Source organism: Bradyrhizobium oligotrophicum S58 (assembly GCF_000344805.1).
GTDB lineage: Bacteria > Pseudomonadota > Alphaproteobacteria > Rhizobiales > Xanthobacteraceae > Bradyrhizobium > Bradyrhizobium oligotrophicum.
The window spans coordinates 7,098,150-7,213,492 of the sequence record NC_020453.1; the positions used below are offsets into that span (position 1 = coordinate 7,098,150).

104 protein-coding genes and 1 tRNA gene (2 of these 105 cut by a window edge) are annotated in these 115,343 nt (G+C 64.9%); 56 read left to right on the top strand and 49 right to left on the bottom strand.

Annotated elements, in window-relative coordinates; genetic code table 11:
- Both S58_RS30835 and S58_RS30840 read left to right on the top strand, forming a co-directional pair.
- Positions 1-10, top strand: partial view of a ChbG/HpnK family deacetylase gene (locus tag S58_RS30835; RefSeq protein WP_015669352.1) — the 3' end only. 833 nt of this gene lie to the left of the window's left edge; 10 of the gene's 843 nt are visible here — the last part of the coding sequence; its start codon lies off the left edge, out of view; it ends in the stop codon at positions 8-10.
- 211 nt (positions 11-221) lie between these two features.
- On the top strand, positions 222-1,031 hold the full coding sequence (locus tag S58_RS30840) for a DUF2076 domain-containing protein (protein WP_015669353.1): 810 nt from the start codon (positions 222-224) through the stop codon (positions 1,029-1,031).
- A gap of 86 nt (positions 1,032-1,117) precedes the next feature.
- Here the strand turns inward: S58_RS30840 and S58_RS30845 are convergent, their stop codons facing one another.
- The gene (locus tag S58_RS30845) at positions 1,118-1,909 is read right to left on the bottom strand and encodes a L,D-transpeptidase (RefSeq protein WP_042340327.1); all 792 of its coding nucleotides are present in this window, start codon (positions 1,907-1,909) and stop codon (positions 1,118-1,120) included.
- A gap of 307 nt (positions 1,910-2,216) precedes the next feature.
- On the opposite strand from S58_RS30845, the gene S58_RS30850 reads away from it, so the two are divergent.
- Positions 2,217-2,999 (top strand): protein phosphatase CheZ, encoded by a 783-nt coding sequence (locus S58_RS30850; protein ID WP_015669355.1) that lies wholly within the window; start codon positions 2,217-2,219, stop codon positions 2,997-2,999.
- A 117-nt stretch (positions 3,000-3,116) separates the two neighbouring features.
- On the opposite strand, the gene S58_RS30855 is transcribed toward S58_RS30850, so the two are convergent.
- A complete protein-coding gene (locus S58_RS30855; RefSeq protein ID WP_015669356.1) occupies positions 3,117-3,623 on the bottom strand; it encodes a hypothetical protein in 507 nt (168 codons plus the stop codon).
- A gap of 330 nt (positions 3,624-3,953) precedes the next feature.
- Between S58_RS30855 and groES the strand changes: the two genes are divergently transcribed.
- From groES to S58_RS30870, 3 genes are all read left to right on the top strand, one after another.
- Positions 3,954-4,250, top strand: coding sequence for a co-chaperone GroES (gene groES / locus S58_RS30860; protein WP_015669357.1), 297 nt, complete (start codon positions 3,954-3,956; stop codon positions 4,248-4,250).
- Positions 4,251-4,371: 121 nt separating this feature from the next.
- On the top strand, positions 4,372-6,015 hold the full coding sequence (gene groL, locus S58_RS30865) for a chaperonin GroEL (protein WP_015669358.1): 1,644 nt from the start codon (positions 4,372-4,374) through the stop codon (positions 6,013-6,015).
- A 143-nt stretch (positions 6,016-6,158) separates the two neighbouring features.
- Positions 6,159-7,352, top strand: a complete 1,194-nt coding sequence (locus S58_RS30870) for a hypothetical protein (protein WP_015669359.1) — start codon at positions 6,159-6,161, stop codon at positions 7,350-7,352.
- Positions 7,353-7,656: 304 nt separating this feature from the next.
- On the opposite strand, the gene S58_RS30875 is transcribed toward S58_RS30870, so the two are convergent.
- Positions 7,657-8,064 (bottom strand): META domain-containing protein, encoded by a 408-nt coding sequence (locus tag S58_RS30875; RefSeq protein ID WP_042340328.1) that lies wholly within the window; start codon positions 8,062-8,064, stop codon positions 7,657-7,659.
- A gap of 161 nt (positions 8,065-8,225) precedes the next feature.
- A complete protein-coding gene (locus S58_RS30880) occupies positions 8,226-9,890 on the bottom strand; it encodes an L-lactate permease (RefSeq protein WP_015669361.1) in 1,665 nt (554 codons plus the stop codon).
- A gap of 318 nt (positions 9,891-10,208) precedes the next feature.
- Here S58_RS30880 and S58_RS30885 point away from each other — a divergent pair, with 318 nt between their 5' ends.
- A complete protein-coding gene (locus S58_RS30885) occupies positions 10,209-11,969 on the top strand; it encodes an ABC transporter ATP-binding protein/permease (protein WP_015669362.1) in 1,761 nt (586 codons plus the stop codon).
- Between the two features lie 381 nt (positions 11,970-12,350).
- Here the strand turns inward: S58_RS30885 and S58_RS30890 are convergent, their stop codons facing one another.
- The 4 genes from S58_RS30890 to S58_RS30905 all read right to left on the bottom strand — a co-directional run bounded on the left by S58_RS30890 (position 12,351) and on the right by S58_RS30905 (position 16,944).
- Entirely contained in the window at positions 12,351-13,364 is a 1,014-nt protein-coding gene (locus tag S58_RS30890) for a TorF family putative porin (RefSeq protein ID WP_042341035.1), read from the bottom strand.
- A 433-nt stretch (positions 13,365-13,797) separates the two neighbouring features.
- Positions 13,798-14,301: a hypothetical protein gene (locus tag S58_RS30895; protein ID WP_015669364.1), complete on the bottom strand. Its 504-nt coding sequence runs from the start codon at positions 14,299-14,301 to the stop codon at positions 13,798-13,800.
- Between the two features lie 73 nt (positions 14,302-14,374).
- The gene (gene glcF, locus S58_RS30900) at positions 14,375-15,709 is read right to left on the bottom strand and encodes a glycolate oxidase subunit GlcF (RefSeq protein ID WP_015669365.1); all 1,335 of its coding nucleotides are present in this window, start codon (positions 15,707-15,709) and stop codon (positions 14,375-14,377) included.
- On the bottom strand, positions 15,706-16,944 hold the full coding sequence (locus S58_RS30905; protein WP_015669366.1) for an FAD-binding protein: 1,239 nt from the start codon (positions 16,942-16,944) through the stop codon (positions 15,706-15,708). Before S58_RS30905 ends, glcF begins: the two co-directional genes overlap by 4 nt.
- Before the next feature lie 583 nt (positions 16,945-17,527).
- Between S58_RS30905 and S58_RS30910 the strand changes: the two genes are divergently transcribed.
- On the top strand, positions 17,528-17,866 hold the full coding sequence (locus S58_RS30910; RefSeq protein WP_015669367.1) for a putative quinol monooxygenase: 339 nt from the start codon (positions 17,528-17,530) through the stop codon (positions 17,864-17,866).
- A 265-nt stretch (positions 17,867-18,131) separates the two neighbouring features.
- Here S58_RS30910 and S58_RS30915 read toward each other — a convergent pair whose 3' ends face one another.
- On the bottom strand, positions 18,132-19,427 hold the full coding sequence (locus tag S58_RS30915) for a cystathionine gamma-synthase family protein (protein WP_015669368.1): 1,296 nt from the start codon (positions 19,425-19,427) through the stop codon (positions 18,132-18,134).
- An 803-nt stretch (positions 19,428-20,230) separates the two neighbouring features.
- Between S58_RS30915 and S58_RS36025 the strand changes: the two genes are divergently transcribed.
- Complete coding sequence (locus tag S58_RS36025; RefSeq protein WP_244440670.1) at positions 20,231-20,392, top strand: putative quinol monooxygenase; 162 nt, start codon at positions 20,231-20,233, stop codon at positions 20,390-20,392.
- Between the two features lie 155 nt (positions 20,393-20,547).
- On the opposite strand, the gene S58_RS30925 is transcribed toward S58_RS36025, so the two are convergent.
- Complete coding sequence (locus S58_RS30925) at positions 20,548-21,138, bottom strand: hypothetical protein (protein ID WP_144058426.1); 591 nt, start codon at positions 21,136-21,138, stop codon at positions 20,548-20,550.
- A 353-nt stretch (positions 21,139-21,491) separates the two neighbouring features.
- Here S58_RS30925 and S58_RS30935 point away from each other — a divergent pair, with 353 nt between their 5' ends.
- Positions 21,492-21,827, top strand: a complete 336-nt coding sequence (locus tag S58_RS30935) for a filamentation induced by cAMP protein Fic (RefSeq protein ID WP_015669373.1) — start codon at positions 21,492-21,494, stop codon at positions 21,825-21,827.
- Positions 21,828-21,899: 72 nt separating this feature from the next.
- Positions 21,900-23,996, top strand: coding sequence for an ATP-binding protein (locus tag S58_RS30940; RefSeq protein WP_015669374.1), 2,097 nt, complete (start codon positions 21,900-21,902; stop codon positions 23,994-23,996).
- Positions 23,997-24,215: 219 nt separating this feature from the next.
- Here the strand turns inward: S58_RS30940 and S58_RS37930 are convergent, their stop codons facing one another.
- The gene (locus S58_RS37930; protein WP_015669375.1) at positions 24,216-24,686 is read right to left on the bottom strand and encodes a hypothetical protein; all 471 of its coding nucleotides are present in this window, start codon (positions 24,684-24,686) and stop codon (positions 24,216-24,218) included.
- Positions 24,687-25,789: 1,103 nt separating this feature from the next.
- Positions 25,790-27,283, bottom strand: a complete 1,494-nt coding sequence (locus tag S58_RS30950; RefSeq protein ID WP_015669376.1) for an FAD-linked oxidase C-terminal domain-containing protein — start codon at positions 27,281-27,283, stop codon at positions 25,790-25,792.
- 211 nt (positions 27,284-27,494) lie between these two features.
- Here S58_RS30950 and cycA point away from each other — a divergent pair, with 211 nt between their 5' ends.
- Complete coding sequence (cycA, locus tag S58_RS30955) at positions 27,495-27,890, top strand: cytochrome c-550 CycA (protein ID WP_015669377.1); 396 nt, start codon at positions 27,495-27,497, stop codon at positions 27,888-27,890.
- A gap of 62 nt (positions 27,891-27,952) precedes the next feature.
- On the opposite strand, the gene S58_RS30960 is transcribed toward cycA, so the two are convergent.
- A complete protein-coding gene (locus S58_RS30960) occupies positions 27,953-28,918 on the bottom strand; it encodes an alpha/beta fold hydrolase (protein ID WP_042340331.1) in 966 nt (321 codons plus the stop codon).
- 252 nt (positions 28,919-29,170) lie between these two features.
- Here S58_RS30960 and S58_RS30965 point away from each other — a divergent pair, with 252 nt between their 5' ends.
- The gene (locus tag S58_RS30965; protein ID WP_015669379.1) at positions 29,171-29,353 is read left to right on the top strand and encodes a hypothetical protein; all 183 of its coding nucleotides are present in this window, start codon (positions 29,171-29,173) and stop codon (positions 29,351-29,353) included.
- A 26-nt stretch (positions 29,354-29,379) separates the two neighbouring features.
- Here the strand turns inward: S58_RS30965 and S58_RS30970 are convergent, their stop codons facing one another.
- The 3 genes from S58_RS30970 to ykgO all read right to left on the bottom strand — a co-directional run bounded on the left by S58_RS30970 (position 29,380) and on the right by ykgO (position 30,573).
- The gene (locus S58_RS30970) at positions 29,380-29,622 is read right to left on the bottom strand and encodes a hypothetical protein (protein WP_015669380.1); all 243 of its coding nucleotides are present in this window, start codon (positions 29,620-29,622) and stop codon (positions 29,380-29,382) included.
- Positions 29,623-29,727: 105 nt separating this feature from the next.
- Positions 29,728-30,357 (bottom strand): tetratricopeptide repeat protein, encoded by a 630-nt coding sequence (locus tag S58_RS30975; RefSeq protein WP_015669381.1) that lies wholly within the window; start codon positions 30,355-30,357, stop codon positions 29,728-29,730.
- Between the two features lie 90 nt (positions 30,358-30,447).
- Positions 30,448-30,573 (bottom strand): type B 50S ribosomal protein L36, encoded by a 126-nt coding sequence (gene ykgO / locus S58_RS30980; RefSeq protein ID WP_006611362.1) that lies wholly within the window; start codon positions 30,571-30,573, stop codon positions 30,448-30,450.
- 261 nt (positions 30,574-30,834) lie between these two features.
- Between ykgO and S58_RS30985 the strand changes: the two genes are divergently transcribed.
- The 3 genes from S58_RS30985 to S58_RS30995 all read left to right on the top strand — a co-directional run bounded on the left by S58_RS30985 (position 30,835) and on the right by S58_RS30995 (position 33,028).
- Positions 30,835-31,719, top strand: a complete 885-nt coding sequence (locus S58_RS30985; protein WP_015669382.1) for a 4-hydroxyphenyl-beta-ketoacyl-CoA hydrolase — start codon at positions 30,835-30,837, stop codon at positions 31,717-31,719.
- 105 nt (positions 31,720-31,824) lie between these two features.
- The gene (locus S58_RS30990) at positions 31,825-32,571 is read left to right on the top strand and encodes a haloacid dehalogenase type II (protein WP_015669383.1); all 747 of its coding nucleotides are present in this window, start codon (positions 31,825-31,827) and stop codon (positions 32,569-32,571) included.
- On the top strand, positions 32,561-33,028 hold the full coding sequence (locus tag S58_RS30995) for a YbaK/EbsC family protein (RefSeq protein WP_015669384.1): 468 nt from the start codon (positions 32,561-32,563) through the stop codon (positions 33,026-33,028). The genes S58_RS30990 and S58_RS30995 overlap by 11 nt, the downstream gene beginning before the upstream one ends.
- Positions 33,029-33,031: 3 nt before the next feature.
- On the opposite strand, the gene S58_RS31000 is transcribed toward S58_RS30995, so the two are convergent.
- Together S58_RS31000 and S58_RS31005 are read right to left on the bottom strand one after the other, a co-directional pair.
- Positions 33,032-34,021 carry a Bug family tripartite tricarboxylate transporter substrate binding protein gene (locus tag S58_RS31000; RefSeq protein ID WP_015669385.1) on the bottom strand — a complete coding sequence of 330 codons (990 nt, stop codon included), beginning with the start codon at positions 34,019-34,021 and terminating at the stop codon, positions 33,032-33,034.
- Positions 34,022-34,140: 119 nt separating this feature from the next.
- Positions 34,141-35,058, bottom strand: a complete 918-nt coding sequence (locus S58_RS31005; protein ID WP_015669386.1) for a LysR family transcriptional regulator — start codon at positions 35,056-35,058, stop codon at positions 34,141-34,143.
- A gap of 130 nt (positions 35,059-35,188) precedes the next feature.
- On the opposite strand from S58_RS31005, the gene S58_RS31010 reads away from it, so the two are divergent.
- The 3 genes from S58_RS31010 to S58_RS38740 all read left to right on the top strand — a co-directional run bounded on the left by S58_RS31010 (position 35,189) and on the right by S58_RS38740 (position 36,804).
- Positions 35,189-35,887 (top strand): pirin family protein, encoded by a 699-nt coding sequence (locus tag S58_RS31010; protein ID WP_015669387.1) that lies wholly within the window; start codon positions 35,189-35,191, stop codon positions 35,885-35,887.
- 75 nt (positions 35,888-35,962) lie between these two features.
- On the top strand, positions 35,963-36,562 hold the full coding sequence (wrbA, locus tag S58_RS31015; RefSeq protein WP_015669388.1) for an NAD(P)H:quinone oxidoreductase: 600 nt from the start codon (positions 35,963-35,965) through the stop codon (positions 36,560-36,562).
- A 74-nt stretch (positions 36,563-36,636) separates the two neighbouring features.
- Positions 36,637-36,804 carry a hypothetical protein gene (locus tag S58_RS38740; protein ID WP_015669389.1) on the top strand — a complete coding sequence of 56 codons (168 nt, stop codon included), beginning with the start codon at positions 36,637-36,639 and terminating at the stop codon, positions 36,802-36,804.
- Here S58_RS38740 and S58_RS31020 read toward each other — a convergent pair.
- The 10 genes from S58_RS31020 to S58_RS31065 all read right to left on the bottom strand — a co-directional run bounded on the left by S58_RS31020 (position 36,791) and on the right by S58_RS31065 (position 48,365).
- Entirely contained in the window at positions 36,791-37,387 is a 597-nt protein-coding gene (locus S58_RS31020; RefSeq protein WP_015669390.1) for a 3-keto-disaccharide hydrolase, read from the bottom strand. The two genes, S58_RS38740 and S58_RS31020, sit on opposite strands and share 14 nt — an antisense overlap.
- Positions 37,388-37,491: 104 nt before the next feature.
- Positions 37,492-38,352, bottom strand: coding sequence for a D-amino-acid transaminase (locus S58_RS31025; protein ID WP_015669391.1), 861 nt, complete (start codon positions 38,350-38,352; stop codon positions 37,492-37,494).
- A gap of 232 nt (positions 38,353-38,584) precedes the next feature.
- The gene (locus tag S58_RS31030) at positions 38,585-39,316 is read right to left on the bottom strand and encodes an amino acid ABC transporter ATP-binding protein (protein WP_015669392.1); all 732 of its coding nucleotides are present in this window, start codon (positions 39,314-39,316) and stop codon (positions 38,585-38,587) included.
- 8 nt (positions 39,317-39,324) lie between these two features.
- Positions 39,325-40,017: an amino acid ABC transporter permease gene (locus S58_RS31035; protein ID WP_015669393.1), complete on the bottom strand. Its 693-nt coding sequence runs from the start codon at positions 40,015-40,017 to the stop codon at positions 39,325-39,327.
- Between the two features lies 1 nt (position 40,018).
- Positions 40,019-40,750 carry an amino acid ABC transporter permease gene (locus S58_RS31040; protein ID WP_015669394.1) on the bottom strand — a complete coding sequence of 244 codons (732 nt, stop codon included), beginning with the start codon at positions 40,748-40,750 and terminating at the stop codon, positions 40,019-40,021.
- 320 nt (positions 40,751-41,070) lie between these two features.
- Positions 41,071-41,985 carry an amino acid ABC transporter substrate-binding protein gene (locus S58_RS31045; RefSeq protein WP_015669395.1) on the bottom strand — a complete coding sequence of 305 codons (915 nt, stop codon included), beginning with the start codon at positions 41,983-41,985 and terminating at the stop codon, positions 41,071-41,073.
- Positions 41,986-42,547: 562 nt separating this feature from the next.
- Positions 42,548-43,930 (bottom strand): M20 family metallopeptidase, encoded by a 1,383-nt coding sequence (locus tag S58_RS31050; protein WP_015669396.1) that lies wholly within the window; start codon positions 43,928-43,930, stop codon positions 42,548-42,550.
- 870 nt (positions 43,931-44,800) lie between these two features.
- The gene (locus tag S58_RS31055; RefSeq protein ID WP_015669397.1) at positions 44,801-46,465 is read right to left on the bottom strand and encodes a thiamine pyrophosphate-binding protein; all 1,665 of its coding nucleotides are present in this window, start codon (positions 46,463-46,465) and stop codon (positions 44,801-44,803) included.
- Between the two features lie 193 nt (positions 46,466-46,658).
- Positions 46,659-47,138: a GFA family protein gene (locus tag S58_RS31060; RefSeq protein ID WP_015669398.1), complete on the bottom strand. Its 480-nt coding sequence runs from the start codon at positions 47,136-47,138 to the stop codon at positions 46,659-46,661.
- Positions 47,139-47,240: 102 nt separating this feature from the next.
- Positions 47,241-48,365 carry an alkene reductase gene (locus S58_RS31065; RefSeq protein WP_015669399.1) on the bottom strand — a complete coding sequence of 375 codons (1,125 nt, stop codon included), beginning with the start codon at positions 48,363-48,365 and terminating at the stop codon, positions 47,241-47,243.
- A gap of 102 nt (positions 48,366-48,467) precedes the next feature.
- On the opposite strand from S58_RS31065, the gene S58_RS31070 reads away from it, so the two are divergent.
- The 3 genes from S58_RS31070 (at position 48,468) to S58_RS31080 (ending at position 51,875) form a co-directional block, all read left to right on the top strand.
- Complete coding sequence (locus tag S58_RS31070) at positions 48,468-48,857, top strand: winged helix-turn-helix domain-containing protein (protein WP_015669400.1); 390 nt, start codon at positions 48,468-48,470, stop codon at positions 48,855-48,857.
- 162 nt (positions 48,858-49,019) lie between these two features.
- Entirely contained in the window at positions 49,020-49,871 is an 852-nt protein-coding gene (locus S58_RS31075; RefSeq protein WP_015669401.1) for an SDR family NAD(P)-dependent oxidoreductase, read from the top strand.
- Positions 49,872-50,273: 402 nt separating this feature from the next.
- Positions 50,274-51,875: a hypothetical protein gene (locus S58_RS31080; RefSeq protein ID WP_042340332.1), complete on the top strand. Its 1,602-nt coding sequence runs from the start codon at positions 50,274-50,276 to the stop codon at positions 51,873-51,875.
- Positions 51,876-51,882: 7 nt separating this feature from the next.
- Here the strand turns inward: S58_RS31080 and S58_RS31085 are convergent, their stop codons facing one another.
- From S58_RS31085 to S58_RS31100, 4 genes are all read right to left on the bottom strand, one after another.
- Positions 51,883-53,073 carry a hypothetical protein gene (locus S58_RS31085; RefSeq protein ID WP_042340333.1) on the bottom strand — a complete coding sequence of 397 codons (1,191 nt, stop codon included), beginning with the start codon at positions 53,071-53,073 and terminating at the stop codon, positions 51,883-51,885.
- The gene (locus S58_RS31090) at positions 53,073-54,077 is read right to left on the bottom strand and encodes a hypothetical protein (RefSeq protein ID WP_015669404.1); all 1,005 of its coding nucleotides are present in this window, start codon (positions 54,075-54,077) and stop codon (positions 53,073-53,075) included. The genes S58_RS31085 and S58_RS31090 overlap by 1 nt, the downstream gene beginning before the upstream one ends.
- A gap of 480 nt (positions 54,078-54,557) precedes the next feature.
- Positions 54,558-54,833 (bottom strand): YiaA/YiaB family inner membrane protein, encoded by a 276-nt coding sequence (locus S58_RS31095; RefSeq protein ID WP_015669405.1) that lies wholly within the window; start codon positions 54,831-54,833, stop codon positions 54,558-54,560.
- 60 nt (positions 54,834-54,893) lie between these two features.
- A complete protein-coding gene (locus S58_RS31100; RefSeq protein ID WP_015669406.1) occupies positions 54,894-55,592 on the bottom strand; it encodes a PspA/IM30 family protein in 699 nt (232 codons plus the stop codon).
- 103 nt (positions 55,593-55,695) lie between these two features.
- Here S58_RS31100 and S58_RS31105 point away from each other — a divergent pair, with 103 nt between their 5' ends.
- The 5 genes from S58_RS31105 to S58_RS31125 all read left to right on the top strand — a co-directional run bounded on the left by S58_RS31105 (position 55,696) and on the right by S58_RS31125 (position 62,362).
- On the top strand, positions 55,696-56,313 hold the full coding sequence (locus tag S58_RS31105; protein ID WP_015669407.1) for a TetR/AcrR family transcriptional regulator: 618 nt from the start codon (positions 55,696-55,698) through the stop codon (positions 56,311-56,313).
- An 814-nt stretch (positions 56,314-57,127) separates the two neighbouring features.
- The gene (locus tag S58_RS31110; protein WP_015669408.1) at positions 57,128-58,354 is read left to right on the top strand and encodes an ABC transporter substrate-binding protein; all 1,227 of its coding nucleotides are present in this window, start codon (positions 57,128-57,130) and stop codon (positions 58,352-58,354) included.
- 449 nt (positions 58,355-58,803) lie between these two features.
- The gene (locus S58_RS31115) at positions 58,804-59,955 is read left to right on the top strand and encodes an AraC family transcriptional regulator (RefSeq protein ID WP_015669409.1); all 1,152 of its coding nucleotides are present in this window, start codon (positions 58,804-58,806) and stop codon (positions 59,953-59,955) included.
- Positions 59,956-60,046: 91 nt separating this feature from the next.
- A complete protein-coding gene (locus S58_RS31120; RefSeq protein ID WP_015669410.1) occupies positions 60,047-61,300 on the top strand; it encodes an acyltransferase family protein in 1,254 nt (417 codons plus the stop codon).
- A 309-nt stretch (positions 61,301-61,609) separates the two neighbouring features.
- Positions 61,610-62,362, top strand: coding sequence for a Crp/Fnr family transcriptional regulator (locus S58_RS31125; protein WP_015669411.1), 753 nt, complete (start codon positions 61,610-61,612; stop codon positions 62,360-62,362).
- A 54-nt stretch (positions 62,363-62,416) separates the two neighbouring features.
- On the opposite strand, the gene S58_RS31130 is transcribed toward S58_RS31125, so the two are convergent.
- On the bottom strand, positions 62,417-63,163 hold the full coding sequence (locus tag S58_RS31130) for a Crp/Fnr family transcriptional regulator (RefSeq protein ID WP_015669412.1): 747 nt from the start codon (positions 63,161-63,163) through the stop codon (positions 62,417-62,419).
- An 886-nt stretch (positions 63,164-64,049) separates the two neighbouring features.
- Here S58_RS31130 and S58_RS31135 point away from each other — a divergent pair.
- Together S58_RS31135 and S58_RS31140 are read left to right on the top strand one after the other, a co-directional pair.
- Entirely contained in the window at positions 64,050-65,318 is a 1,269-nt protein-coding gene (locus S58_RS31135) for a sensor histidine kinase (RefSeq protein ID WP_173424442.1), read from the top strand.
- A 253-nt stretch (positions 65,319-65,571) separates the two neighbouring features.
- Entirely contained in the window at positions 65,572-65,844 is a 273-nt protein-coding gene (locus S58_RS31140; protein ID WP_042341037.1) for a hypothetical protein, read from the top strand.
- Between the two features lie 47 nt (positions 65,845-65,891).
- Here S58_RS31140 and galE read toward each other — a convergent pair whose 3' ends face one another.
- On the bottom strand, positions 65,892-66,887 hold the full coding sequence (gene galE / locus S58_RS31145) for a UDP-glucose 4-epimerase GalE (RefSeq protein WP_015669415.1): 996 nt from the start codon (positions 66,885-66,887) through the stop codon (positions 65,892-65,894).
- 210 nt (positions 66,888-67,097) lie between these two features.
- On the opposite strand from galE, the gene S58_RS31150 reads away from it, so the two are divergent.
- Entirely contained in the window at positions 67,098-68,234 is a 1,137-nt protein-coding gene (locus S58_RS31150) for an HlyD family secretion protein (protein WP_042340335.1), read from the top strand.
- A complete protein-coding gene (locus S58_RS31155; RefSeq protein WP_015669418.1) occupies positions 68,221-69,861 on the top strand; it encodes an MFS transporter in 1,641 nt (546 codons plus the stop codon). The genes S58_RS31150 and S58_RS31155 overlap by 14 nt, the downstream gene beginning before the upstream one ends.
- 586 nt (positions 69,862-70,447) lie before the next feature.
- On the opposite strand, the gene S58_RS31160 is transcribed toward S58_RS31155, so the two are convergent.
- Complete coding sequence (locus tag S58_RS31160) at positions 70,448-71,923, bottom strand: M81 family metallopeptidase (RefSeq protein WP_015669419.1); 1,476 nt, start codon at positions 71,921-71,923, stop codon at positions 70,448-70,450.
- A gap of 132 nt (positions 71,924-72,055) precedes the next feature.
- On the opposite strand from S58_RS31160, the gene S58_RS31165 reads away from it, so the two are divergent.
- Positions 72,056-72,913, top strand: a complete 858-nt coding sequence (locus S58_RS31165) for an adenylate/guanylate cyclase domain-containing protein (RefSeq protein WP_042341038.1) — start codon at positions 72,056-72,058, stop codon at positions 72,911-72,913.
- 85 nt (positions 72,914-72,998) lie between these two features.
- On the opposite strand, the gene S58_RS31170 is transcribed toward S58_RS31165, so the two are convergent.
- The gene (locus S58_RS31170) at positions 72,999-73,601 is read right to left on the bottom strand and encodes a TetR/AcrR family transcriptional regulator (RefSeq protein ID WP_015669421.1); all 603 of its coding nucleotides are present in this window, start codon (positions 73,599-73,601) and stop codon (positions 72,999-73,001) included.
- Positions 73,602-73,792: 191 nt separating this feature from the next.
- Between S58_RS31170 and S58_RS31175 the strand changes: the two genes are divergently transcribed.
- From S58_RS31175 to S58_RS31205, 7 genes are all read left to right on the top strand, one after another.
- Positions 73,793-75,025 carry an efflux RND transporter periplasmic adaptor subunit gene (locus S58_RS31175; protein WP_015669422.1) on the top strand — a complete coding sequence of 411 codons (1,233 nt, stop codon included), beginning with the start codon at positions 73,793-73,795 and terminating at the stop codon, positions 75,023-75,025.
- Positions 75,026-75,331: 306 nt separating this feature from the next.
- On the top strand, positions 75,332-78,514 hold the full coding sequence (locus S58_RS31180; protein WP_015669423.1) for an efflux RND transporter permease subunit: 3,183 nt from the start codon (positions 75,332-75,334) through the stop codon (positions 78,512-78,514).
- Between the two features lie 252 nt (positions 78,515-78,766).
- Positions 78,767-78,982, top strand: coding sequence for a hypothetical protein (locus S58_RS31185; protein WP_015669424.1), 216 nt, complete (start codon positions 78,767-78,769; stop codon positions 78,980-78,982).
- A gap of 340 nt (positions 78,983-79,322) precedes the next feature.
- On the top strand, positions 79,323-80,339 hold the full coding sequence (locus tag S58_RS31190; protein WP_015669425.1) for an ABC transporter substrate-binding protein: 1,017 nt from the start codon (positions 79,323-79,325) through the stop codon (positions 80,337-80,339).
- An 87-nt stretch (positions 80,340-80,426) separates the two neighbouring features.
- Positions 80,427-81,521: an ABC transporter ATP-binding protein gene (locus tag S58_RS31195; RefSeq protein ID WP_015669426.1), complete on the top strand. Its 1,095-nt coding sequence runs from the start codon at positions 80,427-80,429 to the stop codon at positions 81,519-81,521.
- A 35-nt stretch (positions 81,522-81,556) separates the two neighbouring features.
- Entirely contained in the window at positions 81,557-82,672 is a 1,116-nt protein-coding gene (locus S58_RS31200; protein WP_042341039.1) for an ABC transporter permease, read from the top strand.
- Positions 82,669-83,448 carry an ABC transporter permease gene (locus tag S58_RS31205; RefSeq protein ID WP_015669428.1) on the top strand — a complete coding sequence of 260 codons (780 nt, stop codon included), beginning with the start codon at positions 82,669-82,671 and terminating at the stop codon, positions 83,446-83,448. The genes S58_RS31200 and S58_RS31205 overlap by 4 nt, the downstream gene beginning before the upstream one ends.
- A gap of 128 nt (positions 83,449-83,576) precedes the next feature.
- Here S58_RS31205 and S58_RS31210 read toward each other — a convergent pair whose 3' ends face one another.
- Positions 83,577-84,476, bottom strand: a complete 900-nt coding sequence (locus S58_RS31210) for an NAD-dependent epimerase/dehydratase family protein (protein WP_015669429.1) — start codon at positions 84,474-84,476, stop codon at positions 83,577-83,579.
- Between the two features lie 241 nt (positions 84,477-84,717).
- Positions 84,718-85,110 carry a cupin domain-containing protein gene (locus S58_RS31215; RefSeq protein ID WP_015669430.1) on the bottom strand — a complete coding sequence of 131 codons (393 nt, stop codon included), beginning with the start codon at positions 85,108-85,110 and terminating at the stop codon, positions 84,718-84,720.
- 125 nt (positions 85,111-85,235) lie between these two features.
- On the opposite strand from S58_RS31215, the gene S58_RS31220 reads away from it, so the two are divergent.
- A complete protein-coding gene (locus S58_RS31220) occupies positions 85,236-85,769 on the top strand; it encodes a GNAT family N-acetyltransferase (RefSeq protein WP_015669431.1) in 534 nt (177 codons plus the stop codon).
- Between the two features lie 103 nt (positions 85,770-85,872).
- Here the strand turns inward: S58_RS31220 and S58_RS31225 are convergent, their stop codons facing one another.
- A complete protein-coding gene (locus tag S58_RS31225) occupies positions 85,873-86,466 on the bottom strand; it encodes a TetR/AcrR family transcriptional regulator (RefSeq protein WP_015669432.1) in 594 nt (197 codons plus the stop codon).
- A 112-nt stretch (positions 86,467-86,578) separates the two neighbouring features.
- On the opposite strand from S58_RS31225, the gene S58_RS31230 reads away from it, so the two are divergent.
- The 3 genes from S58_RS31230 to S58_RS38745 all read left to right on the top strand — a co-directional run bounded on the left by S58_RS31230 (position 86,579) and on the right by S58_RS38745 (position 87,562).
- Positions 86,579-86,959: a DUF4267 domain-containing protein gene (locus tag S58_RS31230; RefSeq protein WP_015669433.1), complete on the top strand. Its 381-nt coding sequence runs from the start codon at positions 86,579-86,581 to the stop codon at positions 86,957-86,959.
- A gap of 1 nt (position 86,960) precedes the next feature.
- Entirely contained in the window at positions 86,961-87,278 is a 318-nt protein-coding gene (locus S58_RS31235) for a DoxX family protein (RefSeq protein WP_015669434.1), read from the top strand.
- A 122-nt stretch (positions 87,279-87,400) separates the two neighbouring features.
- Positions 87,401-87,562, top strand: a complete 162-nt coding sequence (locus S58_RS38745; RefSeq protein ID WP_173424443.1) for a hypothetical protein — start codon at positions 87,401-87,403, stop codon at positions 87,560-87,562.
- Positions 87,563-87,659: 97 nt separating this feature from the next.
- Here the strand turns inward: S58_RS38745 and S58_RS31240 are convergent, their stop codons facing one another.
- Entirely contained in the window at positions 87,660-88,121 is a 462-nt protein-coding gene (locus S58_RS31240; RefSeq protein WP_244440672.1) for an SRPBCC family protein, read from the bottom strand.
- A 224-nt stretch (positions 88,122-88,345) separates the two neighbouring features.
- Here S58_RS31240 and S58_RS31245 point away from each other — a divergent pair, with 224 nt between their 5' ends.
- A complete protein-coding gene (locus S58_RS31245) occupies positions 88,346-89,539 on the top strand; it encodes a lanthionine synthetase C family protein (protein ID WP_015669436.1) in 1,194 nt (397 codons plus the stop codon).
- Between the two features lie 182 nt (positions 89,540-89,721).
- On the opposite strand, the gene S58_RS31250 is transcribed toward S58_RS31245, so the two are convergent.
- Entirely contained in the window at positions 89,722-90,255 is a 534-nt protein-coding gene (locus tag S58_RS31250; RefSeq protein ID WP_015669437.1) for a hypothetical protein, read from the bottom strand.
- A 914-nt stretch (positions 90,256-91,169) separates the two neighbouring features.
- Between S58_RS31250 and S58_RS38235 the strand changes: the two genes are divergently transcribed.
- Entirely contained in the window at positions 91,170-91,367 is a 198-nt protein-coding gene (locus tag S58_RS38235) for a hypothetical protein (RefSeq protein WP_160167619.1), read from the top strand.
- A gap of 53 nt (positions 91,368-91,420) precedes the next feature.
- On the opposite strand, the gene S58_RS31255 is transcribed toward S58_RS38235, so the two are convergent.
- Together S58_RS31255 and cpdR are read right to left on the bottom strand one after the other, a co-directional pair.
- Positions 91,421-91,495, bottom strand: a tRNA-Val gene (locus S58_RS31255).
- Positions 91,496-91,614: 119 nt separating this feature from the next.
- Positions 91,615-91,974 carry a cell cycle two-component system response regulator CpdR gene (gene cpdR, locus S58_RS31260; protein WP_015669438.1) on the bottom strand — a complete coding sequence of 120 codons (360 nt, stop codon included), beginning with the start codon at positions 91,972-91,974 and terminating at the stop codon, positions 91,615-91,617.
- A gap of 327 nt (positions 91,975-92,301) precedes the next feature.
- Here cpdR and S58_RS31265 point away from each other — a divergent pair, with 327 nt between their 5' ends.
- The 4 genes from S58_RS31265 (at position 92,302) to S58_RS31275 (ending at position 96,628) form a co-directional block, all read left to right on the top strand.
- Entirely contained in the window at positions 92,302-93,186 is an 885-nt protein-coding gene (locus tag S58_RS31265) for an N-formylglutamate amidohydrolase (protein WP_015669439.1), read from the top strand.
- An 88-nt stretch (positions 93,187-93,274) separates the two neighbouring features.
- Positions 93,275-93,679, top strand: a complete 405-nt coding sequence (locus S58_RS37940) for a hypothetical protein (RefSeq protein ID WP_144058428.1) — start codon at positions 93,275-93,277, stop codon at positions 93,677-93,679.
- 14 nt (positions 93,680-93,693) lie between these two features.
- Positions 93,694-94,482 (top strand): histidinol-phosphatase, encoded by a 789-nt coding sequence (hisN, locus tag S58_RS31270; RefSeq protein WP_015669440.1) that lies wholly within the window; start codon positions 93,694-93,696, stop codon positions 94,480-94,482.
- Between the two features lie 175 nt (positions 94,483-94,657).
- The gene (locus S58_RS31275; protein ID WP_042340337.1) at positions 94,658-96,628 is read left to right on the top strand and encodes a methyl-accepting chemotaxis protein; all 1,971 of its coding nucleotides are present in this window, start codon (positions 94,658-94,660) and stop codon (positions 96,626-96,628) included.
- Between the two features lie 6 nt (positions 96,629-96,634).
- Here S58_RS31275 and S58_RS31280 read toward each other — a convergent pair whose 3' ends face one another.
- Positions 96,635-97,525 (bottom strand): LysR substrate-binding domain-containing protein, encoded by an 891-nt coding sequence (locus tag S58_RS31280; protein ID WP_015669442.1) that lies wholly within the window; start codon positions 97,523-97,525, stop codon positions 96,635-96,637.
- A gap of 82 nt (positions 97,526-97,607) precedes the next feature.
- On the opposite strand from S58_RS31280, the gene S58_RS31285 reads away from it, so the two are divergent.
- Positions 97,608-98,360, top strand: coding sequence for a sulfite exporter TauE/SafE family protein (locus tag S58_RS31285; protein ID WP_015669443.1), 753 nt, complete (start codon positions 97,608-97,610; stop codon positions 98,358-98,360).
- On the opposite strand, the gene S58_RS31290 is transcribed toward S58_RS31285, so the two are convergent.
- Complete coding sequence (locus tag S58_RS31290) at positions 98,361-99,002, bottom strand: LysE family translocator (protein WP_015669444.1); 642 nt, start codon at positions 99,000-99,002, stop codon at positions 98,361-98,363.
- A gap of 167 nt (positions 99,003-99,169) precedes the next feature.
- Here S58_RS31290 and S58_RS31295 point away from each other — a divergent pair, with 167 nt between their 5' ends.
- The 3 genes from S58_RS31295 (at position 99,170) to S58_RS31305 (ending at position 105,805) form a co-directional block, all read left to right on the top strand.
- Complete coding sequence (locus S58_RS31295; protein ID WP_015669445.1) at positions 99,170-100,915, top strand: adenylate/guanylate cyclase domain-containing protein; 1,746 nt, start codon at positions 99,170-99,172, stop codon at positions 100,913-100,915.
- A 114-nt stretch (positions 100,916-101,029) separates the two neighbouring features.
- Positions 101,030-102,823, top strand: coding sequence for an adenylate/guanylate cyclase domain-containing protein (locus S58_RS31300; protein WP_015669446.1), 1,794 nt, complete (start codon positions 101,030-101,032; stop codon positions 102,821-102,823).
- A gap of 174 nt (positions 102,824-102,997) precedes the next feature.
- Complete coding sequence (locus tag S58_RS31305; protein WP_015669447.1) at positions 102,998-105,805, top strand: di-heme-cytochrome C peroxidase; 2,808 nt, start codon at positions 102,998-103,000, stop codon at positions 105,803-105,805.
- Here S58_RS31305 and S58_RS31310 read toward each other — a convergent pair.
- Positions 105,792-108,380: a YbcC family protein gene (locus tag S58_RS31310; protein ID WP_015669448.1), complete on the bottom strand. Its 2,589-nt coding sequence runs from the start codon at positions 108,378-108,380 to the stop codon at positions 105,792-105,794. The two genes, S58_RS31305 and S58_RS31310, sit on opposite strands and share 14 nt — an antisense overlap.
- Before the next feature lie 13 nt (positions 108,381-108,393).
- Positions 108,394-109,983, bottom strand: a complete 1,590-nt coding sequence (locus tag S58_RS31315; RefSeq protein ID WP_015669449.1) for an NADH-quinone oxidoreductase subunit L — start codon at positions 109,981-109,983, stop codon at positions 108,394-108,396.
- 111 nt (positions 109,984-110,094) lie between these two features.
- Here S58_RS31315 and S58_RS31320 point away from each other — a divergent pair, with 111 nt between their 5' ends.
- From S58_RS31320 to S58_RS31330, 3 genes are all read left to right on the top strand, one after another.
- Positions 110,095-110,982, top strand: a complete 888-nt coding sequence (locus S58_RS31320) for a LysR substrate-binding domain-containing protein (RefSeq protein WP_015669450.1) — start codon at positions 110,095-110,097, stop codon at positions 110,980-110,982.
- Between the two features lie 1,239 nt (positions 110,983-112,221).
- Positions 112,222-113,172, top strand: coding sequence for a hypothetical protein (locus tag S58_RS31325; protein ID WP_144058429.1), 951 nt, complete (start codon positions 112,222-112,224; stop codon positions 113,170-113,172).
- Positions 113,169-114,008, top strand: a complete 840-nt coding sequence (locus tag S58_RS31330; RefSeq protein ID WP_015669452.1) for a hypothetical protein — start codon at positions 113,169-113,171, stop codon at positions 114,006-114,008. Before S58_RS31325 ends, S58_RS31330 begins: the two co-directional genes overlap by 4 nt.
- A 246-nt stretch (positions 114,009-114,254) precedes the next feature.
- On the opposite strand, the gene S58_RS38240 is transcribed toward S58_RS31330, so the two are convergent.
- Together S58_RS38240 and S58_RS31335 are read right to left on the bottom strand one after the other, a co-directional pair.
- Entirely contained in the window at positions 114,255-114,401 is a 147-nt protein-coding gene (locus tag S58_RS38240) for a hypothetical protein (RefSeq protein WP_160167620.1), read from the bottom strand.
- 369 nt (positions 114,402-114,770) lie between these two features.
- A protein-coding gene (locus S58_RS31335; protein ID WP_015669454.1) for a GntR family transcriptional regulator crosses the window boundary here: on the bottom strand, positions 114,771-115,343 show its 3' portion. The gene runs 99 nt beyond the window's last position; only the last 573 of its 672 coding nucleotides appear in the window; its start codon lies beyond the right edge, outside the window; its stop codon occupies positions 114,771-114,773.

A 115,343-nucleotide genomic window follows, 5' to 3' on the forward strand; every position in this document is an offset into this window, starting at 1 on the left:
GCTCGCCTGACGGATCTTTCCCGCCTCGACGACGAACGAAATGCCGTTTGCCAGCGTTTCTCATCCAAGGGACACGACATGGACGTCCGAAGCGCTTCGCAAGTCCAACGACGCTTTGTCGCATACGGAAATTTAATCCGCGGCCCGACTGGCCGGACCACAAAGTCCCCCTAAATCTTGGCCGCGCCTCGCCGGAACCTGGCAAGCCGCAGGAGAACCACATGACACCGCAAGAACGCCAACTCATCGACGATCTGTTCGACCGGCTCGCCAAGTTGGAGAGTGCGCCGCGTGATCCGGAGGCTTCCGCCGCCATCGCCCAGGCGCTGCAGCGGGCTCCCAATGCCGTCTACGCGCTGGTGCAGACGGTGCTGGTGCAGGACGAAGCCTTGAAGCGCGCCAATGCCCGCATCGAGGAGCTGCAGCACGCCCAGGCTCCCCAGCAGGGCCAGTCCGGCGGCTTCCTCGATTCGATGCGCGACAGCATCTTCGGCTCCAGCAGCCGCGGATCGGTTCCCAACGTGCCGCCGCCCTCGCAGAGCCGGCCGGTCTGGAACAGCGGACAGGCGATGCCTCCGGGGTACCAGGGCCAGCCCGGCTATCCCGGTCAGCCCGGCCCTTATGATCAGGGTGGCTTCGGGCAGCCGCGCGGCGGCATGTTCGGCGGCGGAGGCGGCTCGTTTCTGGGCACCGCGGCAGCTGCCGCGGCCGGCATGGTCGGCGGCTCGCTGCTGCTCGGCGGCATCCGCTCGATGATGGGTGGCGGGTCGCATCAGGCGTTCGGTGACACCACCATCATCGAGGAGCGTGGCGGCGGCGCCAGCCCGTGGAGCGACCAGTCCGGCGGCTCGCTGGCGCGGGACGCCGGCCTCGACGACATCGGCCGCTCCGGCGATGGCGGCGGCCGCGCCGGCCTGTTCGACCAGGCGGGCTACAATGATAGCGGCAACGACAGCGACGAAGCGGACTTCGACGCAGACGCAGACGATGGCTCTGGCAACGATGATGACGGCGGCAGCGACTACGCCTGAAACATCCCGGTCCTGAGCAATGATGAAAAACAAAGGCCGCCCTCCAGGGCGGCCTTCCTGCATCGGGACCGTCTCTGCCGCCGACCTCAGAGCACGATCACCCTGGTGCCGACGTTCACCCGGCTATAGAGATCGATGACGTCATCGTTGCGCATCCTGATGCATCCCGACGAGACGTTGGTGCCGATCGTCCATGGCTCGTTGGAGCCGTGGATCCGGTAGAGCGACGAGCCCAGATACATCGCGCGGGCGCCGAGCGGGTTCTGCGGTCCGCCTTCCATGTGCCGCGGCAGATCCGGCCGGCGCACCAGCATCTCCGCCGGCGGCGTCCAATCCGGCCATTCGCGCTTGGCGGAGATCGTCTTCACGCCCGACCAGGTGAAGCCGGGTCGGCCGACGCCGATGCCATAGCGGAGCGCCCTGCCCTCGCCCTGGACAAGATAGAGGAACTTGTTCGGTGTATCGATGACGATCGTGCCGGCCTTTTCTCTGCCGTCGTAGTCAACGATCTGTTTCTCGTATTTGGGATCGAGAGGGCGCTGCGTCTGCTCATAGGCCTCATCGTCCGGCAATCCCTGCTGGGGCGCGCCGCCGGGCATCGACTGCTGCGGCCCGTAATAGGACGGCTGCTGCTGGTACATCGGCTGCCCCGGCGGAGGGACACCTCGTCCGCCCTGCGGATCGCCGAACAAAAATTCGATGAAGCCGCCGCCCATCCGCGGGCGCTCGACATAGGCGGTGCGCACCGGCGCAGTCTGCTGCGGCGGACCGCTATAGATCACGGTCGGCTGCTGAAATCCCTGGGCCGCGGCTCGATCCAGACCTGCATGGAAGACGCATGCGCTGGCCAGCAGCGCCATGGAGAATGATTTGAACATCGACGTACTCTGTACTGTTTCGTCTGAAGACTGTTCGTGGCGCAAGGCAGTGATGCCGACGCGTATCGTCAATAAAGAGCAAAACCCGATGGCTTTGGTAAACGCGGACGGCTCCGGGATTCACCATCGCCGCAGGCGGCGGCGGTTTTGATAGCTAGCGTTTATTTTGCGTGAAGGCCGGCGGGGCATGGTTAATCGTTGACGCACGGCGCACGCGGGCGTTGCGCAATCGCGGTTCCTGGCGTGAACGCGATGTTAAATAGCCTCCGCGTAGAACTGATCCGAGCAAGAGGTCAGGGATATTGTCATGGCTGTTCGCAAGCGTTTCCGTATCGAAGAAGCAATTATCGGCCATATGCCGGAGCCCGACTTCGTCGGCGGCGAGATCGGCCCCAATCACAAGGAAATCATGGACGAGCTCCGCGCGATCCGCTCTCAGATGGCCCACGCCATGCGCAACGGCGGTGGCGGCGGCACGGCGAACGCCGCCATCGAAGAGTCTGCCGCACGCGAGGTCGCCGAGGCGCGCGCGCTGCTCGAGACCTATCGCGCACAGATCGAACAGTGCGAGAAGCTGAAGGTCGAGCTGGATCTCATTCATGATGCGATCAACCGCACCAAGGGCGAGATCGCGACCCTCCATGCCAAGAGCTTCAACGGCGAGGAGATGGCGAAGGTCAACGGCGAGCTCGGCGCGGTCGTCGGCGGCACGGAGCAGGCCACGCAGCAGATCCTCGAAGCCGCGGAGGCGATCGACCAGGCCGCCAGCGCGCTTTCCAAGGTGGACTCGGCCGACCAGCAGAAGATCCTGAGCGAAGAGATCCAGGAGCGCGTGGTCTCGATCTTCGAGGCCTGCAACTTCCAGGACCTGACCGGCCAGCGCATCAACAAGGTCATGACCACGATGAAGTTCATCGAGCACCACATCGTGGTGATGATGGACATCTGGGGTGGCGTCGACGCCATCAAGGCGCATGTGCCGCCGATCGTCGACACCCGCGAGGGCGACGCCAGGCTGCTGAACGGACCGAAGGCGGAGGGCGATGTCGGCCACGCCTCGCAGGACGACATCGACGCGTTGTTCAACTGAGCCCGTCGGCCCGTCCCAGCGACGGTTCCGACAGGTCATGGCACCAAGCAAAACGCCGGCGCTCTCGCCGGCGTTTTTCGTTCGTCTCTCGATCGTAGCGGGATGGTCGCCCGGACCTCAGGCGCGCGGCCCGCAGCGGACGTAGACCATCGTCTGGTAACGGGTGGCTGCATCCTTGTCGACGAAGCGGGTGATCAGCACCCGGCCGTCGAAGGAGACGACCTCGCGATCCTGCTCGCCGCCGGGGGGGCCGGCCGGACCGATGTAATTCTTGCCGCCGGCCGAGCCCTTCAGCCGCAGCTCCTGCGGAGTTGCCTGGTCGGCCAGATGCATCACCACGCCGCCGGCGGTGCCCGCCCCGATCGTATAGGGCTGTTTGCACTGCGCCAGCGCCATCTTCTCGGTGCGTACGCGGTCATTCGGATTGTTGTAAGCGGCGAGGCCCCATTTGCCCACCAGATCCTCCGCCCGGATCGTCGCCGGAACCTCAGGCTCGACCGGCGCCTCGGTCTGCATGGGCGTCGACGGCGACAGGCTGAAACCCGTGCACGCTCCCAGAAGCATCGTGAGCGCCGACGCGATCGCGAGATTGGCAACCGGCCGCGCGCACCGTGAACTCGTCATGGCATCCCCTTAGGAACAAGATCATGGCTGCCCCGTCCGGCAACCAAGCGCAAAACGCGCGTCAGAGCAATGACGTCGGATGACGACGCCGCTCCACTAACATGTCTGGCCCGGGACAACATCCCCTAACAGCCTCAAGAAGGGCTTAACCGCCGGCCGTTGCTTGACAGGAACAGCCGCAAGCCATATTTCCCCGAGCGGTCTTTAGCACTCGGAGGGCACGATTGCTAAGGCCGCGAGTCAGTTGGAGCCAAGTGGGCGCCAAATGTGGCCGCATTCAGATTCCCTCCGACAGCAACACTCATCGAAGCACCCCAAAAGGGATCCGTCATGGCCAAATCGAAGTTTCGTCCCCTGCACGATCGCGTCGTGGTTAAGCGTATCGACGCTGAAGAGAAGACCAAGGGCGGCATCATCATTCCCGACAGCGCCAAGGAAAAGCCCTCGCAGGGCGAAGTCGTCGGCGTCGGCCCGGGCGGCCGCGACGAGAGCGGCAAGCTGATCCCGCTCGACGTCAAGGTCGGCGACCGCGTGCTGTTCGGCAAGTGGTCCGGCACCGAGGTCAAGCTGGACGGCGAGGAACTCCTGATCATGAAGGAGTCCGACATCATGGGCGTCGTCGCCTGATGCCGCCCCGCCGGGGGCGGCGGTCAGCCGCCCCGGGCAACAATGCTCTGCAACCTCGTTCAGGCGACAGACGGGCGATCGCGCCCCTGGCCGTCGAGGTCCACTCCAGGAGAATTTTGAAATGGCAGCCAAGGACGTCAAATTCGCTGGCGACGCGCGCGACCGCATGCTTCGCGGCGTCGACATTCTCGCCAACGCCGTCAAGGTGACGCTCGGCCCGAAGGGCCGCAACGTCGTCATCGAGAAGAGCTTCGGCGCTCCGCGCATCACCAAGGACGGCGTCACCGTCGCCAAGGAGATCGAGCTGGAGGACAAGTTCGAGAACATGGGCGCGCAGATGCTGCGCGAGGTCGCCTCCAAGACCAACGACACCGCCGGTGACGGCACCACCACCGCGACCGTGCTGGCCCAGGCCATCGTCCGCGAGGGCGCCAAGTCGGTTGCCGCCGGCATGAACCCGATGGACCTCAAGCGCGGCATCGACATTGCCGTCGCCGCCGTGATCAAGGATATCGAGAAGCGCGCCAAGCCGGTCGCCTCCTCCGCCGAGGTCGCCCAGGTCGGCACCATCTCCGCCAATGGCGACGCCGCGATCGGCAAGATGATCGCCCAGGCGATGCAGAAGGTCGGCAACGAGGGCGTGATCACGGTCGAGGAGAACAAGTCGCTCGAGACCGAGGTCGACATCGTCGAGGGCATGAAGTTCGACCGCGGCTATCTCTCGCCGTACTTCGTCACCAACGCCGAGAAGATGACCGCCGAGCTCGACGACGTCTACGTGCTGCTGCACGAGAAGAAGCTGTCGGGCCTGCAGGCCATGCTGCCGGTGCTCGAAGCCGTGGTGCAGTCGGGCCGTCCGCTGCTGATCATCGCCGAGGACGTCGAGGGCGAGGCGCTGGCCACGCTGGTCGTCAACCGCCTGCGCGGCGGCCTCAAGGTCGCAGCCGTCAAGGCGCCGGGCTTCGGTGACCGCCGCAAGGCCATGCTCGAAGACATCGCGATCCTGACCGGCGGTCAGCTGATCTCGGAAGATCTCGGCATGAAGCTCGAGAACGTCACGGTGAAGATGCTCGGCCGCGCCAAGAAGGTCGTGATCGACAAGGAGAACACCACGATCGTCAACGGCGCCGGCAAGAAGGCCGACATCGAGGCGCGCGTCGGCCAGATCAAGGCGCAGATCGAGGAGACCACCTCGGACTACGACCGTGAGAAGCTGCAGGAGCGCCTGGCCAAGCTCGCGGGCGGCGTCGCGGTGATCCGCGTCGGCGGCGCGACCGAGATCGAGGTCAAGGAGAAGAAGGACCGCGTCGAGGACGCCCTCAACGCGACCCGCGCTGCGGTGCAGGAAGGCATCGTCCCCGGCGGCGGCGTCGCGCTGCTGCGTGCCAAGAAGGCGGTCGGCCGCATCACCAACGCCAATTCGGACGTCCAGGCCGGCATCAACATCGTGCTGAAGGCGCTCGAAGCTCCGATCCGCCAGATCTCCGAGAACGCCGGCGTCGAGGGCTCGATCGTGGTCGGCAAGATCCTCGACGAGAAGTCGGAGACCTTCGGCTTCGACGCCCAGACCGAGGACTATGTCGACATGGTCGCCAAGGGCATCATCGACCCCGCCAAGGTCGTCCGCACGGCGCTGCAGGACGCCTCGTCGGTCGCAGGCCTGCTGGTCACCACCGAAGCCATGGTCGCCGAGCTGCCGAAGGACGCGGCTCCGGCGATGCCGGCCGGCGGCGGCATGGGTGGGATGGGCGGCATGGGCTTCTGAGCCCATCGCTTCCATCACCGGGACGTTCAGGAAGGCCGCCTCCGGGCGGCCTTCTTTTTGGCCGAGTGTCCGCGCCGGGGGTGCAGGGATCGCAAATCGGCGCTACAGCTTAAGGCCGATTCTGCCCCCATAAGGATTTTCAGATGCGCGCGATTTTGCTTGCGCTGGCCGTGATTGCTGCGGCCGCGCCGGAACTCGGTTGGGCCCAGAGCAAGAGCGGGACCAAGGCGGCCCCCGCCAACGAGACACGCTATTTCACCGCGATCGACGGCCTGATGGACGGCAATGCCGACGTGATCCTGAAGGAGACGCGCCAAGGCAAGAACGTCACCGCGGCCACGCTCGATGTCTGTTATCCCGTGGCGAAGAATTCGGACCGCAAGGACCGTTTCGTGGTGAGCCTCACCGTCAATGGCCAGACCTTGACCGGTGCGACCCAGAGCAACGGCGCCAAGGAGCCGGTCACGGTGAAGCTGAACCGCAAGCCGACCGGGGACACCTTCGAGTTCCGCGGCCAGATCGCGATCGGCAAGACCGTGACCGAGGTGGCGTCCACCGACAATTCCGACGTCAGCGAGAAGGAATTCCAGGAGAGCCAGTCGAGCGACGACGGCATCACCGCACAGCCCAAGGACTTCACCGACGTCTCGCCCGAGGCGGTCTCGGTCCGTCTCAAGCTGGACGCGGTGGTCGAGTTCCTCAAGAGCCTGAAGGGCCAGGATGTCGAGATCTCGCTCTCCAGCCTGATCGTGACCTGCGACGCACTGCGCGCGGGCGAGCAGACCATCAGCATGACGGTGGATCCCGAGCGCGCCGGCGCGTTGATCGCGAAGGCACGGGCCATGAACGGCGTCGTGACCGCCGGCTGGACTGCCGGAACCGTGGAGATGGACCGCACCATCCGCTTCCCGGCCGCGGACTGGCGCGACGGCGACAAGATCAACCGGGACAAGCTGGGCAGCGCGATTTCCGACGTGCTGGCCAAGACCTACAACGCCAAGCCGACGAGCGTGGCCTGGAACCCGGTCACCGGCAAACTCAAGCTGACCTTGAAGCGGCCGAGCCAGTTGATGCCGGCGCTCGAGCTGACCGACGTCATCGAAGTCAGCGGCCTCGTCTCGCCTGACAAGCCAGGGAGCGCGGATGCGCTGATGCTGTGGATCAGCAGCCCGACCACGACCACTCTCGATGAAGCCGCCGCGGCCAAATTGATCCTGTCGGACGAATCGTCGGGCGATGAGGAAAGCGATACGCGCGATGATGGCGGCGCGATCGACGAGCTGGCGAAGGCCTTCAAGGCCAAGCGCTGGGACGCGGACAACTCGGTCTGGAAGTAAGCCGAGCCGTGACGGCAGGTGCTTGGATCTGGATGGACGGCCGCACTGCTCGACCGTCGCTCGATGATGACCACGAGGCGCCGCGATGTCGGTCTCACCCTCCCCTGGAGGGAGGGTCGATCGCGCGCGAAGCGGGCGAGCGGGGTGGGGTGGGCCGCGGAAACCGGTGCAAGTGGAGAGATCACCCCACCCCGGCTCACATGCGCTTCGCGCCTATGAGCCGCCCCCCCCCTCCAGGGGAGGGTGACAGCGGGGCCTGCGCGCCGATCGATGTGACCAGGACTTTGCAGCCGGCCGTCTCGGCTCAATTGGTGTTGAGCCGGAAGCGCAGCGTCTTCGGTCCGACGAAGATGATCAGGTCGCCCTGGCGCTTCCAGTTGGTCGCCGCGCTCAGCGCCGCGATCAGGTCGTCATCGGCCTGGGCACGCGCCGCCGGACAGTTACGATCCTCGATCTTGCCGGCGATGAACACGATGGTGTTGCCCGCGACCGAGAACTGGCCCTTCCCGCCCTTGCACCAGAGCTCCAGCACGGTGTCGCCATTGTCGCCGATGTCGAGATCCGGCACCCGCTTCGAGCCGGGCTGCGGCGGCGCGTCGAGCGTCATCTCCATGCCGAAGGGAAAATCCTCGGCCGCGGCGGCGGTGATCGACAGACCGGACATCCACAACGCCGCCACCAGGCCGGCACAGGCTCGCTTCACCACTCGCATCGTTCCTCTCGACTCATCATTACGCGCAGGGGCCGCCTTGTAGGCGATCCTCTGCCTGGCCGCCAGCACGCCCGCACAAATGTGACCTGAACAATGTGACCCGGACATAGCAAACCCCGCGCCGCAGCGGCGGCGCGGGGTTTCTGTCGCAGTCAGTGGCGCTACTTCAGCACCATGGCCGTGAACGGATAGACATAGGCCTGCAGGGTGACGAACAGGCCGACCAGACAGGCCAGCACGATCGAATGCAGGAAGACGTAGCGCAGGATCGAGCTCTCGTGGCCGTACCAGTTGGTGGCGGTCGAGGCGACGACGATCGACTGCGCATCGATCATCTTGCCCATCACGCCGCCGGAGGAGTTGGCCGCCGCCATCAGCACCGGCGACAGGCCGAGCTGCTCGGAGGTGATCTTCTGCAGGTTTCCGAACAGCACGTTCGACGCCGTATCCGATCCCGTCAGCGCCACGCCCAACCAGCCGAGCAAGGTGCCGAAGAATGGATAGAGCACGCCGGTCGCGGCGAAGGCGAGACCGAGGGTGGCGTCGACACCCGACAGCCGTGTCAGCGTGCCGATCGCGAGCATCGCCGAGATCGTGATCAGCGAGATCGCGCAGAGCCGGATGGTGCGGCCATATTCGGCGATCAGCCTGCCTGGTCCGACGCCCATCAGGAAGCCGGAGATGATCGCGGCGATCAGCATGCCGGTGCCGGTGAAGGTCAGATAGGTGAAGGAGAATACGGCGCCTTCAGCCGTCGGCTTCGCAGCCACCGGCGGCATCTTGTTGATCAGCTTGTCGAGCTCGGGCACCGGATAGCTCCAGGTGAAGATCGAGTTCGCCCAGGTCTTGAAGGCGCCGTTGCCCCAGATCAGCATGATGACGCAGACGATGATCCAGGGCAGCAGCGCGCCCCACAGCTCGGCCTGCGTCAGCGGCGTGCGGTCGAGCGGCTTCGCCGCCGCCATGGTCGCAGCCGATTCGTCGCGGCCACGCAGCGCCGGCGACAGCCACAGCTGACGGGGCTGCCACACCTTCAGGAACAGGATCAGCGCCCCCATCGAGATCAGCGAGGCGCCGATGTCGACGATCCAGGGGTTGATGTAGTTCGAGATCAGGAATTGCGGCACCGCAAAGGATACGCCGGTGACCAGGATCGCCGGCCAGATGTCCTTCATGCCCTTCCAGCCCGCAAACGCCCAGACCACCCAGAACGGCACGATCAGCGAGAATATCGGCAGCTGGCGGCCGACCATCGCACCGAGGATATAGGGGTCGAGACCGGTCACCGAGGCGAGGCCCTGGATCGGCGTGCCGAGCGCGCCATAGGCGACCGGCGCGGTATTGGCGATCAGCGACAGGCCGGAGGCCGCGAGCGGCGAGAAGCCGAGGCCGATCAGCACGGCGCCGGTGATCGCCACCGGCGTTCCAAAGCCCGACGCGCCCTCGAAGAACGCGCCGAAGGAGAACGCGACCAGCAGCAGCTGCAGCCGGCGGTCTTCGGTGACGCCGCCGATGGCACGCTTCAAGAGTTCGAAGCGTCCGGTCGAGACGGTCACCTGGTAGAGGAAGATGACGTTCAGGACGATCCAGCCGATCGGGAAGAAGCCGGTGACGACGCCCAAGAACGTGGCGCGGATCGACATGTTGGCCGGCATGGTGAAGACGAAGATCGTGATCACGTTGGTCAGGATCACGGCGATGATCGCCGCGATATGCGCCTTCACCTTGCCGCTGGCGATCAGGACCAGCAGCGTCACCACAGGGACGGCGGCGGCCAGCGTCGACAGCGCCGGGCTCCCCAACGGGTCGTAGATTTGATTCCACATCGTGATTTCTCCCCCCACGTTCTTGTTGGACCCGATCCGTCGGCGCGGATCAGGCCTGCTTGCCGCCGGCACGGCCGGGCAAGAATCCCGGGAAACGAGATCACAAAACCGGCAACGCCAAACTCTGCTCAAATTCTCGCGAAATCTGGCAGCGGCCGCGGTCCCTCTCCCCGGCCGCATGCTACGGTTTGCCACAGCCGACCGACAAGCCGGTGGTCGCCGGGCTCATTACGACTTTAGTCTATGCAAACGGCCGGGACCAAAAATTCTCGTTCGACTTCAGCCTGTTAAGTCCTTTTTCCCAGGAGCAGCCTTTCTGTGAACAATCTGCGCTCGACCCTCGCCATCGTCTGGCGGATCGCCATTCCCTACTTCCGCTCGGAGGACAAGGTCGCCGGCCGCACCCTGCTCGCCGCCGTCATCGCGATCGAACTCGCGCTGGTCGCGATCGATGTGCTGGTGAACCAATGGCAGGCGCGGTTCTACAACGCGCTGCAGGAGTACAACTGGGACAGCTTCATCTGGGAGATCGGTGTCTTCGCCGTGCTCGCGACGACCTTCATCGTTCTCGCGATCTATCAGCTCTATCTCAACCAATGGCTCCAGATCCGCTGGCGGCGGTGGATGACCGAGACCTACCTCAGGCATTGGCTCGGCAACGCCAATCACTACCGGATGCAGCTCAAGGGCGACGCCGCCGACAACCCCGACCAGCGCATCGCCGAAGATGTACAGCTCTTCGTCGACCGTACTCTCACGATTACCGTCGGCCTGCTCAGCTCGGTCGTGACGCTGGCCTCCTTCGTCGTCGTTCTCTGGGGACTTTCGGAAGCGGCTCCGCTCACGCTGTTCGGCACCGAATATGCGCTTCCGGGCTATCTGGTCTGGGCGGCCCTGCTCTACGCGATCCTCGGCACCGTCTTGACGCATTGGATCGGGTCACCGCTGGTCAATCTCAATTTCGAGCAGCAGCGTTTCGAGGCCGATTTTCGCTTCAATCTGGTGCGTGTCCGGGAAAACTCGGAGCAGATCGCGCTGCTGCGCGGTGAAGGCGCCGAGCAAAATCTGCTGTCCGGTCGGTTCGGCCGCGTCGTGAACAACTGGTATCAGATCATGAGCCGGACCAAGCGACTGACGGCCCTTACGAGCGGGTACTCGCAGGCGGCCGTGATCTTTCCCTACGTCCTGGTCGCGCCGGCCTATTTCGCCAAGAAGGTTCAACTGGGCGGCATGATGCAGACCGCCTCGGCTTTCTCGAGCGTACAGCGTGCACTGTCGTTCTTTATTTCAACCTATCGCACGCTGGCCGAATGGCGTTCAGTGGTCGCCCGCCTCGACGGCTTCGAGATGTCGATCGAGAGCGCCAAGTCGCTGTCCACCGAGCCGCAGACGATCGATGTCGTCAGCCACGGAGGCGACAGCATCGAGCTCGCCCAGCTGCTGCTGAAGCTGCCGAACGGCCTGCCGCTGATCGCGGCCGATGGCTTCAGCCTCAAGAGCAGCGAGCGCACGCTGCTGACTGGCCCCTCCGGCGCCGGCAAGTCGACGCTGTTCCGCGCCATCGCCGGCATCTGGCCGTTCGGGATCGGAGCGATCAGCGTGCCCGCGCATGCCAAGCTGATGATGCTGCCGCAGCGGCCGTATTTCCCGATCGGCGCGCTCAAGGCGGCAATCGTCTATCCCGCGGCCGCGGAGGCTTTCAGCGCCGAGCAGGTCAAGGAGGCGCTGGTGGCCGTCGGCCTGCCGCTTCTGGCCGACCGGCTGGACGAGGACGGGCATTGGAATCGGATGCTGTCGCTCGGCGAGCAGCAGCGGCTCGGCATCGCCCGCGCGCTGCTGCATGCGCCGCAATATCTCTTCCTCGACGAGGCCACGGCCTCGCTGGACGAGCCGAGCGAAGCCAGGCTCTATCGGGTCATTGCCGAGCGCCTCCCGCAGACCACGGTCGTCTCGATCGGACACCGCTCGACCCTTCACGACTTCCACGATCGCAAGGTCGAGCTGATTCGGGATGGCGACCGGTTCGCGCTGCGGCCGGCCGCCCAGGCGGCCGATGCCCCCGCAGGCGGGGCGGAGTAGCCGCGCAAGTCCCGTTCCCCCTCGCACCGCAGGGCTATCGCCCCGGTCGTCATGGCCCCCGCCATCCACGTCGTTCGGCGTGCTGGGAACGAGTTGGATGCCCGGGACAAGCCCGGGCATGACGGAGCTACTCACCGGCAGGATCGTTGATCGCCACAGCCTCATAACCCCAGAGGCCCGGAGGCGGCGCAAGCTCCGATCGCAAATGCGATAGCCCTGCCTCGCACCGGGGCGCCTCGGGCGCCGCAAGACGGCTCCACGCGCAAGGTGTCTCGCTCCCTTGACCAGGCCGACGCGCCGTTCGAGAGCCCCGCGGCAAACGAAAAGGGCGGCAGATTTCTCTGCCGCCCTTGCTTGGAAGTTCGATCCGCCTGGCGGTGATTACTTCAGATTGGTCATCGCCGTCAGGTCGACCGAGAGCTTGGCAATGCCGGTCGCACCGCACCAGTTCGAGCTGTTTCCGGCCGGATTGTTGCCAGTGATGGGCGCGGTTCCGACGCTCGCATTGAAGGCACCGGTGAAGACGCTGCAATCACCCTTCGAAAGATTGCTGTCGGAGTAGCGCAGGTCCAAGGTGAACACCTTGTAGGTGAAACCGATGCCGACGTTCCAGGTGTTGTAGTCGGCATAGTGGATGCCGTTCGGGAACGCCGCGGTGCCGTAGAAGCTGTCGGTGGTGCCGAACCACTGCCGGCCGAACTCGCCGGAGACGTACATGCCGACGCCGCTCGATCCGAAGATGGTGCTCGGCGCGGTGTATTTGCCGGTGACCGAGGTGTAGTTGCCCCAGGCGCCCGAATTCAGGAAGCTCGGCGTATAGAACTCGGTCACACCGAACGACCAGTTGTCGTTCACCGTGTAGGTGCCCTTGCCGTAGACCTCGAAGAAGCTGACGTCCTTCTTCATGGTGTTCGCGTTCGTCAGTGCGTTCCCCAAGCACTCCGCGCTCAGCGGACGGCCAGCAGAATCGGTCAGGCCGCCATTGAAGGCATTGGCTGCACCGTATTGGCAGGTCCCGCCCGGATACAGATAACCCCACACGCCGATGTCGAAGGCGAAGGCGCCGAAGGTCGGGCGGATACCGCCGTAGACGTCGATCTCGGCCGCCGCGCGGTTGGCGAAGGAGATGCTCTCGCCGGCGACGCCGAAGTAGAACTGCAGGTCCTTGTTGACGTTGAAGCGCGGCTCGAAATAGGCGGCGACCGACGGCTTGTGGTTCGACTGGGTGACGCCGCGGAAGACGTAGTCGTTCATGATCGCGGCGCCGAAGGCGACGTCCCAGGGATCGAATGCCGGCGCGGGCGGCGCCTTCAGGGCCTTGACCGCCATGTCCGCCGCTGAAGCCGATCCCGAAACCATTGCCAGCGCCGTTGCCAACAAAGCCCACTTTTTCATGACGATCCCCATCACCCTAATTTCAGACCTCGGCCCCGACATTCGGCCCCCCAGGGCTCAAACAAGACCGGCTGTGTCATCCAGGTGCAATTTGTGCCAGGGTCCCGCCGCAGGTGAAGCAAAAAAGCGCGGCATCTGCCGCCTTTTTGGGCGTTTTGACATTTCTACGGCAGGTAGTCGGCGCCTGTTGCATTTGAACAACAAATCTACGTGTGCCTGGGCACCCTAACGAGCACATTCGGGTGTCCGGAAACATCGCAAATCGTCCAGCGGCAGGCAAAACAGCGCATCGCGCGGAGGTCGGATTCGCCCGGCCGTAAATTTGCGGGCGCGACCGCTTCGAGCAGCAAATTCATCCCCAACGAACAACGAGGCCGCAGCGTCGCCGCTGCGGCCTCGTCTCGTCGATCAGTTCGACATCGTCGAGCGGACGTCAGCTCTCGGAGCCCGTGCCGTCCTCGCCCTCATGGGCTTCGGGAGCCGCGCTCGGCGTCGCCCAGCTGGTCTCGCCAGCCGATTCGGTCTCGTTCATTTCGGGGGCCTCGACCAGCGGAGCCTTCTTCGGAGCCCGTTTCTTGGCGGCCTTCTTGGGTGCAGCCGGAGACTTGGCAGCAGACTTGGAAGCGGCCTTGGCAGCCTTCTTCGCGGGTGCCTTGGCGGCAGGCGCCTTCTTCGCGGCGGCCTTCTTTGCAGCGCCCTTCTTGGCCGGTGCCTTCTTGGCGGGAGCCTTCTTAGCGGGAGCCTTGGCGGCCTTCTTCGCCTTCTTGGCGGAGGCCTTCGTAGCCTTGGCAGCCTTCTTGGCGGCTTTCTTCGCGGCCTTGGCGGCCTTCTTGGCAGACTTCTTCGCCGCCCCCTTGGTCGACTTGGCCTGCGCCATCAGCTTGTTCTTGTCCTTCTTTTCTTTCTTGTCGTCCTTGGCCGTCTTGTCCTTCGCCATCGAATCCTCCTGTTGCCGCCGAGCGATCACATCATCCGGCGAGACGGGCCGGCAATCCGCACGCGCCCATCGATCAAATCAAACCTGGTCGCGGACCACCCGTCGCCCAGTCGAGAAGCTCAACGGTGTGGACGACGGGGATGCTCGTGCCGCTGGCAATCTGCATCATGCAGCCGATATTGCCCGCCGCGATCACATTCGGCTTGACGGTCGCGATGTTGGCGACCTTGCGATCGCGCAGTCTCATCGCGATGTCAGGCTGGAGAATGTTGTAGGTCCCCGCCGAACCGCAACACAAATGACTCTCCGGTATATCTTTCACCACGAATCCGGACTTGGAAAGCAATTCTTTCGGAATGCTCGTAATTTTCTGTCCGTGTTGCAGTGAGCATGCGGAGTGATAGGCCACGACGATGTCGTCGTGCTGCGCCTTGGATTGCGCCTTGGGCCTCAGATCGAGACCGGCGAGATACTCGCTGATATCCTTTGCCATGGCGGATACAGCAGCGGACGATTCGGCATATTGCGCGTCCTCGCGCAGCATGTGGCCGTAGTCCTTGATGACGGTGCCGCAGCCCGACGTCGTCACCAGGATGGCGTCGAGGCCGCCGCGCGCAGCCTCCGCCGTCCAGACGTCGACATTGGCGCGCGCGCGCGCCAGCGCATCTTCGTCCTGCCCCATATGATGGGTCAGCGCACCGCAGCATTGCTCGTCCTTGACCAGCACCACCTCGACGCCGTGCCGCGTCAGGACGTTGATCGCAGCCTGGTTGATGCGCGGCGCCAGCGCGGCTTGCGCGCAGCCCTGCAGCAGCGCCACGCGGCCGCGACGCTCGCCCTGCGCCGGAAACACCGTGCCGCCCGAGGGTCCCGGCGGCGGCAGCGCGGCCGTGGGCGCGAGATCCAGCATCGCCCTGAGACGACGCAACAGGCTCGGCGCGGGCCCTTGCGTCGCGGACGACGCCGGCAGCAGCGCCCTGAAGGGCCGGCCGAGCCGCGCCAGGGTCATGGCGATGCGAAACTCGCGCGGCCGGGGCAGCACGAAGGCGAGCACCGCACGCAACAGCCGGTCAGTGAACGGGCGTTGATAGGTCTCGTCGATTCGCACCCGCGCCTGATCGACCAGGTGCATGTAATGGACGCCCGACGGGCAGGTCGTCATGCAGGACAGGCACGACAGGCAGCGGTCGATGTGCTTGACCACGTCAGCCGTCGGCGCCTGGTCCTTCTCCAGCATCTGCTTGATCAGGTAGATCCGCCCCCGCGGGCTGTCGAGCTCGTCCCCGAGCAGCACATAGGTCGGACAGGTCGCGGTGCAGAAGCCGCAATGGACGCAGGCGCGCAGGATCTTGTCGGCGACCGCGATGTCGGGATCGGCGAGCTGCGCGAGGGTGAATTCGGTCTTCATGACGCCACGCTGCGACGCATACGGCCGCGGTTGAGAATGGTCTTCGGATCGAACGACACGCGCACCCGCTCTTCCAGCGCGGCCACGCCCGGTGACTGCGGATGGAACACATCGACGGCGAAACGCACCTCGTCGAAGGCGCGAATGAGCGTCGCATGGCCGCCCACGGCATCCACCAGCTTGCGCACCAGGGCCGCCGAGGCGTCGGACGTCGGCGGCAGCGCCGCCCAGAGCAGCCCGCCGCCCCAATCATAGATCACCTCGCCGCCGGTCTGGCGCGTCAGCGCCTGGCCGATCGTGCCGCCGGACACCGGCGGGCAGACGATTCGCCACACCGTCCAGGCGCCGAGCTGGCCATTGGCCGCGAACGGCAGCACGTCGCGGATCGCGCTCCAGAGCCTGGCGGAGACCTCGTCCTCGACGATCTCGGCCGCACCGAACGTCGCGAGCTGCTGGGCGAGCGACGCCGCACGATGTTTTGCCGAGGCCGTGATGCCCTCGAGCCTGATCGCCGTGACCGCCTCACGCGGCGAGCCGATCCCGCTCAATCCGTCGACCTCCGGCCGCAGCGCCGAGGCCGGCAAATGGGCGGCGCCGGAGACGTCGAACGGCGAGCCCAGCGCCGCCGTCATCGCCCGGTTGGCGGTGAGGTCGTCGAGCCCGCGCAGCACGAGCGTCCGCTCGGCCTCCGGCCGCGGCATCACCTTCAAGGTCGCCTCGGTCATCACCGCGAGCGTGCCCCAGGACCCTGCGAGCAGCTTGCAGAGATCGTAGCCGGTGACGTTCTTGACCACCTTGCCGCCGGTCTTGAAGCTGTCGCCAAAGCCGGAGACGGCATGCGCCCCGAGCAGATGATCGCGCACCCCGCCGGCGCGGATGCGCCGCGGGCCGGCCAAGCCCACCGCGATCATGCCGCCCAGCGTGCCGCGTCCGGTGGTTCCGAGCAGCGGCCCCGTGTCCATCGGCTCGAACGCGAATTGCTGGCTCTTCGAATCGATCAGCGACAGCAGGTCGGCCAGCGGCGCGCCGGCCTGCGCCGTGATGATCAGCTCGTTCGGCTCATAGCCTATGACCGCGCTCAGCGCCGACAGGTCGAGCACGGCATTGGTCGCCGTGACCTGGCCGATCCGGCGCTTCGAGCCATGCCCGACGACATCGAGCGGCTGCTCGCTCGCGATCGCGGCGCGAACCACCTCCTCCACATCGGCTGCGTTGCGTACTTTCAGGGCGTCCACCGCTGCTGGCCTTGCTTGTTGATGATGACAGCCGGTCCAGCGCGACGCGCAGCCACCGGCGTTGCAGCCTTTCTAAAGCGTTGCGTGCCGGACACAAGGGCGGGCAGGATGGAACGCCCACGCGCGATATGCGTGGCGCTCCGTCGGCTGCAGGGCCATCGCACATCTGGCACCGCCAAAGCTGGCCAAGCTGTTTTGACGTCGTCATGGCCGGCCTAGACGACGGTCTCGAAGGTCCGGTCATATTGATATGGACATGGAGACCCCCGCTGTCATCGTCCGCGAAGGCGGACGATCCAGTACGCCGTGACGTCTCGGTTCAATACCTTCTGCCACGGAATACTGGATGCTCCGCCTTCGCGGAGCATGACAGCGGTGGAGACGGCGAGACCTCAAGCCAGCCCGTAGGGCGGGTTAGCGAAGCGTAACCCGCCGACCTGTCGAGACACATGGCGGATTACGCCTTCGGCTAATCCGCCCTACGCCCTCATGCGCATCCATCCTTCGTCCGCTATCGAAGGATCGATCCAACGAACCGGGCTATCAATCCCCTCGCAGACCATCAACGAGAGGACCAATCCCCATGACCGGATATGCAAACGACACGAAAACCGTGAACGAGGCCGTCAGCGGCGGCGGCCTGCTGGTGGTGGCACAATGGGAGGCCCGGGACGGCGAAGCCGACCGCGTCGCCGAGATCCTGTCGCGCTTCCTGCCCGAAGCGCAGCGCGAGCCCGGTGCAAAACTGTTCCTGATCTCCCGCGCCAAGGACAACCCGGCGCAGTTCCTGTTCTACGAGCTGTTCCGCGACGAAGCCGCGTTCAAGGCCCACCAGGAGAGCGACCACTTCAAGACCTATATCGCCGGCCAGGCCCTGCCCTTGCTGGCCCGGCGCGAGCGGATGCAGTACGGGCTGATTTAGACGTCGCTTTCCTGAAATCGGCCCGCGTGGATTGGGGGTGAGCTCTCGCCCCCCCCAATGCGGTCATGCTCCCCCCACGGGTCTCACCTTCGGCGCGCCGACGCTGTCTTGGAGCGGCCATTATCACCTCATGACTTCTCTGTAATCGCCGGTGCGGAGCGCAGTCCGTAGGGCGGATTAGCGAAGCGTAATCCGCCGACCTTTCGAGACACGCGGCGGATTACGCCTTCGGCTAATCCGCCCTACCCGCCGGTGCGGAGCGCAGTCACGCCGGGGTGGGCGCGGCCGCGTTCAAGGCCTGGGCAATGTCGGCGATCAGGTCGGTGGGATGCTCGATGCCGATCGACAATCGGATCGTCGAATCCAGGATGCCGATCTTCTGCCTGACGGCAGCCGGCACGCCGGAATGGGTCATGCTGGCGGGCAGGCTTGCGAGCGACTCGGTGCCGCCCAGGCTGACGGCCAGCTTGAAGATCTGCAGCGCGTTGAGGAATTTGAAGGCGGCTGCCTGACCGCCTTCGATGTCGAACGAGAAGGTCGAGCCGGCGCCGGTGCACTGGCGCCGGAAGACGCGGCCTGCGGCCGAGGTCTGCTCGAGATGGCCGAGGTAATGAACCTTGGCCGCCTTGGGGTGGTCGCGCAGATAGTCCGCGACGATGCGCGCGTTGGCATCGGCTTTCTCCATCCGGATGCTCAAGGTCTCGAGCGAGCGGCTCAGCATCCAGCAGGAGTGCGGGTCGAGCTGGGTCCCGATGGCGCCGCGCAACGCCTTCACGTCCTTCATGATGGACTTGGCGCCGAGCGCGGCGCCGGCGATCAGGTCGGAATGACCGCCGATATATTTGGTCAGCGAGTAGAGCGAGATGTCCGCGCCGTGCTCGATCGGCCGTTGAAACACCGGGCCGAGCAGCGTGTTGTCGCAGGCGACCAGCGGCGTATGTCCCTGCGCCCGGCCGATCGTGTCGGCGACACGGCGCACCATCGCGATGTCGACCAGGCCGTTGGTGGGATTGGCCGGGGTTTCGATGAAGATCATCGCGACCCGCCCCTTGCGCATCGCATCCTGCGCCGCCGCGTCGACCGCGGCTTCGTCGACGCCGTCGGCGAAGCCGACCGCGCCGATGGACAGGCCGGCCAGCGTCTTGCTGAACAGCGTCTCGGTGCCGCCATAGAGCGGCTGCGAGTGCAGGATCACGTCGCCCGGACGCACGAAGGCGAGGATCGTGGTCGCGATCGCCGACATGCCGGACGAGAACAGCGCGCATTTGTCGGTGCGTTCGTAGATGGCGAGCCGGTCCTCGACGATCTCGCTGTTGGGGTGGTTGAACCGCGAATAGACCAGGCCCGCGCCGCCCTCAGGCGGCTCGCGGCGGCCCGAGACGAAATCGAAGAAATCCTGTCCGTCCTCCGCGCTCTTGAACACGAAGGTCGACGTGAGGAACACCGGCGGCTTGACCGCGCCTTCCGACAGCTGCGGATCGTAGCCGTAGTTCAGCATCAGCGTTTCCGGATGCAGCGCATGGTTGCCGATATGGGTTTTTGACGGAAACGGCTTTGTCATGGTTCACCCCGCTGTGCGAATGATCGGACCGCAGCCGCGAACATCGCGCGGCCGCCACCATGTCGTCATTCTATCAGATGATCGGCGGTGCGGGTGCAGCGTCGTCAAAGTTCCGAGAGAGCTAAGCGGACGCGTTTTCACCGCCATTCCGGGGCAACGTCAATGCGGAGACGCGAAGCGGCTCCGCGTCGGTGATTGAACGCGGAATAGCCGTGACGGCATTTGATATGGCCGAAAAATCCGACAATGCGATAAGGCAACCGCTCCCGTAAACTACCACAACTAAGTGCACTGGCCGTAATCCCCGGCGAAGCCCACGGCGCAACTGGTATCGCGGTGACAGTCCGTAGGGTGGATTAGCGTAGCGAAATCCGCCACAATCGGCTCAGGAACGCCGCGCGGCGAGTTACGCCGTCGGCTAACTGACCCGTCCTACGCGCTCCCATGGAGGAAGATCATGGAGAGGTTCACTTTTCTAGGCGTCGCCGTTCTCGTGCTGGCTGCGGCAACCCCTGCAGCGGCGCGTTCGCCGAATGCTTTCGCGCCGACGTACGCCGCGCCCACCCCCGTGCAGACGGGGGAGTCGGAAGCTGCTTGCATCCGGCGGCAGATGCAAATCACGGATCCCGTGAGCAAGATCCACATCCAGGAGGGCGATGCACGGCGCTTCTGCAGTCGTTCCAGGAATCGCAGGTAAGGCCGTTTCGATATCGGCGGTGAGCTACGATGCTCACCGTCCACCGGATTTGCGCGTAGGGCGGATTAGCGTAGCGGTAATCCGCCCCGGCCGGCCGGGAAGCGCTGTGCGGCGGGTTACGCCTCCGGCTAACCCGCCCTACGAGCTGTTCCGCGACGAAGCCGCGTTCAAGGCCCACCAGGAGAGCGACCACTTCAAGACCTCCATCGCCGGCCAGGCCCTGCCGCTGCTGGCCCGGCGCGAGCGGATGCAGTACGGGCTGATCTAGGCCGTTAACCCATCGAGATCGGGTTGGGTGGATAGCGGTCTGTCCGTTTCTTGCTATTGGAAGGGACAGTCCGCGTCAGAGAACGCTATTCAGCGGCAAGGTCCGGCGCTCTGCTTCGCTTCGAGTTAAGTGCACTGGACGTCGCAGCAATTGCACTATTTTCGTTTGAACTGCCACCGCTGGATCGGGAATGGTTTAGAAGCCGCCGTACCGTCAATTGTCAGAACGAGCGCTCGCGCTCCGCACTCGCCATCCGGCGCGGAAAGTGTAAACTGCACAGTTGGCTGAGCGTACCTCTCCACCATCAAGGCCTCCCACATTTCGGGACCGAGTGCATACTGGAATCGGATTCGATCGAGGCTGACATCGTTACCCACCACTCGAATCCTGGCCTTCTCGAAGTCTGTTCTGAATGGAGCCACCCAGATCGCGCCACTATGAACAGTCAGCCGTTGAATTGGCTGAAATGCAATGGACCCCACCTCCATTCTTGCTTTCGGCGGGAGTGGATCTGCCTCAACCTCCCATTCGCTGCCAGATCTCATCAGGTTTCCGTAAAGTTGAGACGCACTACATTTCTGCTCGTCCGCCTGGGTGGGCTCGTTATAGAGACCACCCAAAACGAGCAGGATAAAAAGCCTCATATGGCCCAAAGCGCGTAAGCTCATTTTAGCTTCCAGAACCAGATTTCTTTCACCGAGTAAGGCTTCTCGGGCGTAGCGCACCTCAGCAAGCAGAGACGCCACGGCGCACTTGAGGTCGCGAGGCTCCCCTTTTATCGGCGGAAGTGGCTCACCTACGGCATTCCTTTACGGCTTCCAAGTCATCCTTGCCTGGCTCGATCTCCTATTGTCTTTTCGTGCGAGATCGCCCCGTTCATGCTAGGTTCTGTCATGGCCCCAAAGAAACCCTCTTCAAAAAAAAGACCAAAGCCGGAGGCTTTGTGATTGGCAGCGCCCGGTTTCGCAAGATCAGCGCCGCTGAGGGAATCCAGTATTCTCCCAAGATGAAGGGCGCGTCGGCTTCGAAGGGCAAGGCCCTTTCCCCCGAGGAACGCCGGAAGTCGATCATCGAAGCCTACCGTAAGGCTTAAGCCGCAATGTACGACGCGGTCGCCGACGAGTATTGCTATCCCGGCACGACCGTCCTGAAGAACAAGCTCGACATTCGGGACGGTGAGGAACTGGACGCTTTCGAGGCTGAGGTCAGCGATACCAGGGCCGACGAAGAAATCCCGGCCGGCGATGTGCATCGTCACCGTAACATTTTGATTGAGTCCATCAACACTCTGCCGATCTTCCCTATGGGCTCTACGCGGACTGGACGAAGTCGCCGCGACCGCAAACTGGCCACCGGACGAAGACACAGAAGAAGGTCGAGCGCTACGCGGGCAACAAAGTGCACGCCGCGTGGCAGGCGCGGCGGGGTGGCGTGAGCCAAGCGAAACCGTTTACAACGCCGCCCACGGCGTGCATGGTACAGCATTCGCACGTATCGGGATTTTATCGTGGCAACCCTTACTCAGAACATTGAAAATCGTGTTCGAAAGCTCCCCAAGCCGTCCAATGCAACGCAGGGCTTGCAGCCCCTCTTCGAGGCTGTGAGCAATTCAATCTACGCGATTGAAGACCTGCTGGGGGCAAACGTCGCCAAAGGCAAGGTTTCCATCCGCGTCAAATCACTGTCGGACTCCGACAAGATCGAGATTGTTGTGGCTGACGCCGGAATAGGCCTCGACGCTAAACGTTACGAAGCGTTCTGTGAAATTGACACGGACTTCAAACGTGCCAAAGGCGGCAAAGGTGTTGGGCGCTTGTTCTGGCTGGATGCCTTTAGCTCGATCCTCGTTGAGAGCGTCTACGACAGCCCAAGCGGGAGGCTTCGTCGGGCCTTCTCGTTCGTTCTAGAGAACGATGACCAAGTAAAGCCGAGTCAGGAAGACGAGCCCGCGCCGGGTGCTTCGACCGGCACAACGATAACGTTCCGCGGCTTACGCACAAAAGAATATGCGGACACGTTTCCGAAGCGAGCTGACACTTTCCTTCGGTACTTCAGTGCACACTTCATCGCAGACTTTTTGTTAGGAAGCGGTCCGGCGATTATCGTCGATCTCGATGGCGATGTTACCACTTATCCCAACGCCGTCGCGGAGCTCACAATAGGCGCGCCACTAAAGACCGGAGCGTTCGAGTTAAAGCAGTTCGGCGAGCTGTCGATCATCGGCTTCACTTGCAAGGCCGAAGCAAGCACGGGGCTTGACGGAAAACATCAACTCCACCTTCTCGCCAATGGTCGAACGGTCGAAACGCGCAAGGTCGATAGTTTGCTCGGAGTGACCGATCTCACACGCGACGCTAACAAAGACCTTGTCTTTCATGGCTGTGTCTCTGGCGAATACCTCGATTTGCGGGTGAATGAAGGCCGCACTGCATTTAATCTGACAGAGAAGACGCTTAACGAGATTAGCCGCAATTGCATGGAGCAGGTCCGCACAAAGTTGCTCCCGGCCCAGGTCGAAGCCTATGTCGAGGCACGCAAGGAAAACTACCAATCTTTTGTCAGTCGGTATCCGACCTTCGGCTTTGATGATGACGACACTCAACTACAGAGAGTACCGTTTCACGCAACCACCGCCGAGGATTTTGCGGCTGGATTGGTGAAGTATCAGATTCGTCGAGAGGAAGATCGCCAGAAAACTTTGCAGGCGCTTATCGACACGCTGGAATTGCAAAATATTCCTCAAGACTTCGACAAGGCCGTTAGTGACGCAGCAAGAGAAATCCAAACGTCGGAGCAATTAGCACTAGCGCAGCACGTCGTCCGTCGAAAGCTTGCGCTTGAATTGATGGAGAAACTGATCAAGCGTCTTCGCGCTCGAAAAGAAAAAGAGGACGATCACTTCCTGGAGAAGACCTTGCACTCCTTCATTTGTCCGATGAACGTTCGGGGCGACGACCCGACTGAGGTTAAGAGCCGCGCTCATGAACTATGGATTGTGGACGAGCGGTTGGCGTTTACACGAGCGTTCTCGTCCGACAAGCGCCTTGACGCCATCATGGCGAATGGTGGATCGGCTGAGCGACCGGACCTCTTGGTCTGGAATCTAGCGTATGGCTTGGGTGTGACCGAGACTGAGTCCGTGGATACATCCGAACCGCTCCGCACGATGATGATCGTTGAGTTTAAGAGGCCAGGCCGCAGAGACTATAAAGAAGCCGAAGACCAAATCGAGGCGCAGATAATAAAGTACCTGGGTCAGCTACAGGGTGGTCAGCTCGAATCGTTCGATCGTGCCCGGATCAGGGTCGCGGGAGATTGTATCTTCTACTGCTATGTGGTCGCGGATATCGTTGGAGATTTGGAGCAGCAGTTGTCGAATTGGGAGACGACTGCCAATGGTCAGGGGCGCATTCGACCGCTTAAAAATCAATACCGCGGTTCGATTGAAGTCATTCAATGGCAAGACCTCGTGAACGACGCATGGAATCGAAACAAGGCAACGATTCACGCGGCGGGTTTGAGCAGGTCAAAGCCGACTCATATTGAAGCTTCAATGGTTGCCGCTAAGAAACCGGAGCAGGTATTCGATCCGGCCGGTTCTTGACGTGGAACTTGGCCTAACGGCAAAGGGCGCCTCGGTCTCCCGTAGTGCCCTAATTGAATCAGAACAGCCACGGCATGGCGACAACAATCAAAGCCAAGGGCAACCAGCACCCAAAGCCAAGACGATAGATCGGACCGCCGGGCCTAGTGGCTTCGAGAGTGAACAGCACAGTCATTTGCCCATTTGTTACCCATACTCCGTTCAGTCGCAATGGATCATTTAGGAGTTGCTGCCTGAGCCGCCGCCTCGTGATTCGCTGGCGAGCCTATTTGGGCTTTCCGGGTCCACGAGATCGTACGAAGTACGCAGCAGCCTTGAGCGACTCGGATGTTTCATCTTGCGCAGGATCACAACAAGACGCGTATCGGGATTGACCGGCGCAGCAGCATCTTTTTCAAAGCCTTCGATCGAGCCAAGCCCGAAAAAATCGATTATGCAATTTCGCTCATCAGGCTCGAGCGTGCTCAAAGCCTTTTCGCTCCCTTTTACCATGGCACGGAGCTGCGCGACGTCAAGTCGGCGCAAACGTGCCGTGTCAACGCCTCCGCCAAATATTGCGCCTATCAGGATCGCGATCGGCGTACATCGTGCTACAAGCGCGTTGACTTCCTGACTGGTCACGAGCTCGGCTAGCGCGCGCTGCGCGGCCTCCAGCGTGCCGATTGTCCCGAAGAACGCATCGCTTTCCATTTCGACGGTCGAGAACTTGTGGCCGCAAGAGCCGCATTGACGCTCGCGTTCACGATACTCGCCAAACCCTAGCGACTGCCGTCGCTGAGACAGGGTATACCGATGATAAGGGTCGGTTTTGGTAACCCTCTGCTCGGTCCGTTCCCCGCAACCCGGGCATTTCAGAGTCAGAGTATTTCCCATGGCTGCCCCACGATCAGCATAGGCGATCGCAGGACACTAGCGCTTCCCATATATTGAGCAAGACGCTTTGCTGTTTGGATCGGCGAGGACGCAGACCGTGATCAGGTCTGCGGCTGAGGCCGCGCGCAGTATAGCCCGCAGCCTACGCGAACAGACGCCTCCGAGGCGTCGGGCAAATCACCTAAGAGAATTTGCGCGATTCTCACTGCATATGCGGCCAGCCGAAGCCAAATCGCCCCCGCGCCGAGAAACTCATTTGGCGAGCACTTTCAACGCCGAGCGACCGGCCTGTCCCAAGCGCCGAAATTTTCATCTTTCGTTTTTCCGAAAATTATGCTTCACTACGCCCATCCCGCCTCACCGAGAGGGGCGTACGCGCGGTCGTCACGATATGCGAGGTGGGGATGCGGTGGCCGTGTCGGGTCGCAGCGTGATCTGATCATGCCGACGAACGACTCGATGCGGACGTGAAATCGTGTGGTCCTGGTCTCCCGGTGCTGAGACCAAGCTCTGCGATGCTCGGTGACGGGCATGCAGGCGACGGGGGCAAGAACGCCGGTCCCCGAGGAGATCACGTATAAGCGTTAAGACCGCCGCGCGGGGAATGCCGGTTGATCGGCTGAACCTGTGGTACCTGCCGCCTGCATTTTTTTCGCAGGCGGGCCATGGGTGAGGCCTTCACCCGGCATTCCCTGCGCCCTCTCGATGGTTTCGAAGGGCGGTGTCGATTGTTTCACCTGGGCGCGAGGCGCTGCGGGGACGATGACGTGTGTCTGCGGGGTGCGATGTGGATGGTATGGACGACACTCTCCGCCGTCATTGCGAGGCGCGCTTGCGCCGAAGCAATCCAGAGTCGTGGCCGGGACTCTGGATTGCTTCGCTTCGCTCGCAATGACGATTTGGAGAGGCCTCCACCCGGCTCAGAATCTCGGCAGATCGGGAAACGCCAGCTTGCCGGCGTGGACGTGCATGCGGCCGAGCTCGGCGCAGCGATGCAGGGTCGGGAAGACCTTGCCGGGATTGAGAAGCCCCTGGCTGTCGAAGGCGCACTTCACCCGCTGCTGCTGGTTGAGGTCGATCTCGGTGAACATCTCGGGCATCAAATCGCGCTTCTCGATGCCCACGCCGTGCTCGCCGGTCAGGACGCCGCCGAGCTCGACACAGCAGCGCAGGATGTCGGCGCCGAAGGCTTCCGCCCGCTCCATCTCGCCCGGCTTGTTGGCGTCGTACAGGATCAGCGGATGCAGATTGCCGTCGCCGGCGTGGAAGACGTTGGCGCAGCCGAGCTGGTATTTTTCCGACAGCTCGCGGATGCGCGCCAGCGCCTTCGGCAGCGCGCCGCGCGGGATGGTGCCGTCCATGCAGAGGTAGTCCGGCGAGATGCGGCCGACCGCCGGGAAAGCCGCCTTGCGGCCGGCCCAGAACAGATTGCGCTCGGCCTCGGAGGTCGAGATGCGGCAGGTGGTCGAGCCGCAGCCGTTTGCAATGGTCTCGACCCGGCCGATCAGCTCGTCGACCTCGACGCCGGGGCCATCGAGCTCGATGATCAGCAGCGCCTCGACGTCGAGCGGATAGCCGGCATGGACGAAGGCCTCGGCGGCGTGGATCGCCGGCTTGTCCATCATCTCCATGCCGCCGGGGATGATGCCGGCGCCGATGATGCGGGCGACGCATTCGCCGGCCGCCTCGACCTCGGCGAAGCCGACCATCAGCGCGCGCGCCGTCTCCGGCTTCTGCAGGATGCGCACCGTCACCTCGGTGACCACGCCGAGCAGCCCTTCCGATCCGGTGATCAGCCCCATCAGGTCGTAGCCGGCGTTCTCGGTGCACTTGCCTCCGATGCGCAAGACCTCGCCAGTCATCAGCACGAACTCGCAGCCGAGCACGTTGTTGGTGGTCATGCCGTATTTCAGGCAGTGCACGCCGCCGGAATTCTCCGCGACGTTGCCGCCGATCGAGCAGGCGATCTGCGACGACGGGTCCGGCGCATAGTAGAAGCCGGCATGCGCGACCGCCTGGCTGATGGCGAGATTGGTGACGCCGGGCTCGGTGACGACGACGCGGTTGTCGAAGTCGATGTCGCGGATGCGCTTGAACTTGCCGAGCCCGAGCAGCACGCCGTCGGCGAGCGGCAGCGCGCCGCCGGACAGCGACGTTCCGGAGCCGCGCGGGACCACCTTGATGCCTTGTTCATGGCAGTATTTCAGGACATGCGAGACCTGCGCGGTCGTCTCCGGCAGCACCACGACCATTGGCGGCTGCCGGTAGGCCATCAGCCCGTCGGACTCGTAAGGCAGCATCTCGGCGGCGCTGTCGATGACGCCCTCGCCCGGCACGATCGCACGCAGTGCAGCAACGATTCCGTCGCGGCGCGCCAGCACCGCCTGATCAGCCTCCGGCATCATGATCGCCATCGCGCGCGTCTCCCAAGGTCGATTTCTGCCGCCATATCAATCACAACAGCGGCGGTTTGGGTAGGCGGCCAAGGCCGGTTCGCTGGTTGTCGCCGGACAAAGATCGCGTCGATTTTGCCGAACCCGATCGGGCCGGGCGACTTGTGTGAGGGCGGCGGCCATGCCACAAACCTGCGCACGATTTTTGTCCCGAAACCACAGAGCCTGATCCATGAAGAAACTGACTTTGACTGCGCTCGTCGTGATCGCCTCGTCGTCGCTGGCCTCGGCCGTGCTGGCGCAGGATGCCGCCGCAGGCAAGACCTCCTTCAACAAGTGCCTGCCCTGCCATGCGATCGGCGAAGGTGCGAAGAACAAGGTCGGCCCGGAACTCAACGGCCTGGATGGCCGCAAGTCGGGCAGCGCGCCGGACTACAACTATTCGGAAGCCAACAAGAATTCGGGCATCACCTGGAACGAGGCGGTGTTCAAGGAATACATCAAGGATCCGAAGGCCAAGATCCCCGGCACCAAGATGACCTTCGCCGGCATCAAGAACGAGACCGAGATCAACAATCTCTGGGCCTATGTGTCGTCGTTCGACAAGGACGGCAAGCAGAAGCAGTAACCGGCTGCCGGCCGATACGCCATCTGGACTGCAGAGCCCCGGCCGATCCGCCGGGGCTTTTTTCATGGCGAGGGCTGCAGCGTTTCGGCCGGCGCGATCGCGGCGACCATGCGCTCGACCTCGCTGGCGACCAGCTCCGGCACCGCGTTCTGCACCATGTGCCCGAGTTCCGGCAGCACGATCAGGCGGGTCTGCAGCACAACCTGCGCGAGCGGGCGGGAATGAATGTCGGTGTAGACCGTCCGGTCGGCCTCGCCGGCCACGATCGTGACCGGCACCTTGATCTCGCCGTAGCGCGGCGCCTGCTCGATCACCGCCTGCTTCAGGGTGACCAGGTCGCGCGCATTGGCCAGGAATTCGCTGGGACGCAGCAGCAGCGGCGTCGCCGTCCGCTCGACGAAGTCGTCGGGCATCTCTTGCGGCGCGAACACGCCGCGCACCCCCGGTGCCATCAGCGCCAGGCCGAGCGGAAGCGTGATCGTATGGGCCAGAAGCGGCCCGATGACGGGCGTCGCCACGGCCGCGTTGTATTGCCCGACGCCGCCGCGCCAGGGATAGGCGACCGGCGCCAGCATGACGAGGCCGGCCACCCGATCGGGAAAGTCGAGCGCCATCCGCAGGCCCAGCGCGCCGCTCCAGGAATGCACCACCAGGACGACCTGGCCGATGCCGAGCCGGGCCAGCGCCTCGTCCAGCATGCGTGCCTGCGCGGCGGGGGTGGAATCCTCAGGCCGCGTCCGCGGGCTCCAGCCGTGGCCGGGGCGGTCCACCAGCAGCACCCGGTGGCGTTGCGCCAGCAACTCGCCGAGCGGCCGGCGCATCGCCTCCAGGTTCGAGCTCGCGCCGTGAATCAGCAGAAGCGGCGGCTTTTCGCCATCGCGCGGGCCGATATCCACAAGATTGATAGTCGCTCCATCGACGTCGATGGCCTGCCCTTGCGCCGGATAGCGGCGCTCGACCACCGCGACACCGGCTCGGGTCAGCAGCGCGAGGACGGCCAATGCGCCCACCAAGAACATTGAAATCATTGATAGTTTTCTGCGTGCCACACTGACAGTTACGAGCCAGATCGGCGGGAGTTGCAGATCCAGCGGCCGTGTTTCGTCGTTACGACCGGAAATCCTGTCATCACGGCGTCGTCGGCCATTTTATAACCATGGTCGGGACTTTTCCTCGCAATCGGCCGATGACCGTGAATTACTTCCGGTTGGGTCATTGCAGGATGCGACCTGCGATGACCGGCCCTGCGTTTAGTTTGTTGTTTTGGGAGGGGGTTACCGATGAGTGTTCGTTCGAGCGAGACGGCCATCGACGAGATCGTCGCCAGTTGCAACGGCGATCTTCGCGGCGCGCTGAAGGCGCTGCTGCTGGTCAACGAGCATCTGGAGGCCGAGATCGCGCAGCTGTATGCCGCAGCCGCGCAATACGGCCTGCCGGACCGCCGCAGCACCGCGTTCCACTAGGCGGCCTGACCGGCGCCTCCCGCCGATCAGTCCTCGGACGTCATGTCCTTGTTCGGGCACGCGTTGATCGTGGATCGCGCGAGCTTGGCGTCAGCCAGCGACTTGTAGGGTCCGTCGGCGAACCAGATGTCGCCGATGATGACGGGATTGCTGGTCACGATCTCACAGCGATTGGTGGCGCGGTTTCCGACCACCCAGAACAGGCCCTCGGCCCAGGCGGCCGTCGCCGTCATTCCCATCAGCGCTGCCGTCAGCACCGCACGCCTCATCGCGCCGTCTCCTGGCCAGGTTTCGTCCGATCAAACGGCAATTGGGGGCGCGCGGATGGGCCGGCAAGGAGGACCGTCGCAGCATGGTTAACGCGCTGTGAAGGCTCAGATGTCGCGGCCCTCGACCTTCTCGGTCAGCGTCTTGACCAGCTCCGGCACCTTTTCCAGATGCGGATTGACGTCGAGCGCCTTGCGGAACGCATCCAGCGCCCGCTTCTCCTCGCCCAGGTCCTGCATGATCATGCCGAGACCCGCCAGCGCGCCGAAGTGCCGCGGCTCCCGCAGCAGGACCTGCTGGATGTCGGCGAGCGAGCGCCCGTAATCGTTCTGGAGGTAATAGAGGGTGGCGCGACGGTTCCAGGCTTCGACGTAATCGGGCCGGAGCTTGATGACCGAATCGAGCAGCTTGAGCGCGACCTCGTTCTGCTTCGCATCCATCGCGGCCTTCGAGCGCGACATCAGGAGCGCGACGGTGTCGCTGGGGGTCTGCAGCCAGATCGCCCAGATCCGCGCCTCCACATGCTTGGCGCTGATGTCGTCGGGGGCAGCCTTGAGAGCCCCAAACAGGAAATCGAGGCCCTTGGTCTTGTCGGCGCCAACCTTGGGCAGCTTCGAAGGCGCCTCGGGCAGCTTCGGCTTGGCGGCCGCACGCGGTTCACCCTGCGCGTACGCAAGGTGCGGTATGGAAATGACGACGGCGGCGAGCAGAATCGCCCAGGAAGATCGCTTTGCCATGGACGAAGTCTAGACGCAGTGCAGGCCTCCTGCAAAGCAGCAGGCGCGTCAAAGACCTGTGAGCAGAGCTGTCGGCGACCCGAGCCCGGATCAGCCCTGGCGCGCCTTGAAGCGGCGCTGGACCTTGTTGATCACGTAGACACGGCCCTTGCGGCGAACCAGACGGTTGGCGCGATGGCGGCCACGCAGCGACTTCAGCGAGTTACGGACCTTCATGGGACATCCTGATACGTTGAAAGGCCGTGTTGGACAGGCCGGAAGTGGCAAATAGAATTGGAATTCCGCAAGCGACGAAGCCGCCCGGAGCGGCCGGTTTCTAACCACCAGCCCAACGGATGTCAACGATTGTGGCGCGGACTTCAACAGGGCCTGGCGCCGGAGGCAGGAACCCAACCGCCGGACCAATTGCCGATTGCCAAATTTGTTATATCGTATAATCAATTTTACAAAGCCAGAAACCAACCGCCGGGAACGCCCATGCCCAAGCTCGCTCTGCCTGAGATCGACAACGTCGTCGCCATCGACATCCACACCCATGCCGAGGAGCCGTGCGGCATGCATGCCGACGACGGCTATGACGATTTCCAGGCGCAGATGGCCGACTACTTCAAGTCGCCGCACAAGCACCCGCCGACCGTGCCGGAGACCGCGGCCTATTATCGCTCCAAGAACATTGCGGCCGTGATCTTCCCGGTCGACGCCGAGCGCGAGACCGGCTTCCGCCGCTACAAGAACGAAGAGATGCTCGAGATCGCTTCCGAGCATCTCGATGTATTGATCCCTTTTGTCAGCATCGATCCACACAAGGGCAAGCTCGGCGTCCGGGAGGCGCGCAGGCTGATCGAGGAGTATGGCGTCCGCGGCTTCAAGTTCCACCCGACCATGCAGGGCTTCTACGCCAATGATCGACTGGCCTATCCGCTGTACGAGGCGATCAATGACGGCGGCGCGATTGCGCTGTTCCACACCGGTCAGACCGGCGTCGGCTCGGGCATGCCGGGCGGCATGGGGATGCGGCTGAAATATTCCAACCCGATGTACATGGACGACGTCGCGGCCGACTTCCCCGACCTCAAGATCATCCTCGCCCACCCCTCCTTCCCCTGGCAGGAGGAGGCGCTGTCGGTCGCGACCCACAAGCCGAACGTCTACATCGACCTCTCCGGCTGGTCGCCGAAATACTTCCCGCCGATCCTGGTGCGCTACATCAACTCGATCCTGCAGGACAAGATGCTGTTCGGCTCGGACTGGCCTGTGATCACGCCGGATCGCTGGCTCGCCGACTTCGCCAAGCTCGACATCCGCGACGAGATCCGCCCGAAGGTCCTGAAAGCCAACGCGCGCAAGCTGCTCGGGATCTGACTTCGTCCGACGGCCGAGGCTCGTCTTGGCCGGGATCGTGCTATCATCCGCAGGCGCGGTGGCCATCAGCCATCGCGCCTGTTTCTTTTTGATCAGGTGAGCGCCGTGCCCTTCAAAGCCGTGGTCTTCGATGCGTATGGCACTTTGTACGACGTCCAATCCGTCGCAGCCGTCACCGAGCAGGCCTTCCCGGGCCACGGTGACATCATCACGCAACTCTGGCGCATCAAACAGCTCGAATACACCTGGCTGCGCTCGCTGATGCAGCGCTACGAGGACTTTGCCGTCGTCACCCATGACTCCCTGGTCTACACGCTGCGCGTTCTCGGACTGCGAACGGATGCGGCCACGCTCGACCGCATCATCGCCAAATATCTCGATCTCGATCCCTACCCCGACGCGCGGGCCGCGCTCGCCGCAATGAAGGATCGTCGACTCGCGATCCTTTCCAATGGCAGCCCTGCGATGCTCGACGGCCTGGCCAAAGCCAGCGGCTTCGACACGCTGCTCGACGCAGTCATCAGCGTCGATGCCCGAAAGATCTTCAAGCCAAGCCCACAAGCGTACGCGTTGATCGAGGAGACGCTCGGACTTGCGCCGAGCGAAGTCCTGTTCGTCTCCTCAAATCCTTGGGACGTCTGCGGCGCAAAGGCATTCGGCCTCAACGTCGCCTGGATCGAGCGCGTCAGCCCTGAGGCGATGGCCGCGGCCTGCCTCGAGACCGACCTCGTGGCGCCGCTCACTTTGTTCAAGGCGCTCCGCACGCAGATGGACGAGTTGGGTTTTGCGCCCGATTATCGTATTGCTGCGCTGTCCGAATTGCCTGAGATCGTCACCACGCATGAGCCTTGAATCCGTACGCGCCTTCTTCGCCGAAAAAGCTCCCGACATCGACGTCCTCGTCTCCAGCCAGAGCTCCGCGACCGTGGCGCTCGCGGCGGAAGCCTTTGGCGTGGAGCCAGCGCGGATCGCCAAGACGCTCTCGCTGCGCGTCGGCGAGCGCGTGATCCTGATCGTCGCGGCCGGCAACGCCCGCATGGACAACAAGAAGGTCAAGGCGCTGTTCGGCGGCAAGCCCAAGATGTTAGGGCTCGACGAGGTCGCCGACATCACCGGACACGAGGTCGGCGGCGTCTGCCCGTTCGGGCTGAAAGCACCGCTCCCGGTCTATTGCGACGTCTCGCTGAAAGCCTTCGACATCGTCGTGCCCGCCGCAGGCTCGACCCACAGCGCGGTCAAGATCACGCCGGACCGGATGGCCGAGCTAACATCCGCGGAATGGGTCGACGTCTGCGAGATCGCGAAGTAGCGGCTACTCCACCCGGCCGATACGCTTCACCGCCGCAATCAGTCTCGCGCTGTCGCGATCCATGAACTTGGCGAATTCCGGCGCATCCTGATAGGCGACGGCGCTGCCGACGGCTGAGAATGTCTTCACGACCTCCGGGCTTGCTGCCGCCTGCGCCATCGCCCCGCGCAATCGTGTCATGACCGGTGCCGGCAATTCGCGCTGCCCGAACAGCCCTGCCCAGATATACATCTCGACGTCCCGGTAGCCGAGTTCGATGAAGGTCGGCACCCCGGGGAAGCTCGGGATGCGTTCCGCTCCCCAATTGGCGAGCACGCGCAGTCTGCCATCCTCGACCTGGGGCTTCAGCGTGCCGGGCGCGCCGGCCATCGCTTGCACGGTGCCGCCGAGCAACGAAGTCAGCGCCGGGCCGGCCCCGCGAAAAGGGACATGAAGCAGCCTGATCCCCGCGCTCGATGCAAACATCTCCATGGCGACGTGGAGCGTCCCATACGGCCCCGACGAGCCATACGGGATCTCGCCCGGACGCCTGCGCGCGTCGTCGATGAAATCCTTCAGCGTCCGCCACGGCGCGGACGCCGGCACGGCGAGCAAGGTCGGATCCGCCAGCACCCGCGCGATCGGCGCGAACTGCGACACTTCGTAGGCGACCGTGCGCTCGAACAGCCGGTCGGCCTCCGGCAGCACGGCCAGCGACGACAGCGTCATCAGCAACGTATAGCCGTCGGGCGTCGCACGCGCCGCCTGCGCGTTGCCGACCGAGCCGCCGCCACCGCCCGCGCGGTTGTCGACGATGACGGGCTTGCCGAGAATTCGCTCCAGCGCAGCGGCGACCGGCCGTGCCGCGAGATCGGCCTGGCCGCCGGCGGGGAACGGCACGATCATCGTGATGTTGCGGCTGGGGTAGACATCCTCCGCGGCGGCGAGACCCGGCAGCAGGCTCTGCATCAGCGGCAACGCGGCGGCGGTCCGCAGGAACCCACGGCGGTCCATCGGGAGTCTCCCAGGAAAGTCTTCTTGTCGCGTGATCCTAGCGCGAAGAATTGCGCGCGGGCAAAGCGAGATTTGACTGCGCGGGTTCCGCTGAGGAAGATTGCACTGCAACGACGTAATTAGTTCGACCGCCCCTTTTTCCCTTTCGCCAGTTCCTTGACCAGAAACTCTGTCAGCACCTCGACCCGCGCGGGCCGCGGGCCACCAGGCGGCATCACCAGATGCATCGCGCCTTCGGGCTGGCTCCAGCCCTTCAGCACAACTTCGACCTCGCCTGACGCGATCGCGTCGGCGACAATGAAGTCCGGCAGGTCGGCGATGCCGAGCCCTGCGAGCACCGCCGGGAGCAGCGCCTCGCCATTGTTGACGCGCAGCTGCCCCGCGGGGCGCACGCTCGCCTGCTCGCCGGCCGCGTTGGTGTAGTGCCAGACGCCGGCAGTCGAGAGATAAGCGTAGCCGAAGCATTTATGCTCGGCCAGATGCATCGGATGCGTCGGCCGCCCATGGCGCTCCAGATAGGACGGCGCCGCCACCGTGTAGCGCGGCATCGCGCAGAGCCGGCGCGCAACCAGCGATGAGTCCGGCAGCCGCGCGATGCGCAGCGCGAGATCAAAACCCTCGCCGATGAGATCGACGGTCGCATCGCTCATGTGCAGGTCGATCGAGACCTCGGGATACTGCTCCAGGAAGGCCGGCAGCAGCGGCGCGATCTTCTTGACCCCGAACGTCATCGGTACGGCGAAGCGCACCAGTCCGCGCGGTGTCAGCGACTGCGCCAGCGCCTCGGTCTCCGCCGCCTCGCCATCGACCAGCAACTGTGTCGCGCGCTCCGACAGGCGCTGGCCGGCGTCGGTCAGCGCCAGACGGCGCGAGGTGCGGTTGAACAGTCGCGTCCCCAGCCGCTCCTCCAGTCGGCTCACCGCCTTGGAGACGGACGCCTTGGACAGGCTCAGCTCCTGGGCCGCGCCGGCGAAGGAGCGCAGCTCGACCACCTTGGCGAAGATCGCCATCGCCTCGAAGTCCGGAAGTCGCGCCATTAGCTCAAATCTCGTTTTTGGAAACAATAGGTTTCAATAGTTTCTATTTATATACTCCGGTCGCTCCCTTATTCAAAGCCCAACAGCACGGCGGCTCCCAGCCGACCGTTGCAACAACAGGAGCAGACCCATGATCGAGTTGAAGCCCTTTGCGGCGCTGGGCGGCGCCGACCACGGCTGGTTGAAGGCCAAGCATCATTTCTCGTTCGCGAGCTACTACGACCCGAACAACATGAGCCACGGCGCACTGCGGGTCTGGAACGACGACGAGATCGCGCCGAACACCGGTTTTCCGGCGCATCCGCACCAGAACATGGAAATCATCACCTATGTCCGTGAGGGTGCAATCACGCATCAGGACAGCCTCGGCAACAAGGGCCGCACCGAGGCCGGCGACGTCCAGGTGATGAGCGCCGGCAGCGGCATCCGCCACTCCGAGTACAATCTCGAGCCGACCACGACGCGGATCTTCCAGATCTGGATCGAGCCGACCACTGATGGCGGCCAGCCGACCTGGGGTGCCAAGCCGTTCCCGAAGTCCGACCGCTCCGGCAAGCTGGTGACGCTGGCCAGCGGCTTTGCCGACGACGGCGACGCCCTGCCGATCCGCGCCAAGGCGCGCGTGCTCGGCACCACGCTGAAGGCCGGCGAGACCGCCGAATACAGTGCCGACAAGGCCCGGCATATCTATCTCGTGCCGGCGGCCGGCAGCATCGAAGTCAACGGCATCCGCGTCAACGCCCGTGACGGCGCCGCCATCCGCGACGAGGCCACGCTCAAGATCACCGCGCTCGAGGATTCCGAGTTGGTGCTGGTCGACGCCGCCTAATTCGCTTTCACGGCCACGGCCGCTCACACGGCCGGGATGCCCTGCCCCTTTCCTCTTGTTCCCACGGAGACTGCCATGACCAAGGTTCTCGTTCTTTACTACTCCGCCTACGGCCACATCGAAGCGATGGCCAATGCGGTTGCCGAAGGCGCCCGTGAGGCCGGCGCCACCGTCGACATCAAGCGCGTGCCGGAGCTGGTGCCCGCTGATGTCGCCAAGGCCTCCTACTACAAGCTCGACCAGGCCGCGCCGGTCGCCAAGATCGAGGAGCTCGCGAACTACGACGCGATCATCGTCGGCACCGGCACCCGCTTCGGCCGCATGGCCTCGCAGATGGCCAACTTCCTCGACCAGGCCGGCGGCCTCTGGGCCAAGGGCGCGCTGCACGGCAAGGTCGGCGGCGCCTTCACCTCGACCGCGACCCAGCATGGCGGCCAGGAGACCACGCTGTTCTCGATCATCACCAACCTGCTGCATTTCGGCATGACCATCGTCGGCCTGAACTACGGCTTCGCCGGCCAGATGAAGCTCGACGAGGTGACCGGCGGCTCTCCTTACGGCGCCACGACCATCACTGGTGGCGACGGCAGCCGGCAGCCGAGCGAGAACGAGCTGGCGGGGGCGCGCTATCAGGGCCGCGTCATCGCCGAGACCGCAAAGAAGCTGCATGGCTGATGCGACTGGGGCGGCACTTCTGTCATCGAAGTGCCGCCCCATCTCGTCGGAAGTAGAAAGTAGAGGAGTCCGCAATGCCCGCCATGCTCGAACTGGTGACGCTGGCCAGGCTGGCGCGTCATCCCCTGCAGATGATGGCGCGCCATTGGTACTGCAAGAGCCTCTACCGCGCGAGCCGCGGCCAGCGCCGCTGCCCGGAATGCACGGCTGCTTCAACAGCCAAGGCCACTACAGCGGTTTGATCTGCACCTTCCTGAACTTCACCACGCCCGAGCCGTATTGCAGGGCGATCGGGCCGGCCGCGTGCTTGCTGTCGTCGACATCGGCCGTCTTCTCGCCGTTGAGGATTACCGTCAGCCGCGTGCCCTTGGCGGTGATCTCATAGGTGTTCCACTTGCCGCCGGCCTTCGGCATCGGCTCGACCTTGGCGACGTCGACGATCGCGCCGGTACCGTATTTCGGATCGGGCCGCTTGTCGAAGATGTTGACCTCGTAGCAGATGTTCGAGTCGATCTTGTCGGACTGGTCGCAGCGGATGAAGATGCCGCTGTTGGCGGCGTCGTCGACCCAGAACTCGGCCTTGATCTGGAAATCCTTGTAGCTGGTCTTGGTGACCAGATAGGACAGGTCCTTGCCGTCGAGCTTGTCGGCCGACAGCGCGCCGTCTTTCATCTCCCAATTCGCCTTGCCGACCTCGGTGAAGTCGGCCTTGGTCGTGGCGTCGACCAGAGTAACCCAGCCATCATCGGCCGATGCCGCCCCGAGGCTGAACGCCGCGCCGGCAACGATCAGTCCGGCCGCAAGCACACCCGACATATAACGCATCGAAACTCCTCCCTGTTTTTGTTTGGTTCGGCGGCACGATAGCAAAGCGCCGGACAATGCAAACGAGTTTCGTTGCTGCAACTGCTCTGTCGCTTGGCCGCGCCTCACACTGCGGTGGTGCGCGCAAAATCGACATAGATCTCGCGCAAGCGCGTCGCGACCGGCCCCGGCTTGCCGTCGCCAATCGTCTTGCCGTCGATCGACACCACCGGCTGCACGAACGAGCTCGCGCTGGTGATGAAGGCTTCCTTGGCGGCCAACGCTTCGTCCACCGTGAACAGCCGCTCCTCGACCTTGAGCTGGCGCTCCTCGGCGAGCTTCACCACCGCCTTGCGGGTGCAGCCCGGCAGGATGGCGTTCGAGTTCGGCCTGGTGACGATGACGTCGTCCTTGGTCAGGATGAACGCCGATGACGAGCCGCCCTCGGTGACGTGGCCATCCTCGACCATCCAGGCCTCGGCGGCACCGGCCGCCGCAGCCGCCTGCTTGGCCAGGACCTGCGCCAGCAGCGCGACGCTCTTGATGTCGCGCCGTTCCCAGCGGATGTCGGGCACCGTGATCACAGCGATCCCGCTCTTCGCCGAAGGCGCATCGACGATGTTCTTGGCCGTGACGAACATCACCAGCGTCGGCTTGACGTCTCCCTTCGGAAACGGAAAGTCACGGCTCGTGTCGGCGCCGCGCGTGACCTGCAGATAGACCATGCCCTGGTCGAGATGGTTGCGCGCGACCAGCTCCTTTTGCAGCTCCTCGATGCGCGCCAGGCTCTCCGGCAGGGCCAGCCCGATCTCGCCGACCGAACGCTCCAGGCGTGCGAGATGCGGGGCGCTGTCGACCAGCTTGCCGTCGAGCACCGCTGCGACCTCATAGATGCCGTCGGCGAACAGGAAGCCGCGATCGAGCACCGAGACCTTGGCCTCGGACAGGGGCACGAAGGCGCCGTTGACGTAAGCAATGGGGTCCAAGGCAACATCTCCTGTTAGTTGCATGATGTGCAACGAGCACACCGCTCTCTCTTACCTCTCCCCGCTTGCGGGGAGAGGTCGGATTGCATCGTCAGATGCAATCCGGGTGAGGGGGTACAGGTCTCTCCACGGACACTCCCCGTGCGGCTGCCCCTCACCCCGACCCTCTCCCCGTAAGAACGGGGAGAGGGAGTGCACCGTCATCGATGCGATGGCTCGAAAACCGACGCTGTTAATGCGACAATATCTTCGACAAAAACTGCTGCGCGCGCTCGCTGCGCGGCTTGCCGAAGAAGTCTTCCTTCTTCGCATCCTCGACGATCTCGCCGCGATCCATGAAGATGACGCGGTGGGCGACCTTCTTGGCAAAACCCATCTCGTGGGTGACGACCATCATGGTCATGCCCTCGCGGGCGAGATCGACCATGACGTCGAGCACCTCGCTGATCATCTCCGGATCGAGCGCCGAGGTCGGCTCGTCGAACAGCATCGCGATCGGGTCCATGGCGAGCGCGCGGGCGATCGCGACGCGCTGCTGCTGGCCGCCGGAGAGCTGCGCCGGGAACTTCTGCGCCTGCTCCTTGAGGCCGACGCGGTCCAGGAGCTTCATGCCCTTCGCGGTCGCTTCCTCATGGCCGCGACCCAGCACCTTCTGCTGGGCGAGGCAGAGATTGTCGATGATCTTCAAATGCGGAAACAGCTCGAAGTGCTGGAACACCATGCCGACCCGCGAGCGCAGCTTCGGCAGGTTGGTCTTGGAATCGTTGACCTTGAGGCCGTCGATCGTGATCGCGCCATCCTGGAACGGCTCCAGCGCGTTGACGCATTTGATCAGGGTCGACTTGCCGGAGCCGGAGGGACCGCAGACCACCACCACCTCGCCCTTGGCGACAGAGGTGGTGCAGTCCTTCAGCACCTGGAAGCTCGGGCTGTACCATTTGTTGACGTGGCTGATTTCGATCATGGAGCCGACTACCTGATGATGGCGATGCGCGACTGCAGGCGGCGGACGCCGTAGGACGCGACACAGGAGATGGTGAAGTAGATCAGGGCTGCGAACAGGTACATCTCGACCAGGCGGCCGTCGCGCTGCGCGACCTTCGAGGCGGCGCCGAGGAAGTCCGGGATCGAGAGCACGTAGACCAGCGACGTATCCTGGAACAACACGATGGTCTGGGTCAGCAGCACCGGCAGCATGTTGCGGAACGCCTGCGGCAGCACGACGTAGCGCATGGTCTGCGCATAGGTCAGGCCGAGCGCCGAGGCCGCCGCCGGCTGCCCGCGCGAGATCGACTGGATGCCGGCGCGCATGATCTCGGAGAAATAGGCCGCCTCGAACAGAATGAAGGTGATCAGCGAGGACGCGAACGCGCCGACCTTGATCGGGCGGGACGAGCCGGTGATCCACTGCCCGATATAGGGCACCAGGAAGTAGAACCAGAAGATCACCAGCACCAGCGGCAGCGAGCGCATGAAGTCGACATAGAGCCCGGCGATCCAGCCCATCACGCGATAGCCCGACAGCCGCATCAGCGCGATCATGGTACCGAACACGAGGCCGCCTGTCGCCGCCAGCGCGGTCAAGGTCAGCGTGAAGGTCATGCCGTCGATGAAGAGGTACGCTAGCGAGCGGCGGATGACGTCGAAATCGAAATTGGCCAGCATCTCATTTGCCCGTGATGTAGCCAGGGATCGCCACGGCGCGCTCCAGGAGCCGCATGCCGATCACCACGACGACGTTGATGACGAGGTACATCAGCGTGGCGGCGCTGAACGCTTCGAACACCTGGAACGAAAACTCCTGCATGGCGCGGGCGGCGCCCGTCAGCTCGATCAGGCCGATCGTGATCGCGACCGCGCTGTTCTTGACCGTGTTGAGAAATTCGGACGTCAAGGGCGGCAGGATGATGCGGAAGGCCATCGGCAGCAGCACGTAGCGGTAGGCCTGCAACGTGGTGAGGCCGAGCGCGGTCGCCGCCAGCTTCTGGCCGCGCGGCAGCGAGCCGACGCCGGCCGCGAGCTGCACGGCGACGCGGGCGGACATGAACAGTCCGATGCCGACGGCCGCCGTATAGAACGGCGCATTCGGCATCTGTTTCAGCCACAGGCCGGCCGATTGCGGCAGCAGCTCGGGCAGCACGAAGAACCATAGGAACAGCTGCACCAGCAGCGGCATGTTGCGGAAGAATTCGACATAGGCGAAGCCGATCCAGGTCGCCAGCTTCGACGGCAGGGTGCGCAGGATGCCGACGATGGTGCCGAAGATCAGCGCGATCACCCAGGCGGTCAGCGAGGTCACGATCGTGACCTTCAGCCCCGCCAGCAGCATGTCGAAATAGGTGCCGGCCCCGGTCGGGTTCGGCTCCAGGAAGATGTGCCAATTCCAGGTGTAGTTCACGGGGACATCCAGAAAGAGTTAGCGCCGGTCCGGGCCGATGCGAGCAGCTGATATGATCGAGGTCCTTGGATCAAGCTCATTTCGTCCAGCTGATGCAATCAATAGGCCAGTGTTGCCGCTTTCACTTCAAATTGGATCCCGGCCGTCGCCGCACTCGCGGTGCGCTCCCTCGCCCCGTTCTTCACGGGGAGAGGGCGGGGGTGGGGTGAGGGGCAGACGCACGGGTAGTGTCCGTGGAGAGACCTGTACCCCCTCACCCGGATCGCATCTGACGATGCGATCCGACCTCTCCCCGCAAGCGGGGAGAGGTAAGAAAAGCCTTACGGCTTGTACGAATCCGGATCCGGCGAATCCGACGGCTTGGCGAACTCGGCCTTCAGCTCCGGCGACAGCGGGGTGTTCAGGTTCAGGCCCTTCGGCGGAATCTTCTGCATGAACCACTTGTCGTACAGCTTGGCGCCTTCACCGCTGGTGTAGATCTTGGCGGTCGCGGCATCGACGACCTTCTTGAACTGCGGATCGTCCTTGCGCAGCATGATGCCGTAGGGCTCCGGCTTCGAGAACGCGTCCTTGGAGACGACATAGGCGGCCGGATCCTTGGAGCCGGCGACGAGGCTCGCCAGCAGAATGTCGTCCATGACGAAGGCGACGGCACGATCGGTCTCCACCATCAGGAAGGCCTCGGCGTGATCCTTGGCGGGGATGATGTTGATACCGAGATTGCGCGCGGCATTGGCCTCGGTCAGCTGCTTGATGTTGGTGGTGCCGGCGGTCGAGACGACCGTCTTGCCCTTGAGATCATCAATCGCGTTGATCTTGCTCGCCTTCTTCGTGACGTAGCGGCTCGCCGTCAGGAAGTGGGTGTTGGTGAAGGAGATCTGCTTCTGGCGCTCGGCATTGTTGGTGGTCGAGCCGCATTCGAGATCAATGGTGCCGTTGGCGAGCAACGGGATACGGGTCGACGACGTCACCGGGTTGAGCTTGACCTCGAGCTTGTCGAGCTTGAGCTCCTTCTTCACGGCATCGACGATGCCCATGCAGATGTCGATGGCGAAGCCGACCGGCTTCTGGCTGTCGTCGAGATAGGAGAACGGAATCGAGGAATCGCGAACGCCGAGCGTGATGGCGCCGGTCTCCTTGATGTTCTTCAAGGTCCCCGTCAGGTCCTCGGCCTGCACCTGGCCGGCGCAGAGCGCGGCGGCAACGGCAAGACCGAATAGGCGAAACTGCTTCATAACTGATCTCCTCAATCCGGCTGATGGCCGGATGCTTGCATAAACCAGAGCGAACTCAAAATGCCCCTGCCCGGCCCCGGACAATCGCCGGCCGGGCAGGCGCGGGCACCATAGACCGCCCCGCGGCGGGAAGTTCTCGGACGCTTGCGACAAATTGCCTGCCCTGCGCCCCGTTAGACAAGACATTCGGGCTGACGCAGCCGCGCCGAACGCCGTGATGGTAAACTACGAAGGCCGCACGGGTCCGGCGACCAGACGAAAGTCTCAATGGGACGCGCGGCCTGCTCATTAGATGGTGCCTCCGGTTCCCGTCCCCGCGATGAGCCCCCCGACCTCGCATTTTGAGTCCAGCCGTTACCGCAGTCGCAGTGCGCTCCTTCTCCCCGTTCTTACGGGGAGAGGGTTGGGGTGAGGGGCAGACGCACGGGAAGCGTTTGTGGTGAGACCTGTCCCCCCTCACCGGGATTGCATCTTGCGATGCAATCCGACCTCTCCCCGCAGGCGGGGAGAGGCGCAGACCGAGCAAGCCGCAAGATGTGTGCTCACCGTGGCCCAAGCGTCCTCACAACGGCTTCCGCAGCTCACCCAGATCCCAGAACAGCCCCGCCATCAGGCCGAGCGCCTCCTCCGTGACGTCCAGCAGAATGTGCTCGTCCGGCGCGTGCTGCGAGCAGCCGGGATAGGAGTGCGGCACCCACATCGTCGGCATCTTCAGCACGTCGGCAAACACGTCATTGGGCAGCGAGCCGCCGAAGTTCGGCAGCACGGCCGGCGCCTTGCCGGTGCTCATCCGGATGGAGTCCGCAGCCCATTTGATCCAGGGGCTGTCGATGTCGGCGCGGGAGGCCATGAAGCTCTGCGCCATGCTGACCTCGATCATCGGAAAGCCGTTCGCTGCAAGGTGGTTTGTCACATCCGCGACGATGCTGTCGACCTTGGTGCCGACGACGTAGCGCAGTTGCAGCACGGCGCGGGCGCGGCCCGGAATCGCATTCGCCGGCTTGTCGATATTGCCGGAGGAGATCGCCAGCACCTCGAGCGTGTTCCAGGCATAGAGCCGCTCGGCAGGCGTCAGCCCCTCCTCGCCCCAATTGTCCGACAGCGCCGGCTCGTCCGCGGTCGGCTCGACCTTCACGTCGGCGAGGACGGCGCGGATCGCATTGGTGAGGCGCGGCGGCTTCAGCGACTCGAGCTTGATGCGGCCATGGCCGTCGACCAGCGTGGCAATCGCATTGGCGAGGATGGTTGCGGGATTGGCGAGCACACCACCCCAATTGCCGGAGTGATTGCCGCCTTCGCGCAAGGCGACGTCGAGATGCAGCCGGATGCCGCCGCGGCAGCCGAGAAAGATGGTCGGGCGCGCGGTCGACAGCCGCGGACCATCGGAGCCGATGAAGACGTCGGCCTTCAGCGCCTCGCGATGCAGATCGGCCACCTCTGCAAGATCGGGCGAGCCGATCTCCTCGCCCATCTCGATGATGAATTTTGCATTGAAGCCGAGCTTGCCGCCACGGGCCTCGCGCACCGCGCGCAGCGCCGCCATGTTGATGCTGTGCTGGCCCTTGTTGTCGGCGGTGCCGCGGCCATAGAGCCGGTTGCCGGCCGGGGTCACCGCCCAGGGATCGCGCCCGTCGCGCCACTCGCCGGCCATGCCGTCGACGGTGTCGCCGTGGCCATAGCTCAGCACCGTCGGGGCGCTGTCGCTCTCATGATAGGTCGCGATCAGGAACGGCGACTTGCCGCTCGGCGAAGGCACGATCTCCGAGGAGAAGCCGAGGGCGGCCAGGGACGGCGTCAGCTCGTCGGTCAGGTAGGCCGCGAGCTCATCCTTGCGCTCGGGATTGAGGCTCTCGGTGCGGTAGGCGACCCGACGGCCGAGCTCGGCCAGAAAATCACCGCTGGTCAGGGCCTGACGGGCACGGGCAATTGCATCAATCCTGGTCATGGCGCTTTTCCAGTCACAACGAAGGCGGCGTCATATCGGGATCGGGTCGCGAGCGAAAGAGGCTCGCTTTGAATTCAATGGGCAAACGCGCTCGTCTCGGATTCTGGAACTATGCCGCGCGAACCGTGATGCCGCTTCGATGGAAATGCACCATCACCGAGATCAAGCGAGTTCGTCCTCGCGGTGCGGTGAAGCACCCGAGCTGCTGCAACGGACACCCTCATGAAACGGAGGGCGCGGGGAATGCCGGGTGAAGGCCTCACCCATGGCCCGCCTGCGAAAAAAATGCAGGCGGCAGGTACCACAGGTTCAGCCGAACACTCCGGCATTCCCCGCGCGACGGTTTCACGCTTATACGCAGTCTCCCCGGTGCCCGGCTTTCTGGCCACCGTTCGCGACAACGCGCTTTCGCGCCTTGCGCGGGACACCAGCATCGGGGTGTCAGGACGCTGCGACTTCACGTCCGCAGTCCAGCCGTTCGTCGGCGCGCCCGAAGACACGCTGCGGCGGACTGCAGCCATCGCTCCCCGCCCCGCGTGTCGTGACGATCGCGCGCAACGCCCCTCCGTGTCGAGGCGGGATTTCGGGAATAAAGCATACATTCGGATATTCGTAAAGCGATTTCTTGGGCCGCTTCTCATGAGGTCGTCATTCCGGGGCATCCAAGTGCAGGAGGGCGAAGCCGTCCTGCACTTGGATGAGCCCGGAATCCATAACCAGGCGGTCATGAGGAGACTGTGGCCATGTCCAGCTCGCATCGCCACATCCGCCTGTGAGTATGGATTCCGGGCTCACGCAGGTCGCAGACAGCTGCGCTGTCCGCGATCTGCATGCCCCGGAATGACGGCGGTGCGGATGAGTCAGCGTCCCTCAATTCACGGCATTGCTGACCATCACCTCGATCAGCTTGGTGCCGGGGCGGCCGAACGCCTCGGACAAAGTCGGCTTCAGCTCATTCGGATCACTGATGCGCAGCGACTCGCAGCCGAGCGAGCGCGCCAGGCCAGCAAAATCGACCGGCGGATCGGCGAAGTCCATGCCGATATAGTTGTCGTCGCCGTGGAACGACAACAGACGCTGCTTGATGATGCGGTAGCCGCCATTGTTGACGATGACGACCGAGAGCGGCAGCTTGTGATGGGCTGCGGTCCACAGCGCCTGGATCGAGTACATCGCGCTGCCGTCACCGGAGTAGCAGACGACGGGGCGATCGGGATTGGCGAGACTGACGCCGACCGAGGCCGGCAGGCCCCAACCGATGCCGCCCGAGGCGAGGCCGTGGTAGTTGTAGCGGTCGCGATAGGGCCACAACGCCGTCATGTAGCGTGCCGAGGTCAGGCCCTCGTCGACCAGGATGCCGTGCTGCGGCATGGCGTCGGCGACCTGCAGCGCCAGATAGTCCGGATCGATCGGCGTCCGCTCGCGCGCGGCCTCGATCTGCGCCACCAGCGCGCGGCGCCGCGCGCTCCAGTTCTTCGCCGACAGTTCGGCCATGCGCTCCTGCGCCCGCGCCTGCAGAGCGCCGCCGCCGAGTTCGCGCAGCAGCGGCGTCAGCTGCCGCAGGGTTTCGCGGACGTCCGCCTTGAGCGCGATTTCGGCGCCGAAGTTTTTTCCGAGCTCCCAATCGACCAGGCCGATCTGCACGATCGGCAGGCCCTCGGGCAGCGGCTCGGTCTCGCTGTGCACGGACATCCGCAAGGGATCGGCGCCGAGCACGATCAAGAGATCGTGCGGGGCCAGCAGCTCGCGCACCTGCTTCTGCGCTCGCGACAGGGCGCCGATGTAGCAGGGATGCTCGGACAGGAAATGCGCGCCATAGGGCGCAGACTGCTGATACGCCGGCGCGCCGATCGCCGCGGCGAAATCGGCCGCTTGCTGCAGCGCATCGCTCTTGACGATCTCGTCGCCGGTGATGATCACCGGCCGCTGCGCTTTGAGGATGCGCTGCGCCAGCGCCTGCAAGGCCTCAGTGGACGGACGCACGCGCGCATCGACCCGCGTGCTGCGGCCAAGCTCGATGCCGGCCTCGGCATTGAGGATGTCGCCGGGCAGCGAGATGAAGACAGGGCCGGTCGGCGGCGTGGTCGCGACCTTGGCGGCCCGGCGCACGATGCGCGGCAGATCCTCCAGCCTCGTCACCTCGACGGCCCATTTCACCAGCGGCTCGGCCATCCGCACGAGAGGACCATAGAGCAGCGGCTCCATCAGGCCGTGGCCCTGCTCCTGCTGCCCGGCGGTCAGGATCATCGGCGTGCCCGTGAACTGCGCGTTGTAGAGCGCGCCCATCGCGTTGCCCAGGCCCGGCGCGACATGAACGTTGCAGGCGACGAGACGGCCGGAAGCGCGGCTGAAGCCGTCGGCGATCGCCACGACAAGACTCTCCTGCATCGCCATCACGTAGGTGAGATCGGGGTGATCCTTCAGCGCATGCATGATCGGCAACTCGGTGGTGCCGGGATTGCCGAACAGATGCGTGATGCCCTCATCCTTGAGCAGCGCCAGGAAGGCCGAGCGTCCCGTGGTGCGGTTCTTCATGATGGGCTTCCTTTCGAGCACGAGCTCGCAGTTTTATTAGCAAAACTCTCACCGCGTCATTGCGAGCGGAGCGAAGCAATCCAGAGTCCTTGCGCGGCCCTGGATTGCTTCGCTCCGCTCGCAATGACGGTGGAGGGGCCGGTGGTGCGGTCTTCTGCGGTGTCATCCGGTCTGCGATCAGAGGCTCCCAGCATCAGAACATCCCTTCGCGCTGCCCGCGTTTCCTGCGTTGCGCGCGCTGCCAGACGACACCGGGAAAGCCCTTCAGCGGCACCAGGGGCGCGCCGGCATAGGCCCAGTCGGGCGCCTCCTCGATGGCGACGTGATAGAGCGGCTCGCGGCCGGTTCGTGCCGAAAACAGCGCGCGCGAAATGTTCACCATGTGGGGCGAGCGGACGCGCTCGTAGAACAGGGGGGACCCGCAACTGCCGCAGAAGCTGCGCGTGGCTTTCGCGGTGCCGTCCTCGTAGCGGGAGATTGCATCCGCCCCCGAGACGATGCGAAAGCGCTTGCGCCAGCTGCCGACATAGGTGGCGTAGGCCGCGCCATGGGCGCGGCGGCTGGTCGCGGAATGATCGTGCCAGGCCCAGCGCGCGGGGACGTCGATCTCGAAGGCGACGCGACCGCACAGGCATTGGCCGGAGGCGATGCCGGCGGAAGCGGATTTGGGCATTACAGGCATCCATCCACGGCGTCATTCCGGGGTAAGGCCGCAGGCCTTGAACCGGAATGACAATCAACACCCAATGACTCAATATTCGGCGGCGCAGTCGAGCTAAGCGGGCGCCATCTCGTCATAGGCCGGGTAGTCGGTATAGCCCTTGTCCTCGCCGCCATAGAAGGTCGGGCGATGATACGGCGTCAGCGGCCAGCCATGTGCGAGACGCTGCGGCAGGTCCGGATTGGAGATGAAGTAGCGGCCGAACGCGATGGCATCGGCATGGCCGCCCTTGATCGCCGCTTCCGCCGGCTCGCCGGTGAAGCCGCCGGCGCCGATCAGCACGCCCTTCCAGACCGGACGGAACAGTGCCAGCGCCGAGGGGACGTTCTGCCAGTTGACGTCGGCGCGGCCGGCGCCCGAGGAGCGCGGCTCGATCAGGTGCAGATAGGCGATGCCGAGCCGGTTGAGCGCCTCGATCGCATAGGTGTAGAGTGGCATCGGCTCGGCCTCGCCGGAGCCGTTGGCGATGCCATAGGGCGACAGCCGCACGCCGACCTTGGCGGCGCCGCAGGCATCGATCACCGCCTGCGTCACCTCGAGCAGGAAGCGGCAGCGGTTCTCGATCGATCCACCATAGCGGTCGGTCCGCTGGTTGCTGCGGGTCTGCAGGAACTGTTCGATCAGATAGCCGTTCGCGCCGTGCACCTCGACGCCGTCGAAGCCGGCGGCGATCGCGTTGCGCGCGGCCTGGCCGTAGGCGGCGACGATGCCGGGAATCTCATCCGTCTCCAGCGCACGCGGCGTCTCGTAGGCCGCGACCTTGCCGTCCGCGGTCATCGCCTTGAGATCGTCGGAGATCGCGATCGCCGACGGCGCCACCGGCAGCGCGCCGCCGGGCTGGAACGAGGAATGCGAGACGCGGCCGACATGCCAGAGCTGCAGGAAGATCACTCCGCCCTTGGCGTGAACGGCGTCGACGACGTGCTTCCAGCCGGCGATTTGCGCCTCGCTGTAGATGCCCGGCACGTTCGGGCTGCCGGTGCCGGTCGGCAGCACCGGCGTGGCCTCGGCGATGATCAGCCCGCCCGGCGTCGCACGCTGCGCATAATAGTCGACGTTCAGCGGCCGCGGCGCGAGCGTCGCCTTGTCGGCGCGCATCCGGGTCAGCGGCGCCATCACGACGCGATGCTCGAGGCGATAGGGTCCGATCGTGAGCGGTGAAAACAGTGCAGCCGGCATTTCTTCCCCGATTTCCATCATGTGGTTGTGGATTGGGGTCATCTTGTTCGCAAAAGATGATAGTGGCAATGTCCGCACCACCGTCGCGCGAGCAGACCATCCATGCCGAAACCGAGCGCCCTTCCCTCCCTCAGCCTGCGCATCGACCTCGATGACGGCAGCCGGATCGGGCCGGGCAAGATCGCGCTGCTGGAGAACATCGACAGGCACGGCTCGATCTCAGCGGCCGGCCGCGCCATGGACATGTCCTACAAGCGCGCCTGGGACCTCGTCGACGAGATCAACCGGGTGTGCCGGCAGCCCGTGGTGGCGCGGCAGACCGGCGGCAAGAACGGCGGCGGCGCTGCGCTGACGCCGTTCGGCGCGCTGCTGGTCGAGCGCTACCGCCGCATCGAGCGCGACGCCGCGAATGCCGTGAAGAAGGATCTCGCGGCGCTGCGCGGCGAGATCGAGAAGCCGAAAAAGGCGCGCGGTGGCAAGGCCGCGTCGTAACCCGTTCCAACTGAATTGCGTTGGCGGGCAACTGGACGGACAGGCCTCGCGTTGCGATCGCAAGGCTTCGTCCGGAAGACCTGTCATGCAAACGGCCGATGATCCCACGGCCGCACTGAGACGTCATAGACCCATCCTCCATCGTCCTGCCGGAGAAACGCCGTGGCCCACCCTGCCTTGTCGCCCGACCACACCGCCGTCGTCACCGGAGGCGCCTCCGGCATCGGCCTCGCCGCGGCGCTGCGCTTCGCCGATCTCGGCATGAACGTCTGCGTCGCCGATGCCGACGAGGCGCGGCTGCGCGAGACGCGGGCGCGGCTCACCGCCGTGGCCAAGGGCGGCGAGGCCGCGATCATGACCGTCAAGGTCGATGTCAGCCGGCGCAACGATGTGATCGATCTCGAACAAGCGGTGCGGACCCGCTTCGGCGCGGTCGACGTGCTGATGAACAATGCCGGCATCCAGCCGGGCAGCAGGATGCTCGCCGACGACAACTGGCAGCGTATTCTCGGCGTCAACCTGTGGGGCATCATTCACGGCTCGCAGGTGTTCGCGCCCAACATGATCGCGCAAGGACGGCCGGCGCTGATCATCAACACCGGCTCCAAGCAGGGCATCACGACGCCGCCCGGCGATCCCGCCTATAATGTCTCCAAAGCCGGGGTGAAGGCGTTCACCGAGGCGCTGCAGCACGAGTTGCGCAACATGGCCGACTGCAAGGTGACGGCGCATCTGTTCATCCCGGGCTTCGTGTTCACGCCGCTGACCGCCAACGGCCGGCTCGAGAAGCCCGCCGCGGCGTGGACGCCCGAGCAGACGGTCGACTTCATGCTGGAGCGCGTTCAGGCCGGCGACTTCTACGTGCTGTGCCCGGACAACGACGTGCCGCGCGCGCTCGACGAGCGGCGCATCCTGTGGGCGGCCGGCGACATCGTCGAGAACCGGCCGCCGCTGTCGCGCTGGCATGCCGACCATGCCGAGGCGTTCGCCGCCTTTGTAAAGAAATCGCCATGATCCTGCCACGTCGGGGCGGCGGCGTGTCGTAGCCGGCGCGTCCCGCCGCGGGGTCCCCGACGCGTCGGATCGTCGCAAGGGGCGGGGACGGTTGCAAAGCCTCCGTCGCGCCCGATCGAATCGGCGCGATGGAAACGTTTGTAGTTTGCGCATTTCCCACTCACGCTGCGTCGCGCGGAGCCCTACGCGCAGAGCAACGTCAAGCTCCGCGATGTCGCAGCAAGGGCGCTGCGCAGGCCGGCACGCCGCACGGCAATCTGACGCAGACGCATTTCACAAACCGTGCGCGAAGCAGCCACGAAGACATCGGCAGATGGCGGCATCACACGCCCCCGATCGGCCACGACCTCCCGAGCGTCGGCCGATTCGCGATGCGGCGTAGCTCAGGGGAGTCCGTCGGACATGACGCGCCATCACCGTCACCATCACGACAATCACCAGAACGATCACCACCACAATCATCACGACCATCATCACCACGCGCATCATCACAATCATCATTGCCAGCCGCAGCCTCCCGCTCCGCCGCCCCCTCCTACTCCGCCAACACCGACGCCGCAGCCGCCCGCGCTCGGCTTTGCCGATCTCGGCGTCGTGTTCAACGACGCCACGCGCTTCCTCGAGGGCGGGCTGTGGCGCAATGCCGTCGAGGAAGGCGGGCAAGGGCTCGGCAGCGTCTTCAACTACACCGGCGATCTCACCGTGGTGCAGGACGGCCTCAAGGCGGCCATTGCCGCCGGCCAGTTCAGTGGCCAGACGCTCGCCAACGTCAACACCATTCTCGCCGACATCACCGTGGCAATCGACGCCGCCACGGCGTCGGTGAACGGCGGCGGCCGCTTCGGCAGCATCGCCGCGGCGGAGACCGCGCTGCGCAGCGCCCATCTCGACATCCTCGACATCGTCGGCAGGGACGCGAACCTTTCAGGCCAAGCGACCAATGCCGACGGCGTCACCGGCTTCCTGCAGGTGCCGGCGCTGCTGCCCGAGGGCGTGACGGCAGCGAATGCGGCCAAGGGCACGCTGGCCGAACTCGGCCTGATCTTCAACGATGCCGCCAACCGCCTGCTCGGCGGCGTCAATGCTGGCAATGTCGACATCATCCAGGACGACGTCGATGCGTTGATCGCGGGCCTCAATGCGCTCGTCGCCGCCAACCCGCTGCAGTTCGGCGGCCTGACTGGCGTGCACGCGCTCGCGATCATCGACCAGCTCGCGCTCGTCAACACCCACATCAACGGCGCGGCGGGGAATGTCGACATCGGCCGCGCGCTCAACGATGACTTCCTCGACATCATCGACATCGTCGCCGGCGACACCAACCTCGCCAACATGGCGCAGCAGAACGGCCTCAACGGCTGGTCGCAGTTCGGCGACTTCCTCAATCCGACTCCGGCCTATCAGGACAACCAGGCGCAGACCGAGTTCTGGGCCACGTTCATCGCGCAGTCCAACGCGCTCGGCAAGGCGGCGATCGCGGCCGTCAAGTCGGGCGATGCCGCTGCGATGGCGCAGGTCACCGCCGACCTGATGACCTTCAAGAAGGACGTCACCGATTTCGACGCGGCGCAGGGCGGCATCTTCCAGGCCCGCTTCGACAACGAGCTGCTCGGCGACCAGAGCACGCTCGGCGCCGAGATCGCAAAAATCCTCGAGGGCTTCCAGACCGGCAACAAGGCGCTGGTCGCGGCCGCCGCCGACCAGATGCACCAGAACGCGGCCGATGTCGGCGGCAACAACATCCCGGTCAATGGCGGCGCCTACAATGTCGACGGCACCACGGCCGCCCAGGTGCTGGCGACCACCGGCGGCGGCGCCGATGCCGCCGCGCTGCTGGCGGCGATCACCGCAGCGCCGGGCACGAACGTGATCATGCTGGCGGGGGCGATGCCGTCATCCCATGCCAGCGCCGGGCCGGCGATGGCGGCAATGGAGGCGCCACAGCTCGACATGTCGCAGATCGAGATGTCGCAACAGCATGCCCACCATCACATGTGGGCCTGATCACGAGCTACTCAGGCGCCTGCAGCAACAGGCGCCTGACGAGTGCGAGCGCGGTCTCGGTGGCCGGGTCGGCCGAGATCACGGAGACCGCGAGCACGATCAGATCGACCGGCTCGTGCGACAGAACGACCACATGCGTGGCGTGGCGCGCCTTCATCAGCGCCACCATGCGTTCGACCGCGGGATCGGTCGCAGCCAGCCCCCACGGCGCATCGGCCCGGCGCAGCACGCGCCGTGACGCGAGAAACTCGCGCAGCAGCGGCGGATCATAGGCGGCGAGCTCAGCCTCGCGATAGCGGCGCGCGCTCTCGAAGATCGGCTGCCGCGTGAGCTCGGCAATCAGCTCGTCGCGCGTTGTCGCGGTCGAGGCGCCGATCGAATCCAGCACGCCTGGCTCGCGCGCGTCCAGCACCGCCCGCAACGCATCCGTCATCAGCCCGATCGTGAGCACGCCGGCGACGGTCACCGCGCAGAAGCGCATCAATTGCGCCGCATCGACGTCGCGCGACAGCGCGGCGGCGGCACCGCCGAGCAGGGCCGCACCGGTGATCCGCAACACTGTCAGCAGCACTCCCTGGCGCTGCGCTTCCGCGCTCGCTCCGGCAATGAGGATCGCGGTGACCGCGAGCAGCGCGCCCAATGCGCCGAGCCGCACCGGCATGTCCGGCGCCAGCACGCGGAAATCGGTGATGATGAAGGGAATGACAATGATCGCGCCGAAGGCGACGCGATCGATGGCGCGATTCTCCCAGGCGAGCAGGCTCGTCCGGTCACGGCGCAGCAGCAGCAGCGCGCAGACCGCAAAGCCGGCGAGCTGAAACGCCGACAGCACCACGGTATGAAGGTTCTCGAACTCGACCGGACCGAGCGCACCGGCGAGCGCGAGAACCACGCCGCCGCCGAGCGCTGCAGCCTTCAGCCGGCGCCGCGCATGCCGACGCAACAGGCCCTCGGTGACGATCAGCGCACCGAGCGGGATCAGCGCTGCCGGAATCAGCGAGATGCGATCGAGTGTGGTGTTGTCGGTCCACCAGGCCACGCCGCGCAGCAGGAACAGCGCCGCGACCAGTCCGAGCATGACCACGAGCCGCGCCGTCAGCGGTCCCCTCGGGTCGCGTCGGTGCAGCATCGCGGCGGCAACCGCGAGGCCGATGGCGCCGCACAGATTGACGAGCGAGTCGGCAACCACGCTCGGCATCATGGCGCGACCTCGCCGGACGGCAGGCGCGGACGCAAGGTGCCGAAGCTGCGCTTGTCGTCGAGCCAATGCACCAGCGGCAGGATCATCCGCTGCAGCGCCAGCATGGCGGATGCCGCGAGCAGCGCCGGCAGCGAGCCGGAGGGAATTTCGCGCAGCAGATAGCGGCGGGCGGCGGCGAGATCGATGCGGCCGAGCTGCAGCAGATCGTCGCCCCTGACATAGTTGAGCTCGCGGGCGCAGAAGCCGTTGTAGATGTCGTCGCGATGCTTTGGCGCGTCGTCATACGTCTTCTTCAGCGCGTCAGAGCCGCCGGTATAGGCATTGGTGATGACGAAGCTGTTCTCGTCGAAGCCGGCCTCGTCGCCGACGCCGAACACCGCCCGATGCGCCCGCATGATGCCACGTGCGAGCTGCAGATGATCAAAGCTCTGCCGCGCCTGCGGCAGCGGCGACGGATAGACGTCGGAGAAGGTCTCGCAGACCATGCCGGCCACCGCGGGCACCTGCGTGACGTTGGAGATCCATTTCGGCCGCAGGCCGTCGCGGATGAACAGCAGCAGGGTGGTCAGGCCGTAGAGCACGCCGGAGAGACCCTTGCCGCGCGCCTCCGGATCGACCATCACCAGCCCGAGATGGATCACCTGCTGCGTCTCGCCGTCGCGCGCGACCTGCATCACCGCGAGCGCATTGAAGGCGATCGGCCGGCCGCTCGCTTCCTCGGACACCAGCGTGATGATGGCGCGGGCGAGCGCCTCGCGCTGACCGGAGAAGATGCCATAGGTGAGATCGCCGGCGGGCAGCGTCCTGCCGGCAATGGTGCGGAGATCGGCGACGAGCGCGGCGAGCGCCGCATCGTCCAACGTCGTACCCGGGCTCTCGACGATGCGCGTGCGCAACTCCGCATGGGTGCGCAGCGACAGGTCCATCGCCTCCTGCCCCAGCGCTTTCAGCCAGAAGCCGACATTGTCCCTGATACGCCCGGCCACCGCGACGATGTTCATGCCTCAACCTAACACGGCGTGATCCGAACGGCGCAGCCGGGATCATGGCCTGCCCTGGTCGATCTATACTTTGGTGCTGTTAATTCACGATAACGAGGAGGCGCGGAGCCTTTGCAAGGGTAAACGCAGGTTGAACGACCGCAAGCGGTGGACACCATCGCATCCACCGCCTGCACGCACGCCGACCGTGCTGGTTCGAAGCGTCATCGGCGAACTCAGTGACCCCTCTTGTCCAGGGGTCTACTGAGGTCCAGTTCTTCGGATGATGGCCTCGGGCTAGCACCGCAGTGACGGTCTACTCCCTCTCCCCGTTCTTCGCGGGGCCGCGACGAGCTACGCTCGCGCTGAGAGGGGTGGGGTGAGGGGCAGCCACGCGCACCAGCCCAGCAGAGAGTCCTCCTCACCCAGATTGCATCTTCAATGCAATCCGGCCTCTCCCCGCACGCGGGGAGAGGCGAAGAAAGCGAGGTTTCCGCCGGCTCACGCCGCCTTCGACACCTCCATCAGCAGGCGCTCGGCGCGGGCGTCTTCGATGCGGTTGACGAGCTTGCCGCTCTCGTGGCGGTCGCGCAGCGTCTTGGTCAGGGTGACGCAGGTCTGCACCAGCATGACGATGCCCATCGTCAGATAGCCCTTCATCCAGAGGTCGATCGGCATGAAGAAGACGCCGAGGGCAACGAGGAAGGCGGAGGCGCCGAACGACGCGTAGGAGAAGGTGACGAAGGCGCTGCTGTGGGGCTGGGCGTTCTGGTTCATGGTCGGCTCCTGTGATGACAGTTGGTTGGTTGAGTGCGTTGTGATCTGTGGTGACGAAGATCAGTTGGCGGGGGCGGTGCGGCCGGCCTTCAGCCGCGCCAGCACATCGTCGGCGGTGGTCTTGATGCGCGGGCCAAAGCCCTGCTCGGCAAGCTTCTCGGCGGTGGTGATCGGCCCCGTCGCGGCGTCGAGCTCCATCAGCGCCTCGTCGGCGGCCTGGGCCTCGATCTGGCGCTCGCGCAGCCGCTTCAGGGTCGCCTCGGCCTCGGGCAAGGTGCATTCGTAGGGACGCGCCGCCTCGATGCCGCCGCGCCTGAGATTGCGGACGGCCTCCGAAGCGCGGGCGATGCGCCGGCCGCGGTCGAGCTCGGCAATGCGCGCTTCGGCATTGGCGACGTGCCGCTTCAGCCGGGTGATCTCGGTGGCGAACAGCGCCCGCGCCGTCCTGGCGGCGTCGCGCTCGGCTTCGAGGCCGGCGATGGCGTGCGCGGCCTCACGGGCCAGATCCTCGCGGCCGCCGTCGAGCGCCGCGGTCGCGCGCACTTCGAGGTCGACGATCCGCGCCATGGTGGCCTCGAGCCGCCTGCCCTCCTGCTGGTCCTGTGCGATGGCCAGCGCCAGCGCGCGCTTGCTGCGATCGACCGCGGCCGCCGCGTCACGCAATTGCTGATCCAGGATCAGCAGTGCGGTACGGTCCTGCAGTTCCTCCTCCGCGACGGCCACTGTGCCCCGAAACAGCGTGAGAACGGTCTTGAACATTGTGAGCTCCCTGTTATGAGCATCGCTCATGGGTTTTCTTGTAGCGCAAACATGAGCGCCGCTCAAGAGATTTTATGAGCACCGCTCAAGATTTTGGTTAACGATGTCTAAAACGTTGGAAAGACGTGCGAAACAGCGCGAGGCCCTGATCGAGGCCGCCGAGCGGATGATCAAAACCAAGGGCCTTGCCGGCCTGAAGACGCGCGAGCTCGCCCAGGAGATCGGGGTCGCCAATGGCGCAGTCTACAATCTGGTCGCCGATGTCGACGAGCTGGTGCTGATGATCGGATCACGTACGCTGGCGCGGCTCGACGCCGAGTTGTCGGCTGCCGAAAGCGCCGGCCCGCCCGGCCCGGAGGCGGCGCTGGTGCGCATCGCCATCGCCTATTGCGACTTCGCCGCCCACAATCTCGAACTATGGCGCGCGCTGTTCGAGCATCGCATGCCGTCCGAGAAGCCGCTGCCCGATTGGGCGATAGCCGACCAGATGCATCTGTTCCGCCACATCCACGAGCCGCTCGCCGCCCTGTTTCCGCAGCGGTCGTTCGACGACATCAGCGTCACCGCGCGCAGCCTGTTCTCGGCCGTTCACGGCATGGTCGCGCTCGGGCTCGAGCAGAAGCTGATCGCGGTGCCGCTCGCAGCCTTGCGCGCGCAGATCGCGACGATGGTGAAGGCGATGGTGACGGGGCTGGTGGCGGAGGAGAAGACCGGCCGGTGACGAGAAGCTTGAAGTCGAACGCAGTGTCGCGATCAGGGACAATCAGACGTCGCTGCAGCTAACAACCAAATACGACTGTATCTCGCAGTGTCTCTGCTAGTTGAGGTCTCGCAACGGCGTAACTTCATCCGACTTCAGCCGGAATTGACGAACAGAACAAACTGCTGCCGCATTGCTTCGCAGTATGATGACGACGTTCGGACTTGTTCCAGACAACATGTCGGGGAACCTGACGATCGACAAGCAATCAAACACTCGATGATGAGTGTGAGCCCGTGGGATTTGCGCACGAGTTGGCGCAAGGCTACGTCTATCTGGCCGGCAGCATCTGCAATGTATGGCCGCCGCGCGATCCAAGAAAAAATTCCAACGACGACAGGACGCGCGGGGCAAGGGGGAAATCGTGAGACATTTGCGTGCGCCCAACGACCATCGTAATCCGCCGTTTCCGTCTGATGACGAAGACGACCGGCGTCCGCTGTATGAACAATCCTGGCGCAACGAGCACGACCGGCCGACGCCGTCCGAATTTGCCTCACGCTTCGGCGTGGAGGACATTCCTTCGCCGCCACGGGAACGACGATCCCTGGGCTGGCTGAGCATTCTGGGTCTGCTGGTCGGGGCCACTGGCGTAGCCGGCATGGCCGCGACAAAGTTCCCGATGCATTGGGCCGGTGCGATCTCCGCGGACAGCAGCCGGGATGCTGCAGTAGCCGCGACGGCGCCGCCGCCGCCCGCTCGCGCGCCGCAGGCTATTGCACCGTCACAGGATGCTCCCTCAATCGAAACGACTGCGAGCACGGCTCTCGCCGCCGTGGCGGACTCGAACGCCCGCCTGAGGGAGGAAGACCGCCTGCCGAAGTTCGACACGCGGATGGCCAATGCAACGGCGGCCGCGCAGGCAAGTGCTCAGCCTCCGGTCCAGGGCGTCACAGATAGCGAAATCCGCTTTGGCATGGCCGCGCCATTCTCGGGTCCGGCCCGGGAGATGGGTCATCAGCTCAAGCTCGGCATCGACCTCGCATTCGCGCAGGCCAATGAGGAAGGCGGCGTGCATGGCCGCCAGCTCAAGCTCTACACCGCCGATGATGCCTACGAGCCGACGCGAACGCTGAACGCGATGAAGGAGCTCTACGAGCAGCACAAGGTGTTCGGCTTCGTCGAGAACTATGGCAGTCCGACGGCTCTGATCTCGGTTCCCTACGCGCTCGAGCGTCATACGCTGTATTTCGGAGCCTTCACCGGAGCGCCTTCGCTGCGGCACGATCCGCCGGACCGCTACGTCTTCAACTACCGCGCCGGCTATGCCGAGGAGGCCGACGCCCTCGTCCATTATCTCGTCAAGAGCCGCAAGCTGCGTCCGCAGGAGATCGGGGTTCTCACCCAGCAGGACGCCTATGGCGATGCCGGATGGGACGGCGTCAGCAAGGCGATGCGCGGGCTGCGCGGCGGCGGCGCAGGCGATGTCTTCCGCATGAGCTACAACCGCAACACCGTCAACGTCGACGACGCCATCGCGCAATTGCGCCGGCAGAAGCATGCCATCAAGGCCGTCGTGCTGGTCGCCACCTTCCGCGCCGCCGCGAAGTTCATCGAGAAGACCCGCGACGTCTATCCGGACATGATCTACGCGACGATCTCGGGCGTCGGCAGCACCGGCCTCGCCAGCGAGCTGACGGTGCTCGGCCCCAAATACGCCGATGGCATCATCTGCACCCAGGTCACGCCGGCGGTCGAAAGCTACGCCTCCGTCACGCTGAACTACAAGAAGGCGCTCGCCAAGTATTTTCCGGGAGAGCCGGCGGACTACACCTCGCTGGAAGCCTACCTGACCGCCAACATTCTGATCGAGGGCCTGAAACGCGTCGGTCCCGCCGTCGATACGGAAGCGCTGGTCAACGTGCTGGAGAGCATGCAGAACTACGAACTCGGGCTCGGACCAAAGGTGAGCTTTGGTCCCTCCGACCACCAGGCGCTGCACAAGGTCTGGGGCACGCAGCTCGACAAATCAGGGCAATATCACGCCATCGATCTGGACTGAGCGGCCGCCCACCAGAAGAGCGTTTCCTTGGAACCGGCGGTCGTTTCCGGGTTGAGTTCTCGCCGTCTCCACCCCTGTCATGCTCCGCGAAGGCGGAGCATCCAGTACTCCGCGGCCGAAGATACTGAACCGAGATGTCACGGCGTACTGGATCGTCCGCCGGAGCCTGTCATCCGGCCGGCCGGAGGCCGGACCGGGTGGCGGACGATGACAGCGGGGGTCTGCATGTCCATATCAATGTGATCAGGACTTTGGAAACGCTCGTCCAGCAAGGCTGGGCCACCAGCATCTGAATTTGGTCGCCGTTTGTCCTCGCTTCGTCTTCGACGTCTGCGTCCGCTTGACGTGGCCGCGCCAGTGCAACCGGCAGCATGGCGGCCGCCCCGCACACTGTTCGCGCCCCGACAGATATGCGATCATGACCGACGCAACGGCGGGGCACGACACACGTGAACGACATCGGTCTCACGGCGCTGGATCTCGGGCTACGCGGCGCGGCGAGCGGGCTGTTCGTGATGATGATGCTCGTGCTGATCAGGCTGCGCCCGGGCAATGCCCACGCCATTCTCGGCCTGGCGATGTCGGCCGGCGGCGCGGGGTTTGCGATCGCGACGGCGCCGTTCGTCCCAGCGTCCACATATTGGTGGACGTTGCCGATCCTGTCGGGGCAGCCGGTCGTATTCTGGCTGTGGGCCCGCGCCGCCTTCGACGATGACTTCGCGCCGAGGCGCTGGCACGGCCTGGTCTGGCTGGCGGTGATCATCCTCGGCTTCACGGCGTCGCTGAGCTGGCCGATGTGGCCGGCCGTGACCAAGGTCTGCGCCAAGGGATTGTCGGTCGTTGCGCTCACCTTCGCGCTGCTCGCGATCGTGCAGACGGTGACGACCTGGCGCGACGATCTCGTCGCCCGGCGCCGGCGGCTGCGCATGGCCGTGCTGATCCTGAACCTCGGCTTCATCGCCTTCGTCAGCGCGCCGTCGCTGCTGCCGCTGCCGGTGGCGCCGCTGGGCCTGACCGCCAATCTCGGCGGGCCCGGCAGCTTCGTCACCGCGCTCACGCTGTGCGTGCTGGCGGTGCTGGCAAGCTGGAACCTGTTCGGGGCCAATGCAGCGACCGCGCTGCCGACGCCGGCAGTCGTGGCAGCCGGCCATGCCGACGAGCCGCACGCCACGGAGACCATGGCCGCCGAGCGCCCGGCGGTGGCGCCGCTGCTGTTGCGCCGGCTCGACCAGCTCATGCGCGTCGAGCGCATCTATCGGCAGGAAGGGCTGTCGATCGGCAGTCTCGCGGCGCAGCTCAACGTGCCCGAATATCGATTGCGGCAGGCCATCAACGAAGGCCTCGGCCACCGGAATTTCAACGCCTTCCTCAACCGCTACCGGATCGACGACGCCAAGGCGGCGCTGTCCGACCCGAGCCAGCGCGAGGTGCCGGTGCTGACGATCGCGATCGATGCCGGCTTCCAGTCGATCGGTCCGTTCAACCGCGCCTTCAAGGCGGCGACCGGGCTCACCCCGACCGAATTCCGCCGGCAGGCGCTGGGGCAGCCACCGGCCATTGCTGAGAGCACGAGCGATTTGAGGATTCGGCAAGCCGACTGAACGAATCGGCTGGCCGAATTCGTGATCCGGCCAGCACGGCGTGGCGCGCGAGGGCAGAGAGGGGCGTCAACGCTCTGCTTTCGAGGAAGCCATGCCCAGCACCATCGCCCCTCCCCCCAGCTCCGAACGGCTGCATGCGCTCGATGCGGTCAGGGCCTATGCCCTGCTGCTCGGCATCGTCCTGCATGCGGCGATGTCGTTCCTGCCGCCGGGGGCGAGCCGGTTCTGGTTCATCGAGGACACCCATCCAAGCCGGATCCTTGGCATCCTCACCTTCGCCATTCACGTGTTCCGGATGACGACCTTCTTCGTGATGGCCGGCCTGTTCGCCCGCATGAGCCTGCACCGGCGCGGTCCGGCAGGGTTCGTGATGGACCGCCTGCAACGGATCGCGCTGCCGCTCGTCATCGCCTGGCCGCTGGTGTTCGCACCGATGGTCGTGGTGGTGATATGGGCGAGCCAGTTTCCACACGGCGGACCGGCGCCCGGCATGGCCGCTTGGCCGCCGATGCTGCCGCGCTTTCCGCTGGCGCATCTGTGGTTTCTCTACGTGCTGCTCGAACTCTATGGCGCGGTGCTGCTGCTGCGCTGGGCCGTGACCACGATCGATACCGAAGGCCGGCTGCGCGCGGCCGCCGATCGGCTGTTCGCTGCGGTCATGCATAGCCGGCTTGCGCCTGCGATCCTGGCGCTGCCGATCCTGACCGCGCTCAGCCTCGACCCGAACTGGGTCGGCTTCATCGGCGTGCGCACGCCGGACCAGTCGCTGATCACCAATGGCCAGGCCTGGATCGGCTTCGGCAGCGCCTTCGGCGTCGGCTGGCTGCTGCACCGGCAGCTCGCGCTGCTGCGCGTGCTGGAGCGGCGCTGGCTCATCAATGCTGTCGTCGCGCTCGGGCTGACTGCGCTCAGCTTCGCGCTGGCGCTTGGCGTCACCTTGGTTTCAACCCGCGTCTGGGTTGCGCATTTCGATCTCGCCACCATCCGGCTCGCCGGCGCCATCGTCTATGCGCTGGCAATCTGGACCACGACCTTCGCGGCGATTGGGCTCGCGCTACGCTTCATGGCGGGCTTCAGCCGCACCCGGCGCTATCTCGCCGACGCGTCCTACTGGCTCTATTTGATCCACATGCCGATCGTAATGGCGCTGCAGCTTGCGGTGTCGCAGCTCGACTGGCCGTGGCCGGTCAAATACGGGCTGATCCTGCTGGTCGCGATCCCAATCATGCTGACCAGCTATCACCTGCTCGTGCGCAACAGCTTCATCGGACGGCTGCTCAACGGCCGGCGCGCCCGTCAGGACAAACCGCCTCGGATGGTCGCAATCGGGCCGGCGTCGACGTGAGGTTCTGCGGCCCGTTCTTCCGCAGTCCGCGCGTGCCGATCGGAGCTTCCTCGCCCCGGTCTCCGCGTCGAACTCTCGTCCGTGTCACGCGCCCTCGCTTGCGCGGCTTTTCCGGCACCCAGAATAACATGCATTAACTAAATGCACGCCGCTGGAACATGAAACAATGGTGCGTGTCAGCGTCAGGACGCACGCAGCGCTGTCAACCGAATGGGAAACGCGCTAGACTGCGTTCACGCCTGCGCAACTACGACGCCGCGGTTTGGCTTTGTCGTATCCAGCACTCGCGTTTCACCCCCGGGAGAACGCATGGCGAAGCAACTCATCGTAAAGCCGCCGACGGCCGTAAAGCCGCCGCCAAAGGCGAAGCAGGCTTTCGATCCGGCGGTCTTCCTCAAAACCGAGGGCCCGGGCCGAACGATTGGGAGATATCGAAAAGACCAGCAGATCTTCTCGCAGGGCGCCACTGCGGATGTGCTGTTCTATATCATCACGGGCACGGTCAAGATCGTCGTCCATTCCGAGCAGGGCAAGGAGGCGGTCATCGCGCTGCTCGGACAGGACGACTTTTTCGGCGAAGGGTGCCTGGCCGGCCAGTCTCACCGGCTGTCGGCAGCGTCGGCCATCACGAACGGCGAAATCCTGCGGATCACCAAATCGGCTGCAATGAGCGCCCTGCGTGACCAGCCGGCGTTTTCCGAGATTTTCGTGTCCCACATCCTCGCCCGCACGATCCGCGTCGAGGCCGATCTCATCGACCAGCTGTTCAATTCCAGCGAGAAGCGCCTCGCGCGGGCCCTGCTGCTCCTGGCCAATTTCGGCAATGACGGCAAGCCGCAGAGGGTCATCGCGAAGGTCAGCCAGGAGATGCTGGCGGACATGATCGGCACGACGCGCTCGCGCGTCAGTCACTTCATGAACAAGTTCCGCAAGCTGGGCTTCATCGACTACAACGGCCACCTGGAGATCAACAGCTCCCTGCTGAACGTCGTCCTGCACGATCAACCGCACATTGAAGGCGACAAGTCGGCTGGAGGCAAAGGTGCGCTGAAGAGCTTGTGATCCGGCATCTCGAGATCGAGCTGGGCCATGCCCAGCTCGGTTCGATCCACCAAATCATTGCAACTGACTGCGCACCGCCGTCGTGGGCGGCGTCAGAAACGCATCAAACCGTTGCTTGACGATGGCGTAGCATTCGCACGAGGTCTTCTCGAGACCAGCGCGGTCGAGCACCTGAATGGTGCCGCGACGATAGCTGATCAGGCCGGCCGCCTGCATGGATTGCGCGGCGAGCGTCACGGATTTGCGATTGGCCCCCAGGATCTGTGACAGGAATTCATGCGTGTAGGGAAGCACGGCCCCTTCGGCCCGGTCGTGCATCATCAGCAGCCATCGGCAGATGCGCTCTTCCGTCGAATGCATGGCATTGCAGGCCACCGTCTGCTGAACCTGGGACAGCAGCGTCTCCGAGTAGCTGACGAGAAGGTTGCGCACGTGCTCGCTGGAGTCGAACTCGTGCTGCAGCAGCTCGATCGGACAGCGGACGGTATGCCCCTCGAGCTGAACGATGCAACGATTGAAGGAGGCCCGGCTGTACATCGCGGCGAACAGGCCGAAGGCGCCTTCGCGACCGATATTTGCCGTCTCGATGGCGTCGCCGTTCTCCAGCACGGTCAACAGCGACAGCACCGATCCTCTCGGAAAATAGGCATGCCGAAGATGGCCGCCGGCCTCGCAGACCACGGCGCCGAGCTTGAAGTCGACGGGCTCGAGATGTGGATCGATACGGCTGCGGCTCTCCGGCGCCAGGGCATCGAGCAGCTGATTGCTCCGCAGGTCCCGATCGGTTTGCGCCTTGATCATTCGAGCTTCATCGATCACCCATGAGCGTCCGGCCGTGCCCAACCGCGGCTGGGAGGCGGGCGGTGCAATTTGTCAGCTAACCCGCCTTTTGAGCCCGCTCGATCGGCAAGTCTGAGCAAAATTGCTCACGGGCTCCCCCTATACAACGGTTCATCCCCGGCGAGGATTGGCGCTCACCGTTCAAACGACGATTTCACTGACCCGGATCGTCTGACGCTGCGTCGGGATTTCCGGCCGCCCGGTCAGTCCAGAAGGCAGCCATCCGCAGGCAATGCGCCTGCACCTCCGGATCGAGGATGTCACGCGCAAGCTGGGTGAAATCCGCGGCCAGACGCAGGCATTCCCTGCTAAAGTTGAGGTCGTTGACGTTGTTGGACAGGACACACCCCTTCGACGGGATCCATCTGTCACACGCCGCACGGCTCGCTGTCGGTGGGCCACACCACGGAGCGGCCCAAAAGAATTGCCGCCGAATGAGCGGATCTGGCCGATGCGCAAACCCGGTCTCAAGCCCGGCCCAAGGCCGGCCGATCGCATATGGCTGTCCCGGTGATGACGGTGCGGCCCGCTCTCTGACAGGCCGGCATGACCACGCGCCTTGCCACGGCGTCAGTGCCGCTCTCCGTTGAAGGTCTCTGCAAGGGCGCGGTGGCACCGAGCAGGCGTCAGATGCAATTGCCGGGCGCTGCCTCTCGACGCGAGCCGGGGGACCTTTCTCCTCGATTCGGCTCGCGATGATTGCGCTGCGGCAAACTGGACCCATGTCCGCTTTTGCTCAGACGCTGACCGGCGAACGCAGCACAATATGCGCAGAATATCAAAACGTAGGGACGAGAGAGCAGCGGGGAATTCGCAGCTGGGGTGCGTCCTGTTTTGGAGAAGCCGCATGTTGAGACATCAGAGCCAAGATACCGCTTTTCCGATGTTTCTCGAGCACACAGGCGTCCGGAACGAAATACGCAGCTATAGGCTCATGCAACAATCCGTGCTCGCCGAATTCGGCCGCGCCGCATTGCAGACCCGCGACATCCACATCGTTCTTCAGCGTGCCACTGCGCTCTGCGCCAAGGGCCTCGATGCCCCGTTCGCGACGGCACTGGAATTCGTGGCGGATGGCACGAGACTGCTGCTCCGTGCGGGCCACGGATGGCAGGGTTCGATCAAACAATTATCGTTTGTCATGGACAGTGGGTCGCCGGCTGGACGCGCCTTCCAGACAGGTCAAGCCATCATGACCAATCGCGGCCCCTCTGATGGCCGCTTCGAGACTCCGGGGCTTCTGGTGGATCGCGGCATTGAGCGGTCGATCAGCGTCCGGATCGAACGCGGTGGACAAGGCGGCGGCTATTTCGGCGTGCTCCAGGTCGACGGTCCGGACGCCTGCCGCTTCGACGAGGCGGACGCCGCCTTCCTCACTGAATTCGCCGACATCGTCGGGATTGCCATCGAGCGCCTGCGCGATGAGAGCAGGCTTCGGGAAGCCTTGGATCATCAGGCCATGTTGACGCGCGAAATGGGCCACCGCGTCAAGAACAGCCTCGCCTCCGTCGTGGCCATGCTCCGCATGCAGGCGTTCGGGACGGATTCGGTCGCGGCCAAGCTTGCCCTGAGCGAGGCCGGATCGCGCGTGGCAGCCATTGCCCAGGTTCATGATCATCTCTCGCGGGCGTCACAGATCGGCTCCATCGACGTCGACGTCTTCCTCATCGACTTCTGCAAGAGGCTGCAACGCGTCGCCGGAGCGCATGTCCTGCGCTACAACGCCGACCCGATACGGCTGTCGGCCGATCAAGCCGTGCCTCTCGGCCTCCTGCTCAATGAGCTGGTCAGCAACGCCGTGAAACATGCCTATCCTGGCCGGGACGGACCAATCGACATCTCCGCCCGCGACATCGACGGTTGCCTGCAGCTCAGCGTGTCCGATCAGGGCGTCGGCCTGCCGGACGGTTTCGACATCGATCAACCGCGCGCGAGCCTGGGCTTCCGGATGGTCAAGGGGATGGTCCAGCAGCTTCACGGCCGCCTCACCGTCAGCGCCAACCAGCCGACTGGCACGCGTGTCCTGTTCGAACTGCCGACCCTCCCCCGCAATGAAGCGGTTGTCCCGGCAGCCCTCGTCACCGCAGAGCGCCCGGCACTGGAGAAGGCTCGGTGATCCCATGTGAGATCATCGCAGGCCACCGCAGCCGATGACTTGGTGATCGATGACATCGTGACCGTCGATACGGCCACCAGCTGCAGACGGTGGCGGCCTCTCCCTCGCACGGCCGCCTCTTCGTCAGCGCACCTCGCCGGCGCGCGCCAGAGGAAGACGGGCGCACCACGGTGACGCCAAGACGCCGGTCCAGATCTGCGCCGGCGCGGCGGCATTTACCGGGCGGAAACGGTTGCTGTCGTTGAATGCGAGCATGGCACAGTTGCGCATGGAAGTTCGCGATTCGGCCGGCACCACGCTGCCGGGCTATGGCGACGATTTCTTCGACCTCAGGCTCCCCGGCGATCATTCGTGCGTGGCGCAGACCCTGCTGCGGATGCTTCGCGGCGACGATTTCCGCTCGCCGGTCCACAGCGTCCACTTCTTCCGGGGCGGTGCCGAGATCGGCCGCTGGTCGGTCGACGACGAGCGCGCGGAGATGCGCTTCATCGACGCCTGCGCGCGCACGCCGCCGGCGGCGGCGTAGCGTCCTCTCGCGCCGTCGTCCCGCTGCTGCGGGCGGATAGCCGTTCCTCACACGATCCGCGGATGTGCCGTCTGGTGCCACGCCCAGGCGGAACGGATGATATGGCCGAGGTCCGACTTGCGCGGCCTGAAGCCGAGCTCCCGTTCGGCACGGGTGGGATCGGCGACCAGGACCGGCGGATCGCCGGCGCGCCGCGCGCGATACACGAAGGGCACCTGCTCGCCAGTCTCGTCGCGAATGGCATCGACGATCGCGCGCACCGAATGGCCGCGGCCGGTGCCGAGATTGTAGGCGTCGCCGGGATGCCCCGCCAGCAGCCGCTTGAGCGCGGCGACATGGGCCGCAGCCAGATCATCGACATGAATGAAATCGCGCACCGCGGTGCCGTCGGGCGTCTCGTAGTCGGTGCCTAGAATCGCGAAATCCGTGACATGGCCGAGGATCGCCATCAGCGCGCGCGGGATCAGATGCGTCTCGGGATCGCGCAACTCGCCGATCAGGCCTGATGCGTCGGCGCCGCAGGCGTTGAAGTAGCGCAGCGCCGTGGCGGAAAAGCCATAGGCCGCGCGATAGTCCAACAGGATCTGCTCGATCATGTATTTCGAGCGGCCGTACGGATTCACGCTTGGCCCCGCCGCGCTCTCCGGAATCGGATCGCGCCCGGCATTGCCATAGACCGCGCCGCTCGACGAAAACACCAGGTGCCGGCATCCGGCCTCGCGCATGCCCTGCAGCAGGCCGAGCGTGCCGGCGACATTGGCGAGGTAGTACTTCTGTGGATCGGCAATGGATTCGCCGACGGTGCTCGGGCCCGCAAGATGCAGAACCGCCATGATGTCGTGATGCCGGATCGTGCTGGTGACCTTGAGATTGTCGGCGATGTCGCCGACCACCAGCGGGCCCCACTGCACGAAGCGGCGATGCCCCGTCGACAGGTCGTCATAGCAGATCGGCGTGAAGCCCGCTTCGGCGACCGCCTTGCAGCAATGTGCGCCGATATAGCCGGCGCCACCGGCGACCAGGATTGCACGCGTGGCGACCATGTGTCCCTCATCTCCCGCGCGGCCACCTGGACGTCCCTCAGGTGATCTGCCGGGACAGTATACCATCATCGTCATCACGAACGCGGCGCGCTTGCGTGGCATCTGGCGGGCCGATCATGCCGCATGGCTGATCACCCCTCGTTCAGCTGGTACGTGTGCTGAAATTACGAGTATGATCATACTTTCATGGATGATGCGGGGAGGCATGTCTTGAGTGAGTCTTCGACCGGCGCAGACGCCGCCTCGCGCGCGCCCACGGCGGCACCACCCCCGCCGGCCGCGTCCGCAGGCAGCTGGGCGCGCTTGGGCATTCCGCTGTTCGCGGTGGTCGTCGCCCTCGCCTTCGTCGCGCTGGCCACGACGCGCTGGAATGCCTGGCTCGGCAACGCCACGACGCAGACCACCAACGACGCCTACGTCCGCGCTGATCTCACCCAGCTGTCGAGCCGGGTGGCCGGCGAGGTGCTGAAGGTCGCGGTGAGCGACTTCCAGCGCGTCAAGGCCGGCGACGTCTTGGTGCAGATCGATCCGGCCGACTACCAGGCGCAGGTCTCGCAGGCCGAGGCCACCGTCGAAGCGGCGCAGGCCGCGCTCGACAATCTCAGCAACCAGGTCGAGCTGCAATATGCGACGATCGCGCAGGCCGAGGCGCAGCAGGTCTCGGCCGGCGCCGCCGAAGTGCAGGCCCGCCAGGAGGAAGAGCGCCAGCAATCGCTGTCACAGAGCGAGGCCGGCACGCGGCAGCGGCTGGAGCAGGCCACCGCCGGCTACGCCAAGGCGCAGGCCGACGTGCGCGCCAGCCGCGCCGTGATCGCCGCGCAGCGCCACCAGCTCGAGGTGCTCACCGGAACCAAGAAGCAGCGCGGCGCCGACCTCGCCGGCGCCAAGGCCGCGCTGGCCGCGGCGCGGCTCAAGCTCGGCTACACCACGATCACGGCGCCGTTCGACGGCGTCGTCGGCCAGCGCCAGGTGCAGACCGGCGACTACGTCAACATCGGCAGCAACCTGCTCGCCGTGGTGCCGCTGCCGCACGTGTTCGTCATCGCCAACTACAAGGAGACCCAGCTCACGCATGTGACGCCGGGGCAGAAGGTGGACATCACCGTCGACACCTTCCCCGGCGAAAGGCTGCGCGGCCGCGTCGAGCGGATCGCGCCGGCCTCCGGCTCGCAATTCGCGCTGCTGCCGCCCGACAACGCGACCGGCAACTTCACCAAGGTCGTGCAGCGCATTCCGGTGCGCATCGCCTTCGAGGACGGCCAGCCGCTGCTGGCGCGGCTGCTGCCCGGCATGTCCGTCGTCACCCACATCCACACCGATGGCGGCGAGGCCAATGGCGCCAAATGACGCCGCACCAGCGACCTCCGACCGCGGGCCGCTGTCGCGCGGCGGCATCGCGCCACAGCCGCTGTTCGCGGTCGGCGCCGTACTGCTCGGCTCCTTTCTCGCCAATTTCGACAGCCGCCTGACCTCGGTCGGCCTGCCCGACCTGCGCGGCGCATTCTCGCTGAGCTTCGACGAGGGCGCCTGGCTGTCGACGGCCGCGATCGGCTCACAGATCCTGGTCGCGCCCGCGGTGGCCTGGCTCGCGACCGCGTTCGGGCTGCGCCGCGTGCTCGGCATTCCCAGCCTGATATATGCCGTCATCTCCCTGATTATCCCGTTCGTCCACGACTACCCGACCTTGATCGCGCTCGCGATCGTGCACGGCATGCTGCTTGGCACCTTCGTGCCGGCGACCTTGATGATCATCTTCCGCAATTTGCCGATCCGCTGGTGGCTGCCGGCGATCTCGATCTATTCGATCCGGGTCGGCTTCGCGCTGGATAGCTCGACCTCGCTGGTCGGGTTCTATGTCGAGCATCTCGGCTGGCAATGGCTGTACTGGCAGGGTGTCGTGCTGGCGCCGCTGATGGCGCTGATGGTTTACCTCGGGACGCCGAACGAGCCGGTCAACCGCACGCTTATCGAGGATGCCGACTGGGGCGGCATGCTGCTGCTCGGCAGCGCGGTGTCGATGATCTATGCCGGCCTCGACCAGGGCAACCGGCTCGACTGGCTGCAATCCGGCACCGTCATGGCGCTGCTCGCGAGCGGCGCCGTGCTGTTCGCCATGTTCCTCGTCAACGAGACGCTGGTGCGGCAGCCGTGGGCGCATTTCAACGTGCTGTTCTCGCGCAACATCGGCATCTCGCTGGCGGTGATCCTGCTGTACACGCTGACCAGCCTGTCCAACGCATCCCTGGTGCCGAACTTTCTCGGCACCATCACCCAGCTGCGCCCCGAGCAGAGCGGCTCGCTGCTGCTGATCTACGGCGCGCTGCCGATGATCGTGCTGGTGCCGCTGTCGATCGCGGCGCTCCGGCACGTCGATCCGCGCGTCGTGGTCGTGCTCGGCCTCGCCACCTTCGCCGCGGCCAATCTGCTCGGCACGCAGCTGACCCATGCCTGGGCGCGCGAGGACTTCATCCCCATCGTGCTGCTGCAGTCGATCGGCCAGGCCTTCACCCTGCTGCCGATCATCATCATGGCGCTGTCCAATTCCGATCCCGCCCGCGCCACGACCTTTGCCGCCTACATCCAGATCATGCGGCTCGGCGGCGCCGAGATCGGGGTCGCGCTGATGGGCACCTGGCTGCGCGTGCGCGAGCAGGTGCACTCGGCCTATCTCGGCCTCAACATCCAGAGCGGCGATCCCGACGTGATGCGCGTGCTGCAGCGGCTGGCCGGCTATTTCACCGGCCATGGCGCCGGACAGGCAAAGGCCCGCGCGGTGGGAACACTGGCCGCGCAGGTGCAGCGCGAGGCCAACGTGCTCGCCTATATCGACGGCTTCTGGCTGTGCTTCTGGCTCGCCATCGCCGCGCTGGTGCTCGTCGCGCTGATCACGCGTGCGCCGCCCGGCCCGTTCTCACCGACGCCGATCAGCCTGAGGTCCGCATGGCTGCGGCGTTTCGGATCATCTCCGACATGAGACCAAGCGCTACACGAAGCAATCTTGGATCGGACTGCACAACAACAAAGGCCCGGCATTGAAGCCGGCCCTTTGCGTTTTAACTTTCTGCCGTCAGTCGAGATCGCGAACGCGCAGAGGTCGGCTGGATGTGGTGGGCCGTCACGGCACGGTACGACATCTAGCCGTGAACAGATGACGTATCGTGATTCGCCAGCGATTCGGACGCGGTTCGTTCCAGCCGCGTTCCGAACGTTAACGCCGACGCCGTCAGCGTCGCATTATGAAACATCATTCAGCTGTAAGTAACGGCAACTCGTGGAGGCGCTTCGAAGGTCGCGGTGCGCACGCAGCTCCTATTCCAACGACAAGACCAACAACAACAAAGGCGCGGCGCTGACGCCGGGCCTTTGCGTTTAACCTTTTGATGCAGGCCGAGCCGCACGGTCCGAACGTATGCGCCGGATGTTGCGTGCTCATTCATCCGGGCACGATATCTAGCCGTGAACAGAGCCCGTACCGTGAGTCGCCGCTGATTCGGACGTGGTTCGTTCCAGCCGCGTTCCGAACGTTAACGCTGGTGCCATCAGCGTCGCATTGTGGGACATCATGCGCGGAAAAGTTGCGGCAGCTCGTCGAGCGGCCATTTCGGACGCTTGATCCTGGTGTAGGGCAACGTCGTGACGTCGCGCGCGACCACACCGGGCGCATCGACCATGATGATGTCGGCGGCAACGGCAGCGAACGACGCACGGAAATGCTGCGCGGATTTCACCACGACCAGCTTGTGCGTCGCCGGATCGCAGCCGAGCTGCGTGAACAGATCGGTACCGAACGCCTGGCAACGGAAGGTCGTGATGACGACCTCGACGCCGTCGCTCGCGATCAGCGCGCAATCGCCGAGCTTGGCCGGCGTGCCGGCGAGCCCCGTCATCACCATGTTCTCTTTCAGCGCCTTGATCTCCCAGGTCGCATCGACGGGATCGCCGGACAGCGGCCCGATCTTGCCGCCGATCCGCAGCGGCAGCTTGGCGCCGACGCCGGCATCGAAGGCGATGCGCACCGCGATCGGATCCCAGATCGGGCCGAGGCAGACATTGTCGATCTTGCGATCGAGCACCCGGCGCAGGATGAAGGTGGAATCGCCGGGCGCACCGCCGCCGGGATTGTCGCTGGCGTCGCCGAGCACGATGGTGCCGTCCTTGGCGAGCGCCTGGTCGAGCGCGGCATCGACACCCGGCATGCGCTCGGTCACGGTCTCGCGCATCGCGATCAGCTCGTCGGCGAGCCGCCGCGCCAGCGCCTTTGCTTTGACGCCATCGGGATCGACGGCGGCATCGCTATAGACCAGCACCTTGGTGCCCATGTCAGGCGTATCGCCCCAGCCGAAGCCATGCACGATCGAGACCGAGACGATGCCGTCCTTGCCTTCCAGCGCCGTGATGCGGTCGACGAAGCTGCGCACCGGCTCGCGCGTCGTGTGCAGGGTCACGATCATGTCGGTGTCGACCAGGGCGCTCTGCAGCTTGAGCCGCTTCTCGGCGAGCTCGGTGCAATGCTTCACCAGATCCTGCGCCCGCTCCAAGATGTCGGTGTGCGGATATTCCTTCCAGCAGATCAGGAGATCGGCGCTTCCGACCATCCGCTCGCTCATGTGGACGTGCGGATCGAGCGTCGCACCGATTACCACGTCAGGACCTGTGATCTCGCGCACGCGCGCGAGCAGCTCGCCTTCGCAATCATCATAACCGTCGGCGATCATCGCGCCGTGCAGGCCGATCAGCACCATGTCGACCGGCAGCGCGGCCTTGAGATCGGCGAGGATCTGGTCGCGCAGGGTCTCGAACGCCGAGCGGGTGACGACGCCGTTCGGCACGGCGGCCGCGACGAGGCCCTCGATCAGGGTCCAGCCCCTGGACGGCCCGACCTGCCGTGCCGCCCAGAGCGGCCCGCCATGCATCTGCATCTTGTCCGGATGCTGGCCGGCCGGGAAGTAGGCGCGCTCATGGAACGTCGCGAGCCCGGTGGGCATCGGCGCGAACGTATTGGTCTCAGTGGCGAGAGCGGCGGAGAAGACACGCATGAAGAACTGACCCGTTCGGTCTTGAGGGAAGGCAGGCGCACATCGTCCCGTCCGGCGAGCCTCTGGCAGCCGCCCGGCCGCAATCAACGATGTCTGATGCATTTGGCCGTCAGTGAGGCTACCATGGGAACGATGACGGACGATAAATTGAAGCGGCGGTTGACGACAGTGCTGTGCGCGGATGTGCACGGCTATTCCCGCCTCATGGGAGCAGACGAAGCCGGTACGCTGGAGACGCTGCGCCGCTACCGCACGGCGATTGCGGGATTGGTGGAGCGCCATGAGGGGCGCATCGTCAACACCTGGGGCGATGCCGTGATCGCCGAGTTTCCCAGCGTCGTCGAAGCCGTGCAATGCGCGGTCGAGATTCAGCAGGAAATCGCCAGTCAGACATCGAACGCCCCTGGCGCGCAGCAGATGCAATTTCGCATCGGCATCAATCTCGGCGACGTGATGGTGGACGGCTCCGACATCTTTGGCGACGGGGTCAACATCGCGGCGCGGCTGCAGGAATTGGCGGAGCCCGGCGGCATCGTGGTCTCCGCCCCGGTCTACGATCAGGTGCACAACAAACTATCCATTGGATTCGACTGTCTCGGCCAGCAACAGCTCAAGAACGTCGCTCCCGTCACCAGCTATCGGGTCACGGTCGGCGGCCGTTCGGGCCAGCCGCCTGATCTCCCGCTTGACGGCGGCGCCTTCCATGCGCGCGCATTCGCGGCCTCGCGCGCGCCTGATGTTCGCGACGGCGATGGGCGATCCACGTGGATCACCGCCATCTCGGATCACTTCGCGAGCCTGCCGCGTCCCCTCGCCGTAGCCCTCACGGTCTCCGGCTTTCTGATTCTGATCAACGTTTTCAGCGGTCTGCACAGGATCTGGTTTCATTGGCCCGTCGCAGTCTTGCTGTTCGCCGGCATCATGCGGACGGCGCTCCAGAACAGGCCTCCTTCGGACAAGATCGAGCGGCGTCGGACCCGCCGGGACTGAGCGGCCGGCGGTTGTGCGCCTTGTTCGAGCCGAACTGAGATCGAAGCCTCGCATCGTGAAGGTGCGTTTCGACGGCGACGGGCAATTACGCGCGCACCGACTGCTCCTCGACCGACCTGATCGCCACCGTCGCCACCTGCGCCAGCGCCTCGCGATCGGCCCCAGACGAGGCCATCACGCTCATGCCGGTGATCACGGCCGAGACGTAGCGCGCGAGCGCGGCCGGGTCGGCGCCCAGCGCCAGATCGCCTTCATCCTTGGCCCGCTCGAAGCGATGCCGGAGCTGCTCCTCGGTCTGCGCGCGGCGCGCCGCGAGCTCGAACGGGACATTGGCCGAGCCCGAGCCGCAGGCCAGACCGCCCTGCACCAGCAGGCAACCGGGCGGATTGGACGGATCGGTCTGCTTCTCGGCGACGCCCATCAGCATGCGCGAGGTGACCTCGCGGGCCGTCGGCGCACTCAGCACCTCCTCCATCCATTCCTCGCGGCGGGCCGTGTAGCGGTCGAGCGCGGCCTTGAGCAGGGCTTCCTTGCTGCCGAACGCCGCGTACAGGCTAGGAGGATTGATGCCCATGGCGTCGGTGAGCTGGGCAATGGTCGCACCCTCATAGCCATGGCGCCAGAACACCTCCATGGCCTGCTCCAGTGCGGTGTCGCGGTCGAATGTCCGGGGCCGTCCGATGGCCATGTGCAAAACTCCTGTTCCCGTCTCCGCCCCAATCAGATTCTTATCTATTTGTTTTCTCTGGCCATTTCTTTGATCTGCCGCAGCTGACCAAAGTTTGGCTAGGCTTTTCGTAGCATCCGATACATAAGTCTCTTGCGAACGGGTTGCCAGCGCCACATTTGTAGCGAGCACTACAAATCTGGAGCGCGCCAATGCCTTCGTCCGAATTCCGTTCCGCCGGCCGTCTAAAGCGGTGGCTGAGCACCGTGGCCATCGCCGGTGTGGTGATTGCCGCCGGCTCCTATGCCGGATCTCATTACTTCAACCTCAGCAGCGCTCCGAATGCCGCAAGGGCTGCGGCGCCGGAACAAGCCGTCCCGGTGACCGTCGCCGTGGTGGAACCGCGGCAGGCCAGCCTGTGGGACGAGTTCTCCGGACGGCTCGAAGCCGTCGAGCGGGTCGAGGTCCGGTCCCGCGTCGCCGGCGCCATCCTCGGCACCAATTTCGCCGAAGGTTCCCTGGTCAAGGCCGGCGACGTGCTGTTCAAGATCGATCCGGCGCCGTATGCCGCCGAGGTCGACCGGGCGCAAGCCCAGCTGGACGCCGCGCGCGCCCGCGCCGCCTTTGCCGCCAACGAGCTCGATCGCGGCGCGCAGCTGGTCGGCAATTCCATCGTCACCAAGCGCGACTACGACCAGCGCGACAATGGCAATCGCGAGGCGATCGCCAACGTCAAGGCCGCCGAGGCGACCCTGCAGACCGCCAGACTCAATCTCGACTACACAGAGGTGCGCGCACCGGTCGACGGCCGGGTCGGCAGGATCGAGGTCACCGTCGGCAACCTCGTCGCCGCCGGCTCCGCGTCGCCGGTGCTGACCAGCCTGGTCTCCGTCAACCCGATCTATGCGAGCTTCGACGCCACCGAGGACGTCGTGTTGCGGGCGCTGCACGCCGTCGCCGACACTTCCGGCAAACGCGGCAATCTCGACCGCATCCCGGTGGAGATGACGACGTCGGGCGGCACCACGGCCTCCGGGCACATCCAGCTGATCGACAACCAGGTCCAGGGGCAGAGCGGCACGATCCGCGTCCGCGCCGTGTTCAGGAACGAGGAGGGCAGACTGATCCCGGGGCAGTTCGCGCGCGTCCGCATGGGCCAGCCGCAGCAGCAATCGCTGGTGCTGCTCGACGAGCGCGCCATCGGCACCGACCAGGACAAGAAGTTCGTGATGGTGGTCGGCGACGACGAGCGCGCCGTGTACCGCCCGGTCACGCTCGGCGGCAGCGTCGATGGCCTGCGCATCATCTCCTCCGGCCTCAAACCCGGCGAGCGCATCGTCGTCAACGGCCTGCAGCGGGTGCGTCCGGGTGCGCTGCTGAAGATGCAGGTTGCGGCGATGGGGGCGAGGGATGGAGCTGCGGCGAAGCAGCTCGCGCAGCGCTGATCATGTTCAACAAAGGCGGTCACCAAGCACGCGGCGCCCACCCTCCCCTGGAGGGGGAGCGCGCGGCGGGATGGGGTGACAGTCCCAGTTGGTAGAAGAGCCTGCTTGTCCACTCTCAGCTTCGCATAACTCGGTGTCGACCAATCCAGCACCGAACGCACGGATAGTCCGCCACCCCACCCCGGCTCGCATTTCGCTGCGCTCATGCGAGCCGACCCTCCCCCTCCAGGGGAGGGTGAGCATCGCGCACGCCGAATGACCGAGTCAGGCGGCCATTACTGACACATCCCGACCACGGGGCCTCCCATGAATCTCTCGAAATTCTTCATCGACCGGCCGATCTTCGCAGGCGTGCTGTCGACGCTCATCTTCCTCTCCGGCCTGATCGCGCTGTTTGCGATGCCGATCTCGGAATATCCCGACGTGGTGCCGCCCTCGGTGGTGGTGCGCGCGACCTATCCCGGCGCCAATCCGAAGGTGATCGCAGAGACGGTGGCGACGCCGATCGAGGAGCAGATCAACGGCGTCGAGAACATGCTCTATATGAGCAGCCAGGCGACCACCGACGGCGCGCTGACCCTGACCGTGACCTTCAAGCTCGGCACCGATCCGGACAAGGCCACGCAGCTGGTGCAGAACCGGGTGCAGCAGGCCGAGCCGCGGCTGCCCAACGTCGTGCGCCAGCTCGGCATCGTCACCAAGAAGAGCTCGCCCGACCTCACCATGGTCGTGCACCTGATCTCGCCCAACGGCCGCTACGACACGACTTACCTGCGCAACTACGCGGTGCTCAACGTCAAGGACCGGCTGGCGCGCATCGATGGCGTCGGCGACGTGCAGCTGTTCGGCGCCGGCGACTATTCGATGCGGGTGTGGGTCGATCCGCAGAAGGCGGCCGAGCACGGCCTGTCGGCGAGCGACATCGTCAAGGCGATCCAGGCCCAGAACGTCGAGGCCGCGGCCGGCGTGGTCGGCGCGTCGCCGAGCGTCAAGGGGCTCGATCTGCAGCTCTCGGTCAATGCCGAGGGCCGGCTTTCCAACGAGGACCAGTTCGCCGACATCGTCGTGAAGACCGGAACACATGGCGAGGTCACGCGGCTGCGCGACGTCGCCCGCATCGAGCTCGGCGCGTCTGAGTATGGCCTGCGCTCGCTGCTCGACAACAAGCAGGCGGTGGCGATCCCGATCTTCCAGGCACCCGGCTCCAACGCGCTGCAGATCTCCGACAATGTCCGCGCCACCATGGCCGAGATCAAGAAGACGATGCCGGAAGGCGTCGAGTATCACATCGTCTACGATCCGACCCAGTTCGTGCGCTCCTCGATCGAGGCCGTCGTGCACACGCTGTTCGAGGCCATCGTGCTGGTCGTGATCGTGGTGATCCTGTTCCTGCAGACCTGGCGCGCCTCGATCATCCCGCTTCTGGCGGTGCCCGTATCGATCGTCGGCACCTTCGCGGTGATGCATCTGTTCGGCTTCTCGATCAACGCGCTCAGCCTGTTCGGCCTGGTGCTCGCGATCGGCATCGTCGTCGACGACGCCATCGTCGTGGTCGAGAATGTCGAGCGCAACATCGAGAGCGGATTGTCGCCGCGCGACGCCACCTACCAGGCGATGCGCGAGGTGTCGGGCCCGATCATCGCGATCGCACTGGTGCTGGTCGCCGTGTTCGTGCCGCTCGCCTTCATCTCCGGCCTCACCGGGCAGTTCTACAAGCAGTTCGCGCTGACGATCGCGATCTCCACGGTGATCTCGGCGGTCAACTCGCTCACCCTGTCGCCGGCGCTGTCGGCGCTGCTGCTCAAGGGCCATCACGCGCCGAAGGACCGCCTCACGCGGATTCTCGATCGTTCGCTCGGCTGGTTCTTCCGCGGCTTCAACCGCGCCTTCGTGCGCGCCTCCGACAATTACAGCGGCAGCGTCTCCCGGGTCATCACGGCCAAGGCCGGCGTGATGATCCTCTATGTCCTGCTGGTCGGTGCCACCGCTGTCCTGTTCAAGCAGGTGCCGGGCGGCTTCGTGCCGGGCCAGGACAAGCAGTACCTGGTCGGCTTCGCGCGACTGCCTGACGGCGCGACGCTCGACCGCTCCGAGGAGGTGATCCGCAAGATGAGCGACATCGCGCTGACCCAGCCCGGCGTCGAAAGCTCGATCGCGTTTCCGGGCCTGTCGATCTCCGGCTTCACCAACTCCTCAAATGCCGGCATCGTCTTCTCCGGCCTGAAGCCGTTCGACGAGCGCAAGGATCCGTCGCTGTCGGGCGGTGCGCTGGCGATGGAGCTCAACAAGAAATATGCCGGCATCCAAGATGCCTTCATCGCGATGTTCCCGCCGCCGCCGGTCAACGGTCTCGGCACGATCGGCGGCTTCAAGCTGCAGATCGAGGACCGCGCCGGGCTCGGCTACGACGCGCTGAACGACGTCACCAAAGCGTTCATGGGCGCCCTGCAGAAGTCACCGGAGATCGCCGGCGCGTTCTCGAGCTTCCAGGTCAACGTGCCGCAGCTGTTCGCCGACATCGACCGCACCAAGGCGCTGCAGCTCGGCGTTCCCGTCACCGAAGTGTTCAACACGCTGCAGATCTATCTCGGCTCGTACTATGTGAACGACTTCAACAAGTTCGGCCGCACCTATTCGGTGCGCGTGCAGGCCGACGCGCCGTTCCGGGCCCGGGCCGACGACATCCGCCAGCTCAAGGTCCGCGCGGCCTCCGGCGACATGGTGCCGCTGTCGGCGCTGCTGACGGTCCGGCAAAGCGCCGGCCCCGAACGCGCCATCCGCTATAATGGCTTCCTGTCGTCGGACATCAACGCCGCCGCCGCACCCGGCTTCTCGTCGGGCCAGGCGCAGGCCGCCGCCGAGCGGGTCGCAGCAGAGGTGCTGCCGCCGGGCTTCGCCTTCGAATGGACCGACCTGACCTATCAGGAGTTCATCGCCGGCAACTCCGGCCTGTGGGTGTTTCCGCTCGCGATCGTCCTGGTGTTCCTGGTGCTGGCAGCACTCTATGAGAGCCTGACCCTGCCGCTCGCGATCCTGATGATCGTGCCGATGGCGCTCTTGGCGGCGATGTTCGGCGTCTACCTCTCGAAGGGCGACAACAACATCTTCACCCAGATCGGCCTGATCGTGCTCGTCGGGCTGTCGGCCAAGAACGCGATCCTGATCGTCGAGTTCGCGCGCGAGCTCGAATTCGCCGGGCGCACGCCGCTGCGCGCCGCGATCGAGGCGAGCCGTCTCAGGTTGCGGCCGATCCTGATGACGTCGATGGCATTCATCATGGGCGTGCTGCCGCTGGTGCTCTCGACCGGCGCCGGCTCGGAGATGCGGCGCGCCATGGGCGTGGCGGTGTTCTCCGGCATGATCGGAGTCACCGTGTTCGGCCTGTTCCTGACGCCGGTGTTCTACGTGCTGCTGCGGACGCTCACCGGCATGAAGCCCCTCACCCAGCACGGCGGCCACGGCACCGTGGCCGCCCAACCCGCGGAGTAGAAATCAATTGATATTGCGTGATGTCGAATGCGCGAAACTTAATCGTCTCTTTGTCCGTACGGGCGAAAGATGGTTAGCGCCTCCCTCACGCGGCACGGACGATCCGGCCCAGCGCGATCAAATCTGATCGACTGTGAAACGGATCACAGACCAGCGCAGCGAGATGGAGGACGCCAACTCCAGCACGTTGCGCCGACCCGGCGGCCTGTCCCGCACCAGGCCGCCGGGTCATTCGATCGAAGGAGTTGCAACATGGATTTTTTGAATCATTTGGTCGCAGCCAGGCTGATGAAGACGGCAGAGGGGTTCGAGCGCATCAGCGCCCATGGGGCCGCACGACAGCTGCCCGGCCCGTCCCATGCGCTCGGATCGAACAGGCCGGCGCTGGGTCTCATCATCGACAATTCCGGCGCCGGCGATTCAGCGCACGCCTGCCCCGGCGATCAGGACTCCCGCAGGCGACTCTAGGACGGAGACGCGCGATCGGCCGCGCGCCGATGCGCGGCCCTGACGGCCCCGGAGCGGACGGCCCGGGCGCGCGACGCAATCTTCGGCGACGCCGGGCAGGCTCGGTCCCATGCCGCAATGCCGCTGATGCAGCGCGTTAGCGCCAAAATAGCATCACCTCACGATCAAAACTCGCGCTTGCCACGGCTGGGGACAGCCGATAGCTTTTTTGTACCTTTCAAAGCGCGACGGATCATCGAGCATGTTTTCACGGCGGACCAGCCCTACAACTGCGAAAGTGGCGAACGAACCGGGGCGGACCGCAACACGCGCAGCCCTCACCGTCTCGAAGACGGTGCTGATGGCGGCCGCAGCCGTGCTGAGCCTCGCCGTATCGGCGCAGGCGCGCGACCTCACCGTGGTGTCCTGGGGCGGCAACTATCAGGACGCGCAGCGCAAGATCTACTTCCAGCCGTTCGCGGCCAAGCTCGGCGCCACCGTGCTCGACGAGAGCTGGGACGGCGGCTATGGCGTGCTGCAGGCCAAGGTCAAGGCGGGCGTACCGAACTGGGATGCGGTGCAGGTCGAGGCCGAGGAGCTCGAGCTCGGCTGCAGCGACGGCATCTATGAGAAGATCGATTGGAGCAAGCTCGGCGGCAAGGACGGCTTCATCCCGGCCGGCGTCAGCGATTGCGGCGTCGGCGCCATCGTGTGGTCGACCGGCATGGCGTTCGACGGCGACAAGATCAAGGACGGGCCGAAGACCTGGGCGGACTTCTGGGACACGGCGAAGTTTCCTGGCAAGCGCGGCCTGCGCAAGGGCGCCAAATACACGCTCGAATTCGCGCTGATGGCCGATGGCGTGCCGGCCGCCGAGGTCTACAAGGTGCTGAAGACGCCCGAAGGCGTCGAGCGCGCCTTCAAGAAGCTCGACGCGCTCAAGGCCGACATCGTCTGGTGGGAGGCCGGCGCCCAGCCGCTGCAGCTGCTGTCGTCCGGCCAGGTGGCGATGACCTCGGTCTATAACGGCCGCATCAGCGCCATCAACCGCACCGAGGGCAAGCATTTCGGCTTCGTGTTTCCGGGCAGCATCTACGCCGTCGACAGCTGGGTCGTGCTGAAGGGCTCGCCGAACAAGGACGCGGCGATGAACTTCATCGCCTTCGCGAGCCAGGCGGAGAACCAGGCCAAGCTGCCGGAATACATCGCCTACGGCCTGCCGAGCATCGCGGCTGCGAAGCTCGTGCCGGAGAAATATGCCGGGGAGCTGCCGACAACGCCGGACAATCTGAAGCAGGCGATTGCGCTCGACGTCGGGTTCTGGACCGACAATTCGGAAGCGCTGTCGAAGCGCTTCAACGCCTGGCTCGCGCGCTGAGGCGCATCGTCAATCGGGCGCGCGATCTTTCGCGCGCGCTCGCCTCGGTCATGAGTTCCGGCGCGATCGGCGCCGAAAGCCTCCGTCATGGACACCCCCTTCATTTCGTTCCGGCAGGTGGTCAAGCGCTTCGCGGCGCTGACCGTGGTCGATCATCTCGACCTCGACATCGCGCGCGGCGAGTTCATCGCCCTGCTCGGGCCCTCCGGCTCGGGCAAGACGACGCTGTTGATGATGCTGGCCGGCTTCGAGCAGCCGACCGGCGGCACCATCCATGTCGACGGCGTCAGGGTCGACGGGCTGCCGCCGCATAAGCGCAACATGGGCGTGGTGTTCCAGAACTACGCGCTGTTCCCGCATATGAGCGTGCGCGACAACGTCGCCTTTCCGCTGAAGATGCGCGGCACGCCCAAGGCCGAGATCGCCAAGCGCGTCGCCCGCGTGCTCGACATGGTCAAGCTCGCCGCCATGGCCGAGCGCAAGCCTGCGCAGCTCTCGGGCGGCCAGCAGCAGCGGGTGGCGCTGGCGCGCGCGCTGGTGTTCGAGCCGCAGGTCGTGCTGATGGACGAGCCGCTCGGCGCGCTCGACAAGAAGCTGCGCGAGCAGATGCAGCTCGACATCCGCGACCTGCACCGCCGGCTCGGCCTCACCATCGTGTTCGTGACGCACGACCAGGACGAGGCGCTGACGATGTCGGACCGCATCGCAGTGTTCAACCACGGCCGGATCGAGCAGATCGGCCGGCCGCGCGAGATCTACGAGCTGCCGCGCACGCCGTTCGTCGCCGAGTTCATCGGTGAGACCAATTTATTGGCTTGCACCGTTCAGGAGCAGGCCGGCGAGGCGGTGCGCCTGACCACGGAATCCGGCCTGTCGCTGTCGGCCCATACCGGCGCCGGCCGCATCGATGGCCAGGAGGTCCAGGTCTCGATTCGCCCCGAGGCGATCCGGATCAACGATCACGCCGCGGCGACGGCGAACCGGCTCACGGCGCGGATCATGGACGCGGTGTATTTTGGCGATCACATGCGCCTCGTGGCGACGGTCGGCGCGCAGCGCCTGATCGTCAAGGGCGACCGAACGAGTGAGGCGGCCGAGGTCGGCAGCGAGGTCGCGCTGTCGTTCGCGGCGTCGGATGTCTGGGTGGTGGGATCATGCAACCAGCCCTCCTCCAACGCCTGAAGGCGTTCCTGCTGCTGGCGCCGCTGCTGGCGTTCATGCTGGCGTTCTTCGTCGTGCCGCTGGTGACGATGATGAAGTCGGCAGTGTCAGATCCGGTCGCGACCGAGGCCCTGCCCCGCACCGCCAAGGCGTTGGCGCGCTGGAACCGCGCGGGTGTTCCCCCTGCGCCATCGCAGGCGGCGCTGGTCGACGACATCCGCAGCGTCAGCAATGACGAGCAGTTCGGTGATCTCGTGCGCCGGCTGAACAGCGCGCAATCCGGCTTCCGCAGCCTGCTCGGCAAGACCCGCCGCGCGCTCGACGGCACCTCGGGCGCGGTCGATCTCGCCGCACTCGACTCGCGCTGGAGCGAGAGCACCTATTGGTCGACCATCGCCGAGGCCGTGGCCTCGCCCTGGACCGACAAGAACCTGCTCGCCGCCGTCGACCTCGAGCGCAACGCGGCAGGCAGCATCAGCGCGATGCCGGAGGGCGCCTCGGCCAACCGGCTAATCATGATCCGCACCTTCGTGACCTCGGCACTGGTGACGCTGGCCTGCATCCTGATCGGCCTGCCCTTCGCGATGGTCGCAGCCTCGGTCGAAGGCTGGCGCCGGCAGATCCTGCTCGGCGCCGTGCTGCTGCCGCTGTGGACCTCGCTGCTGGTGCGCACAGCGGCGTGGTATGTCGTGCTGCAGGACAACGGCCTGATCAATGCGACCTTGAAAGGGCTCGGTCTCACGTCGGCGCCGATCCCGCTGATGTTCAACCGGCTCGGCGTCGTCATCGCGATGACCCATGTGCTGCTGCCGTTCATGGTGCTGCCGATCTTCAGCGTGCTGATCGCGATCCCCCGCAATTTGATGCCGGCGGCGGCCTCGCTCGGCGCCCATCCGCTGCGCGCGTTCGTCCACGTGCTGCTGCCGCTGTCGATGCGCGGCGTCGTCTCCGGCGCGCTGCTCGTGTTCATGGCCGCCCTCGGCTACTACATCACGCCGGCGCTGATCGGCGGCGCCAACGACCAGATGATCTCTTCCGTCATCGCCTACTATGCCACGGCCGCCGCGAACTGGGGCATGGCCGGCGCGCTCGGCCTCGTGCTGCTGGCGATGACCATCCTGCTCTATGCCGTCTATATCCGGCTGACCTCGGCCGAGGAGCAGCGCGCATGAAGCTGCTGCCGCTCGTCAAGCTCTCGTTCGCGATCCTGGTGGTGGCGTTCCTGCTCGGCCCCCTTGTCGCCGTGCTGCCGCTGTCGCTGACCGACAGCGTGTTCCTGAACTATCCGATTCCAGGCTATTCGACGCGTTGGTTCCGCGAACTGGTCACCGCGGATTCCTGGCGGCTGTCGATCGTCAACAGCCTGCTGATCGGCTCGGGCACCACGGCGCTTGCGACCGTGCTGGGCACGCTGGCCGCGCTCGGCCTGCGCGGCAAGCGCGCCTCGCTGCTGGTCTCGACCTTGCGGACCGTGTTCCTGCTGCCGATGGTGGTGCCGGCCGTCGTGCTCGGCGTCGGCATGCAGCTGATGTTTTCGCGCTACGGGCTCACCAACACCTATCTCGGCGTCATCATCGCGCACACCGTCGTGGCGGTCCCGTTCGTGCTGGTCAACGTCTCCTCCGCACTGCAGGGCGTCGATGTCCAGCTCGAGCGCGCCGCCGCGAGCCTCGGCGCTTCGCCGGCTGTGGTGCTGCGCTCGGTGACGTTCCCGATCGCGCTGCCCGGCATCATCTCCGGCGCCCTGTTCGCTTTCGCGACCTCGCTCGATGAGGTCGTGCTGACCCTGTTCGTCGCCGGCCCCAATCAGCGCACCTTGGCGCGGCAGATGTTCGCGACCATCCGCGAGAACATCAGCCCCGCGATCGTGTCAGCGGCGGCGGTGTTCATCGTCGGCACCATCGTGCTGTCGCTCGCGATGCTCGCGATCCGGCGAAGGATGTCGTGAAGGAAGGCGCCGGTCCGTAGGGCGGATTAGCGCAGCGTAATCCGCCGCCCACCCGCGCGCGAACCGCCGCTATGAGCACGATAGCCGGAATGGCGGATTACGCTGCGCTAATCCGCCCTACGCCTGCCCTATCCCGCCATCACATATTTCCGCCAGTCGTGCGCCTCCTTGAATCCCAGCACCTCGCGTGCCTTGCGGTTCGACAGCGGCGCCTCGTTGTCGCCGAGCTCGCGGGTCACCGGCACGTCAGGGCAATAACGGCGCAGCAGCTCGCGCGTCGGGATGGTGGCCGTGACCGTATCGTTGACGGCGTTGAAGACCTGGAAGCCGAGCCTGTCCTTCTCGATCGCCAGATGCACGATCTCGCCGAGGTCGCGGGCGTCGATATAGGACCAGGCATTGCGCTTGCGCGACAAGGGATCGGCGAGGAAGCGCGGGAACATGTCGTATTCATGCGGCTCGATGACATTGCCGATGCGCAATGCGTAGATGTCGATGCCATAGCGCATGGCGAAGGCGCGCGCGGTCTTTTCGTTCACGACCTTGGACAGGCCGTAGGAGTCCATCGGATCGGTGTCGTAGTCCTCCTCGAGCGGGAAGCTCCTGAAATCCTTGTCGCCCTCCGCAAAGCAGACGCCATAGGTAGTCTCGCTGGAGGCGATCACGATCTTGCGCACCCCGAGCTTCGCTGCGGCCTCGATGACGTTGTATGTGCTGATGGTGTTGACCCGAAAGGTCTCGTTGTCGGGCTCGATCAGCACCCGCGGGATCGCAGCGAAATGCACCACGGCATCCGGCGCCTGCGCCGGCCGGCCGGCATTGAAGCCGCCGAAGCCATAATGCGTGGTCAGGGCGTTGAAAGCCTGGCCGCTATCCGTCAGATCGGCGATCAGGGTGTTGATCCCCGGATGATCGAACGGCTTGAGGTCGACGTTGAGCAGCTCGTAGCCCTTGCTCTTGAGATGCGGCAGCACGTGCCTGCCCGCCTTGCCGGTTCCCCCTGTGAACACCACGCGTTTTGTTGTCATTTGTTTTTTCATCCTCGTGAGGGCGTGAATTCGTTTCTAGCAGCTTCGGCCGTACCGGCTCCATAGGAACTTCCAAGGGCGGGACGAGTCCGATGGGCTCGAAACGTTCAATTTCATTGCGTGGACCACTGCGCCATGTGGCCGGTCGACCGCTTGACCTCACGCATTGCTTCGCGGCGCCGGCTGACACGACAGGCAATTTTCGGACTTGGCGTCTTAGGCAACAGCGAACCCCCGCAGACTATGCGGGCGGAATATCCAAGCCGTCGGGCAGCCTGATCCACAGAACTGTCTGCTCGTCCGGGGAGTGACGGGACAGATGGCCCTTGCCGTGCGTGTCCTCCACCAACACGAACTCGCCGGCGGAGACATGCCGCACCTCGCCGTCACTCGTCTCGTAGTCGACCGCACCGGTCAGTCTGACGGTCAATATCCGCGCCGGAACGGTGTGCCAATCGACCTGCCGCATCCCGGCGGGGATCTGGGTGAACTCCATGCTCGACGCGAGATAGCGCTTGGACACCTGAAACGGCTTGGCGCCGGGCGCGACGGTCACTTTTGCCGTCATCGGGATTTCCACTTCACCGAAGTGGGATTCGCCGTCCGGGGTCGCGTAGATCCGAAGACACTTCACCGGCTGTCACCTTTTGGTCCACCGCGATCGGCACTATCCTATCATGAGTGCAGCGTCGATAACATCAATGCTGCCTGGGCCCGCTGCAACGTCCAACGCGGCGAACAGGACAAAGAAGACATTCGATGAGCAGCCTGCCCCTACGCGCCGATGCGACGATCCGACGCCTGAGGGCTGACGATGCGGCGCCCTTCAAGGCCATTCGCTTGGAGGCCCTGACGATCAACCCGGAATCGCTGGGCAGCACCTTCGAGCTGGAGAACGGACTGGACGTGGGATGGTTCGCTGGCCGCCTCGAGGACTCGCACACGATCGGCGCATTTCGAGGCGGCGAGCTCGTCGGGACCGTCGGCTTCGTCGTCCAGCAAGGGCCGAAAAATTCCCACAAGGGCCGGATGTTCGGCATGTACGTGCGACCGGGCTCGCGGCAGCTCGGGCTCGGGCGGCTGTTGTTGAATACTCTCCTGGACGCGGCCCGCGAGCAGGTCGAGCTGATTCAGCTGATCGTCGTCAGCGACAATCTGCCCGCCCGCAGGCTTTATGAAAGCGTCGGCTTTCTGGAATTCGGCCTGGAGCTGAAAGGCTTGAAATACGGCGATCGGTACTATGACCAGGTGCATATGGCGCTCGACTTCCGTCCTGCGACGGACATCGCCTGAAGGTCACGACCGGGCGGCGTCAGGCGCCGCCACGCTTCGGTCTGGGCCGACAGGTGCCATCACATGGATCAGCCGATTTGAAATAGCGCCCCACTGCGCGCCGTCAGCCGCGGGCAGCCGGCTTGCGTCCGCCCCCGACAACCGCGCCAACGACACGGGCGATGCGCTCGTCACGTGCCGCGGGCCTGATCCGGCCCGAGCGTTCGAGCTCGGTGAGCCCATGAAGCGCCGCCCAGAACGTCTCGGTGGCGACGGCGACATCGGCGCAGAACGGCGAGACGACCGCCGCAAGGGCCTCGAACGCGGCCTGCAGCTCCGGTCTCGTTTCAGCCTCGGCGAACCGCAAGTTCGTCGGCAGCACGAACATCGCCTCGTACAAGGCAGGACGACGAAGCCCGAAGGCGAGATAGGCAGTGGCGACACTCCTGAGCGCGTTTTGTCGTCCAATCGCTTCACCGGCCGCCTCCCGAAGCGCAACGGTGATCTGCTTGAAGCCGTCGACGGCAACGGCGGCCACGATCGCGTCCCGGTTGGCGAAATGCGAATAGAGCACCGGCTGGCTGTATTCGATCTCCTCGGCCAGGCGCCGGATCGTCACGGCGCCCCATCCTTCGCGCTCGGCGATCGCCCGCGCGGCCGCGACAATGCGCTGCTCGCGCTCGGCCCGTTCCCTCCCCTTCCGCTCCGCGATGCCCAATTTCGATCTCCCAACGACGCGGGCATCATACCGACGCTTGACGATCTAGCAACGCTAGATTATATTCCTAGCGACGCTAAATTATCGTTCATCGTTAGAACGGGAGAGTAAAATGCACTGGTTTTCGCTCGGACTCGCATTGCTGCTGGCTGTCGCGATCATCGCGATCGGCCTCCAATATGTGGCGCGCCCATTCGCTGCGACGCGCAGCTTCGGCCTGCCGCTGCCGGAGACCGGCGCCAACATCGCATGGTGGCTTCGGCTCAAGGGCGTGAGAGACATCGCCTCGGGTCTGACCGTGCTGGCGTTGATGATGTGGGGTACGTCGAGCGCGCTCGGCCTCGTTCTGCTCGCGGAAGCCGTCATTCCCGTCGGCGACATGCTGGTCATCCTTGCTGCCAACGGCTCCAAGACCAGCGCTTTCGGCATGCACGGCGTCACGGCCGTGATCATGATCCTGGCCGCCCTGCCCCTGGTCGTGGGAGCGGCCTGAGATGGTGCACGCTGTTTCCATCTGGCTGCTTGCCGCGGCCTTTTTCGGCGCGGGCCTGCTCAACGCGGTCGGCACGGCCGGGACGCGAAGCGATTTCGCCCGCTGGGGCTACCCGCGCTGGTGGGGCAAATTGACGGGCGGGCTGGAGATCGTCACCGCCGCCCTGATTGCGCTTCCCGCGGCTCGCAGCGTCGGCCTGACACTCGCGGCGGCGATCATCGCCGCTGCGGTGGTGACGGTTCTGCGCCACCGCGATGTCCTGCACCTCGTACCACTGGGCGCCTTCATCGTCCTGATCGGGGTTGCCGCCATGCCCTGAGGCCGGGCGGCTTTCGCCGAAGGTTCTTCGCGTCTGCCCGAGGCCAACTCCTGTGCCGAGGTGAACCTTTCTGCCCCCGGGCTGACCTACTTAGGGGCAGGAGGAGGAGGTAGAGGTTATAAATGACTACTCTCGCCAGAGTTTTTTCCAAGGCATTTTCAGAATCTTCCGATAGTACGAAAGGCACATTTCTCAAACATCTCTTGCTGCTCGGCGCGGCTGTATTGCTCGTCTCGGCGATGGCGTTGACCTACGGCACAGATCTGAGCCCCGGCTTTTTCTGATCGTCCTCGTTCTTCAGGGCGTGCTTTCGCTTCAGTGAGCAACGTCGTCAGCGATCGGCGCAGCCGTGCCTGCTTCGGGCATGATCGGACGTCGGATCTATCGCGCCTCGACGAGCGCCGCGAGCTTGGCAAGCGCCATCCGCCAGCCCGTCTCGTTGTCGGTAGGCGAGACGCCGCGTGGCAGTCCATCATGCGTGGCGAGAAGCTCGGTGCCGCCGTCCGCATCGGCGAGCGTGATCGTGATCGTCATCTCGCCCTGCAGCGCAGGATCTGCGGTTTCGAATTCGTCGACTTCGATGACCTGCTGATCTGGGACGAGCTTCACGAAGCGCCCGCGATAGGTGTCGGTGTGCGCGGTCGTCTTGCCGGTCCCGGTGGGCACGTCATAGGTGAGCGAGATCCGGAACGAACCGCCTTCATGGGCATCGAACGCATGCACCTGACAGGACATTCCGTCCGGCACCTTCCATTTTGCTATCGCGCGCGGATCCAGGAGCGCGCGATAAACGACCGAACGAGGCGCGTTGATGTGGCGGCTGATCGAAAGGGCCTTTTGCATCATCCAGTCCCTGCTCGGCTGTCCGATCGCGCCCGGACTCCCCTCGCCCGCATCACTATCGCGGAGGCGTCATGTGATGTCGAGATCGATATCCATCTGATTGGAATCGGCGGCGTGGCGCCGGTGTACGGCCGGCAGGCTTTTGGATAGGCTCGCTCCAGATCGCGCGATCCGTTGCTTGCCACCTCGCAGGAACCGACGGACAGCGCCCGAGGAGTCACCCGATGATTACCCCCGGACGGCATCGGCCGCTGGCGCAGAGCCAATGGGATGAATCCGCGGTACGGGCTGCAATCGACGACATTGTGGCCGACGCAATCGCGCATTTCGACCCCGACACCTTCTGGCCGGCTCACCCGAGTGACGATGGGGTCGGCGACGGCGCCCCCAGCTTCTACAAGGGCGCCGCAGGCGTCATCTGGGCACTGGACTACTTGCATCGCATCGGCGCGGCCCACGTCGCCGAAGATTTTCGTCCCGTGCTGCCAAGGCTGATCGAGCGGACGGTCATCGACCACGCCGCCAATTCGCCTGCCGACTACGAGAAGCACGGCTCGCTGCTACGTGGCGACATGGGCGCGGCCCTTCTCGCCATGCGCCTCGCGCCGACAGTTGATCTCGCCGATCTGGTTTATCGGCGCGCCGAAGCCAATAATGAGCTGCCGATCCGCGAGCTGATGTGGGGCATGCCGGGGTCGATGGTCGCGGCAGTCCACATGGCCGAGATGACGGGGGAAGAGCGATGGCGCCGCCTGTTCGAAGTGCAGGCGGCACGGCTGTTGTCCGAGTTGGAGGACACGCCGCAGGGCCCGCTTTGGACCCAGGATCTCTATGGTGCCAAAGATCGCTTTCTCGGGCCCGTTCACGGCTTCGCCGGCAACGTCATTCCGTTGTTGCTCGGATGGGACTGGCTGACAGCGGCCCAGCAAGCCGATGTCGCCGAATTCGTGCCGAAGGCGCTCGAGGCGAATGCATGGCACTACGACATCGGAACCACCTGGGGCCCGCGAAGCAAGCGCGAGAAGCGGCTCTTCATCTGCCAGCATTGCCATGGCGCGCCGGGCATGGTGACGACCTTCGCCGACGCACCGTTCGCGACGCCGGAGCTCGACGCGCTACTGCGCGATGGCGGGCGCTTCGCCTGGGCCGCCGGACCGCTGAGCAAGGGCTCGAACCTCTGCCACGGCACCGGCGGAAACGGCTATGCCTTCCTCAAGCTCTATCGCCGCACGCAGGACCAGGTTTGGCTCGACCGCGCACGCCAGTTCGCCATGACGGCCATCGTCCAGTATCAGGGCGCAAAACTCGTCGCCGGCCGCGGCCGCTATTCGCTGTGGACCGGCGACGTCGGCCTCGCGATCTACCTGTGGGATTGCATCACGGGAGAACCTCGTTTCCCGACCATCGACGTGTTCTGACCCAAGCTCGGATCGGCTATCAATGTCACTTCGGGCAATAACAACTTCTGAGGTCCACCGCCACGTAGTTCCGGCTGTCACCCTGGACGTCTCGTTTGAGATCTCAAGCGGCGTCTTGGGCCAACGGGCGGCCTGCACGATCGCAAGACGTCCCCGATCGCGAGACGTCCATGCATCCAACGTCAATAGCAGTTTTCCTTCCGATATTCGCCGCGCGACATCTTCCGCCAGTTCCCATCATCCGATGTGCGCATCGGGATACATTCCGATTGCTGCGACGCTGGAAAAAAAGAAAGTCTGTGATCGGCGCCTCCGAAATCGAATGCTCCGACATAGCTCCAATGAAGACTGGATGCGTAGGAGGAGAGCTCCTTCAATTCCACCATCTCAGGATCAAAAAGGTAGTCGCTTTCCATGGGCCCAAGGACGGCGATCTTGTGGTCCGGTGTTTGGTAGACGCTTGTTCTCGCATTGTGCGACCAGTCGAAGCCGCTAATTTCACCTCGAAAGGAGCCCGTCGGCGCCGAGATCGTTAGAAATCTTCCGCTTTCCTCAGCTACGTCCCAAATCCGGTAGAACTCGAGCTTGATGGTCGCCTTCAGTGCGGGAATAGAAGCACTCGACACATACGCAGGGCTGAGCTTGGTTGACGCATAGAAGTAGGCAAGCAGGCCTGACAAGAGAAGTCCCGCCAAAGCAAAGGGTGCGATCAGCAAGGCAATTAGGGTTCTTATCACAGGCGCTCGCAGCAAGACCTCCGATTGGAGGCGAGATCATTGCGGACGCTCCGAGATCTTACGAGCGTCATTTGGAGGAAAATTCCACCAGTTTGCTATCAGCCATTTGCGGTTTGGTACGGACATTTGAGGACCTGTACGGACCAGGCTGGATTGCATTGGACGATCCCACTGAAAGATGACGTCCATTGCAGCGGCTGCACACGGAGTACCCTCTGTCTGTTCGTCATGCGCGCGCTTCAGCCCACGCATCGGCAGAAGCGAAGAGCGTCCGCGACCCGACGGGCAAATCGCCGCTGCCCCAATCGCCTGCGCCAGCTCATTTGCGCAATATCCGCAGCTCCCGCGCCCCGCAAATCGCATGCGCCGGAAAATTCATTTCGCGTGCCGGTTCAGACACATCCCTCTGTCCAGGCCTTCGAGCAGAAAAATCTCTATTTCTTTTTTACAGAAATCATGATTTCCTACGCCCGTCCCGTCTCACAAGAGGGGCGCTTCGCGGTCGTCACGGACGTCGAGGCGGGATGCGGTGGGCGTGTTGCTGTCGCAGCGTGGTTGATCCGCGCCGACGAACGGCGGCGATGCGCACGGTCAAGTCGCGTGGTCCTGACACCCCGACGCTGGTGTCACGTTCGTGTCGGCGCTCACGCGCCGCGCGGGCAACGGTGGCCAAAAAGCCCGGCGCACCGGGGAGAACGCGAAGCAGCCGTGAAAACCATTGCGCGGGGAATGCCGGGTGTTCTCGGCTGAACCTGTGGTTCCTGCCGCCTGCATTTTTTTCGCAGGCGGGCCATGGGTGCGGCCAGCGCCCGGCATTCCCCGTGCCCTCTTCCCGGAGAGGGCCGTCCATCAGCACAGCTCGGGCGCGAATCGCGCCGCGAGAGAGCGAGCCCATGCCCGACGACCAGGTCTGCACATCATGTCTGGACATCATGCCCGCGACGTCATGGTCGCAACGTCACGTTCCGCTACATCCGGGCGTGCCGCGCGGCCGCTTCTGCCGGGCAGGCCACGTCAACGCAGCGCCAGGCGCGCTGCCCTGGGATGCAGCGACTTCGATTCCAGCGACTTTTGATTTCAGCAACTTTTGATTTCAGCGACAGTGAGGTTGGACCAAGGATCAATCACCGGCCGGATCAGCCGATGGTGGGCACGACAGGGATCGAACCTGTGACCCCTACCATGTCAAGGTAGTGCTCTCCCGCTGAGCTACGTGCCCTAATCCAATAGGTCTTGTCGGGTGGGGGTCCCTATATCGGCTCCCACGCGGGCAGGCAAGGACGCAAAGACGAGAAAATGGGAATAATCCGCAAGCTTCCCGACGTCTGTCCCGGCGGCTCAGGCCGCCAGCATCTTGTTGACTTCGCTGACGAGCTCGCGGAGGTGCACCGGCTTGGACAGCACCTTGGCGTTCTTGGGCGCCTCCGAATCGGAGTTCAGGGCGACCGCGGCGAAGCCGGTGATGAACATGATCTTGATGTCCGGGTCGAGCTCGGAGGCGCGGCGCGCCAGCTCGATGCCGTCCATCTCCGGCATCACGATGTCGGTGAGCAGCATCTCGAACGGCTCCTCGCGCAGCCGCTGATAGGCGGACATCCCGTTGTCGTGGTGGGAAACCTGGAACCCGGCATTTTCCAATGCCTTGACCAGGAAGCGGCGCATGTCGTTGTCGTCTTCGGCGAGCAGGATCTTGTGCATGGCGGGGAGCGGTCTGGTCCGGGTGAGAGGCGCAGCGTTGCCGCCACTAAGCCTGACGGGCGGTAAATTTCGGGTGAAAGATTGCGCCTTTTGATCCGACATCGGCAAGGCAATTTGAGGGCCGCGCGCGCCGTTCACCTGGATGAGCACGCCAGCTCAGAGTTGTTCCAAACGACGGATGATCTTTTTCATTGCTTTTCGCTTGGCAGAACGGCCCGGATTATCGAAGATGCAGGTTGGCAGAGAGAATTGCGTGCGTTGTCCAGTGCAATTGGCCGGAGGATACCGGCACATCAACGGACGTGACCAAGGGGACGGCGCCGAGAGATGACGGATTTTGATGGCGAATCGCCGCCGTTCGAGATCATGGAGCCGGCCGAATGGCGCGCGCCCATCATCTTCAATTCGCCGCACTCGGGCTCCGCCTATCCGGACGATTTCCTCAGGGCGTCGCGAATCGATCTGCCGTCGCTCAGGCGCTCGGAAGATTCGTTCATGGATGAATTGATCGCCGACCTGCTGTCGCGCGGGTTTCCGGTGGTCCGGGTGCATTTTCCGCGCTGCTATGTCGACGTCAATCGCGAGCCCTACGAGCTCGATCCGCGGATGTTCACCGGGCGGCTGCCGAGCTTCGCCAACACCCGCTCCATGCGGGTTGCCGGCGGCCTCGGCACCATCCCGCGCGTGGTCGGCGACGGCCAGGAGATCTATCGCGACCGGCTCAGCGTCGACGAGGCGCTGCATCGGATCGAGACGCTGTACAAGCCGTATCACCGCGCCTTGCGGCGCCTGATCAACCGCGTGCACCAGCAGTTCGGCACAGTGGTGCTGGTCGACTGTCACTCGATGCCCTCGGTCGGCGTCTCGCGCGACGAGCCGCGGCGCCCCGACATGGTGATCGGCGACCGCTACGGCACGAGCTGCGCGTCGCTGCTGCCGGAGCTGTTCGAGGACGTGCTCGGCCGGCTCGGCTATTCCGTCGGCCGCAACAAGCCCTATGCCGGCGGCTTCATCACCGAGCATTACGGCAATCCGGCCTCGGGCCTGCATGCGATCCAGATCGAGCTCAACCGCGCGATCTACATGGACGAGCGCCGGCGGGAGCGCGGACCGCGCTTCGCGCAGGTCGCCTCCGACCTCGCTGTTCTCGCCGAGGTGCTGGCGACGGTGCCGCTCGGCGATCTCGGCCCGTTCCAGGCTGCCGCGGAATAGCTGCGCCGCCTTTCCGTCCTGGAGGCGCCGCCGCGCGTCGCCACTGAAGGATCGGCACGCGAGCCGTCGGCACAAAAAAAAGGGCCGCTTGAATGACAAGCGGCCCAAGTCTAGGGAGGAAACGCCCAAGGAGGGCAGCGATAACGCAGAGCGCTACCGCACCGCAACAATATGCATTCGCGCTGCACAAAGCGCAAGGGTTTTTCGGCCCTTCTCCATGCAAAAAACACAGGCCGGGTTTGCACCCGACGCGACCCGAACGGATGTTTTCATCAGAAACGTCAATGGCTTGATTGAAAAGTCAGATCAACCAAAACGGCTGGCCGGGTTCACTTTCGGTTTCGGATCGCATGCGAGGGCAGAAAACCCGCACCAGTGCGAAGGCGCTGGTCATCGAATGATATCCAAGATGCCAATTCCTCGTTCCATAACCGGATGCGCGCCCGACGGCTTTGAGATAGGCATGATCGGCTCATTGCATCCGATTCCCTGATCGAAGGACGCGTTGTGACGGTCATCGACTTCTCTGCCTTCATCGGCCGCCTGGCGACCGCCTCGGGCGAAACCATCCTGCCGTTCTTCCGGACCTCGCTGCTGGTCGACAACAAGAGCAACCGGCAGGATTTCGATCCGGTGACCGAGGCCGACCGCGCCGCCGAGGCGGTGATGCGCCGCCTGATCAAGGCCAATTTCCCGCAGCACGGCATCGTCGGCGAGGAATTCGGCAACGAGCGCGAGGATGCCGACTATGTCTGGGTGCTCGATCCGATCGACGGCACCAAATCCTTCATCGCGGGCTTTCCGATCTGGGGCACACTGATCGCGCTGCTGCACAAGGGCATGCCGGTGTTCGGCATGATGCACCAGCCCTTCATCGGCGAGCGCTTCGCCGGCGACAACGGCTCCGCAAACTACAAGAACGCAGCCGGTGAGCGCCGGCTCGCGGTGCGCCGCTGCGAGCGGCTGCAGGACGCCGTCTGCTATACGACGAGCCCGCTGCTGATGAGCGAGGCCGATCGTGCCGCCTTCGGCCGCGTCGAATCCGAGGTGCGGCTGTCGCGCTATGGCGGCGATTGCTATTCGTATTGCATGCTGGCCGCCGGGCATCTCGATCTCGTCATCGAGACCGAGCTCAAACCCTACGACATCGCAGCCCTGATCCCGATCATCAACGGCGCCGGCGGCATCGTCACCAATTGGGACGGCGGCCCGGCGCAGAACGGCGGACGGATCATCGCCGCCGGCGACAAGCGCGTGCATGAGGCCGCGCTGAAGCGGCTCACCGGTGGAGGCTGACCATCGCGTGATGGATTTCAGGCGCTCATCGGAGTGCGTACAATTACGGGAAAAGCACCTCAGGATACATTATTAACGGCGCATTGACCGTGCCTGCCTAGGCTTTGTGTAAGTTTTATGAAAACGCGCCCGATCGCGCGGCTGCACATGACTGCTTCCTGGGAAGGCCACCTCGATGTCTCGTTTCAGCTTCCGGCTCACTCACAAGGTCATGGCCATCGCGCTGATCGGCGTCGCCGCGCTGGCCGTGTTCGGGGGCATCTATCTGGTCGGCAACGCGTCGCAAGCGTCCTCCCGCCGGCTCGCCGACAATGCCCGCGCGACGTCAGACCTCAACCGGAAGCTCCTGACCGACCTGCTCGAGGCCCGACGTACGGAAAAGGACTTCCTGCTGCGGCGCGACCAGAAATACACAGCGCGACATGCAGAGCTGAGCAGCGCGATCAAGCGGGAGCTCGACGAGCTGCGCAGCGCCGTCCGCGGGATCGGCGACGCATCGATCGGAAACAAGGTCGACACCGCTGCCGGAGGATTTGCCGCCTACAGCACCGAGTTTGCCGAAGCCGAAAAGTCGGAGGTCCGTCTCGGCCTGAACGAGACGCTCGGCCTGTCCGGCTCGCTGCGTTCGGCCGTTCATGACATCGAAGCCAAGCTCAAAGAGGTCAATGATCCCCGGCTTACGAGCGGCATGCTGATGCTGCGCCGGCATGAAAAGGATTTCATGCTGCGCCGCGACCCGAAATACGTCGCAGAGCTGAAGACCGCCGCCGCCGAGTTCGGCAAGGCCGTCGCCACTGCCGATCTCGCGCCCGCGATGAAGGCGGACATCGGCCAGAAGCTCGACAAGTACCAGAAGGACTTCCTTGCCTGGGCCGAAGGATCCCAGGACGCGGCGCGCCACGGCGCGGCCATGTCCAAGGCCTTTGCCGAGATCGAGCCCGTCATCGCCGAGATCGGCAATGCCGTTGCTCAGCAATATGCCTCGGCACAGGCAACGGAGGCGGAGACCGGCAACGCGGTCAAGCGCGGCATGCTGCTGACGCTCGGCATCTCGCTGATGCTGGTGAGCTGCGTCTCCTTCCTGATCAGCCGCGGCATCTCCAGGGCCATCCGCAGCATGGTGCAGGCGATGACGCGGCTCGCCAACGGAGACACCTCGATCCGGATTCCCGGCGTCGGGCGCCGTGACGAGATCGGCGAGATGGCCGGCGCGGTCGAAGTGTTCAAGAGCAACCGCGTCGAGACCGAGCGGCTGCAAGCCGAGCAGGCCGCGATCGAGAAACGCCAGACCGCGCAACGCAAGGCGGACATGGCGGCACTCGCACAAAGCTTCGAAGCCGCCGTCGGCGAGATCATCGAGACCGTGTCCTCCGCCTCGACAGAGCTCGAAGCATCCGCGACGACGCTGACCAGAAATGCCCAGCACGGCCAGTCGCTGGCGACCACCGTGGCGTCCGCATCCGAGGAAGCGGCGGCCAGCGTGCAATCCGTGGCGTCGGCGACCGAGCAGCTGTCGGCGTCGGTCAACGAGATCAGCCGACAGGTGCAGGAATCGGCGCGGATCGCAGGCGAAGCCGTCGGCCAGGCGCGCCGCACCAACGACCGGGTCGGCGAGTTGTCCAAGGCCGCCACACGGATCGGCGACGTCGTCGAGCTGATCAACACCATTGCCGGCCAGACCAACCTGCTGGCGCTGAACGCCACCATCGAGGCCGCGCGCGCCGGCGAGTCCGGTCGCGGCTTTGCCGTCGTCGCCTCCGAGGTCAAGGCGCTGGCCGAGCAGACCGCGAAGGCGACGGGCGAGATCGGCCAGCAGATCGCGAGCATTCAGAGTGCCACCGAGGAGTCGGTCGACGTGATCCGCGAGATCTCGGGAACGATCGAACGGCTGTCGCATATCTCGTCGACCATCGCAGCCGCGATCGAGCAACAGGGCGCGGCCACGCAGGACATATCCCGCAACGTGCAGCAAACCGCCCAGGGGACGCAGCGCGTCTCCGACAACATCACCGAGGTCCAGCAGGGCGCGACCGAAACCGGCTCGGCCTCCTCGCAGGTTCTGTCGGCGGCTCAATCGCTGTCCGAGGAAAGCAGCCGCCTGAAGCTCGAAGTCGGCCGCTTCCTGGAGAACGTGCGCGCAGCCTGAGCCGCCTCAGGCCGCCGCCCTGCGCAGATGCTCGACGAGCAGCTTTGCCGGACGCGGCAGCGCCTTGAAGCTGCGGGCGCAGATCACGAGCCGCCGATTGGCCCAGGCATCGCGCAACGCGATCAGGCTGATCGGCATCGACCGCACGCAACGCCGCGCGGCCGCTTCCGGCACCACGGCAATGCCGATGCCGGCGGCCACCATCTGGCAGATGGCGTCGAAATCGCGCAGCCGGGCGCGGACATGCTGGCGGATGCCCAGCCGCGCGGCATGCCGGCCGATATGGGCATTGAGCGCCGTTCCCTGGGTGAGACCGATGAAGTCCTGCCCCGCGGTCTCGCTGAAATCGATCTGTCTGCGGCCCGTGAACGGGCTCGGTCGTCCCGCCACCAGGATCAGCCGATCCTCGCCAAAGGCGAACCGCTCGATCGTCTCCGGCAGCGCATGCTCCGCCGCGAAGCCAAGATCGGCCCGGCCGGATGCGATCGCCTCCGCAATCTCGGTGCTCTCGCGTTCCTCGACGTCGACATTGATGTCGGGATGCTCGCGCAGAAAGGCGGCGAGTGCCTTGGGCAGATGCTCGGCAAGGCCGACCGTATTCGCAAGCAGCTGCACATTCGCCCGCAGGCCGGACGCGAAGGCCGAGAGCTCACCCTGCATGGTCTCGACATTGGCCATGATGATGCGGGCGTGATCGAGCAGGCTTTCGCCAGCCGCCGTCAGCTCGACACCGCGACGGCCGCGCTTGAACAGCTGCACGCCGAACGCATCCTCGAGCCCCTTGATGCGGGCACTGGCAGAGGCCAGCGCCAGATGCGCACGATCAGCGCCGCCGGTAATGCTCCGGGCCTCGGCAACCGCGATGAACAGCCTGAGATCGACGAGGTCGAAACGCATCTTTTCTGCCTCAGTCCAAAACGAAGGCTGGCTCCGTAACCTCCACATTGTGCCGCGCCGGCCGTTTGGTCAATGTCGGGCCATGATCGACCCGCTCCTCATCTTCATCGCCTTCGCGCTCACGCTTGCTGGCTTCGTCAAGGGCGCGCTCGGCCTCGGCTTGCCGACGATCTCGGTCGGTCTGCTCGCAGTGGCCATGCCGCCCGGCCGCGCGCTCGCGATCGTCATCGTGCCGGCGGTGGTGACCAACGTCTGGCAGACCTTCGCCGGTCCCTATCTGCGCGACATCGCCAAACGGCTGTGGCCGCTGATGGCTGGCACCGCGATCGGCATCTGCCTCAACGCCGGCGCCCTCAGCCATTCATCGACGCACTATGGCAATATCGCGCTCGGCGCGCTCCTGATGCTGTATGCCCTGCTCGGGCTCACCCGCTTCGCCTTCAAGGTGGCGCCGCGCCACGAGAAATGGGTCGGCGGCATCGTCGGCCTGATAACCGGGCTGATCTCCGCCGCGACCGGCGTGCAGGTCGTGCCGTCGGTGCCGTACATGCAGGCCATCGGGCTCGAGAAGGACGAACTGGTCCAGGCGCTCGGCGTGTTCTTCACGGTCGCCACGGTCACGCTCGCCTTCAACCTGACGAACTCCGGCCTGCTCAACACGGCCACCGCCCTGCCCGGCGCAATCGCAATGGCCTGCGCTTTTCTCGGCATGTTCGCGGGCCAGGCCATGCGGTCGCGGCTGCCGGCCGAAGCCTTCCGCCGCGTGTTCCTGATCGCGATGATCGTTCTCGGCCTCTATCTCGCCGGCAGCGCGCTGATCGAGCTGATCTGGTGATCAGCGCGCCTCGAGCAGCGCAATGCGCACGCCGAGATAGATCAGCAGACCACCGATGGCCCGATTGAGCCATTGCAGCGCGGCGGACGAGCGCCGCACGCCGCGCGCGGCCCGGGCCGCCACGACGGCCACGCCGAGACACCAGATCGTGCTGTTGACGATGAAGATCGTGCCGAGCAGCAGGAATGCGAGCGGCTTGTGCGGAGCATCGGCTGCGACGAATTGCGGCAGGAAGGCGAGAAAGAACATCGCCACCTTCGGATTTAGAATGTTGGTGAGCGCGCCCTGCCAGAACACCTGGCGCAGCAGCACGACCGGCGCAGCGATCGCAGTGTTCTTTTCTGCCGCGTCGTGGCGGCGCGCCAGGAGTTGCGTCAGCCCAAGATAGACCAAGTACGCGGCACCGGCCCATTTCACCACTGCGAAGGCCGTTGCCGACGCCGTGAGCAGGGCCGACAACCCGATCGCGCTCCCGAACACGTGGACCAGGCAGCCGGTGCTGATGCCGAACGCCGCAGCCGCGCCACCGCGCCACCCCATCTGCGCGCTGCGGCCGACGATGTAGGCCGTATCCGGTCCCGGCGTGATGTTGAGCAGCAGCCCGGAGACGAGAAACAGCGGAAGATCGTGAATTCCGAACATGATTGAACGTTTCCTAACGAAATCGATCCAATATCCACTATGCTGAGTGTTGCCGTCCTGAACGGCGGGCCGCAAGCCGCATGGTCGAAGGTGCCGCGATTGGTTCCGGAAAAGCATTGGATTGAGCCGCCTCGGCCATGCTATGCGCGAGGCGGGAGCACGACGTGATGGAAAGACGCCTCGCTGCCATCCTTTGCGCCGACGTCGCCGGCTATTCGCGCATGATGGGGATCGACGAGGCGGGCACGCACGCCGCCTTCAAGGCTCATCGCGGCGCCATTCATCCGATCATCCTCAATCATGCCGGCCGTATCGTCAAACACACCGGCGACGGCTTCCTGCTGGAATTTGCAAATGCCGGCAGCGCGGTCCAGTTCGGGATCGAGATGCAGTCGCTCATGGCGGAGCGGAATGCGCACCTTCCCGTCGATCGCAATATGCGCTTTCGCCTCGGCATCCATAAGGGCGAGGTCACCATCGATGAGGGCGAGGCATTCGGCGACGGCATCAACGTCGCCGTGAACCTCGAATCCATCGCCACGCCGGGCGGCGTTGCCGTCTCGAGCAAGGCCTACGAGGAGGCGAGGCCGCAGCTCCCCATCGGCCTGACCAACGCCGGCAGCTTCCAGTTCAGGAATCTGCAGGAGCCGGTCCAGGCATGGACCTGGGAACCCAGCGGCGACGTGGCGGTCCGGGGGAGCGCGAACGCGACCAGCCTGCCACCGCAATACCGCTCGGCGATTGTCGGCGTGCTGCCGTTCGTCAATCTCGCGGATGAGACCGATGAATACCTCGCCGACGGGCTTGCCGATGACCTGATCCACGCGCTGTCGCTGCAATCGTTCTTTCGTGTCTTGAGCCGGACCTCGACGTTTCGCTTCAGGGACCGCAACCTCGACCCCCGCCTGGTCGCCCGCGAGATCGATGCGACTTATCTGATCCAGGGGACGGTGCGGCGCTCTCAGCAGAAGATCCGCGTCACGGCCGAACTGATTGCGCCCGAGACCGGCGCCCAATTGTGGGCCGGACGCTACGACCGCGACCTCGGCGATCTCTTCGCGATGCAGGACGAGATCACCACGAGCCTCTGCGCGGCGCTGATGCCGGAAATCTACCGCGTCGAGGCCTCGATTCCAATCCGCTCGCCGGCCACGGACCCGACCGGCTGGGACCGTTTCCTGCGCGGCTTGTCGCACTATTACCGGCCGACCAAGGCCGACTACGAGATCTCGATCGCGCTGTTCCGCGAAGCCATTGCGCTCGACCCCACGCTCGGCATCGCGCACGCCTATCTGGCGACCATACTGATGCAGGGCATCAGCTTCGGCTGGATCAAGGGCTCGCGCGAACTCTGGGAGGAGGCAAAGAGTCTCGCGCTGGACAGCGTCCGGCTCGACGCACGCTCCTCCTTTGCCTACGCCATCCTTGCCTTCGTGCAGGCCATGCAGGGCGCCCATGAGGACGGCATGAAGGCAGCGCGCAAGGCGACCGAGCTCAATGCCTACGACATGGGCGCGCGCGGCGTGCTCGGTCTCTGCCACATGGTCACCGGCGAGCATCAGCAGGCGATCGATCAGTTCACCATTTCGGCCCAGCGCGGCAACAGCGATCCGCGCTATCAATGGCCGGCACTGAATGCCTATAGCCACTATCTGCTCGGCCGCTACGAGGCGGCGCTGTCGTGGGCGCGCGAGGAGCTGTTCCTCTACCCCAATCATCTGCAGGCGCTGACGATCCGGGCGGCGACCCTGGGGCAGATCGGCGACACCGGCCAGGCGCGCGACGCGGTCGCCGCCCTGCGCGAGCAATATCCCTGGATCACGCTCGACCGTCACCTGAAAAACATCCGGTGGAAGATGAGAGGCGACATCGAGCACTACCGCGACGGGCTGACGAAGGCCGGACTGACCTGATCGAGTCGCGACATTCGCCCCAAGACTGCCACACGGTCTACACATTGCTTCCGCAAAATCATTGGATTCGAGCAACGTTGCCGTGTTATCGCCCTCAGTAAGAGCGAGGAACCGATGGAGAGACGGCTGGCCGCGATTGTCTGTGCCGATGTGGTCGGTTACTCGCGGATGATGGGCGCCGACGAGGCGGGAACCCATGCCGCGTTCAAGGCGCATCGCGGCGCCATTCACCCGGTCATCCTCAATCATGGCGGCCGGATCGTGAAGTATACTGGCGACGGGTTTCTCCTGGAGTTTCCGAGCATCGTCGGCGCCATCGCAGCCGCGATCGAGGTGCAGCGGCTGATGGCCGAGCGCAATGCTCACCTGCCGGCCGAGCGCGTCATGCAGTTCCGCCTCGGCGTGAACATGGGCGACGTGATCTTCGATGAGGACGAGGTGTTCGGCGACGGCGTCAACACCGCCGTGCGACTTGAAGCCGCAGCCCCTCCCGGCGGGATCGCTCTGTCGCACAAAGCTCATCAGGAGGCGAGCAAGCACCTGACGGTCACCTTCGTGGACCGCGGCCCGTTCCGCTTCAAGAACATCGAAGACACCATCAACGTCTGGACCTGGGATCCCACCTCGCCGGAGAAGACCCGCGAGCCTCGCCCCACCCCGTCTTTGCCAGCGCAATACCGCACGGCCATCGTCGGCGTGCTGCCCTTCGCCAATCTGAGCAGCGAGACCGACGAGTATTTCTCGGACGGATTGGCCGAAGACCTCATCCATGCGCTGTCGCTGCAATCCTTCTTCCGGGTGCTCAGCCGCAACTCCACCTTCGCCTTCAAGCATGCGGGAATGAGCGCCCGTCTCATCGCGCGCGAGATCGATGCGACCTACCTGATCCAGGGCTCGGTGCGGCGCTCCGGAAACAAGATCAGGGTCACGGCCGAGCTGGTGGCGCCGGAGAATGGCGAGCAGCTGTGGGCCGGCCGCTACGACCGCGACATCGGCGACCTGTTTGCCGTGCAGGATGACATCACCGCCAATCTGTGCACGGCGCTGATCCCGGAGATCTACCGCGCCGAGGCGGCGATTCCGGTGCGGTCCGTCACCACCGACCTCACGGCGTGGGACCGCTTCCTGCGCGGACTGTCGCACTACTACCAGCCGACCAAGGCCGACTACAAAAGCTCGATCTCGCTGTTCCGCGAGGCGATCGCCATCGATCCAGGTCTTGCGATCGCCCACACCTATCTCGGCACGATCCTGCTGCAGGGCATTCATTTCGGCTGGATCAGGAATTCGCGGGAGCTGTGGGACGAGGCGATGGCGCTCGCCGAGGCCGGCGTCCGGCTCGATTCCCGCTCGTCGTTCTCCTATTCGCTGCTGGCCTATGTCCATGCCATGCAGGGGCGCGTCGAGGCGGGCATGGAAGCGGCGCGCAAGGCGCTGCAGCTCAATCCCTACGACATGGGCGCGCGCGGCGTCTTCGGCGTGTGCCATCTGATTGGCGGCGAGCACCGCCAGGCCATCGAATTGTTCTCGGTCGCAGCCCAGCGCGGCAACAGCGACCCGCGCTATCAATGGTCGGTGCTCAGCGCGTTCAGCCACTACATGCTCGGCCAGTACGACGCGTCGTTGTCGTGGGCGCGCGAGTCGCACTATCAGAATCCGAACCATCTGCAATGCTTGGCCATTCGCGCCGCGGCCCTGGCGCAGCTCGGACGGCTGAGCGAGGCCGGCGAGGCCGTCGCCGGTCTGCTGAGCCAGTATCCATGGATGACGATCGAGCGTCTTCTGAGCAACATTCGCTGGCGCAATCCGGCCGATGTCGCCCATTATCGCGACGGCCTCGCCAAAGCCGGCGTGCCGCTGACCAAGCTGACCTTGATCGACACCAAGGCAAAATACGCGGGCGAATAACGCAATCTCGACTTGAGGTTGACACCGGACCGGGTTACGCCAATCATTCATAATTGCATTGTAACGTTTAGACGGCGTGTGCTCCGCCCGTTCCTCGGCGCAATTCGGCGCCGGCTTTGATTGTTTGCGTAATTCCGTTTTCATCACTCAGGTGCTTTGCAAGGATGTCGTTCGATGCAAGAAGACAGCGCCCGCGTCCGTGACGCCCTGCCCGGACAGATTCCCGTCTCGCCCGAAAATCCCTGTCCTTTCCTGCGCGCACTGGTCGCCGGCGGCTTCGTCGACGGCCACACCGTGCCGCTGAAGACGATCGCTCATAACATCGAAGCGGCGAGTGGCGAGACCGGCTTCAAGAAGCGCGTCGTCGGCATCAAGACTTTCGGCGTCGCACTGATCGCCAATGGTCTGTCGCCGTTGCGACTGCTGAAGAGCCTGTTCTCGGGCGCCGATCTCGACGAGTTGCGCAACGGGCCGCTCGACAAGCATGGCGGCGGCTCGCGGATCCTCGATGCCGACGCCAACGTCCAGCCCGGGGAAATCGAACGGCTGGCGAGCTTCGGCAGCGACTATCCCGATCCGAATGGGAGCACCGAGCGCGGTCTGAACGAGGCGCAGGTGCAGGCCTTCATGAAGGCCAACCTGAAGCGCGATGGCGACCGGGCGCGCTGGTACTATCCCTTGCTGATGCAGGGCGAGTGGCCGGTGCTGCTGAACATCCTCGGCAAGGGCGAAGGCGACAGCCGCTATCTCTCCGTCGCCGAGGTGCGTACCCTGTTCGTCGAGCGCCGCTTTCCGCAGCGTATCGTCGCGCGCCTGATGACCAAGCCGAAGCCGGCAAGCATCGTCTGGCGCATTGGCAAGGCGCTGGTCGGCACTGCAGTGCTGGCGGCAGTCGCCGTGCTGGTCGCGTGGATGGCTGCCCCCGACGCAGTCAGCGACACGCTGAGCAAGGTCCTGCCGAAGAAGGTCGCCGCCCTGATTCCGCCGGCGCTGCCGGAGACGGAGCCGACCAAGGCAGCCTACTGGCTCGACCAGGGCTGGACCACGAAGGACCGGCACTGGTTCCACCACGTGACGCAGGGCACCGCGACCTTCCCGATTCCCTACGCCTGGTTCATGGCGATGGAGCAGCCTTATCTCTCGCTGTTCGGCGCGCCCGGACTGATCTCCGACAGCGCCTATCTGGAGCGCTTCGGCTTCATTCCGAGCCCGAAGAGCGTCGAGGGCGACCCCAGCGCACTCAGGCCGTTCGGCTATGCGGCGACCACCGCCGCGAAGACCGACACCGCGCCCGCGCTGCCCGCGGGCCTGAAGCCGACGCCGGCCGGCAATGAAGGCGGCCTTCCCGTCGGCTTCGCGCGGCTCACCGGCGCCACCAATCCGGCCACCGGCGCCGCCGAGTCCGACAAGATCGGCCTGACCTGCGCGGCCTGTCACACCGGCAGCATCCACTACAAGGGCGTGAGCGTCCGCTTCGACGGCGGCCCTGGCATGGCCGACCTGCGCAAGCTGGAAGAGGCGATGGGCTTTGCGATGATCTTCACGCAATATGTGCCCGGGCGCTTCGCGCGCTTTGCCGAGCGCGTGCTCGGCCCCAACGCCTCCGATGCCGATCGCGACACCCTGAAGAAGGGGCTGAAGGCCGCGACCGACTTCGCGCTCAACATGCAGGCCAAGAACTATCAGACTGCGATCGAGGCCAAGGGTCAGACCGAGACCGAGGAAGGCTTTGGCCGGCTCGATGCGCTCAACCGCATCGGCAACCAGGTGTTCTATCTCGACATGGCCGCGAGCGGCTTGCCGAACATGCTCGGCAACCAGGAGGCGATCGACGCGCCGGTGTCCTATCCGCCGATCTGGACCGTGCCCTGGTTCTCCTGGGCGCAGTATGACGGCTCGATCGCGCAGCCCCTGATCCGCAACGCCGGCGAGGCGCTCGGCGTGTTCGCTCAGATCAACCTGTCGCCCGAGCCGGCCAGCAACAAGCTGTGGCGCTCGTCGATGGCGCTGGAGAACCTTGTTCACATCGAGGACATGCTGCGCGGCCCCGACCCGTTCGCGACCACGACGCCCGCCTTCGGCGGTCTCACCTCGCCGAAATGGCCGGAGAAGCTGTTCGACGGCGACGATGCCTGGAAGCTCGATCCGGCCCGCGTCGAGCGCGGCCGCAAGCTCTACGCGACCATCTGCGTCGAGTGCCATCTCGGCCCGGTCGCCGATCCCGTGTTCGACAAGACCTATCCCGACAAGAGCTTCTGGAAGATCAAGCCGGCGGAGGACTGGGAGAGCAAGGGCTGGAACGCCAAGGGGCCGATCCTCGACCTGGTGCAGAAGCCGGTCGATGCGATGCAGACCGATCCCGGACAAGCCAGCATTCTCGCCACCCGCAAGGTCACGGTGCCGGGCTTCCTCGATATCGATCCGGCCAAGGACCTCAAGGGCTGCAACCTGCCGCAGGGCTCGACCACCGACATGCCCTATGCGCTGGCGCTGATGGCCGTCGTGCAGAAGGCGGGCGAGAAGTGGATGGAGGATCGCAAGCTCACGGAGCCAGAGCGCGCGGCGCTGTGGGGTGACCGCAAGAACTGCCCCAATCCGGCCGGCAAGTCCTATCGCGCCCGTCCGCTCAACGGCGTCTGGGCGACCGCGCCCTATCTGCACAACGGCTCGGTGCCGTCGCTGTACTGGATGCTGACGCCGGCGGCCGAACGGCCGACGTCGTTCTGCCAGGGCGCCCGCGACTACGACCCGAAGCAGGTCGGGTTCGCCGTACCCAAGGGTGGCGAGAGTTCGTGCAAGGTCGGCCAGACGCTGTTCGTGACCAAGGATTCCAGCGGCAAGCCGGTCAAGGGCAACAGCACGCTCGGCCATTCCTTCGAGGGGCCTGCGAAGCCCAACAAGGACTACCCGAACGGCATCATCGGCGGCGCCTTCTCCGACGAGGAGCGCTGGGATCTCATCGAGTATCTCAAGACGCTGTGAGGACATGACGCGGCGCGTCTCGCTCAGCGCGAGGCGCGCCGGCGCATTCATGCGGCCTCCACACACCCGGCCGAACGCAGCGCCGGATCGTCGCTCCCTGATCCCCCAAGGAGTGCAGCATCACCCAGCCATTGCCGACCAGATCGCGCACGCCCTCGTGGCGCTGCATGATCTCGTCCATCGCGCTCTCCGGCGCGGCGATGAAGACGTTGAGACGGACCGGCTCGTGGATGAAGCGCGTGCCGTCATGCACCGACTGCCAGGGCAGTCCGCTCCTGAGATCGCCGGCATTGCCTTCGAGCACGCCGAGCTGGCCGACGATGTTGTGCAGCACCTTGTTGCCGCTGCCGAAGGCCGCATTGTTCACGGTCGAGCCGTAGTATTGCAGATTGATCCAGCTCGCGACCACCATCGGCGCCGTCATGATCAGCTCGAGCGTGCGATGGCCGTCGTCGCGTCCGGCCTCGTAGGAGTGCAGGAACGCGCGGCCCCCGAGATCGAGGCCGCGGGTGAAGCTCCGCGGTGCGGCGATGAAGACAGCGTTGCCGGCCAGCCCCCATTCTGGCCGCACCTGCGACCAGTCACGGCTGCGTGCGATCAGGGCGCCGTCGACGTCCACCGCGTCTCGAATGCCGAGCAGCGCACTGCGCTCGCGCCGTGCCAGCCGCCCGGCATCCGCAAGCCGCGCCTTCAGCTGCGCCAAGTCAGGCGCGAGACCGGCCGGAACGTCGTCCTCGTCGAACAGGGTCACCGCGTCGGTCGTGGTGTCGTGCAGCGCGCCGATGAACCAGCAATCGGCGGGAACGTCGATGCCCTTGGCGCGCAGGCCCTCGCGGACCCCGGCATCGTTGAGAACGGCGGCGGCGACGCGCGCATTGGCCTCGCCGGTGTGGCCGCCGCAGGCGCCGCAATCGAGCCCCGACGCATGCGGGTTGTTGACGGTCGTGCTGCCGTGTCCCGCAAGCAGCACCAGCCGCGCGAACGGTCCGGTCAACGACATCGCCCTCAACACAGCTTCGGCCATCGCGACGCGCTGCGCGTCGTTGAAGCCGGTCACGCGACCGCCGAGCTCACCCGGCGTCAAGCGCGGCCCGACACGCGCGGCGATCTCGGGATCGAGGCCATCGACGACGGGCGACGGCACCGGACGCGTGACCCCGGCACTGTCGGTCGCAATCTTGGCGGCGAAGCCCAGGCCGGCCGTCTCGACGAAGGAGAACGACGAGACGGCCGAGACCTTGAACGACTTCCACGCCTTGGCCGCGCGCCGCCGCAACAGCCGCAAGCCGAGCACCTCGGCCTCCGCAACGTCATCGGCGCCCTTGACCGCCTCGCAGACGATGAAAGCCGGCTTGAGCAGCACCGGACATTGCGCGCCACCGCTGGCGTGGCCGATCGGAACATACTCGATGGGGAAGCCGAAGAATCCGGCGAAGCCGATCGTCTCGGCGTGCGGATAGACCGTCTCCAGCGCGCGCCGGAAAATCTCCGAGCGCACGTCGATGCAGAACGCGGCCTGCAGCGGCGGCCGCTCCGGCATCCGCGCGCTCGCCCGCGCGGCCGTGGCAAGCTTGGCGACGAGCTTCTGGCGGACCGCGATCTCATAGGCCTCGTGCAGGACGAGATCGACGGCGAGCTCGGGCGTCTCCTCCAGCCGGTGATCAGCAGGCAGCCTCGCCGCCTCCTCCATCGCCTGTGCCCAGGCCAGCTTGAATGCGGCGTCGGTGCGCGCCTGGAACAGTGCAAAGCCCCAGGCAAGCCGGATTGCCATGAGCTCGCGCAGCGTATCGTCGCGCCTGCCGTCGAGCGCGGCGCTCCAGCCGATGTAGCGCGCATAGGCCGACCAGCCGCCGAGATCGAACAGCGCCCGCACCAGATAGTCCTCGACCGCACGCTCGGGAATCCCCAGCCGATCGATGATCAGGCCGATCGCCTGCAGCGGGTCGGCCGGCAGCCCGGCGACCGCCTTGCGGAAGCCCGTGAGGCCCATCACCTCGGGATTGCGATCGTAGGCCGCGAGCTTGCGCCAGGCGGCGTAGGGCCTGAGCTTGCGCGCCGGGTTCGGCCAATTCGCCTGCCCCTCGTCGAAATAGCTGGCGCAGAACGCCGAGATCTCGTCGATCATGAACGCGACCAGCGAGACGTAGCGATCGCCTTGGGCGAGCCGGTCGAGCACCTCGGCGACGGTGGCCACCACCGCAGGCGGCGATGACGGCCCGGCCTCTACGCGCGCCTTCTGCATGAGCTGGTCGACATCGAGCCCCGCCGATGGATGAACGCTGAGCGCCTGCGTCAGTGCCGCGTCGTCGATTAGGCCGTCGTCGAGCGCCTGTCGATAGAACGCACGCGGCATCAGCATCCGCGTCCGCACCACGCGCTCGAAGGTGGCGGCGGTCGCGGCGAAGCTCTGCCCGGTGAAGCCGAGGAACGGGTTGACGGCGACGAATTGCTTCAGCGGCCATAGCGGCGCGATACGCTGGCAGGCGCTGTCGATGCGGGCGACGAGCCGTGCATCGGGGCGGGCTTCGACCGGATCGGGTGCAGTCATGGACATCGCGAGGGCGGCCTGGGTCATCATCATCTCGGGATCACGGGTTGGAATTGAAGCGCGAGGTCGCGCCACGCGGCCACAGCGTCAGGACGAGACGGTTGGCGAGCGTGTTGAGGTAGAGTCCGTTGCGCAGATGGACGTAGGCCGCGATCCAGAACGGCGCATCGGCGCGGCGCATCATCTGGTTCTGGAACAGCGTGACCGCCGCGAACGACACCACGACGGCGGCCGCGATCAGCATCGGTACGACGCCGTCGACCGGCCGCGATGCCGGCAAGCTGCCGGCGACGAGCCACGCCATCACCGCCTGCAGCGCGAAGTAGACGACGGCGACGCCGAGAGCTGTGACCGCAGCGCGGGCGACGACGAAGGCGTTCGGCCGCTCGTCGATGGCATTGGCCATCAGATGCACCAGCCCCATCAGCAGCACCGAGCCGAGCGCGATCTGCGCCGGATTGCTGCGCAGGGTCATGCCGAACGCGAACCCGATCGAGAGCGCCAGCCCGATGACGCTGGCGAGCGCCAGGATGAGCCGGGCTGCGTGCGGCTGGCCGCCGGGACTCGGCGTCCACGAGGCGCGGGCGAGGTCGATGATGCTGCCGGACGACAGGAAGGCGTGCGCCTTGTAGAGCGAATGCGCCACGATGTGCAGCAGCGCCGCGGAGAATGCGCCGAGGCCGCATTGCAGCAGCATGAAGCCCATCTGCGCCACCGTGGAATAAGCGAGCTGCACCTTGACCGAGGTCTGCGTCAGCATCACCAGCGAGCCGAACAGCGCGGTGGTGCCGCCGACCACCGCGAGCACATCGAGCGCCGGCGTCGCCAGCAGCAGCACGTCGCTGAGCCGCAACACCAGGAAGCCGCCGGCATTGATGATTCCGGCGTGCAGCAGCGCCGACACCGGCGTCGGCGTCTCCATCACCTCGATCAGCCAGCCATGCAGCGGCAGTTGCGCCGATTTCAGCATCGCGGTCGCGACGATCAGCAGCGCCGCGATGGTGACGAGCGCCGATCCCGCGCCTTCGCCACCGCGGGCCTGCGCGGCAAGGCTTGCGATCTCGAGCGTGCCGAACCGGATGTAGAGCAGCAGCGCCGCCAGCGCGAACATGGCGTCGCCCAGCCGGCTGGCGACGAACTTCTTGCGTGAGGCGCGGATCGCGGCCGGCCGCGTGCCATAGAACAGCAGCAGCTTGCCGAGCGCGAGGCTGGTGGCGATCCAGGCGGCCAGCAGCAGCACGAGGTTGCCCGAGATCAGCAGGGTCAGCACCGCGGCCAGCGTCAGCAGCAGCCAGCGCGTGAACCTGACCTGGCCCGGATCACCGTCGAGATAGTTGCGGCTGTAGCTGATGACGACGAAGCCGATGAAGCCGACCAGCACGATGAGGATCGCGCCGAGCGCATCGAGCTGCAACGACAGCCCGAGTCCATGGGCACCGACCAACGGCGTGCGCCCTGCGCCGAGGATGGCCGCGGCGAGGCTCGCTGCAGCGGTGATGCCGAAGGCGAGCGCGGCGGCGGCGATCGCGCGGCGGGCGACGACCCTGGCGCCGGCGTCTGCGCCGATGATCGCGGCGACACAGAGCGTGAGCGGCGCAAGCGCCGCGAGACAGGGAGGGATCGGGTTCATGACGGCTCGGGCACCGGATTGGATGAGATGACGGCGCCTGCTTAACGGCCGCTGAGCCTTCTTAAAATTTCAATCATTGAACGCGATCGTTATAAAATATAGAACGATGCCATGCCGCACCTGAACTACCATCATTTGCGTTATTTCTGGATCATCGCCGGCGAGGGCAGCATGAGCCGTGCGGCCCGGCGCCTCAACGTCTCGCCCTCCTCGCTGTCGGTGCAGGTCAAGGCGTTGGAGGATCAGCTCGGACAGAAGCTGTTCGACCGCGTCGGCCGCACCCTGCAGCTGACGGAGGCCGGTCGCATTGCGCTCGACTATGCCGGCAGCGTGTTCAAGTCCGGCCACGAGCTGATCGAGACCTTGTCGGGCCTGCGTCCCGGACGGCAGCTGCTGCGGGTCGGCGCAGCGGCGAACCTGTCGCGCAACTTCCAGATCGCGTTCCTGAAGCCGCTGATCGGGCGCGGCGACGTCGAGCTGATCATCCGGACCGGGCTATTCCCTGATCTCTTGGAGCAGCTCGACGCGCACAAGCTCGACCTCGTGCTCGCCAATCATCCGGCGGCGCCGGATACGCGCAGCAGTTTCGAGAACACGCTGATCGACGAGCAGCGCGTCAGCCTCGTCAGCCGCAAGCCGCACAAGCCTGCCCGCTTCCGTTTTCCGCAGGACCTCGCGACAACGCCGGTGATCCTGCCCGGCCGCGGCAGCGCGCTGCGCTCCGCCTTCGATGCGCTGGTCGGCAGCAACGGCATCCGTCCGACCATCGCCGCCGAGGTCGACGACATGGCGATGCTGCGCCTGATGGCGCGCGAGAGCGGCGCCGTGACCGTGGTGCCGTCGATCGTCGTGATCGACGAGCTGCGGTCCGGCGTGCTGGTCGAGCGGGCCCGGTTGAGCGCGCTGAAGGAGCAGTTCTTCGCCGTCAGCCAGCAGCGCCGCTATCCGAACCCGCTGGTGGCCGAGCTGATCGGATCGCGCGGCAAGAAGGCGGGTTGAGCCAACGATGTCGCGCGTGAGCGCAGCGACATGCGAGAAGCCACATCCCGGATATTACTGACGCTCATTCGAGCTACGCGCCTGCCTCGATATCCAGCCCTTTCAGGGCAAGCGGATGTGACGCCGCGCTGTCTCGGCCGCATGGTTCGAGACGCGCCGCAAGCGGCGCTCCTCACCATGAGGTGCTAGATCTCGCCGCGACATCAGCCTCGTCCTGAGGATCCCTGCGGACGTCTCGAAGGACGGCTACCCATTCCGGTCAGGGCCGGAGTCCAATGGCGAGAGACATGCTTCTCGATCGGCGCGCTCGTTCGCAACGTTCGATGGGCGGATCACGATCCGCAAACATTCCTGCACGGATGTCAAACAGCGGCGAGAGACATGGGATCGCACTCTCGCGGCCTGACAGCCCGAGCTTTGCGCCTCATCACCCTCGCCAATGACGGGAGGGCGCAGGGAAGGCCGGACCTCGACTGAGGCCCGTGGCCCCCGTGCGGAAAGAATGCACGGGGCAGGAACCACAGGTCCAGCCGGATGACCCGGCCCTCCCTGCGCGATGGCTTTACGGCTTATACGCGCTCTCCTCGGTGTACCGGGCTTGATAGCCACCGTCGCCCGCGCGCTTCGTCAAGGAAGGCGCAACGAGCTTGACGCCAGCATCGGGGCGCCAGGACCACGCGATTTCGCCGTGCACGACACGTCGTTCGTCGGCATGAAAGATCACGCTGCGACCGCCGCGCCCACCGCATCCAGCTCCCCACGCTCGTGACGACCGCGATACGCCCCTCCTCGCGGAAGCCGGACGACGCGCAGACTACACGAATTCCGAAATTCGTAAATCGAAATATTTTTCGCGGAAGGGCTGGACAGGTTTTGGTGGAGGGTGGTCGTCGGGCAAATCAGGCCATCAGGCGTGACGCCGGACAACGGCGGCACTCGCGCTCGAACTGCGGCGGCTGCAGCACGGCGGACCGGACCTGATAGGCTTTACCTGAGCCGCGCGCACAAGAGAGAAACATCACGACTGCTGCAGCGCACCCGCCTTGATTGTAGCGCGCGTCCATGCTCAACTGCGAGCAGATGACTGCATGGAAGGGCACGCGCCGTTCAACCGGGTACGGCTCAGCTCCTCCTTACTCCATTATTTCCGTACGATCATTCCTGCCTGAATGCGGCATTTGCAAATGCATTTCCAGACGACGCAACATCGCCGATCGATTTTTTTCTTCGGAGAGTTCAATGGCTGAGGAGCAGCCCGATCCATCCCCGTCGCCTGACAGCTCCAATGCACGGCCGCCTTTGGTTACGCAGCAAGCGCCAGATCCCTCCGGCGGCGCCACGGACCCGTCCTCCGCTCAGATACTGGCTGCGATTGAGCAATTGCGAGCGAAAATCAGCGCCCCTCCCGATATGCCGGACCCCTTTAGAGGCCTCGCTCAGTTCGCCTCCAGCGGATTTTTCTTCATCCTGCTTGGATTAGGCCTGCTGTTCATCGCCGCCTACGGCCTCGGCGTCGTCCACACGTCCTTCAGCTTTGTTCTGATCGTGCTCGGCGTCGCCATTCTGCTTTATGGCACCGGCACCCAGGGAATGGCCCGCTTCGAAACCGACGAAAATTCGGCAAAGTACAATGTCGCACTTGCCGGCGGCGCCGGCGTGCTCGCGTTCTGCGTCGCCTTCGGCATCGTTGAATATTACGAGAAGATGCAGATGGCCTTCAACCTGCAGACCAAATACGTCATCGCCGTGCTCAAGCCGAAGAAGGACGGCAGCTCGACCTTCGACAACTACTTCCCCATTTTCGACATCGAAGGCAATCCAGTGCCCGCGATGAAGAACGGCGACAACATATTCGTCTTCGTGCCATTTCGCCAAGCTGTGGGCGATGTCAGGCAGAGGGTGACGTACACGCTGAAGCATACGGACCCAGCTCACCGGCCGGCTCTGCTCACGGAGAAGCTGAAGTCGGAGTTCGAGATCAGGCTGGCAGATGCGCAACCCAGCAATGGAGGATACGACTTTCCGCTGTTTCGCCTCGATCCGCCGATCGACATGGTTTCAAGCGACAAGTCGAACGAAAACGCGAAGAGCGCGGTGAGCGAGGAATCTGCAACCCTTCGTGGGCTCAAGCCCGCTCCCAACACCGAGCCCCCTATCAGTTCCGAACCCGCGAAGCTCATCCCACAATGAACAACCCGCACAGCAGCCCCATTGCACTGCTCCTCTGCCTCCTGGCGATCATCCTGACGACCGTCCGGTCCGACGGCGCGTTCGCGCAAACAGACGATCGCTGCTCCATCTACTTCGTCTCGACGACACCGGAAAAAGGCAATCCCGCGGTCATCCAGGAAGCCTACCTCGCGGACATCAACACCGCGGTGCCCTGCCTGATCCAGGTCATCGAGAGGCTCGGCGGCCAGATCAACAGCCCGGCGGTCGAACCCGACGTCAAGAGCAGACTGCTCACGGCCACCGGCGCGCTCCGAGCGATCATGACCCGGCTCGACAGCGCCAGCAACCTGAACAATTTCATCACCCTGTTCAGGGAGCGCAACAACATCAACGTGATCTCTGCGCTGACCTATGCGGCCCGGAGCGACAACAAGGATCTCCGCCTCAGCTCGACGCTGCTGCTCGGAAACGTCATCGACAATCGCTTCGTCTGCGTACCCTTGACGCAGCTGAACGATCCCGAGTTCATGAAGGCGGCAGAAGCCCCGAGCGGAAGGGCGAACCTTCTGGGCGTCGTTTCAGTCGTCGCGCCATGGGCCTACAAGGAGAATTACGAGAACATCGACAAGACCAGGGACTACATCGGCGGACAGATCGGGCGAGAGGATTCGAGTTCGATGAAGAATACCCTGGCGATTCTCGATAACATTCAGACGCGGCTGAAGTCGCAGACCAACAATTCGAACAAGACCGTGTCACTCAACACACTGGATCGTGCGATCATTCCGAATTGCCGCAAATACGTCCAGGCCTACACGCCGAAACTCACGTCGCCCGAGAATGTCAACTACTAGAAATTCCTGTTGGAGGCCGTTCCGCGCGCGGCGCCCATGGAGCTCGACATGAAGGCTTCTCGCAAAACGTCCGGCGACCGTCGCCGATCTCGTCGCAGCGCTTGGTAGATGATACGGGATCATCCACCGCGCGCAGGCGCGGTCGACATGCGCCTCGTAGCCGTATGCGAGAGAGCGGAGTGATAGGATCAGCTCCCGATTCCCATTCCGAAACGGGAGACAGAGACCCTATCGCCGAGCAGATCGTCAGACCATCCCTGCCGGGCTGATATCGATGCCCTGCTGGATCAGCGCGAGAGAAGCGATGACGCCGGTCAACCCGAACAGGGTCACGAGGCCAAATCCGGAATTGAGCGTGCTGTTCACCAGCAGATATCTTGCCATCATAGTCACGAAGGGCTCCTCCTGTTTGAGATTAGTGAGGAGCACTAGAGAGCCGGTGCGTTACCGGGTGGTTTCCAGAATTGGAAGGATGGTTCCGTGGTGAATGCATCCTTGGAGTCATAACGAGACCGCAGTGAAATTCGCTTAACTTTGATCTTAAATCTGCGTGTGCGGCAACTCCATACCGTCGGCGAGTTGTAGTCTCTCGACCACGCGGCCCAAAGGACCGGTATTTCCAGCATCAACGTTGCGCGAAACAATCTGCACGGGCGCCATCATCGAATGAGTCCGTGTAGGCCGGTCAGCAATACCGCTTGCCCGAGGCCGGACCGCGCGTCCATGAGAGGCCCGCAATCTGCGCGCCCTGCAACGCGCCTCTCACACCACGCCATTCGTCTCGGCTCGCGCCAGCACCGCTTCGATCGTGTCGCGGGTCTTGCCGATATGCGCGGTCATGGCCCTGACCGCGCGCTCGCCATCGCGCGCCAACGCCGCCTCCATCAGTTCGCGATGCTCACCCGCGGCGTCGCGATTGCCGCGATCGGTTTTGCGCGCGAGGTCGAGGTACCGCTCATTATGAGCAAACAGGAGATCGCGCACCCGCAGCATCCATGCGCTGCCGCAGGCCTGGGCCAACGCGACATGGAAGTCGCCATGCGCCGCGGTCCATGCCGGCGAGAAGCTGCCGTCGTCAATCGCAATCGGCGTCGCGACCAGCCGGTGATGCGCGGCGACGATCGCCGTTTCCCATGCGAGATCGCCCTGGGCAATGGCGCGGCGCAGGCACTTGGCCTCGATCTCGATGCGCATGTCGGTGAGATCGTTGAGGTCGGCGACCGACATCGGCGCGACGCGGAAGCCGCGCTGCGGCATCGCGGTCACGAGCCCCTCCGCCGTGAGCCGTGCGAGCGCTTCGCGGATCGCCCCCGTGCTGACCGAGAAGGCCGATCC

Bases quoted from the DNA above. Each gene is read 5' to 3' on its own strand.
- S58_RS31035 (WP_015669393.1), bottom strand. From the start codon at position 40,017: ATGCTGGCCAATTTCGATTTCGACGTCATCCGCCGCTCGCTAGCGTAC.
- S58_RS30915 (WP_015669368.1), bottom strand. From the start codon at position 19,427: ATGACAAAGCCGTTTCCGTCAAAAACCCATATCGGCAACCATGCGCTG.
- ykgO (WP_006611362.1), bottom strand. From the start codon at position 30,573: ATGAAGGTCCGTAACTCGCTGAAGTCGCTGCGTGGCCGCCATCGCGCC.
- S58_RS31265 (WP_015669439.1), top strand. From the start codon at position 92,302: ATGACGGATTTTGATGGCGAATCGCCGCCGTTCGAGATCATGGAGCCG.
- S58_RS31095 (WP_015669405.1), bottom strand. From the start codon at position 54,833: ATGAACCAGAACGCCCAGCCCCACAGCAGCGCCTTCGTCACCTTCTCC.
- S58_RS30950 (WP_015669376.1), bottom strand. From the start codon at position 27,283: ATGGCGATCATGATGCCGGAGGCTGATCAGGCGGTGCTGGCGCGCCGC.
- S58_RS31300 (WP_015669446.1), top strand. From the start codon at position 101,030: ATGGAGAGACGGCTGGCCGCGATTGTCTGTGCCGATGTGGTCGGTTAC.
- S58_RS31045 (WP_015669395.1), bottom strand. From the start codon at position 41,985: ATGAAGCAGTTTCGCCTATTCGGTCTTGCCGTTGCCGCCGCGCTCTGC.
- S58_RS31315 (WP_015669449.1), bottom strand. From the start codon at position 109,983: ATGAACCCGATCCCTCCCTGTCTCGCGGCGCTTGCGCCGCTCACGCTC.
- S58_RS31105 (WP_015669407.1), top strand. From the start codon at position 55,696: ATGTCTAAAACGTTGGAAAGACGTGCGAAACAGCGCGAGGCCCTGATC.
- S58_RS31230 (WP_015669433.1), top strand. From the start codon at position 86,579: ATGCACTGGTTTTCGCTCGGACTCGCATTGCTGCTGGCTGTCGCGATC.
- S58_RS31275 (WP_042340337.1), top strand. From the start codon at position 94,658: ATGTCTCGTTTCAGCTTCCGGCTCACTCACAAGGTCATGGCCATCGCG.
- S58_RS31290 (WP_015669444.1), bottom strand. From the start codon at position 99,002: ATGTTCGGAATTCACGATCTTCCGCTGTTTCTCGTCTCCGGGCTGCTG.
- S58_RS31325 (WP_144058429.1), top strand. From the start codon at position 112,222: ATGGCTGAGGAGCAGCCCGATCCATCCCCGTCGCCTGACAGCTCCAAT.
- S58_RS31055 (WP_015669397.1), bottom strand. From the start codon at position 46,465: ATGAAGAACCGCACCACGGGACGCTCGGCCTTCCTGGCGCTGCTCAAG.
- S58_RS30855 (WP_015669356.1), bottom strand. From the start codon at position 3,623: ATGACGAGTTCACGGTGCGCGCGGCCGGTTGCCAATCTCGCGATCGCG.
- S58_RS31205 (WP_015669428.1), top strand. From the start codon at position 82,669: ATGAAGCTGCTGCCGCTCGTCAAGCTCTCGTTCGCGATCCTGGTGGTG.
- S58_RS30880 (WP_015669361.1), bottom strand. From the start codon at position 9,890: ATGTGGAATCAAATCTACGACCCGTTGGGGAGCCCGGCGCTGTCGACG.
- S58_RS31310 (WP_015669448.1), bottom strand. From the start codon at position 108,380: ATGACCCAGGCCGCCCTCGCGATGTCCATGACTGCACCCGATCCGGTC.
- cpdR (WP_015669438.1), bottom strand. From the start codon at position 91,974: ATGCACAAGATCCTGCTCGCCGAAGACGACAACGACATGCGCCGCTTC.
- S58_RS38740 (WP_015669389.1), top strand. From the start codon at position 36,637: ATGCCCGCCATGCTCGAACTGGTGACGCTGGCCAGGCTGGCGCGTCAT.
- S58_RS30870 (WP_015669359.1), top strand. From the start codon at position 6,159: ATGCGCGCGATTTTGCTTGCGCTGGCCGTGATTGCTGCGGCCGCGCCG.
- S58_RS31090 (WP_015669404.1), bottom strand. From the start codon at position 54,077: ATGAACATCGTCGCGGTGGCCGGGCGTATCAGGGACAATGTCGGCTTC.
- S58_RS31285 (WP_015669443.1), top strand. From the start codon at position 97,608: ATGATCGACCCGCTCCTCATCTTCATCGCCTTCGCGCTCACGCTTGCT.
- S58_RS31185 (WP_015669424.1), top strand. From the start codon at position 78,767: ATGGATTTTTTGAATCATTTGGTCGCAGCCAGGCTGATGAAGACGGCA.
- S58_RS31170 (WP_015669421.1), bottom strand. From the start codon at position 73,601: ATGGCCATCGGACGGCCCCGGACATTCGACCGCGACACCGCACTGGAG.
- S58_RS30890 (WP_042341035.1), bottom strand. From the start codon at position 13,364: ATGAAAAAGTGGGCTTTGTTGGCAACGGCGCTGGCAATGGTTTCGGGA.
- S58_RS31060 (WP_015669398.1), bottom strand. From the start codon at position 47,138: ATGCCCAAATCCGCTTCCGCCGGCATCGCCTCCGGCCAATGCCTGTGC.
- S58_RS31220 (WP_015669431.1), top strand. From the start codon at position 85,236: ATGAGCAGCCTGCCCCTACGCGCCGATGCGACGATCCGACGCCTGAGG.
- S58_RS31180 (WP_015669423.1), top strand. From the start codon at position 75,332: ATGAATCTCTCGAAATTCTTCATCGACCGGCCGATCTTCGCAGGCGTG.
- S58_RS31305 (WP_015669447.1), top strand. From the start codon at position 102,998: ATGCAAGAAGACAGCGCCCGCGTCCGTGACGCCCTGCCCGGACAGATT.
- S58_RS30850 (WP_015669355.1), top strand. From the start codon at position 2,217: ATGGCTGTTCGCAAGCGTTTCCGTATCGAAGAAGCAATTATCGGCCAT.
- S58_RS30975 (WP_015669381.1), bottom strand. From the start codon at position 30,357: ATGGCAAAGCGATCTTCCTGGGCGATTCTGCTCGCCGCCGTCGTCATT.
- S58_RS31005 (WP_015669386.1), bottom strand. From the start codon at position 35,058: ATGGCGCGACTTCCGGACTTCGAGGCGATGGCGATCTTCGCCAAGGTG.
- S58_RS30995 (WP_015669384.1), top strand. From the start codon at position 32,561: ATGAGCCTTGAATCCGTACGCGCCTTCTTCGCCGAAAAAGCTCCCGAC.
- S58_RS31200 (WP_042341039.1), top strand. From the start codon at position 81,557: ATGCTGGCGTTCTTCGTCGTGCCGCTGGTGACGATGATGAAGTCGGCA.
- cycA (WP_015669377.1), top strand. From the start codon at position 27,495: ATGAAGAAACTGACTTTGACTGCGCTCGTCGTGATCGCCTCGTCGTCG.
- S58_RS30935 (WP_015669373.1), top strand. From the start codon at position 21,492: ATGTACGACGCGGTCGCCGACGAGTATTGCTATCCCGGCACGACCGTC.
- S58_RS30965 (WP_015669379.1), top strand. From the start codon at position 29,171: ATGAGTGTTCGTTCGAGCGAGACGGCCATCGACGAGATCGTCGCCAGT.
- S58_RS30875 (WP_042340328.1), bottom strand. From the start codon at position 8,064: ATGCGAGTGGTGAAGCGAGCCTGTGCCGGCCTGGTGGCGGCGTTGTGG.
- S58_RS31210 (WP_015669429.1), bottom strand. From the start codon at position 84,476: ATGACAACAAAACGCGTGGTGTTCACAGGGGGAACCGGCAAGGCGGGC.
- S58_RS31120 (WP_015669410.1), top strand. From the start codon at position 60,047: ATGCCCAGCACCATCGCCCCTCCCCCCAGCTCCGAACGGCTGCATGCG.
- S58_RS31135 (WP_173424442.1), top strand. From the start codon at position 64,050: ATGTTGAGACATCAGAGCCAAGATACCGCTTTTCCGATGTTTCTCGAG.
- S58_RS31295 (WP_015669445.1), top strand. From the start codon at position 99,170: ATGGAAAGACGCCTCGCTGCCATCCTTTGCGCCGACGTCGCCGGCTAT.
- S58_RS31125 (WP_015669411.1), top strand. From the start codon at position 61,610: ATGGCGAAGCAACTCATCGTAAAGCCGCCGACGGCCGTAAAGCCGCCG.
- S58_RS31280 (WP_015669442.1), bottom strand. From the start codon at position 97,525: ATGCGTTTCGACCTCGTCGATCTCAGGCTGTTCATCGCGGTTGCCGAG.
- S58_RS30840 (WP_015669353.1), top strand. From the start codon at position 222: ATGACACCGCAAGAACGCCAACTCATCGACGATCTGTTCGACCGGCTC.
- S58_RS30895 (WP_015669364.1), bottom strand. From the start codon at position 14,301: ATGGCGAAGGACAAGACGGCCAAGGACGACAAGAAAGAAAAGAAGGAC.
- S58_RS31065 (WP_015669399.1), bottom strand. From the start codon at position 48,365: ATGCCGGCTGCACTGTTTTCACCGCTCACGATCGGACCCTATCGCCTC.
- S58_RS31000 (WP_015669385.1), bottom strand. From the start codon at position 34,021: ATGGACCGCCGTGGGTTCCTGCGGACCGCCGCCGCGTTGCCGCTGATG.
- S58_RS38745 (WP_173424443.1), top strand. From the start codon at position 87,401: ATGACTACTCTCGCCAGAGTTTTTTCCAAGGCATTTTCAGAATCTTCC.
- S58_RS31160 (WP_015669419.1), bottom strand. From the start codon at position 71,923: ATGCGTGTCTTCTCCGCCGCTCTCGCCACTGAGACCAATACGTTCGCG.
- S58_RS38235 (WP_160167619.1), top strand. From the start codon at position 91,170: ATGCCCGACGACCAGGTCTGCACATCATGTCTGGACATCATGCCCGCG.
- S58_RS30985 (WP_015669382.1), top strand. From the start codon at position 30,835: ATGCCCAAGCTCGCTCTGCCTGAGATCGACAACGTCGTCGCCATCGAC.
- S58_RS31085 (WP_042340333.1), bottom strand. From the start codon at position 53,073: ATGCCGAGCGTGGTTGCCGACTCGCTCGTCAATCTGTGCGGCGCCATC.
- S58_RS30845 (WP_042340327.1), bottom strand. From the start codon at position 1,909: ATGTTCAAATCATTCTCCATGGCGCTGCTGGCCAGCGCATGCGTCTTC.
- S58_RS31155 (WP_015669418.1), top strand. From the start codon at position 68,221: ATGGCGCCAAATGACGCCGCACCAGCGACCTCCGACCGCGGGCCGCTG.
- S58_RS31020 (WP_015669390.1), bottom strand. From the start codon at position 37,387: ATGCGTTATATGTCGGGTGTGCTTGCGGCCGGACTGATCGTTGCCGGC.
- glcF (WP_015669365.1), bottom strand. From the start codon at position 15,709: ATGAAGACCGAATTCACCCTCGCGCAGCTCGCCGATCCCGACATCGCG.
- S58_RS31140 (WP_042341037.1), top strand. From the start codon at position 65,572: ATGGCACAGTTGCGCATGGAAGTTCGCGATTCGGCCGGCACCACGCTG.
- wrbA (WP_015669388.1), top strand. From the start codon at position 35,963: ATGACCAAGGTTCTCGTTCTTTACTACTCCGCCTACGGCCACATCGAA.
- S58_RS31010 (WP_015669387.1), top strand. From the start codon at position 35,189: ATGATCGAGTTGAAGCCCTTTGCGGCGCTGGGCGGCGCCGACCACGGC.
- S58_RS31330 (WP_015669452.1), top strand. From the start codon at position 113,169: ATGAACAACCCGCACAGCAGCCCCATTGCACTGCTCCTCTGCCTCCTG.
- S58_RS31070 (WP_015669400.1), top strand. From the start codon at position 48,468: ATGCCGAAACCGAGCGCCCTTCCCTCCCTCAGCCTGCGCATCGACCTC.
- S58_RS30960 (WP_042340331.1), bottom strand. From the start codon at position 28,918: ATGATTTCAATGTTCTTGGTGGGCGCATTGGCCGTCCTCGCGCTGCTG.
- groL (WP_015669358.1), top strand. From the start codon at position 4,372: ATGGCAGCCAAGGACGTCAAATTCGCTGGCGACGCGCGCGACCGCATG.
- S58_RS31190 (WP_015669425.1), top strand. From the start codon at position 79,323: ATGGCGGCCGCAGCCGTGCTGAGCCTCGCCGTATCGGCGCAGGCGCGC.
- groES (WP_015669357.1), top strand. From the start codon at position 3,954: ATGGCCAAATCGAAGTTTCGTCCCCTGCACGATCGCGTCGTGGTTAAG.
- S58_RS31050 (WP_015669396.1), bottom strand. From the start codon at position 43,930: ATGACCAGGATTGATGCAATTGCCCGTGCCCGTCAGGCCCTGACCAGC.
- S58_RS30970 (WP_015669380.1), bottom strand. From the start codon at position 29,622: ATGAGGCGTGCGGTGCTGACGGCAGCGCTGATGGGAATGACGGCGACG.
- S58_RS31245 (WP_015669436.1), top strand. From the start codon at position 88,346: ATGATTACCCCCGGACGGCATCGGCCGCTGGCGCAGAGCCAATGGGAT.
- S58_RS30910 (WP_015669367.1), top strand. From the start codon at position 17,528: ATGACCGGATATGCAAACGACACGAAAACCGTGAACGAGGCCGTCAGC.
- S58_RS31235 (WP_015669434.1), top strand. From the start codon at position 86,961: ATGGTGCACGCTGTTTCCATCTGGCTGCTTGCCGCGGCCTTTTTCGGC.
- S58_RS31240 (WP_244440672.1), bottom strand. From the start codon at position 88,121: ATGCAAAAGGCCCTTTCGATCAGCCGCCACATCAACGCGCCTCGTTCG.
- S58_RS31165 (WP_042341038.1), top strand. From the start codon at position 72,056: ATGACGGACGATAAATTGAAGCGGCGGTTGACGACAGTGCTGTGCGCG.
- S58_RS37930 (WP_015669375.1), bottom strand. From the start codon at position 24,686: ATGGAAAGCGATGCGTTCTTCGGGACAATCGGCACGCTGGAGGCCGCG.
- galE (WP_015669415.1), bottom strand. From the start codon at position 66,887: ATGGTCGCCACGCGTGCAATCCTGGTCGCCGGTGGCGCCGGCTATATC.
- S58_RS31080 (WP_042340332.1), top strand. From the start codon at position 50,274: ATGACGCGCCATCACCGTCACCATCACGACAATCACCAGAACGATCAC.
- S58_RS31320 (WP_015669450.1), top strand. From the start codon at position 110,095: ATGCCGCACCTGAACTACCATCATTTGCGTTATTTCTGGATCATCGCC.
- S58_RS31195 (WP_015669426.1), top strand. From the start codon at position 80,427: ATGGACACCCCCTTCATTTCGTTCCGGCAGGTGGTCAAGCGCTTCGCG.
- S58_RS31100 (WP_015669406.1), bottom strand. From the start codon at position 55,592: ATGTTCAAGACCGTTCTCACGCTGTTTCGGGGCACAGTGGCCGTCGCG.
- S58_RS31130 (WP_015669412.1), bottom strand. From the start codon at position 63,163: ATGATCAAGGCGCAAACCGATCGGGACCTGCGGAGCAATCAGCTGCTC.
- S58_RS31030 (WP_015669392.1), bottom strand. From the start codon at position 39,316: ATGATCGAAATCAGCCACGTCAACAAATGGTACAGCCCGAGCTTCCAG.
- S58_RS31175 (WP_015669422.1), top strand. From the start codon at position 73,793: ATGCCTTCGTCCGAATTCCGTTCCGCCGGCCGTCTAAAGCGGTGGCTG.